The organism is Zhongshania aliphaticivorans (assembly GCF_001586255.1).
Lineage (GTDB): Bacteria > Pseudomonadota > Gammaproteobacteria > Pseudomonadales > Spongiibacteraceae > Spongiibacter > Spongiibacter aliphaticivorans.
In genome coordinates this window covers 171,859-287,201 of the sequence record NZ_CP014544.1, presented here as the reverse complement: position 1 = coordinate 287,201, position 115,343 = coordinate 171,859, and the positions used below count along the sequence as shown (strand labels likewise).

94 protein-coding genes (2 of these 94 only partly in view) are annotated in these 115,343 nt (G+C 50.6%); 42 read left to right on the top strand and 52 right to left on the bottom strand.

Going from position 1 to position 115,343, the window contains the following annotated elements:
* The 3 genes from AZF00_RS01345 to tkt form a co-directional block, all read right to left on the bottom strand.
* On the bottom strand, positions 1-124 hold the 5' portion of the coding sequence (locus tag AZF00_RS01345; protein ID WP_062382669.1) for a phosphoglycerate kinase. It extends 1,040 nt beyond the left edge of the window; only the first 124 of its 1,164 coding nucleotides appear in the window; it begins with the start codon at positions 122-124; the stop codon falls past the left edge of the window.
* A gap of 69 nt (positions 125-193) precedes the next feature.
* Entirely contained in the window at positions 194-1,195 is a 1,002-nt protein-coding gene (locus AZF00_RS01340) for a type I glyceraldehyde-3-phosphate dehydrogenase (RefSeq protein WP_062382665.1), read from the bottom strand.
* Positions 1,195-3,192 carry a transketolase gene (gene tkt / locus AZF00_RS01335; protein WP_062382662.1) on the bottom strand — a complete coding sequence of 666 codons (1,998 nt, stop codon included), beginning with the start codon at positions 3,190-3,192 and terminating at the stop codon, positions 1,195-1,197. The genes AZF00_RS01340 and tkt overlap by 1 nt, the downstream gene beginning before the upstream one ends.
* 199 nt (positions 3,193-3,391) lie before the next feature.
* On the opposite strand from tkt, the gene AZF00_RS01330 reads away from it, so the two are divergent.
* The 6 genes from AZF00_RS01330 to metF all read left to right on the top strand — a co-directional run bounded on the left by AZF00_RS01330 (position 3,392) and on the right by metF (position 8,996).
* Positions 3,392-3,829, top strand: a complete 438-nt coding sequence (locus AZF00_RS01330) for a low molecular weight protein-tyrosine-phosphatase (protein ID WP_062382659.1) — start codon at positions 3,392-3,394, stop codon at positions 3,827-3,829.
* Positions 3,830-3,901: 72 nt separating this feature from the next.
* Positions 3,902-4,924, top strand: coding sequence for an ArsR/SmtB family transcription factor (locus AZF00_RS01325; protein ID WP_062382656.1), 1,023 nt, complete (start codon positions 3,902-3,904; stop codon positions 4,922-4,924).
* Between the two features lie 36 nt (positions 4,925-4,960).
* Positions 4,961-6,169 (top strand): methionine adenosyltransferase, encoded by a 1,209-nt coding sequence (gene metK, locus AZF00_RS01320; RefSeq protein ID WP_008246761.1) that lies wholly within the window; start codon positions 4,961-4,963, stop codon positions 6,167-6,169.
* A 54-nt stretch (positions 6,170-6,223) separates the two neighbouring features.
* Positions 6,224-6,583, top strand: coding sequence for a four helix bundle protein (locus tag AZF00_RS01315; RefSeq protein WP_062382653.1), 360 nt, complete (start codon positions 6,224-6,226; stop codon positions 6,581-6,583).
* A gap of 63 nt (positions 6,584-6,646) precedes the next feature.
* Positions 6,647-8,032: an adenosylhomocysteinase gene (gene ahcY, locus AZF00_RS01310; RefSeq protein ID WP_062382650.1), complete on the top strand. Its 1,386-nt coding sequence runs from the start codon at positions 6,647-6,649 to the stop codon at positions 8,030-8,032.
* Positions 8,033-8,156: 124 nt separating this feature from the next.
* The gene (gene metF, locus AZF00_RS01305; RefSeq protein ID WP_008246748.1) at positions 8,157-8,996 is read left to right on the top strand and encodes a methylenetetrahydrofolate reductase [NAD(P)H]; all 840 of its coding nucleotides are present in this window, start codon (positions 8,157-8,159) and stop codon (positions 8,994-8,996) included.
* Between the two features lie 202 nt (positions 8,997-9,198).
* Here metF and AZF00_RS01300 read toward each other — a convergent pair whose 3' ends face one another.
* Together AZF00_RS01300 and AZF00_RS01295 are read right to left on the bottom strand one after the other, a co-directional pair.
* Entirely contained in the window at positions 9,199-9,702 is a 504-nt protein-coding gene (locus AZF00_RS01300; RefSeq protein WP_008246746.1) for an MgtC/SapB family protein, read from the bottom strand.
* Positions 9,693-10,661: a zinc transporter ZntB gene (locus AZF00_RS01295; RefSeq protein WP_008246744.1), complete on the bottom strand. Its 969-nt coding sequence runs from the start codon at positions 10,659-10,661 to the stop codon at positions 9,693-9,695. The genes AZF00_RS01300 and AZF00_RS01295 overlap by 10 nt, the downstream gene beginning before the upstream one ends.
* Positions 10,662-10,785: 124 nt before the next feature.
* Between AZF00_RS01295 and AZF00_RS01290 the strand changes: the two genes are divergently transcribed.
* Positions 10,786-11,664 (top strand): LLM class flavin-dependent oxidoreductase, encoded by an 879-nt coding sequence (locus AZF00_RS01290; RefSeq protein WP_062382647.1) that lies wholly within the window; start codon positions 10,786-10,788, stop codon positions 11,662-11,664.
* A 967-nt stretch (positions 11,665-12,631) separates the two neighbouring features.
* Here the strand turns inward: AZF00_RS01290 and AZF00_RS01285 are convergent.
* The gene (locus tag AZF00_RS01285; protein ID WP_062382643.1) at positions 12,632-12,889 is read right to left on the bottom strand and encodes a hypothetical protein; all 258 of its coding nucleotides are present in this window, start codon (positions 12,887-12,889) and stop codon (positions 12,632-12,634) included.
* A 149-nt stretch (positions 12,890-13,038) separates the two neighbouring features.
* Here AZF00_RS01285 and AZF00_RS01280 point away from each other — a divergent pair, with 149 nt between their 5' ends.
* From AZF00_RS01280 to AZF00_RS01270, 3 genes are all read left to right on the top strand, one after another.
* A complete protein-coding gene (locus tag AZF00_RS01280; protein WP_062382640.1) occupies positions 13,039-14,013 on the top strand; it encodes a class 1 fructose-bisphosphatase in 975 nt (324 codons plus the stop codon).
* A gap of 33 nt (positions 14,014-14,046) precedes the next feature.
* On the top strand, positions 14,047-14,886 hold the full coding sequence (locus AZF00_RS01275; protein WP_062382637.1) for a 23S rRNA (adenine(2030)-N(6))-methyltransferase RlmJ: 840 nt from the start codon (positions 14,047-14,049) through the stop codon (positions 14,884-14,886).
* Positions 14,887-15,045: 159 nt separating this feature from the next.
* A complete protein-coding gene (locus AZF00_RS01270; RefSeq protein ID WP_062382633.1) occupies positions 15,046-16,101 on the top strand; it encodes an esterase/lipase family protein in 1,056 nt (351 codons plus the stop codon).
* 231 nt (positions 16,102-16,332) lie between these two features.
* On the opposite strand, the gene AZF00_RS01265 is transcribed toward AZF00_RS01270, so the two are convergent.
* From AZF00_RS01265 to AZF00_RS01255, 3 genes are all read right to left on the bottom strand, one after another.
* Positions 16,333-18,909: a TonB-dependent receptor gene (locus AZF00_RS01265; protein WP_062382630.1), complete on the bottom strand. Its 2,577-nt coding sequence runs from the start codon at positions 18,907-18,909 to the stop codon at positions 16,333-16,335.
* Between the two features lie 355 nt (positions 18,910-19,264).
* Positions 19,265-20,287: an LLM class F420-dependent oxidoreductase gene (locus tag AZF00_RS01260; RefSeq protein ID WP_062382627.1), complete on the bottom strand. Its 1,023-nt coding sequence runs from the start codon at positions 20,285-20,287 to the stop codon at positions 19,265-19,267.
* A 1,199-nt stretch (positions 20,288-21,486) separates the two neighbouring features.
* On the bottom strand, positions 21,487-22,848 hold the full coding sequence (locus tag AZF00_RS01255; protein WP_062382623.1) for a cytochrome P450: 1,362 nt from the start codon (positions 22,846-22,848) through the stop codon (positions 21,487-21,489).
* An 83-nt stretch (positions 22,849-22,931) separates the two neighbouring features.
* Between AZF00_RS01255 and AZF00_RS01250 the strand changes: the two genes are divergently transcribed.
* Complete coding sequence (locus tag AZF00_RS01250; RefSeq protein WP_062382620.1) at positions 22,932-23,609, top strand: TetR/AcrR family transcriptional regulator; 678 nt, start codon at positions 22,932-22,934, stop codon at positions 23,607-23,609.
* 391 nt (positions 23,610-24,000) lie between these two features.
* Here the strand turns inward: AZF00_RS01250 and AZF00_RS01245 are convergent, their stop codons facing one another.
* Positions 24,001-24,876 (bottom strand): TIGR03619 family F420-dependent LLM class oxidoreductase, encoded by an 876-nt coding sequence (locus AZF00_RS01245; RefSeq protein ID WP_062382616.1) that lies wholly within the window; start codon positions 24,874-24,876, stop codon positions 24,001-24,003.
* 268 nt (positions 24,877-25,144) lie between these two features.
* On the opposite strand from AZF00_RS01245, the gene AZF00_RS01240 reads away from it, so the two are divergent.
* The 6 genes from AZF00_RS01240 to hepT (AZF00_RS01215) all read left to right on the top strand — a co-directional run bounded on the left by AZF00_RS01240 (position 25,145) and on the right by hepT (AZF00_RS01215) (position 31,038).
* Positions 25,145-25,837: a TetR/AcrR family transcriptional regulator gene (locus tag AZF00_RS01240; protein ID WP_062382613.1), complete on the top strand. Its 693-nt coding sequence runs from the start codon at positions 25,145-25,147 to the stop codon at positions 25,835-25,837.
* 40 nt (positions 25,838-25,877) lie between these two features.
* Positions 25,878-26,858 carry a ribonuclease Z gene (locus AZF00_RS01235; protein ID WP_062382610.1) on the top strand — a complete coding sequence of 327 codons (981 nt, stop codon included), beginning with the start codon at positions 25,878-25,880 and terminating at the stop codon, positions 26,856-26,858.
* Between the two features lie 740 nt (positions 26,859-27,598).
* The gene (mntA, locus tag AZF00_RS01230) at positions 27,599-27,991 is read left to right on the top strand and encodes a type VII toxin-antitoxin system MntA family adenylyltransferase antitoxin (protein WP_062382608.1); all 393 of its coding nucleotides are present in this window, start codon (positions 27,599-27,601) and stop codon (positions 27,989-27,991) included.
* 24 nt (positions 27,992-28,015) lie between these two features.
* On the top strand, positions 28,016-28,435 hold the full coding sequence (gene hepT / locus AZF00_RS01225; RefSeq protein ID WP_062382605.1) for a type VII toxin-antitoxin system HepT family RNase toxin: 420 nt from the start codon (positions 28,016-28,018) through the stop codon (positions 28,433-28,435).
* 1,766 nt (positions 28,436-30,201) lie between these two features.
* Positions 30,202-30,594, top strand: a complete 393-nt coding sequence (gene mntA / locus AZF00_RS01220) for a type VII toxin-antitoxin system MntA family adenylyltransferase antitoxin (protein WP_008246724.1) — start codon at positions 30,202-30,204, stop codon at positions 30,592-30,594.
* A 24-nt stretch (positions 30,595-30,618) separates the two neighbouring features.
* Positions 30,619-31,038 (top strand): type VII toxin-antitoxin system HepT family RNase toxin, encoded by a 420-nt coding sequence (gene hepT / locus AZF00_RS01215; protein ID WP_008246721.1) that lies wholly within the window; start codon positions 30,619-30,621, stop codon positions 31,036-31,038.
* 1,217 nt (positions 31,039-32,255) lie between these two features.
* Here hepT (AZF00_RS01215) and AZF00_RS01210 read toward each other — a convergent pair.
* Complete coding sequence (locus AZF00_RS01210; RefSeq protein ID WP_062382475.1) at positions 32,256-33,416, bottom strand: DDE-type integrase/transposase/recombinase; 1,161 nt, start codon at positions 33,414-33,416, stop codon at positions 32,256-32,258.
* Positions 33,417-33,608: 192 nt separating this feature from the next.
* Entirely contained in the window at positions 33,609-34,628 is a 1,020-nt protein-coding gene (gene galE / locus AZF00_RS01205) for a UDP-glucose 4-epimerase GalE (protein WP_062382603.1), read from the bottom strand.
* Between the two features lie 218 nt (positions 34,629-34,846).
* Between galE and relB the strand changes: the two genes are divergently transcribed.
* Both relB and AZF00_RS01195 read left to right on the top strand, forming a co-directional pair.
* The gene (gene relB, locus AZF00_RS01200; protein WP_062382600.1) at positions 34,847-35,059 is read left to right on the top strand and encodes a type II toxin-antitoxin system RelB family antitoxin; all 213 of its coding nucleotides are present in this window, start codon (positions 34,847-34,849) and stop codon (positions 35,057-35,059) included.
* Positions 35,043-35,309, top strand: a complete 267-nt coding sequence (locus AZF00_RS01195; RefSeq protein WP_062382596.1) for a type II toxin-antitoxin system RelE family toxin — start codon at positions 35,043-35,045, stop codon at positions 35,307-35,309. Before relB ends, AZF00_RS01195 begins: the two co-directional genes overlap by 17 nt.
* Positions 35,310-37,041: 1,732 nt before the next feature.
* Here the strand turns inward: AZF00_RS01195 and AZF00_RS01190 are convergent.
* The 3 genes from AZF00_RS01190 to AZF00_RS01180 form a co-directional block, all read right to left on the bottom strand.
* Entirely contained in the window at positions 37,042-38,466 is a 1,425-nt protein-coding gene (locus AZF00_RS01190; protein ID WP_062382592.1) for a mannose-1-phosphate guanylyltransferase/mannose-6-phosphate isomerase, read from the bottom strand.
* 131 nt (positions 38,467-38,597) lie between these two features.
* Positions 38,598-39,938: a UDP-glucose dehydrogenase family protein gene (locus AZF00_RS01185; RefSeq protein WP_062382589.1), complete on the bottom strand. Its 1,341-nt coding sequence runs from the start codon at positions 39,936-39,938 to the stop codon at positions 38,598-38,600.
* Positions 39,939-40,056: 118 nt separating this feature from the next.
* Complete coding sequence (locus AZF00_RS01180; protein ID WP_062382586.1) at positions 40,057-42,297, bottom strand: polysaccharide biosynthesis tyrosine autokinase; 2,241 nt, start codon at positions 42,295-42,297, stop codon at positions 40,057-40,059.
* 729 nt (positions 42,298-43,026) lie between these two features.
* Between AZF00_RS01180 and AZF00_RS01170 the strand changes: the two genes are divergently transcribed.
* The 4 genes from AZF00_RS01170 to AZF00_RS01155 are packed head-to-tail and all read left to right on the top strand — an operon-like array spanning position 43,027 to position 47,692.
* Entirely contained in the window at positions 43,027-44,010 is a 984-nt protein-coding gene (locus tag AZF00_RS01170; protein ID WP_062382583.1) for a glycosyltransferase family protein, read from the top strand.
* Positions 44,004-45,359: a hypothetical protein gene (locus AZF00_RS01165; RefSeq protein WP_062382582.1), complete on the top strand. Its 1,356-nt coding sequence runs from the start codon at positions 44,004-44,006 to the stop codon at positions 45,357-45,359. The genes AZF00_RS01170 and AZF00_RS01165 overlap by 7 nt, the downstream gene beginning before the upstream one ends.
* 45 nt (positions 45,360-45,404) lie before the next feature.
* Positions 45,405-46,547 (top strand): glycosyltransferase family 4 protein, encoded by a 1,143-nt coding sequence (locus tag AZF00_RS01160; RefSeq protein WP_062382581.1) that lies wholly within the window; start codon positions 45,405-45,407, stop codon positions 46,545-46,547.
* On the top strand, positions 46,544-47,692 hold the full coding sequence (locus AZF00_RS01155; protein ID WP_062382580.1) for a glycosyltransferase family 4 protein: 1,149 nt from the start codon (positions 46,544-46,546) through the stop codon (positions 47,690-47,692). Before AZF00_RS01160 ends, AZF00_RS01155 begins: the two co-directional genes overlap by 4 nt.
* Positions 47,693-47,711: 19 nt before the next feature.
* On the opposite strand, the gene AZF00_RS01150 is transcribed toward AZF00_RS01155, so the two are convergent.
* From AZF00_RS01150 to AZF00_RS01070, 16 genes are all read right to left on the bottom strand, one after another.
* On the bottom strand, positions 47,712-48,791 hold the full coding sequence (locus tag AZF00_RS01150) for an acyltransferase family protein (protein ID WP_062382577.1): 1,080 nt from the start codon (positions 48,789-48,791) through the stop codon (positions 47,712-47,714).
* Positions 48,781-49,584 carry a sulfotransferase family protein gene (locus tag AZF00_RS01145; RefSeq protein WP_231856228.1) on the bottom strand — a complete coding sequence of 268 codons (804 nt, stop codon included), beginning with the start codon at positions 49,582-49,584 and terminating at the stop codon, positions 48,781-48,783. Before AZF00_RS01145 ends, AZF00_RS01150 begins: the two co-directional genes overlap by 11 nt.
* Positions 49,585-49,657: 73 nt before the next feature.
* Entirely contained in the window at positions 49,658-50,095 is a 438-nt protein-coding gene (locus AZF00_RS19410; RefSeq protein WP_197465698.1) for a class I SAM-dependent methyltransferase, read from the bottom strand.
* 512 nt (positions 50,096-50,607) lie between these two features.
* Positions 50,608-51,885 carry a flippase gene (locus AZF00_RS01135; RefSeq protein ID WP_062382565.1) on the bottom strand — a complete coding sequence of 426 codons (1,278 nt, stop codon included), beginning with the start codon at positions 51,883-51,885 and terminating at the stop codon, positions 50,608-50,610.
* A 6-nt stretch (positions 51,886-51,891) separates the two neighbouring features.
* Positions 51,892-52,776, bottom strand: a complete 885-nt coding sequence (gene rfbD / locus AZF00_RS01130) for a dTDP-4-dehydrorhamnose reductase (RefSeq protein ID WP_062382563.1) — start codon at positions 52,774-52,776, stop codon at positions 51,892-51,894.
* Entirely contained in the window at positions 52,773-53,330 is a 558-nt protein-coding gene (gene rfbC / locus AZF00_RS01125) for a dTDP-4-dehydrorhamnose 3,5-epimerase (protein WP_062382560.1), read from the bottom strand. The genes rfbD and rfbC overlap by 4 nt, the downstream gene beginning before the upstream one ends.
* A gap of 92 nt (positions 53,331-53,422) precedes the next feature.
* Complete coding sequence (locus AZF00_RS01120) at positions 53,423-54,760, bottom strand: UDP-glucose dehydrogenase family protein (protein ID WP_062382557.1); 1,338 nt, start codon at positions 54,758-54,760, stop codon at positions 53,423-53,425.
* 58 nt (positions 54,761-54,818) lie between these two features.
* Positions 54,819-55,844 (bottom strand): acyltransferase family protein, encoded by a 1,026-nt coding sequence (locus tag AZF00_RS01115; RefSeq protein WP_082793636.1) that lies wholly within the window; start codon positions 55,842-55,844, stop codon positions 54,819-54,821.
* Between the two features lie 80 nt (positions 55,845-55,924).
* Entirely contained in the window at positions 55,925-56,809 is an 885-nt protein-coding gene (rfbA, locus tag AZF00_RS01110; RefSeq protein ID WP_062382550.1) for a glucose-1-phosphate thymidylyltransferase RfbA, read from the bottom strand.
* Between the two features lie 632 nt (positions 56,810-57,441).
* The gene (gene rfbB, locus AZF00_RS01100; protein ID WP_062382545.1) at positions 57,442-58,515 is read right to left on the bottom strand and encodes a dTDP-glucose 4,6-dehydratase; all 1,074 of its coding nucleotides are present in this window, start codon (positions 58,513-58,515) and stop codon (positions 57,442-57,444) included.
* Complete coding sequence (locus tag AZF00_RS01095; protein ID WP_062382541.1) at positions 58,512-59,618, bottom strand: DUF1972 domain-containing protein; 1,107 nt, start codon at positions 59,616-59,618, stop codon at positions 58,512-58,514. The genes rfbB and AZF00_RS01095 overlap by 4 nt, the downstream gene beginning before the upstream one ends.
* Positions 59,593-60,768 carry a glycosyltransferase family 4 protein gene (locus tag AZF00_RS01090; RefSeq protein WP_062382537.1) on the bottom strand — a complete coding sequence of 392 codons (1,176 nt, stop codon included), beginning with the start codon at positions 60,766-60,768 and terminating at the stop codon, positions 59,593-59,595. The genes AZF00_RS01095 and AZF00_RS01090 overlap by 26 nt, the downstream gene beginning before the upstream one ends.
* The gene (locus tag AZF00_RS01085; protein WP_156474831.1) at positions 60,765-61,607 is read right to left on the bottom strand and encodes a glycosyltransferase family protein; all 843 of its coding nucleotides are present in this window, start codon (positions 61,605-61,607) and stop codon (positions 60,765-60,767) included. The genes AZF00_RS01090 and AZF00_RS01085 overlap by 4 nt, the downstream gene beginning before the upstream one ends.
* The gene (locus AZF00_RS01080) at positions 61,570-62,859 is read right to left on the bottom strand and encodes a hypothetical protein (RefSeq protein WP_062382531.1); all 1,290 of its coding nucleotides are present in this window, start codon (positions 62,857-62,859) and stop codon (positions 61,570-61,572) included. Before AZF00_RS01080 ends, AZF00_RS01085 begins: the two co-directional genes overlap by 38 nt.
* Positions 62,856-63,518, bottom strand: coding sequence for a sulfotransferase family 2 domain-containing protein (locus tag AZF00_RS18815; protein ID WP_082793635.1), 663 nt, complete (start codon positions 63,516-63,518; stop codon positions 62,856-62,858). Before AZF00_RS18815 ends, AZF00_RS01080 begins: the two co-directional genes overlap by 4 nt.
* Positions 63,519-63,567: 49 nt before the next feature.
* The gene (locus AZF00_RS01070) at positions 63,568-65,007 is read right to left on the bottom strand and encodes an undecaprenyl-phosphate glucose phosphotransferase (protein WP_062382525.1); all 1,440 of its coding nucleotides are present in this window, start codon (positions 65,005-65,007) and stop codon (positions 63,568-63,570) included.
* Positions 65,008-66,247: 1,240 nt separating this feature from the next.
* Here AZF00_RS01070 and AZF00_RS01065 point away from each other — a divergent pair.
* The 9 genes from AZF00_RS01065 to ggt all read left to right on the top strand — a co-directional run bounded on the left by AZF00_RS01065 (position 66,248) and on the right by ggt (position 77,171).
* Complete coding sequence (locus tag AZF00_RS01065; protein WP_062382522.1) at positions 66,248-67,387, top strand: polysaccharide export protein; 1,140 nt, start codon at positions 66,248-66,250, stop codon at positions 67,385-67,387.
* A 97-nt stretch (positions 67,388-67,484) separates the two neighbouring features.
* Positions 67,485-69,737 carry a polysaccharide biosynthesis tyrosine autokinase gene (locus tag AZF00_RS01060; RefSeq protein WP_062384796.1) on the top strand — a complete coding sequence of 751 codons (2,253 nt, stop codon included), beginning with the start codon at positions 67,485-67,487 and terminating at the stop codon, positions 69,735-69,737.
* Between the two features lie 1,362 nt (positions 69,738-71,099).
* Positions 71,100-71,462 carry a transposase gene (locus tag AZF00_RS01055; protein ID WP_082793634.1) on the top strand — a complete coding sequence of 121 codons (363 nt, stop codon included), beginning with the start codon at positions 71,100-71,102 and terminating at the stop codon, positions 71,460-71,462.
* Complete coding sequence (gene tnpB / locus AZF00_RS01050; RefSeq protein ID WP_081482690.1) at positions 71,441-71,794, top strand: IS66 family insertion sequence element accessory protein TnpB; 354 nt, start codon at positions 71,441-71,443, stop codon at positions 71,792-71,794. The genes AZF00_RS01055 and tnpB overlap by 22 nt, the downstream gene beginning before the upstream one ends.
* Positions 71,795-71,904: 110 nt before the next feature.
* Positions 71,905-73,467 carry an IS66 family transposase gene (gene tnpC / locus AZF00_RS01045; RefSeq protein WP_062384793.1) on the top strand — a complete coding sequence of 521 codons (1,563 nt, stop codon included), beginning with the start codon at positions 71,905-71,907 and terminating at the stop codon, positions 73,465-73,467.
* Between the two features lie 228 nt (positions 73,468-73,695).
* Positions 73,696-74,181: a pantetheine-phosphate adenylyltransferase gene (gene coaD / locus AZF00_RS01040; RefSeq protein ID WP_062382515.1), complete on the top strand. Its 486-nt coding sequence runs from the start codon at positions 73,696-73,698 to the stop codon at positions 74,179-74,181.
* 7 nt (positions 74,182-74,188) lie between these two features.
* A complete protein-coding gene (locus tag AZF00_RS01035) occupies positions 74,189-74,440 on the top strand; it encodes a YfhL family 4Fe-4S dicluster ferredoxin (protein WP_008253427.1) in 252 nt (83 codons plus the stop codon).
* 35 nt (positions 74,441-74,475) lie between these two features.
* On the top strand, positions 74,476-74,763 hold the full coding sequence (locus tag AZF00_RS01030; protein ID WP_062382512.1) for a GIY-YIG nuclease family protein: 288 nt from the start codon (positions 74,476-74,478) through the stop codon (positions 74,761-74,763).
* A 668-nt stretch (positions 74,764-75,431) separates the two neighbouring features.
* Entirely contained in the window at positions 75,432-77,171 is a 1,740-nt protein-coding gene (ggt, locus tag AZF00_RS01025; protein ID WP_062384789.1) for a gamma-glutamyltransferase, read from the top strand.
* A gap of 841 nt (positions 77,172-78,012) precedes the next feature.
* Here the strand turns inward: ggt and mutM are convergent.
* On the bottom strand, positions 78,013-78,831 hold the full coding sequence (gene mutM / locus AZF00_RS01020) for a bifunctional DNA-formamidopyrimidine glycosylase/DNA-(apurinic or apyrimidinic site) lyase (RefSeq protein WP_062382508.1): 819 nt from the start codon (positions 78,829-78,831) through the stop codon (positions 78,013-78,015).
* A gap of 484 nt (positions 78,832-79,315) precedes the next feature.
* Here mutM and AZF00_RS01015 point away from each other — a divergent pair, with 484 nt between their 5' ends.
* Together AZF00_RS01015 and AZF00_RS01010 are read left to right on the top strand one after the other, a co-directional pair.
* Entirely contained in the window at positions 79,316-81,346 is a 2,031-nt protein-coding gene (locus AZF00_RS01015; protein ID WP_062382505.1) for a hydantoinase/oxoprolinase family protein, read from the top strand.
* Between the two features lie 64 nt (positions 81,347-81,410).
* Positions 81,411-84,182 (top strand): class I adenylate cyclase, encoded by a 2,772-nt coding sequence (locus AZF00_RS01010; protein WP_062382501.1) that lies wholly within the window; start codon positions 81,411-81,413, stop codon positions 84,180-84,182.
* A gap of 349 nt (positions 84,183-84,531) precedes the next feature.
* On the opposite strand, the gene AZF00_RS01005 is transcribed toward AZF00_RS01010, so the two are convergent.
* Together AZF00_RS01005 and cyaY are read right to left on the bottom strand one after the other, a co-directional pair.
* Positions 84,532-85,467, bottom strand: a complete 936-nt coding sequence (locus AZF00_RS01005; protein ID WP_062382498.1) for an IS110 family transposase — start codon at positions 85,465-85,467, stop codon at positions 84,532-84,534.
* A 555-nt stretch (positions 85,468-86,022) separates the two neighbouring features.
* A complete protein-coding gene (cyaY, locus tag AZF00_RS01000; protein WP_008253420.1) occupies positions 86,023-86,337 on the bottom strand; it encodes an iron donor protein CyaY in 315 nt (104 codons plus the stop codon).
* Between the two features lie 60 nt (positions 86,338-86,397).
* Between cyaY and lptM the strand changes: the two genes are divergently transcribed.
* From lptM to AZF00_RS00980, 4 genes are all read left to right on the top strand, one after another.
* Positions 86,398-86,610: an LPS translocon maturation chaperone LptM gene (gene lptM, locus AZF00_RS00995; protein ID WP_062382495.1), complete on the top strand. Its 213-nt coding sequence runs from the start codon at positions 86,398-86,400 to the stop codon at positions 86,608-86,610.
* A gap of 11 nt (positions 86,611-86,621) precedes the next feature.
* Positions 86,622-87,869, top strand: coding sequence for a diaminopimelate decarboxylase (gene lysA / locus AZF00_RS00990; RefSeq protein WP_062382492.1), 1,248 nt, complete (start codon positions 86,622-86,624; stop codon positions 87,867-87,869).
* Between the two features lie 112 nt (positions 87,870-87,981).
* Entirely contained in the window at positions 87,982-88,812 is an 831-nt protein-coding gene (dapF, locus tag AZF00_RS00985; RefSeq protein ID WP_062382488.1) for a diaminopimelate epimerase, read from the top strand.
* Positions 88,813-88,820: 8 nt separating this feature from the next.
* The gene (locus AZF00_RS00980; protein WP_062382485.1) at positions 88,821-89,525 is read left to right on the top strand and encodes a DUF484 family protein; all 705 of its coding nucleotides are present in this window, start codon (positions 88,821-88,823) and stop codon (positions 89,523-89,525) included.
* 1,383 nt (positions 89,526-90,908) lie between these two features.
* On the opposite strand, the gene AZF00_RS00975 is transcribed toward AZF00_RS00980, so the two are convergent.
* A complete protein-coding gene (locus tag AZF00_RS00975) occupies positions 90,909-92,111 on the bottom strand; it encodes an alpha/beta hydrolase family protein (RefSeq protein WP_062382481.1) in 1,203 nt (400 codons plus the stop codon).
* Positions 92,112-92,279: 168 nt separating this feature from the next.
* Between AZF00_RS00975 and xerC the strand changes: the two genes are divergently transcribed.
* Together xerC and AZF00_RS00965 are read left to right on the top strand one after the other, a co-directional pair.
* Positions 92,280-93,185 (top strand): tyrosine recombinase XerC, encoded by a 906-nt coding sequence (xerC, locus tag AZF00_RS00970; RefSeq protein ID WP_008253414.1) that lies wholly within the window; start codon positions 92,280-92,282, stop codon positions 93,183-93,185.
* Entirely contained in the window at positions 93,172-93,882 is a 711-nt protein-coding gene (locus AZF00_RS00965; RefSeq protein WP_008253413.1) for an HAD family hydrolase, read from the top strand. Before xerC ends, AZF00_RS00965 begins: the two co-directional genes overlap by 14 nt.
* A gap of 12 nt (positions 93,883-93,894) precedes the next feature.
* Here the strand turns inward: AZF00_RS00965 and AZF00_RS00960 are convergent, their stop codons facing one another.
* The 7 genes from AZF00_RS00960 to AZF00_RS00910 form a co-directional block, all read right to left on the bottom strand.
* A complete protein-coding gene (locus AZF00_RS00960; protein ID WP_008253412.1) occupies positions 93,895-94,095 on the bottom strand; it encodes a hypothetical protein in 201 nt (66 codons plus the stop codon).
* A 203-nt stretch (positions 94,096-94,298) separates the two neighbouring features.
* Positions 94,299-94,637: a P-II family nitrogen regulator gene (glnK, locus tag AZF00_RS00955; protein ID WP_008253411.1), complete on the bottom strand. Its 339-nt coding sequence runs from the start codon at positions 94,635-94,637 to the stop codon at positions 94,299-94,301.
* Positions 94,638-95,280: 643 nt separating this feature from the next.
* Positions 95,281-96,441, bottom strand: coding sequence for a DDE-type integrase/transposase/recombinase (locus AZF00_RS00945; protein WP_062382475.1), 1,161 nt, complete (start codon positions 96,439-96,441; stop codon positions 95,281-95,283).
* 1,286 nt (positions 96,442-97,727) lie between these two features.
* Complete coding sequence (locus tag AZF00_RS00925) at positions 97,728-98,972, bottom strand: ammonium transporter AmtB (RefSeq protein WP_062382461.1); 1,245 nt, start codon at positions 98,970-98,972, stop codon at positions 97,728-97,730.
* A 66-nt stretch (positions 98,973-99,038) separates the two neighbouring features.
* A complete protein-coding gene (gene glnK / locus AZF00_RS00920) occupies positions 99,039-99,377 on the bottom strand; it encodes a P-II family nitrogen regulator (RefSeq protein WP_008253407.1) in 339 nt (112 codons plus the stop codon).
* A gap of 86 nt (positions 99,378-99,463) precedes the next feature.
* Positions 99,464-100,129 carry a TorF family putative porin gene (locus tag AZF00_RS00915; protein ID WP_062382458.1) on the bottom strand — a complete coding sequence of 222 codons (666 nt, stop codon included), beginning with the start codon at positions 100,127-100,129 and terminating at the stop codon, positions 99,464-99,466.
* A 481-nt stretch (positions 100,130-100,610) separates the two neighbouring features.
* Positions 100,611-101,540, bottom strand: a complete 930-nt coding sequence (locus tag AZF00_RS00910; protein ID WP_008253403.1) for a hypothetical protein — start codon at positions 101,538-101,540, stop codon at positions 100,611-100,613.
* Positions 101,541-102,633: 1,093 nt separating this feature from the next.
* On the opposite strand from AZF00_RS00910, the gene AZF00_RS00905 reads away from it, so the two are divergent.
* Complete coding sequence (locus AZF00_RS00905) at positions 102,634-103,404, top strand: dienelactone hydrolase family protein (RefSeq protein WP_062382456.1); 771 nt, start codon at positions 102,634-102,636, stop codon at positions 103,402-103,404.
* Positions 103,405-103,441: 37 nt separating this feature from the next.
* On the opposite strand, the gene AZF00_RS00900 is transcribed toward AZF00_RS00905, so the two are convergent.
* On the bottom strand, positions 103,442-104,719 hold the full coding sequence (locus tag AZF00_RS00900) for an Nramp family divalent metal transporter (protein WP_156474830.1): 1,278 nt from the start codon (positions 104,717-104,719) through the stop codon (positions 103,442-103,444).
* A 54-nt stretch (positions 104,720-104,773) separates the two neighbouring features.
* On the opposite strand from AZF00_RS00900, the gene AZF00_RS00895 reads away from it, so the two are divergent.
* Positions 104,774-106,174, top strand: a complete 1,401-nt coding sequence (locus AZF00_RS00895; protein ID WP_062382449.1) for an ABC1 kinase family protein — start codon at positions 104,774-104,776, stop codon at positions 106,172-106,174.
* A 125-nt stretch (positions 106,175-106,299) separates the two neighbouring features.
* On the opposite strand, the gene AZF00_RS00890 is transcribed toward AZF00_RS00895, so the two are convergent.
* The 9 genes from AZF00_RS00890 to ureG form a co-directional block, all read right to left on the bottom strand.
* A complete protein-coding gene (locus AZF00_RS00890) occupies positions 106,300-106,881 on the bottom strand; it encodes a YceI family protein (RefSeq protein ID WP_008253399.1) in 582 nt (193 codons plus the stop codon).
* On the bottom strand, positions 106,878-107,474 hold the full coding sequence (locus AZF00_RS00885) for a cytochrome b (RefSeq protein WP_062382446.1): 597 nt from the start codon (positions 107,472-107,474) through the stop codon (positions 106,878-106,880). The genes AZF00_RS00890 and AZF00_RS00885 overlap by 4 nt, the downstream gene beginning before the upstream one ends.
* Before the next feature lie 746 nt (positions 107,475-108,220).
* The gene (urtE, locus tag AZF00_RS00880; protein WP_008253397.1) at positions 108,221-108,916 is read right to left on the bottom strand and encodes an urea ABC transporter ATP-binding subunit UrtE; all 696 of its coding nucleotides are present in this window, start codon (positions 108,914-108,916) and stop codon (positions 108,221-108,223) included.
* Positions 108,917-108,920: 4 nt separating this feature from the next.
* Positions 108,921-109,700 carry an urea ABC transporter ATP-binding protein UrtD gene (urtD, locus tag AZF00_RS00875; RefSeq protein WP_008253391.1) on the bottom strand — a complete coding sequence of 260 codons (780 nt, stop codon included), beginning with the start codon at positions 109,698-109,700 and terminating at the stop codon, positions 108,921-108,923.
* A complete protein-coding gene (urtC, locus tag AZF00_RS00870; RefSeq protein WP_008253390.1) occupies positions 109,697-110,851 on the bottom strand; it encodes an urea ABC transporter permease subunit UrtC in 1,155 nt (384 codons plus the stop codon). Before urtC ends, urtD begins: the two co-directional genes overlap by 4 nt.
* A gap of 6 nt (positions 110,852-110,857) precedes the next feature.
* Positions 110,858-112,537, bottom strand: a complete 1,680-nt coding sequence (gene urtB / locus AZF00_RS00865; RefSeq protein WP_008253389.1) for an urea ABC transporter permease subunit UrtB — start codon at positions 112,535-112,537, stop codon at positions 110,858-110,860.
* A gap of 111 nt (positions 112,538-112,648) precedes the next feature.
* Positions 112,649-113,965 (bottom strand): urea ABC transporter substrate-binding protein, encoded by a 1,317-nt coding sequence (gene urtA / locus AZF00_RS00860; RefSeq protein ID WP_008253388.1) that lies wholly within the window; start codon positions 113,963-113,965, stop codon positions 112,649-112,651.
* A 249-nt stretch (positions 113,966-114,214) separates the two neighbouring features.
* Positions 114,215-114,823 (bottom strand): hypothetical protein, encoded by a 609-nt coding sequence (locus tag AZF00_RS00855; RefSeq protein ID WP_062382441.1) that lies wholly within the window; start codon positions 114,821-114,823, stop codon positions 114,215-114,217.
* A gap of 17 nt (positions 114,824-114,840) precedes the next feature.
* A protein-coding gene (ureG, locus tag AZF00_RS00850; protein WP_008253386.1) for an urease accessory protein UreG crosses the window boundary here: on the bottom strand, positions 114,841-115,343 show its 3' portion. 109 nt of this gene lie beyond the right edge of the window; only the last 503 of its 612 coding nucleotides appear in the window; its start codon lies beyond the right edge, outside the window; it ends in the stop codon at positions 114,841-114,843.

The window sequence follows — 115,343 nt, the reverse complement described above, 5'->3', positions numbered from 1 at the left end:
GCAATGCGGCGCGCAAACGCGCATCAGAACTCACCACACCATCCTTGATTGGTACATTAAGATCTTCGCGAATCAGTACTCGCTTACCGCTGAGATCCACATCACTCATTTTGATGACTTTCATCTTTTGTTCCCTGCTCGTTTCGCCACGCCCGTGAAGGGCCTTACTAATAGTAAAATTTGCTGAGGCCGGTCACTTCAACCAGTGCGCCACCACATCTAACATCCGGTTTGCATAGCCCCATTCATTGTCAAACCAACTAAAAATACTCACCAAATCACCCACCACTCGGGTTTGCCCAGCATCAACAATGGCCGAACGCGAGTCGTGGTTAAAGTCACATGAAGCCAATGGTTCATCGCTATACCCGAGGATTCCCGACAATCTTCCCTCAGCCGCCATGCGCAATGCCGCGTTAACATCGTCGGCTGTTACGGTGGCCTCAAGGCTCACTGTCATTTCCATCGCAGAGACATTGTGGGTGGGAATACGCACTGCCCGCGCCGCAAAGCAGCCATCTAAGTCGGGAATAATACGACCAATACCCGCTGCTAAACCGGTGTCTACCGGAATCATCGACAAACCCGCCGCCCGCGTTTTACGCAAGTCGGTATGGTGATACGCGTCCAACACTGGCTGGTCGTTCATCGCAGAGTGAATGGTGGTAATACAGCCCGAACGCACCCCAAAAGCCTTATTGAGTACGTCGATAACCGGCACAATGCCATTGGTCGTACACGAGGCATTAGAGACAATACGCTGTTCAGGGTCCAACTCGCTGTGGTTCAAACCATAAACAATCGTCGGTGTGCCTGCTTCGCCGGGTTGCGACAACAGCACATGACGCGCGCCCTGCACAATATGCGCCTCAAGGTCGTCGTAGCGACTCACCACCCCCGAGCACTCCAGCACCACGTCAATATTGTGACGGGTCCAGTCGAGCTTACTGATCTCTTCATGGTGGCTTACCGCAATCACATCGTCGTTGACCAACAAACTGCCGTGACGGTATTCCACCTTACCCATAAAACGACCGTGGGTGCTGTCGTAGCGGGTGAGGTGGGCAATCGTTGCCAGGTCAGCCGGTTCATTAATGGCGACAATCTGCATGGTTTCACGCAGCGGTGATTCATATAGGGCGCGCAGTACGCAGCGCCCTATGCGGCCGTATCCGTTTATGGCCAGTCGCAACATTAGGCTAGGCAATCCTCAACAGCTTCAACAACCGCTTCGGTGGTAATGCCAAAATACTCAAACAGAGCTTCGGCTGGAGCGGACTCACCAAAGCTGTCCATGCCAACAATACGACCATCCAGACCAACGTATTTATACCAGTAGTCGCGGTGTGCCGCTTCCACTGCCACCCGAGCGGGAATATGGCTAGGCAATACTGACTCGCGGTAATCTCCGTCTTGGCTGTCGAACACATCGGTCGAGGGCATGGAGACAACGCGAATCTTTTTGCCCTTAGCAGCGAGAGCCTGCTGAGCCGCCATCGCCAATTTTACTTCTGAACCGGTGGCAATAATAATGGCTTCAGCCTCGCCTTCGCAGTCGCTCAACACATAAGCGCCACGAGCGACATTGGCCAGTTGCTCGGCGTCACGCTGCTGGTGTGGCAATGCTTGGCGAGTAAAAATTAAGGCGCTAGGGCCGTCAACACGCTCAAGAGCAGACTTCCATGCTACTGCAGATTCAACCATGTCGCAGGGCCGCCACAGTGACATATTCGGTGTACCGCGCAGGCTGGCGATTTGCTCAATGGGCTGGTGGGTTGGGCCGTCTTCGCCCAGACCGATGGAGTCGTGAGTGTAAACATGAATCACCCGCTGGCCCATAATGGCGGCCATGCGCACGGCGTTGCGGGCGTATTCCATAAACACGAGGAAAGTTGCGCCGTAATTGATGAAACCGCCGTGCAAGGCAATACCGTTCATCATTGCCGACATACCAAACTCGCGAACACCGTAGTGCAGGTAGTTGCCGCTGGCGTCTTTAGCGCTAATTGGCTTGGCGCCGCTCCACATGGTTAGGTTGGAGCCGGCCAAATCGGCTGAACCGCCCAGAATTTCAGGCAACATTGCGCCATAGGCTTCAATGCACAGCTGTGAGGCTTTGCGGGTAGCCACTTCTTTGGCGTCGGCCTGACACTGGGCAATAAAAGCAGTGGCTTTTTCGGCAAAGTCGGCGGGCAAATCACCCTTAACACGACGACTAAGATCCGCTGCCAATTCTGGGTATTCGGCTGCATACTTGGCAAAGGCTTCGTCCCAAGCCGCTTCTGCCGCTTTGCCCTTTTCCTGGGCATTCCATCCTTCATAAATTTCTTCAGGAATCTCGAAGGGACCGTGAGCCCAACCGAGGCTTTCGCGAGTCAGGGCAATTTCGGCATCGCCGAGCGGTGCGCCGTGGCACTCTTCTTTACCTTGCTTGTTTGGCGAGCCTTTACCGATCACCGTTTTGCAACAGATCAAGGTAGGCTTGTCGCTTTCGTCGCGGGCGGCATCAATTGCGCGGGCGATCTCTGCACTATTGTGGCCGTCAACATCGGCAATAACATGCCAGCCATAGGCTTCGAAACGCGCGGGGGTATCGTCGGTAAACCAACCCTCTACTTCGCCGTCGATAGAAATACCGTTGTCATCATAAAAGGCGATCAACTTGCCCAAACCGAGCGTCCCGGCCAGCGAGCACACTTCGTGACTGATGCCTTCCATCATGCAACCATCACCCATAAAGGTGTAGGTGTAGTGATCCACAATCTTGTGGCCGTCGCGGTTAAACTGCGCTGCCAGGATCTTCTCGGCTGCGGCCATGCCCACAGCATTGGCCAAACCTTGGCCTAATGGGCCAGTGGTGGTTTCTACGCCGGGGGTGTAGCCGTATTCTGGGTGGCCGGGGGTACGACTGTGCAACTGGCGGAATTGCTGCAGATCTTCAATACTCAGGTCATAGCCAGTAAGGTGCAATAGCGAATAGATCAACATCGAGCCGTGACCGTTAGACAGTACAAAGCGGTCCCGGTTAGCCCACTCAGGGTTGTTTGGGTTGTGCTGTAAATAGTCGCGCCACAGAACTTCGGCAATATCGGCCATACCCATTGGTGCACCGGGGTGGCCGGACTTGGCTTTTTGAACGGCATCCATACTTAAGGCGCGAATGGCATTGGCGAGATCACTACGTGAGGGCATCGGTGGCTCCTAGATCTGAGTGGTGACTTAAGCGCTAATTGAAGTGCTAACTTAAGCGGCAGTATAAAGAGGCGGTATTTTCCCCTACCGGCGCCCAGACAGCAAATGGCAGAACCGTAAAAATGGCCATTTTACTTGCACCGCGCGCAGCTGACGGCGAAAATCATCGGCTCAAGGAACGATTCAGGTCGCAAACTTCATGTTTAACAATATATTGATGGTGTGCATCGGCAATATTTGCCGCAGCCCCACCGCCGAATACCTGCTCAAACACAAGCTCGCCCACAAGCCAGGCCTGACCATACACTCGGCCGGACTCGGTGCCCTAGTCGACAAACCAATAGACCCAAGTGCGGGCCAATTGCTCAGCGCCAATGGTGTCGACGCCAGCGGCCATGCAGCACGGCAAGTGACCGCCGAGCTGTTATTAAAAGCAGATTTAATTCTGGTGATGGAACAGCGCCACGTCAAAGGCATTACCGAACTCGCCCCCCAAGTGAGCGGCAAGACCTTTCTACTGGGCAAATGGTCGCAAAATCAGGCCGTACCCGACCCCTACCGCAAGAGTATGGAAGCCTTTGAACACGTTTACGGTCAAATTGACCAATTTACCAACGATTGGCTGAAGTATCTTTAAGCAAGCCAGACGCCAGAGAAATCTATATCAATATATTTTGATATAGATTGAAAGCCTGCTACACTGCGCGGCATGAACACTGCCAGCCAGCCACTCACCGCGATTTCTGCGAGCAACGACCAACTATTGCAACTCTGCAAAGCGGGTAGCGATATGCTGCGCCTGCAGGTTCTGCGGGTACTGAGTCGCGACGCTTACTCGGTGCAGGAGCTTTGCCATATTCTCGATTGTCGACAGTCGGGTATGAGTCATCATCTTAAAACCCTAACGGCGGCAGGTTTAATTACCAAGCGCCGCGAGGGCAATAGCTTGTTTTATCGCCGCAGCTACGCTGCCGCGCTCGCCGATTTAGCACCGCTGCACGATGCCCTGCAAAGCAGCGCCGACCTTATTCAATTAGATCTCGATCAGCAGCAGCGTTTAGCCCAGGTGTACGCCGAGCGCGCCGAGCGCTGCCAAGCCTTTTTTGCCGAACACGCCAGCGAGTTTGGTCAGCAGCAAGAGCAGATGGTCGCCTTTAATGTTTACGGTCAGGGCTGCCTAGAATTATTGCGCAGCAGTCAGCCCCAAGGCGGTGAATTGGCCATAGAAATCGGCCCCGGCGAAGGCGCCTTTTTAGCCGAACTGTCACCGTATTATGCCAAGGTAGTCGCTGTAGACAGCGCCCAGGCCATGCTTAATCGTGCCGCGGATTTCGTAAACCAACACAGCCTAGAAAACGTAGAACTGGTCTTAGGCGACAGCCGCAGCCAAGAATTACAAGCCAATAGCGCAGACTGCGTGGTGTGCAATATGGTCTTACACCATGTACCGTCACCCGCTGATATATTTAAAGACGCCGCCCGCCTGTTAAAGCCCGGCGGCTTATTTTGTGTCAGCGATTTATGCCGCCACGACCAAAGCTGGGCCAGAGAGGCCTGCGGCGACATGTGGCTCGGCTTTGAACCCGATGACCTAACAGAGTGGGCGACGGCCAGCGGCTTACAAGACGGCGCCGCAGCCTATTTGGCGCAGCTCAATGGCTTTCGCGTGCAAGTTAGACAATTTATTAAAACTGAATCCCATCTTTTACACACCACGAACCCCAACGCCTAAAACCGCGTCGGTAATTAGCAGAGGACTTTTGCAAACATGTCTGAATACAGTATTTTTACCTCAGAGTCGGTGTCTGAAGGGCATCCAGATAAAATGGCCGATCAGATTTCTGACGCGGTCCTCGATGCGATTATCGCCCGCGATAAACACGCCCGTGTTGCCGTAGAAACCCTGGTTAAAACCGGCATGGCGATTGTTGCCGGTGAAGTAACCACATCATGCTACGTCGACCTAGAAGATATTATTCGCGACGTGATCACAGGCATTGGCTACAACAGCTCTGACGTCGGTTTCGACGGCGCCAGCTGCGCAGTTTTAAACGCCATCGGCAAACAGTCAGTCGACATTAACCAAGGTGTCGACCGCGCCCGCCCAGAAGATCAAGGCGCTGGCGACCAAGGTCTAATGTTCGGCTACGCCACCAATGAAACACCGTCGTTAATGCCTGCGCCGCTGTTTTACTCACACCGCTTAGTAGAGCGTCAGGCTTACTTGCGCAAGAACGGTGTATTACCGTGGCTGCGCCCCGACGCTAAAAGTCAGGTTACCCTGCGCTATGAAAATGGCCTGCCCGTTGCCGTAGACGCGGTTGTACTGTCTACCCAGCACAACCCCGAAATCTCGCAAAAAGACCTGCAAGAAGCCGTGCGCGAAGAAATTATTAAAAACGTGATTCCCGCTGAGCTACTTCACGCTGGCACCCAATACCATATCAACCCCACGGGCAAATTCGTGATTGGCGGCCCCGTTGGCGACTGCGGCCTGACTGGCCGTAAAATCATCGTAGACACCTACGGCGGCATGGCGCGTCACGGTGGCGGCGCCTTCTCGGGCAAAGACCCCTCAAAGGTTGACCGCAGCGCGGCGTATGCTGGCCGCTATGTTGCCAAAAACATCGTTGCCGCAGGTCTTGCCGACCGCTGCGAAATTCAAGTGAGCTACGCCATTGGCGTTGCCGAGCCCACCTCAATTTCCATCAACACCTTTGGCACCGGCAAAGTCAGCGACGCCAAATTGGTAGCCGCCGTACGCGAAGTATTCGACCTGCGCCCTTATGGCATCACCAAAATGCTGGACCTGGCTCACCCCATGTACCAACCCACCGCCGCCTACGGCCACTTCGGCCGCGACCCTTACGAGTTGACCTATAACTTTAAGGAAAATGGCGAACAGAAATCTGAGACTGCGACCGCGTTTAGCTGGGAGAAAACGGATCGCGCTGAAGCCTTGAAAGCAGCGCTTTGAAGCTACGTCGGGTGTCTGAGGTCGGATGTCTGACGTAAAACATGGAGTACTGCCATGGATCGGCGGAAATATCAGAAATTAATAGTTTGGCAAGAGGCTATGGATTTAGTAGTCGGGGTTTATCGCATTACCGAGCGATTACCGGCAACTGAGCGGTTTGGTCTTTGCCAACAATTGAGGCGTGCTGCCGTGAGTATTCCCTCCAATATTGCGGAAGGTGCTGGCCGCCACAGCGACAAAGAGTTTATACGCTTTTTGAATATTGCAAATGGCTCTTTACTAGAAGTAGAAACACAGCTGCTCATTGCACTGCAATTACAGTACATAGAAGAAATTAGTGAGCTACAGAATAGCATCGACAAAATTTTTGCCATGCTCAGTAGCTTAAAGCGCAAATTAAAAACTGAGTACTAGCGTCTTTTCGTCAGACTTCCGACACCAGACGCCCGACTACGAATACATATAGAGGTATAAACTATGAACGCATCATCAAACACCTTCACCGACTACAAAGTCGCCGACATCTCCCTTGCCGCTTGGGGCCGTAAAGAACTGAGCATCGCCGAGGGCGAGATGCCTGCACTGATGGCCATGCGCTCTAAATATGGCGCTGACAAGCCTCTGGCTGGCGCCAAGATTTTGGGCTGTATTCACATGACAATTCAAACTGGGGTTTTGATTGAAACCTTAATTGAACTCGGCGCCGAAGTGCGTTGGTCGTCGTGCAATATTTTCTCTACCCAAGACCACGCCGCTGCTGCCATTGCCGCTGCTGGTATTCCGGTGTTTGCTTGGAAGGGCGAAACTGAAGAAGAGTATGAGTGGTGCCTTGAGCAAACCATTTTAAAAGATGGCCAGCCTTGGGATGCCAATATGGTATTGGATGATGGCGGCGATTTGACTGGCCTGCTTCACCAGAAATACCCCCAGATGATGGACCGTATTCACGGCATCACGGAAGAGACCACTACGGGTGTTCACCGCCTGCAAGAGATGATGGCCAAAGGCGAATTAAAAGTGCCTGCGATCAACGTCAACGACTCGGTAACCAAGTCTAAAAACGACAACAAATACGGCTGCCGTCACAGCCTGAACGACGCGATCAAGCGCGGCACCGATCACCTGCTGTCTGGTAAGAAAGCACTGGTTATTGGCTACGGCGATGTGGGTAAGGGCTCTGCTGCATCACTGCGTCAGGAAGGCATGATTGTAAAAATCAGCGAAATCGATCCTATCTGCGCGATGCAAGCCTGCATGGACGGCTACGAAGTGGTTTCGCCTTACAACAATGGCATAAACGACGGCACTGAAGCCTGCGTAAACACCGCAGTGCTGGGCAATACCGACCTGCTGGTAACCACCACCGGCAACGTCAATGTCTGCGATTCCAATATGCTTAAAGCCCTGAAAAACGGCTGCGTAGTCTGCAACATCGGTCACTTCGACAATGAAATCGACACCGCCTTTATGCGCAAAAACTGGGAGTGGGAAGAAGTTAAACCACAGGTACACTTGGTTTACCGCAACAAGGCCGCTAACGACCACTTAATTCTGCTGTCAGAAGGTCGCTTGGTTAATCTTGGCAACGCAACGGGTCACCCCAGCCGCATCATGGATGGCTCATTTGCCAACCAAGTACTGGCGCAGATTCACCTGTACGCACTTCGCTTTGCCGACTTAGCACCAGAGCAAAAAGCCGCTGCGATTACCGTAGAAGTGCTACCCAAGAAACTAGACGAAGAAGTTGCCGCCCACATGGTTGCTGGCTTCGGCGGCGTTCTGACTCAGCTCAGCAAGACCCAAGCAGACTACATCGGCGTACCAGTTGAAGGACCGTTTAAGCCTGAGAGTTATAAATACTAAGGCGGGAGACGCTTAACGGGAGACGGAAAATGCAAAGTCTTAGCGTCTCCCGTCTAGCATCTAGCCGAGCGGCTTTAACAAATACGGAAGACGCGACGCTTCCAACACATTATCGGAATACACAATGGCTAACCGCTACAGCTTTGAATTCTTCCCCCCCAAAACCGAAGTCGGTCGGGCGAAGTTAAAAGACACCCGCAGCCAATTGGCGGCCTTAAATCCTGAATTTTTCTCAGTGACTTACGGCGCCGGTGGCTCTACCCGCGACAATACCCGCGATATCGTTTTAGAAACGAAAAAAGCCGGTTTGTCTGTTGCCCCGCACCTGTCCTTTGGTGGCGATGAGGAGTCTGAAATCCTCACGCTGCTCAATGACTACAAAGCGGCAGGCATAGATCGCATCGTTGCCCTGCGCGGTGACATTCCCTCGGGCATGGGCGCAACCCGCCAAGTCTACGCAAAAGAGCTGGTGGAGTTTATCCGCAAGCACACTGGCGACCATTTCCAATTGGAAGTGGCGGCGTATCCAGAGACCCACCCCGACGCCAAAAGCCATCAGGCAGATATTCAGTTTCTAAAAGCAAAATTGGATGCCGGTGCCAATAGCGCCATCACCCAATATTTCTTTAACGCCGATGCGTATTTTTACTTTTTAGAAGACTGTGAAAAAGCAGGCATCGACAAGCCGATTTACCCTGGCATTATGCCAATCACTAACTTTAGCAATCTAGCGCGTTTCTCCCGCAACTGCGGCGCTGAAATTCCGCGCTGGCTAGCACAAAAATTAGAAGGCTATGGCGACGACCAGCAAAGCATCATTGAATTTGGCGCTGAGTTTGTTAGCGAGCTTTGTCATATTTTGATGGAAGGCGGCGCGCCGGGAATTCATTTTTACAGCATGAATCAGGTTGAGCCGATAAAGAGTATTGCTGAAGCGGTGATGAGTTCGCATCCTGCGGGTTAACGCTTGATGCTGGACGGGAGATGGGAGACGCAAGGGCATTCGCTACGCTCATATGGATACCTGCCTACGCAGGTATGACGCTGTTGATTTCGTCACTCCTGCGAAGGCCGAGCACCGCCCCTGCGAAGGCAGGGGTCCATCCTCGCAACGGAGTGGCTAGCGAACTTTGCATCTCCCGTCTCCCGTCAAGCGTCTCGCGCCTCTAATCATCCCGCTTCTTCTGATACCGCCGATCACTCAAGCGCCGATGCACGCCCTTGCGCAGTGAGTGGAAGCTGTTTTCCAGTACATCCACGCCAACTAAAACCCCCACCACCACAAACGCTATTAGCAGTGCGGGACCGTATTTATCGAGGCCAATCATCACGCCGATGGCTGCCAACACCCAAATAGCGGCTGCCGACGTTACTCCCAAGACCATGCCGTCGCGGGACAAAATCACGCCTGCGCCGAGAAAGCCAATACCGGTAATGACCTGACCAATAACCCGCGACGGATCGGTAACCCCATTACCAACCGATACCGACATCGCAATAAAAACATAGGTGCCTAAGCAGATTAAGGCCGCCGTGCGAATACCGATTGGCTTACCACGGATTTGTCTTTCTAAACCAATAATCGCCCCAGCGACAATGGTGGTGAGTACGCCCGGCCATTTTAACGGTGCAATAGAGAACAAACTTAAATCTGCAAATTCTAAAGCCATTTTTTATACCTAAAGAAAACCAGCAAGCCGCCAGCCAAGGCCACTAAAATGCCAATAAAAATAGCAAAGGCATAATGGTTCTCGGCACCCGGAATTCCACCTACATTGATACCGAGCAAGCCGGTGGCAAATCCCAGCGGCAAAAATATTGCCGACACAATCGACAGCACATACATACGGCTGTTGGACTCTTCCGAAATCTGATTCACCAGCTCCTCTTGGCTGACTGCAGCGCGCTCGCGAATGCTGTCTAGGGTTTCAATATATTGCGCTAGGCGGTCGCCCACTTCTCTTACCCGCAAGCGCTGAGCGTCACCAAACCAGGGCAGACGTTCGGTTTGCACCCAATTCAAAGCCTCGCGCTGGGGTGCTAGATAGCGACGCAAAGCAATAGATTGCCTGCGCACCTGCCCTAGCTCACTGCGCAATTTTGCCCTACCACTGCTCAACAGTGACTCCTCTAACTCATCGACTTTGTCCTCTGCATTGTCGATTGGCCCCGCCATGCGCCGCACTAAACGATCACACAATACCGCAACAAACTCGGCGCTGGTTTCAGGACCTTCGCCCTCTTTAAAGCTGCGCACAATATCGTCCATCGACAACAGGCGGCGCTTGCGCGAGCTGATAATACGGTGTTCGTCAACACACAGGCGAACCGACACCATGTCTTCGGGGTCGGCTTCTGGGTTTAAATTCACGCCGCGCAGCGCCATAAGCAAGCCGCCATTGTGGGAGGTCGCCCGTGGTCGGGTGTCTTCAGCGACCAGTGCAGCGATCGCGATGTCATCTAAGCCACTGTGTTCTTCTAGCCACTTCAGCGTACCAGGCTTACTGTAATCAAAATGCAGCCACAGCAAACCTTGGCCCGGCTGCCATGCGTCAATTTCTGCATGGCTCATCGGCCTAGCGCCACCTTTGCCATCCAGCAACATCCCGTAAACTAAAAAGTCATCCATACTGGGTATCTCATTATTCGCTCTTGTCATCGATAATCGCACAACAGGTCACCGCCTAACAATGCGGCTGTCATAAATGTCGCACAGCAATAGTGCAATAAAAATAACACTACAAGGATAGCTCATGAAAATTGGTGTTTGCCTTCCCTATATGCAGCGCGGAATTCGTCGCCAAGATTTTAAAGACTGGTGTCGCATCATTGACCAAGGCCCATTCCACAGCCTGTCTTGCGGTGAACGTATTACCGGTCACAGCTATGAGATGCGCAATATCCTCGCTTTTGCCGCCGCATCTACCGAGCGCGTTAGAATTATTCCGGCGCTTTACGTACTGCCGATGCACAGCGCCGTGCAGGCTGCCAAAGAAATCGCCACCCTCGACATTCTCTCTGAAGGCCGCGTTACCCTGACGGTGGGCGTAGGCGGCCGCGAGAAAGACTACGAAGCCCTTGGCGCGAGTATGGCAAACCGCTTTCAACGCATGGACGATCAAATCGCCACCATGAAGAAAATCTGGCGCGGTGAGTTATTAGAGGGTTTTGAAGAAATCGGCCCCACCCCTATTCAGGCCGGTGGCCCACCGATATTAGTTGGCGCCATGGGCCCCAAAAGTATTCAGCGGGTATCTAAGTGGGCAGACGGTCTCTACGGCTTTGCAATGGACGGCAATGCGGATCTCATAAACCACTTTTTCACCTCTGCCGACACCGCTTGGGCAAACGCTGAGCGCGAACAAAAGCCTTATCGGCTTGGTGGCTTTTGGTACTCCCTAGCCGACGGCGCCCAAGGAAATCTTGAGCAATACGTTTTCGATTATTTAAAAACCTTTGGCGAACCGGAGGCCCGCAAGGTCGCCAAAACAATGACCATGCATGACCCTATGGCCATTAAAGATGGCATTGCGGCCATCGAGGCCCTTGGCTGCGATGAAATTCAGCTCGTGCCAGCAACGGCCGACGTTGCTGAGGTAGATCGCTTGGCGAATATGCTGGCCGGGCGATAAATAGCTGGACAGAAGGCGCGCGCCTCCACTCCGGCACGTTACTTCGCATTAAGCGGCTGGAAATAGCCGCTTCGTTGCTGAGATAGACTCCTGCCTTCGCAGGAGTGACGAAATTAATACGCTGCCGCGTTTAAACGGATAGCTTTCGCGCAGGTGTGGCCCAAGTATATTACACTGCAGTGCAGTGCCCGCCCCCACAATAACTCCCGCGTCGCCCCTGCGAAGGCAGGGGCCCATCCCAGCAACGAAGCCGGTATCACTCTGCGCTTAAGACAAACTAATACACCAAGACCGACCACTACACGGCCGACCCCATTAAACATTCCGCAAAAGCAATACTCTGCCACGCTTAAACGGATGGCTGTCTACGCAGGTATGACCCAAATAAATCACTTTGCAGTGCCGATCACCCTCCCACAAAAACCCAGGCGTCGCCCCTGCGAAGGCAGGGGCCCATCCCAGAAACGAAGCCGGTATCACTCTGCGCTTAAGACAAACTAATAAATCAAGGCCAACCACTACACGACCAACCCCATTAGACATTCCGCAAAAGCAATACTCTGCGACGCTTAAACGGATAGCTGTCTGCGCAGGTATGACGTGCCGATCACGCTCCCACAAAGACTCCAGCGTCGCCCCTGCGGAGGCAGGGGCCCATCCCAGCAACGAAGCCGGTATCATTCTGCACTTAAGGCAAACTAATACATGAAGGCCAACCACTACACGGCCAACCCCATTAGACATTCCGCAAAAGCAATACTCTACCGCGTTTAAACGGATAGCTTTCTGCGCAGGTATGACCCAAGTAAATTACACTGCAGTGCAGTGCCCGCTCCCACAAAAACTCCCAGTCGCCCCTGCGAAGGCAGGGGCCCATCCCAGCAACGAAGTCGGTATTGCTCTGCACTTAAGACAAACTAATACACCAAGACTGCTCTAGCGTGTCTCCCGCCAAGCCTTAAGCAGCTCACATCATATCTCGCTCAACATCCCGCAATCGCCGCGAGTAGCTGCGGCAGTGTTTCCACAGCCAATCTTCCTTTGCCCGGCGCGCCTTTTTCATTGCCGCACCACTGGCGTAGCCTTTAAGCTTTTTACCCGCACCCAGGGCCTGCTCTAAACGAACAACTTCGACTTTCTTGGCACGGCATGCTCGCCAGTCGGCGGCCTGAGCTGGCGCAGCAATTGTTAACACCGCGCTCAACAGCGCAATGGGGTATTTCATGGTGACCTCCTTGTCGACCTTGAACAGTTTCAAAACCAGAATCTATACGTTAAAACACTGCTACAGGTCATGCAAACACGGCTTAACTGTCTTAACGAGTGCGCCAATGGCATAATAGACCGCTGATGCCCGCTACCGGAATTTCTTGCATGAGCAGAACAGCCCTCCCCGAATTTCTTTCCAACGCCGCTGTACCCAATGAACTTCAATCAGTCATTCTTGGCCTTGCCGAGGTCAGCGTCACCATTAGCCAAGCTTTAGCAAAAGGCGCATTGGCCGGTGTGCTCGGCGCTGCCGGTGCAGAAAACGTACAGGGCGAGGACCAAAAGAAGCTCGACGTTATCGCCAATGATTTGATTAAAGAAGCCCTAGCCGCCTTACCGGCGGTTCGCGGCCTAGCCTCAGAAGAAGAGCCCGATGTGCTTGCCTGCCACACCGACGGCCAGTACCTGGTCACCTTTGACCCCTTAGATGGCTCGTCGAATATCGACATTAACAGCATGGTCGGCACCATATTCTCGGTGCTGCCCCACACTGGAAGCGCTGCGGTCACCGAGCAAGACTTTTTACAGCCGGGTCGCCAACAAGCCGCCGCAGGTTATATCTTGTACGGCCCCTCGGTCATGCTGGTATTAAGTACGGGCAATGGCGTGGCCATGTTTACCCTAGACCAAGATCAAAACCGCTACCTGCTCACCGAAGCTGACATCAGCATTCCGGTCGAGGCCAAAGAATTTTCTATCAATATGTCTAACCAGCGCCACTGGGTTGCTGGCATGCAGCACTACATTAGCGACCTGCTCCTCGGCAAAGAAGGCCCACGGGGCAAAGACTTTAATATGCGCTGGGTGGCCGCAATGGTGGCAGATGTTCACCGCATTCTGTGTCGGGGTGGCTTATTCACCTACCCCTGGGACAGCCGCAAACCAGAGCAAGCCGGTAAATTACGCCTAATGTACGAAGCCAATCCCATGGGCTTTTTGGTTGAACAGGCGGGCGGTGAAGTATGGACACCTGAAGGCAAAATTCTCGACATTCAACCCGAGCATATTCACCAGCGGGTTCCGGTTATTCTCGGCGCGGCAAGTGAAGTTAAAATTTGCGTTGACTACCACCAGCGCTGAGTTTTTTCAGCGCATCTAACGAGATTTACCACCATGCTCAGTTACCGTCACGGCTTTCACGCTGGCAACCATGCCGACGTGTTGAAACACCTAGTGCAGGTATTGTGCTTAGACTATTTACAGCAAAAGCCCACCGCGGTGTCTTATATCGATACCCATGCCGGTGCGGGCTTTTATCATTTTGCCAGCGCATTTAGCGCGCAAAATCGCGAGTTCGACAGCGGCATCGCCAAACTGCGCAGCGCCACCAGTGGCCAAGATTTTCCCGCGCCGCTACAGCGCTATCTCGAGGTCATCGACGCCTGCTGTAAAGGCGAGGCCGAAGGCTACCCCGGCTCCCCCGCTATCGCCCTGCAATTACTGCGCGAGCAAGACAAAGCCCATTTATTTGAGCTACACCCCAACGACCACGAAAATCTGCGTAAGCGCTTTCACCACAGCGCTCGCATCAACGACGCCGATGGCTTTGCCGGTCTAAAAGCCCTGCTACCGCCACCCAGCAAGCGCGCGCTGGTCTTAATTGACCCGCCGTATGAAGACAAAAACGACTATCGCAATGTCATTACTGCGCTTAAAGACAGCCAGCGCCGCTTCCCCAATGGGGTGTACGCGCTGTGGTACCCACTGATACCGCGCGATGAATCCACGGATTTAGGTCGGCGTTTAAAGGCACTGTCACCCAAGAATTACCTCCACGTAAAACTAACAGTACAAGCGCCAGCAGGCGAGCACGGCATGTTTGGCAGCGCGATGTTTGTCATTAACCCACCGTGGCAACTGGCCAATCAGCTCACAGAAGTGATGCCGATTCTCGAACAGCTACTTGGCGACGGTGAACACAGTCAATTTGAATTAAATTCAGCGACTCCATAATACTCGCCTGAAAGCCCCAGCTAAATTTTACGACCATGCCCGCCGAAACAGGCTAAAAGTTATCACCCTATAACTTTTAGCCTCAATTGCTATACAGTTCACAGACCGCAACTGCCCCACGCTCTATAACTTATAAAAAATGAAACAAGGTTATGCCCTATGACTAAAACGAATTTTCTGCAGGCAACAGCAGCGGTACTTAGCTGCGCCATACTTGCCGCATGTGGTGGCAGCAGCACAAGTAGCACCCGAAGCAGCCCGCCAGCAAATGGCGCGAGTAATAGCGACCCGGCGTTAACAACAGACATCGCCACCTTGAACGCGGGCCTCGTTTGCGGCGAACTGAGTCACCCCGCCACCGAGGTGGTATTGCTAGTGCACGGCACCTTCACCCACGGCGAAGAACAATACAACTGGAGCTACAAGCCATTATTGGAAGAACGCGGTTACGACGTTTGTATCGTCACCTACCCAGATCGCGGCCTTAATGATTTACAAACCTCCGTTGAATATATTGTGAACGCTGTGCGGCAAATTCACGCCGATACCGGCCGTAAAATTGACATGATTGGTCACAGCCAGGGCGGCTTACATCCACGCTGGGCGGTAACCTGGTGGCCCAGTTTACGCCCCATGGTAGATGACATTGTCAGCTTGGCGGCGCCCCATCACGGCACCCAAATGTCGCCCTCCGTCCTGACTGGCGCCCTGCCCCTACCCCTGCCCGCGGCGGCCTTCCAAATGGCCCAAGACTCAGCATTTATCACCGCCTTAAACAGCGGCGACGAAACACCGGGCAATATAGATTACAGCAATATTTATACAATGATGGATGAGCTAGTACAGCCCTATGAACCGGAGCCAACTGCCGCTCTGGACTTTGGCATGAGCAACCCCAGAGTCAGCAACACCCTGATTCAAGATGTGTGTACGGGGCGAATCGTCGACCACATAACCATTGGCCTCAGCGACCGCTTTACCTTTGAATTAACCTTAGATGCACTGAGCAATACTGGCCCGGCCAATGTTGAGCGCGCCGGTGGTGCCGAGCTATGCGGGCTCCTGCCACTACCAGATCAAGCGCTCTCCGCAACACTGTTAGAAGATTTTGCCAGCGTCTTTGGCAGCGAACCGGCGCAGGGCTTCCCCGACGCTCAACTAGTAAGCGAAGAACCGCCACTGCGGAGCTATGCAACAAAGCCCATACCGCGATAGTTATATGGAATTGGGCAGCGAACGAACAAAAGGCTATTCGCTGCGCTCACATGGATCCCTGCCTGCGCAGGGATGACACCAATCAATCATTCGTCACTCCTGCGCAGGCAGGAGTCTATTTCAACGACAGAGTGCGGATCAAGACTCAGCGACAAAGCTCTTGTGCTAGGCATTCAGCACCACGACCTCCGATATTTTACGTTTTGTAGCCCCTTCATATACTGCGCGACTTCAAAACGTCTTGCGCACTTCAACACCGTAGAAGCGCGGCTCGCCCAACACCCGCGCAAAGGTACCCAAGGATTCACCGGTAGCAACTGCGCCAATGTCATAGCGCTCATCCGTTAGGTTTTTAACATAGGCGGCAATGCTCAGGTCATCATTTATATTGGTCCAGCTCAGACGCGCATCAAGCAATATATAATCATCGGCATAGACTGCACCGGGATTTGTTTTAGTCACCTCCCAAGAACCGTCATCAAAGCCCATATAGGTCTCGCCTTTATAGCTAAGGTCGAAGCGCGGAACAATTAAGCCAATATCGCTAACGATGGTGTATTGCACACCCAAGGAGGCAGACTGACGGGGCGACACGGCAAACTCTTCATCACTGCGATCCAGCACCACTTTTTCGCCGCTGACGGCCAGTGGCGTTAACGCGACATCGTCAAACTCCAAAAACTTATAGTTATTATTACTGTAGGTTAGCGACACCAACATTTCCGGGCTCGGCAGCCATAAAATCTCAATCTCGCCACCTTCAATCATCGACTTGCCGGCATTCTGAGAGGTCACCACCAAGCTATTGGCCGAGTCCAAACCCACGGTGATTAGCTGCATATTTTCAAAGGTCATTGAATACAGTGCAACGTTTACGCGTAGTGAATGCTCTAGTGCATCGACCTTAAAACCAATCTCCCTGTTTTCCAGTGACTCAGGCTCCACCACTAACAAACCATCTACGCCGCTGGGCTCGTGAAAACCGGATTTAAAACCATTACTCAAGGTAGCGTAGGCCATACCCGAGCTGATAAAACTGCCATCTAACCAGGCATCAGGCACCAACCAAGAGCCCGAGGCCATTGGTGTAAACTCTTTAAAAGTACTATCCATATAATCGCGAACCGGCGCCCCCAGAGGTGAGCCAACTTCGCCACTGACCGATGCCTTCAAAATATTGTTAGCCAGACTGATCGGATCTTCCGCCCAAACGCCTAAATAGGTAAGTAAACCCATAGCGGGATCTAGGGTAAGGAAACGTGGATCGGCGCTCACGATATCGGTGACTGCCGCCAGGTCTGAGGTGCGGGTAATCAGTTCCGACTGCCGATCTTCCTCGGTATAGCGCCCACCGAGGGTCAGTTCAAAATGCTCATTTATGTGCCATGTCGCTTGGGTAAATATGGCGAGCGTCTCACCGTCAATATCGAAATCTTGCAATGTGTCTAAGGGCACTAATGCGCCGACAATTGGCGGCGCACTGCCGCCCGGCGGAATCAGTGACGCGTCGGGTACACGGCCCGCCGCAAGCTGAGCAAGATTGATCGCATCGATACCCACTAGCGGACTACTCAACAAATAACGTTCAGATTTAAACTCGTCTTGCCAGAACACGCCCGTGGCATATTCCACTGCGCCATCAAAAAATTGACCGTTTAATTGCAATTCTAGGGTTAAGGACTCTTGGTCGGCATCATCCAAGACAATGCCACGCAAAAAGGGCTCTGGGCCACCTTCGTCAGCCGTCTGCTGTGGTCCTTTTTTAATAGCATCGCGGTACCCAAGAATCGTTTTCAAACTGTGATTCTCATTCAGCTCCCAATTCAGGGTGGCGCCAAACATTAAGGTATCTTGATGCTTAATTTGATGCTGCGTTGGCCCTTGATTGGTCACTAAATCTGGCAGGCTGTCGCGATCATTGGCCTTGCAGTTATCTTGATAAGCGCTGGGATTACTGGGATCAGTATCGCCCGGCCACAATATTCCCAAGCCGTTTATGAACAAGGCGTCTTCATTAATAACCGAGCAATGATACGACGGAAACCGCTCACGCGTTTTACCCAAAAACGTCATGGTGTCTAAGGTAATTGCGTCGGAAGCCAACCAGCGAGTCTGGAATATTGCCGAGAGCCGATCTACCGATTGGTTGTTCGACGAGGACGGGTCACGCAAAAAACCATCGCGGCGATGACTGGCCAGCGCCAGCCGCGTTAAGAACTCATCACTGACCGGCATATCCAGCGCCGCGCGAACTCGCTGTTCACCGTAATTTCCCAAGGCGCCTTCAACATAACCACCGGGCTCCTCGCCCGGCTTAATTAAGGTGAATACCAGAGCGCCACCAGTATTGTTTTTACCAAACAAAGTCCCTTGGGGACCTCGCAACACCTGCACACTTTCAATATCAATGGTGTCTAAAAGCTGGCCGTCAGGGCGGGGAATAAAAATACCGTCGAGGTAAACACTGACCGAGGGATCAAAACGTGCCATTGGCGCTCGCTGGCCAATACCGCGAATAAAAATCTGCGGCGCGGTGCTGTCGTTTATCTGCAAACTCGGCACTGACTTGCTCAGCTCCGACGTGCTTAAAATACCCTGCGCACGCAAATCGTCGCCGCTGATAGCCGTCACCGCCACCGGTGTTTCTTGGATGTTTTCGGCGCGCTTTCGTGCCGTAACAAGCACTTCTTCGAGTGCAGAAGATAAGCTCCTTTTTTCGCCAACTACCTCCGCCGCATGCGGCGATGAGGAAAATACGGTGACCGCCAGGCCCAATAACACCCCACGCGAAACGTGATCCATGGCCATAAACTTACCCTCGGATTCTCTGACGAACCCATTTTATTATTTGAAATAACACGAATCTAAAGATATGTAGCGTAGCGACATAAATCTCAGAAAGAATCATCCGTTTGGATGAAGGGATGCTAAGAGCGTGGAAGTCAGACACCTAAGGGCATTCGCTACGCTCACATGGATACCTGCCTACGCAGGTATGACCTCGAATAAACATTCGTCACTCCTGCGCAAGCATAACAGCAAGCACTGTAAATTTATTTTTTCGTCACTCCTGCGAAGGCAGGAGTCTATTTATCGACGAAGTAAAAATTGCTCGGTGGTTTTGCATCTTCCGTCTCCCGCCAAGCGTTAAGCAGCCGAAAAACTAAACCACTTCCCCAGCAATAAATTCCATCGTCTTTACAGAGACATCAAAATTATCGGCATGGCCAATCATCAATGTTGTTACGTCAGACTTTTTCCAATCTTGCAGGCGTTCGCGGATTCGCTCTTTAGGACCTAGCAATGAAATCTCATCAACCAGGGCATCTGGCACGGCCTTGATGGCTTCGTCATGCTTACCGGCATACCAAAGGTCTTGCACTTTTTGTGCTTCGTCACCAAAACCCATACGACCCATTAGGTTTTTATGGAAATTGTCTTTCTTGGCTCCCATACCACCTAAATACAAGGCCATGGTCATTTTGCCTGGATACATAGCCTCTTCAAGATTATCGTTCACAATGCAATTCACCATCGCATTAATCTCGAAGCCTTCTGGCTTACTCGCCAAGCTATCGTCAAAAATATTCATACGATAGGGCGAGACAAAGATTGGCATCCAACCGTCAAATCGCTCTGCCGCCAAGGCGATGTTTTTAGGGCCTTCGGCGCCCAAAAATACCGGAATCTTTTTACGCAGTGGGTGAGTGATGCTCTTTAGCGGCTTACCTAAATGAAGATTATTGGGGCCATCATAGGGCAGCTTGTATTGCTCCCCATTTAGCGCAACTGGAGCCTCGCGGGCAATGACTTGCTGAAAAATATCCAGCCACTCGCGAGTACGCTCAAGTGGACGTTTGAAAGGTTGACCATACCAACCCTCAACAACCTGCGGACCAGAAACCCCAACCCCCAAACAAAGGCGGCCATTGGAAATATGATCCAAGGTTAGCGCCGACATTGCCGCGCACACGGGTGTTCTTGCCGAAATTTGCATGACCCCAGTACACAAGCGAATTTTACTGGTGGATACCGCAATTGCGGACAGCGGCGTAAAACAATCTGAGCCATAGGCCTCAGCGGTAAACACCGAATCAAACCCAAACGCTTCGGCTTTTTGGGCTAGTTCAATAAAACGATCGGTTGGATTTTTTTGCCAGTAGCCAAGATGTAATCCGAGTTTCATATACGCCCTCTTTTATTCTTTGATAACTACAGTTTAATTAAGAAACGACCAAAGCGTCAGACGACACACGTCTGGCGCAAGACGCAAATGCATTCGCTGCGCTCACATGGATACCTGCCTGCGCAGGTATGACGAAATGCCCGAAACACAAACGCTTCGTCGCCCCTGCGAAGGTTCGAGCGTCGCTCCTGCGGAGGCAGGGGCCCATCTCAGCAACGTAGTAAGGAATTCACCCTGCCACCACAAAGCATTCGCTGCGCTCACATGGATACCTGCCTGCGCAGGTATGACCTCATTCTGACTAATGTCTGCCACTACCGAAACCAGGACACCCTATTAACATCGGACGTCGCTCCTGCGGAGGCAGGAGCCCATCTCAGCAACGCAGTATAAAAATTAGCCCTGCTAACAAAAGCATTCGCTGCGCTCACGTGGATACCTGCCTGCGCAGGTATGACCTCGTTCTGGCTGATTTCTGCCACTACCGAAACAGGACACCCTGCTAACATCGGACGTCACCCCTGCGAAGGCAGGGGTCCATCTCAGCAACGAAGTATTAAAATTGGCGCTGCTAACAAAGGCATTCGCTGCGCTCACATGGATACCTACCTCCGCAGGTATGACCTCGTTCTGGCTAATGTCTGCCACTACCGAAACCAGGACACCCTATTAACATCGGACGTCACCCCTGCGAAGGCAGGGGTCCATCTCAGCAACGCAGTATTAAAATTAGCCCTGCTAACAAAAGCATTCGCTACGCTCACGTGGATACCTGCCTGCGCAGGTATGACCTCGTTCTGGCTAATGTCTGCCACTACCGAAACCAGGACACCCTATTAACATCGGACGTCACCCCTGCGAAGGCAGGGGCCATCTCAGCAACGCAGTATAAAAATTAGCGCTGCTTGCAAAAGCATTCGCTTCGCTCACGTGGATACCTGCCTGCGCAGGTATGACCTCTTTCGGGCTGATGTCTGCCACTACCGAAACCAGGACACCCTATTAACATCGGACGTCACCCCTGCGAAGGCAGGGGTCCATCTCAGCAACGAAGTATTAAAATTAGCGTTGCCTGCAAAGGCATTCGCTGCACTCACGTGGATACCTGCCTGCGCAGGTATGACCTTGCTCTGGTCGATACCTATCCCTGCCTACGCAGGTATGACCTTGCTCTGCATCTTGCATCTAACGCCAGTGGCTCAGCCTATTCGCTTCAATACCAGCGGCAAATCATCAACCGGCTTTGGCAGTGGCACGGTTTGCATTTTGTCGCTAAAACCATCGGCCAAGTGGAACTCATACTGACGCAGAAATTGGTGCATGAAGTTTTTCACTTGCATCAGTGCAAAGTGCATTCCGATACATTTATGGGCACCGCCGCCAAAGCCAACCCAGCTAAATGAGTGGCGTTTGTGCTCGTTACGCGGCTCCAACCAACGATCGATATCGAACTTAAGTGGCTCATCCCAGTACTCGGCCATTCGGTGGGTGTGCTGGGGAGCAAGAAAAAGAATTGTGTTAGCCGGAATTTTATAGCCACCCAACTCGCAGTCATTAATGGTGCGACGCTGCATCATCATAACGGAGGGATGAAGGCGCAAGGCTTCTTTAACGGCCACTTCCATCAGCGGCATATTTTCTAAATCTTCGTAATCGAGATAAGGTTTATCTATCGACATGGCCTCTTCGCGCAGACGCTGCTGTAACTCAGGGTTTTGGCCCAGGTGGAAAAGCATGTGGCTCAAGGCACTGGTGGTTGTATCGTGTGCGGCGAACAGCAAGAAGCTCATATGCGCGATAATATCGTCGTCCGAGAAATACTCGCCATCCTCGGTTTTTTCACGCGTAAAATAGCTAAAGGTGTCGGTGCCGTCGCCCGCACGACGCTCTTCGATGAGCCCGCCAAAAAACTCTTTAAGGTAGCGCTCGCCAATTTTGCCTTTGCGGTGTCTGGTACCCGGCAACTCTTTGGTAACAATGCCCATCAAACCATTGGCGATATCGAGGAACGCTTTATTGAGCTTAGCGGCACGCTCGTCGCTTTCATCTAAGCCAACAAAAATCTGCGCTGCAACATCGAGCAAAATTTGCTTAATAGCCGGGAAAAATAATAATTCGCCCTGCTCGCCCCATCCGCTAATGCCTTCGGCAATCATCGGCCCCATAGTGCCGATATAGCCTTTCATAGCGTCATTCTTAAATGCCGACTGCATCATACGACGCTGAAAGCGGTGCTCTTCATGATCGCGAAGCAGCAGTGCACCTTTATAGAAGCGCCCCAACGAACCCATATAGCCCATTTCAGCAGAGAAGTTTTTATCCCTGTCGAGCATTATTTCCTTATAAAGATCTGGCCCAATCAACAGTGCGCCGCGGAAACCCGCCAAGCCGAAGCGGCTAACATTGCCGTATTGTTGATACTGGCGATCGATGGTGCCGTACAAGTCCTTCACCAGCTGAAATGTCTGACCAATAATAGGTAAGCCGAAAGAACCTGGAATATGGTCCAGTTTCTCGTTATTTTTGCATTCTTTATAGCTTGGGTTTACTGCCGCAGTCATATTCAGCCCTCCGAAGGGGGATTATCGTGATGTTATTTGCGATCAATCATAGGCTCGAGCCACATACATATCAAGCGTCCGATATGAAATATTCGTCATATTCGGTATATTATCCCTGCCACAGTCATTTCCACCGGCCAACACCAGATAATAAGGGTTACCAATTGAGGAAAGTAGACCACGATATCCGCCGCGCAGAAGTCGCTGGCGCCGCTGCAAAACTCATTGCAAACAAGGGCTTAGAAGCGCTTACTACAAGGGCCTTAGCTAAGGAGCTAAGCTGCTCCATTGGTGTGCTGTCCCATTATTTCAGTAGCAAAGAAGAGATAGTCATCGCCGCCTTCCGCTGGGCAGATCAGCGGATCGACCTGCGAATGCAAGAAGCCATAGCCTACGAAAGCCCCAATATCGACTCGTTTGTGCCCGTTATTAAAGCTGGTCTACCGCTGGATGAGGAATCTGACCTAGAGTGGCGGGTGCGCCTGAACCTGCACACCTTCGCCCTCACCCACAAAGACAGCCTTGAAGCCGAACGCGACAAAAACAACCAGTTTCGGGAATTAATGGCGGTAATGATCGCCAATATGCAGACCAGCGGCCACGTGCGCAACGATATCAGCGCCAGCGACATCACCAGCATCGCCTTTGACCTCGTTAATGGCATGGCCAAAAACCTGTTGATGTGCCCCTTTGAAGAACGCGAGGCCAAAGCGGAATATTTGTTTAGGCTTATTGCCGTATTGAAAGGCCCATCGGCGTAAGGATTTGAACATGATTTCAAGGAGCATTCGCTAACGCTCACATGGATCCCTGCCTACGCAGGGATGACAGCAAGTGGTACAAACCGGTCACATGGCCCCCTGCCTGCGCAGGGATGACGCTCGAATCAAAATACGTCGCCCCTGCGAAGGCAGGGGGTCCATCTCGGGTACGAAGAAGGGGTTTCACGCAGCCATCGCGAAGTATTCGCTAACGCTCACATGGATCCCTGCCTCCGCAGGGATGACAGCAAATGGTACAAACCGGTCACATGGCCCCCTGCCTGCGCAGGAATGACGCTCGCATAAAAATCGTCGCCCCTGCGAAGGCAGGGGCCCATCTCAGCAACGAAGTGAATTCATACTTCACACCCCGCCGCCCTCACGCATTTCGCTACTTAGACTTAGCAATCACCTCATTCGCGTACCAAGCCATCATGCCTATTTTCTCTTCAACGGTTTTATCATCTGCTTCAGAGGCATAGACATCGCGGAACGCAACCAGCACTTCATTTACACCGATGTCTTCAAGACGTTTTATCCCATCAGCGCTATAGGCTTCCGCCGTCATCGCTTGAAACTCAAAAGGCAGGTGATCGCGACCGTACTCTTTGCGGAAGTCATTAATTTTATCGATCATTTCCTTAATAGACTCAAGCTCGCCACCAGCCGCAATCCAACCATCGCCTAATCGCGCTGCGCGGCGCAATGCTGGAATGGAATGGCCGCCGACCAGTATCGGCGGGCGCACAGTGGGTACCGGGCATAGCTTTATGGCGGGAAGATCGAACATATCCCCCTTATAGCCAAAGTACTCACCGCTCATCAGGCCATTGATGATCTCAATCATTTCGTCCATGCGCTTGCCACGTTTTTCCCACGCGACATTAGTCACTTCAAAATCTTCTGCCCACGGGCTAATACCCACGCCGTAGGTAAAGCGATTGCCGCTCAACACCGCCAAGGTCGACAAAGACTTAGCAATTAAGGCTGGCTCGTGCACCGCAAGCTTATGCACCGAGGTAGAGAAGCGAATAGTGCTGGTCATTGCCGCCAAATGCGCCGTAAGTAAAAACGGCTCCATAAATGGCACCCCGTCTAAAAACTCGCGGCTGCCATCAGCGTTGTAAGGGTATTTGGAACTCGCCTCTTTCGGGTAGCAAATACTGTCGGGCATGGTAATGGTATCAAAGCCCAGCCGCTCGGCTTCTAAGGTCAGGGGCGCATACTGCTCCTGCGGGCACATACTGTGGTGGTAGGCAAACTTCATCGCTAATCCCTTCCCCTGTCATTATTGTCATAGGCCAACCCAACTGAGTCAGCAGCAACCACATTAATACAAAGATTCGGTTGCCGCCTCACCCAAATGGCGCAGCAAATTGACGATTACGGTCTATGCTAATAGTAAGTTTAATGCAGGGAAGCGCAGGGCTTTAAACCGTAACATTGCCTCTAACACGGTTTATATGGTTCGATTTTTTGCTAAGATAACCAACAACTTAGAATAATTCAGACAAACAAAACACAATGGTAACACCATGAATGTGAGCACCATAAAAGACAGCCGCAGCGTGCGCACCCGCGAAGCACTTATTCGCACCGCCGAACTCTTATTTGCTGAGCAAGGCTACGAAGCGGTGTCAGTCAATACCATCACCCGCGAAGCCAACCAAAACAACCGCAACGCCGTGCAATACCATTTTGGCAACAAAACCGGCCTGCTACAGGCTATTTTTGATAAACACAGCCCCGGCGTAGCCGCTAAGCGCGCCGATTTAATCGACGCCTTACTCGCCACCACCCAGCCCGTGGCTCGCTTGCTGGCCACCGCCATCGTCGAACCACTCCTAGACAAACTCACCGACCCCGACGGGGGCGAGGCCTATATACACATTAGCGCTGAGCTTATTGCCAGCAATACCTTGGGCTACAGCCTGCCACACGCACACCCACTGCAAATACCCAGAGAAACCAAACTGGCCAAACTGGCCGCCAAGCAGCTAACTCATCTGCCACCGGAAGTAGGCCAGCAACGCATTCTCATGATGAATGTTCTCGCTTTTCACGGCATCTCTGACCATGCGCGGGTGCGTAAAAACCGGCAATTAGACCCAATGATACGCGACACCGACTTTATGGCCAGCAATCTCATCGACAGCATTACGGCAATGCTCGAGACCCCGCCATCGCCCAACACCCTGCAAATACTCGAGCAACGCCAAGGCAAATAGCTCACAATGAACGCCCACACGGAGTAACAAAACCGAATTTATGCGTTTTACTTTTTTAGGCACCAGCGCCGGCACGCCAACGGCGCAACGCAACGTCACCGCCCTAGCGCTGAACATAGACGACAACCGCGACTGGTATTTAATCGACTGTGGCGAAGGCACTCAGCATCGCTTACTGCATAGCCACCACTCCAGCGCCAAACTCAAAGCCATCTTTATCACCCATGTTCACGGTGACCACTGCTACGGACTGCCAGGCCTTATTGCCAGCGCCAATATGAGCGGCCGCACCGAGCCACTCACGGTCTGCGCGCCAGACGGCATAGAGCAATACGTTCGCAATACCTTTGCCCTTACCGATGTTCACAATATGCGCTTTCCCCTGAATTTTGTGCGCAGCGACCAGCCGGATTTTTATTACAACGACGGCGCCATTGAAGTGAGCGCCGTTGAAATGTCACATCGCGTTCCCTGTTTCGCTTACCAGATTACCGAAATACCGCCAACCCACATCAACGAAACCAAACTCGATGACCTTGGCGTACCTCGCGGCCCACTGTGGCACCAATTACAACAAGGTGACGATGTAACACTGGCTAACGGCAACACCCTTCGCGCCAGCGAAGTCTGCACCCCCGCCTGGCCAGCCCGCAAAATAGTCGTTGGCGGCGACAACGACCAACCCAGCCTACTGCATAAGGCACTGCTAGACTGCGACCTACTCATTCACGAAGCCACCTTCACCGAAGACGTCTTCGCCAAAGTCGGCCCGCAATACATGCACAGCACCGCCGCCATGGTTGCCAAAACCGCCACCAACACTGGGCTCCCCCACCTTATACTCACCCACTTCAGTCAACGCTATCGCAGTGGCCATTCATCTAAAAACAAACACAAAGCCCAGCACACCGTAAAAGACCTCTACAAAGAAGCCCGCGAACACTACCAGGGAAACTTGCTGCTTGCAGAAGACCTGCAAAGCTATCAACTCGAGAAAGATAAAAGCCTGAATAAGCTTTAACAGCGCAAAAGCATTCGCTACGCTCATATGGATCCCTGCCTGCGCAGGGATGACTTCGAGGGGGGGGTAGGCCTCACTATATATATTAGTCACTCCTGCGAAGCCGGACTCTGCCCCTGCGAAGGCAGGGGGTCCATCTCCGCAACGAAGTACGGAATTCACGCAGCCACCACAAAGCATTCGCTGCGCTCACATGGATCCCTGCCTTCGCAGGGAGGACTTCGAGGGGTTAGGCCTCACTATATATTCGTCACTCCTGCGGAGGCAGGAGTCTATTGCTGCAACGAAGTGCGAATTTCACGCGACCACCACGCAGCATTCGCTGCGTTCATATGGATACCTGCCTACGCAGGTATGACTTAATGCGGCACAGGGGCATGACTACAAATTATGCATTCCCCACTTCTGCGCAGGCAGGACAACAAATACTGCAAATTTAATTTATTCGTCACTCCTGCGGAGGCAGGAGTCCATCTCAGCCACGAAGTGCGGAATTCACGCAGCCACCACACAGCATTCGCTGCGTTCATATGGATCCCTGCCTACGCAGGGATGACAGCAAAATTAATCATTCGGTGACCCTAAGAGGGTATGACGACAAATACGGTAAATTTAATTACTCGTCGCCCCTGCGAAGGCAGGGGTCCATCGCAGCCACAAAGTACGGAGTTGAATGCTACCACCGAAGCATTTAATAGTGCCTACTTGCGCGACAAGCCACTCCCCCCGATACTACTGCAATGGACACACTCAGCAAAAAAATTATTCATGCCGCACAACACACCGACAATATCGCTGCGCTGTGGCTTTATGGTTCACGAGCCAGACAAGACCATCATGACCACAGCGATTATGACCTTGCTGTTGCATTCAGCAACTGGGAAAAAGACCCTCTAGAACGCCGACTCCGCCCAGAGCTTCTCGCACTAGACTGGCACACACAATTATCACTCCCAGAAGGTACGCTCAGCATTGTTGACCTAGCCACCGCACCTATTCCCTTAGCATGGAACATCCTTATTGAAGGCAAATTATTACTAGACCTATCACCCGCGCATCGCATGCGCCAAGAAGCGCGCATCATGTCACGCTGGGAACTTGACTTTGCCTACCATCAGCGGCAACGTGCATAAACACTAAACACACGCAAAAAATTTATGAGCGCCTCGAACTCTGCCTACCTATCAGCACTCGCTGAACACATAGACCAGTGCGAATACGACTTAAAATCACTGAAAGACATATTGGCTACCCGAAACTTTAGCCGACTGGAACAACACGCTGCCGAACGAACACTACAAATACTTATAGAAAGTGCGATTGGCCTAGCCAAGCATTGGACAAAGGCCACTAGTCACATAACACCCAGTGAAGCACTCACCTCCTTTAACAATCTTGCAGACCAAGGCCTAATTGAAAAATCCGACAACTGGCGCAAAATTGTTGGACTGCGGAACGTCCTTGTTCACGACTACCTCAATGTAGACAGCCAGATAGTCCAAGACATCATCGGCAAAGCCTACTTCAACGATATTTTGCGATTTGCGCGCAAAGCCATAACGGCGCTGAGCTCTTAACGGCTACTTGGATACCCGCCCCTGCCGCCGCAGGTATGACTTCGGGGGTTAGGCCTCCCTCTATACATTAGTCACTCCTGCGGAGGCAGGAGTCTATTACTGCAACGGAGTTCGGGCTTAAACGCTGCCCCACCAAGCATTCACTGCGTTCATATGGATCCCTGCCTGCGCAGGGATGACTTCGGGGGGTTAGGCCTCACTATATTAGTCACTCCTGCGGAGGCAGGAGTCTATTACTGCAACGGAGTTCGGGCTTAAACGCTGCCCCACCAAGCATTCGCTGCGCTCATATGGATCCCTGCCTGCGCAGGGATGACTTCGGGGGGGTTAGGCCTCACTATATTAGTCACTCCTGCGAAGCCGGACTCTGCCCCTGCGAAGGCAGGGGGTCCATCTCAGCCACGAAGTGCGGAATTCACGCAGCCACGACCAAGTATTCGCTACGCTCATATGGATCCCTGCCTCCGCAGGGATGACTTCTGGGGGTTAGGCCTCACTATATGTTAGTCACTCCTGCGGAGGCAGGAGTCTATTGCTGCAACGGAGTTCGGGCTTAAACGCTGCCCCACCAAGTATTCGCTGCGCTCATATGGATCCCTGCCTGCGCAGGTATGACTTCGGGGGTTAGGCCTCCCTCTATATATTAGTCACTCCTGCGGAGCCGGACTCTGCCCCTGCGAAGGCAGGGGGTCCATCTCAGCCACGAAGTGCGGAATTCACGCAGCCACCACAAAACATTCACTGCGTTCATATGGATCCCTGCCTGCGCAGGGATGACTTCGGGGGTTAGGCCTCCCTCTATATATTCGTCACTCCTGCGGAGGCAGGAGTCTATTGCTGCAACGGAGTTCGGGCTTAAACGCTGCCCCACCAAGCATTCACTGCGGTCATATGGATCCCTGCCTCCGCAGGGATGACTTAATGCGGCACAGGGGCATGACTACAAATTAAGCATTCCCCACTTCTGCGCAGGCAGGACAACAAATACGGCAAATTTAATTTATTCGTCACTCCTGCGAAGGTTCGGACTCCGCCCCTGCGAAGGCAGGGGGCCCATCTCCGCAACGAAGTGCGAATTTCACGCAGCCACCACAAAGCATTCACCGCGTTCATATGGATCCCTGCCTTCGCAGGGATGACTTAATGCGGCACAGGGGCATGACTACAAAGTAAGCATTCCCCACTTCTGCGCAGGCAGGACAACAAATACGGCAAATTTAATTTATTCGTCACTCCTGCGAAGGCAGGAGTCCATCTCCGCAACGAAGTGCGAATTTCACGCAGCCACCACAAAGCATTCGCTGCGCTCATATGGATCCCTGCCTGCGCAGGTATGACTTAATGCGGCACAGGGGCATGACTACAAATTAAGCATTCCCCACTTCTGCGCAGGCAGGACAACAAATACGGCAAATTTAATTTATTCGTCACTCCTGCGAAGGCAGGAGTCCATCTCCGCAACGAAGTGCGAATTTCACGCAGCCACCACAAAGCATTCACCGCGTTCATATGGATCCCTGCCTTCGCAGGGATGACTTAATGCGGCACAGGGGCATGACTACAAATTAAGCATTCCCCACTTCTGCGCAGGCAGGACAACAAATACGGCAAATTTAATTACTCGTCGCTCCTGCGGAGGTTCGGACTCCGCCCCTGCGAAGGCAGGGGGCCCATCTCAGCAACGAAGTGCGAATTTCACGCTGCAACCACAAAGCATTTAATAGTGCCTACTTGCACGACAAGCTACTCCCCCCGATACTACTGCAATGGACACACTCAGCAAAAAAATTATTCATGCCGCACAACACACCGACAATATCGCTGCGCTTTGGCTTTATGGCTCACGAGCCAGACAAGACCATCATGATCACAGCGATTATGACCTTGCTGTTGCATTCAGCAACTGGGAAAAAGACCCTCTAGAACGCCGACTCCGGCCGGAGCTGCTCGCGCTAGACTGGCACGTACAATTATCACTACCAGAAGATACGCTAAGCATTGTTGACCTAGCCACCGCGCCTATTCCCTTAGCATGGAGCATCCTCATTGAAGGCAAATTATTACTAGACCTATCACCCGCGCATCGCATGCGCCAAGAAGCGCGCATCATGTCACGCTGGGAACTTGACTTTGCATACCATCAGCGGCAACGTGCATAAACACTAAACACACGCAAAAAATTTATGAGCACCTCGAACTCTGCCTACCTATCAGCACTCGCTGAACACATAGACCAGTGCGAATACGATTTAAAATCACTGAAAGACATATTGGCCATCCGAAACTTTAGCCGGCTGGAACAACACGCTGCCGAACGAACACTACAAATACTTATAGAAAGTGCGATTGGCCTAGCCAAGCATTGGACAAAGGCCACTAGCCACATAACACCCAGTGAAGCACTCACCTCCTTTAACAATCTTGCAGACCAAGGCCTAATTGAAAAATCCGACAACTGGCGCAAAATTGTTGGACTGCGGAACGTCCTTGTTCACGACTACCTCAATGTAGACAGCCAGATAGTGCAGGACATCATCAGCAAAGCCTACTTCAACGATATTTTGCGATTTGCGCGCAAAGCCATAACGGCGCTGAGCTCTTAAGGGCTACTTGGATACCCGCCCTTGCCGCAGCGGGGATGAGACCAAAATAATCGTCCGTCAACCAGACGAGAGTATGACGAAAAACACAGCAAGCTAAATTGATCGTCACTCCTGCAAAGCCGGACTCTGTCACTGCGAAGGCAGGGGGTCCTTTGCAGCACCGAAGTGCGGAATTAACGTGACCACCACAAAACATTCACTGCGCTCATATGGATCCCTGCCTTCGCAGGGATGACTTAATGCGGCACAGGGGCATGACTACAAATTAAGCATTCCCCACTTCTGCGCAGGCAGGACAACAAATACTGCAAATTTAATTTATTCGTCACTCCTGCGAAGGCAGGAGTCCATCTCCGCAACGAAGTGCGAATTTCACGCAGCCACCACAAAGCATTCACCGCGTTCATATGGATCCCTGCCTGCGCAGGGATGACTTAATGCGGCACAGGGGCATGACTACAAATTAAGCATTCCCCACTTCTGCGCAGGCAGGACAACAAATACTGCAAATTTAATTTATTCGTCACTCCTGCGAAGGCAGGAGTCCATCTCCGCAACGAAGTGCGAATTTCACGCAGCCACCGCGAAGCATTCACTGCGCTCATATGGATCCCTGCCTTCGCAGGGATGACTTCGGGGGTTAGGCCTCACTATATACATTAATCACTCCTGCGAAGCCGGACTCTGCCCTTGCGAAAGCAGGGGGTCCATCTCCGCAACGAAGTGCGAATTTCACGCAGCCACCACAAAGCATTCACCGCGTTCATATGGATCCCTGCCTTCGCAGGGATGACTTAATGCGGCACAGGGGCATGACTACAAATTAAGCATTCCCCACTTCTGCGCAGGCAGGACAACAAATACTGCAAATTTAATTTATTCGTCACTCCTGCGAAGGCAGGAGTCCATCTCCGCAACGAAGTGCGAATTTCACGCAGCCACCACAAAGCATTCGCTGCGCTCATATGGATCCCTGCCTTCGCAGGGATGACTTAATTCGGCACAGGGGCATGACTACAAATTAAGCATTCCCCACTTCTGCGCAGGCAGGACAACAAATACTGCAAATTTAATTTATTCGTCACTCCTGCGAAGGCAGGAGTCCATCTCCGCAACGAAGTGCGAATTTCACGCAGCCACCACAAAGCATTCACCGCGTTGTACGACCGGTCAGAGGGGTTACACTTTAGCCCGGGCACATGGGTTACACTTCAAACTCATTGTCCGGGTCTAATAATCCGCTTTTGTCGCTCATCGAGTATGCCTAATTTCAATGTCGATACATAGGTCATCCAGCAGCCATCATCGATAGGCTCCAAGCCGATATATTCTCCCGCGAGCAAGTTGGCGACATAGATCGGTAGCTGCTTCCATTTCATATTCCCATCGGAACGCACTTTTCTGATCACGTAGTGATCGGGATAGTGAAACTCCTGTTCCTCGCCGGTATAAATTCGCGGTGACCGCGTGTAATGCTGCGCTGGTGGCGTATCGTTGAGCGCCTCATGGGGCCGGTAGTTGTTGTAACTAAACTGGTAGTGGTTAAAGGCGCGCTGCTGCGCGGATAAATCGCCTTTTGGCGGCTTGCAAACAGCGGCTTTTAAGCTTCGATGAAAGCGTTCATGGCGGCCATTTTCTTGCGGCCGACCAGGGCGTATTCGTTCAGGCATCACTCCTCGTTTTAATAACCATAGGCTGAATTGGCTAAGCCCACCGATACGCGTAGACGCAAACGGACTGCCGTTGTCTGAGCGAAGGTAGTCCGGCAAGCCATAGTCGTAAAACAGACGCTCAAATGCCGCTATGACGGGCGCTGTGTGTGTTGAGTAGAGACCCTTGCAGTCCAGCAGGTAGCGGCTGTAATTATCAAATACGGTTAAGGGATAGCAGCGCTTTTGATTGCCCAGCAGAAAGTCGCCTTTGAAATCCACACTCCAAACACGGTTTGGCTCACTTGCATGAGATAACGGCGCCGTCCTTGCCGGTGACTTATAGCGACGATTCCCGCGGTGCTTTACAAGCCCTTGGCGAGCGAAAATCTCACTCACCGTGCTGTGCGCAGGCCAGCATGAGTCTGGCTGGGTATTGCGTAAATACGCAACGACTTTACGGGGCCCCCAATCGGGAAACGCAAATTTAGTGTTTATGAGCGTCTGGGTAATCGATTCAGGCGTTTGATGCGTTTGCTGGTGTCGTGCTCGTGACCGATCGGACAAATCAGTCATGCCTTCCATTTTAAGGCGATAGACCCATTTGTGGCCCGTCTTGCGACTGATCCCGAAAGCTCTGCACAGTGCCGTCATCGAATGACGGCCTGTGAGCCAGGCTTTTAGGAAATGCTCCCGCTCGCTTACGTGGTCGGTCTTGTGCCAAGGCATGACAAACTCCTTATCGTTGTGGGATAAGAAGTGTTACCTATGTGGTCGGGCTAATCTGTAACCTATGTGACCGGTTTGTACCCGTTCATATGGATCCCTGCCTTCGCAGGGATGACAGCAAATAGGTACAAACCGGTCACATGGATACCTGCCCCTGCCTCCGCAGGTATGACACCGAATAGTCGTCCAGCGTCACTCTTGTGCAAAGCCATCTGGGTTGCCGCTCTGCCAACGCCAGGTGTCGGCCATCATTTGCTCTAGACTACGGCCAGCAACCCAATCCAGCTCCTGCTTGGCTTTATCGGCATTGGCCCAGAACGCGGGTAAATCACCACTGCGGCGGGGTGCGATTTTATACGGCACGGGTTGACCAGTGACAGCCTCAAACGCCTTTACCATATCCAACACCGACACACCTTGGCCGGTGCCTAAGTTAAAGGCGTGCAAACCCGGCTTTTCAAGCGCCAACAGTGACTGGCAGTGGCCCTCGGCCAAATCCACCACATGCAAATAATCACGTTGGCAGGTGCCGTCGGGGGTGTCGTAATCATCGCCAAATATCGCCAGCTCAGCCAATTTGCCAACGGCAACTCGGGCAATAAACGGCATTAAATTATTGGGGATGCCCTTGGGGTCCTCGCCAATCAAACCCGATTCATGGGCACCAATCGGATTAAAATACCGCAGCGCCGCAATTGCCCAGCGCGAATCCGACACACACAAATCAGCCAAAATCTGCTCAGCCATCGCCTTAGATGCGCCATAAGGGCTAGACGGCTGACCCAGCGCCATCGTTTCAACATAGGGCACAGGGGCATCTGGCCCGTACACCGTGGCAGAGGAGCTAAATACCAGTTTAAACACCCCAGCGTCAGCCATTGCCTGACACAACACCATAGTACCGTGCACATTATTCTCGTAATACCGAATGGGCTGCTCAACACTCTCGCCCACAGCCTTCAAACCGGCAAAATGAATCACCGCGTCAATCGCATGCGCAGCAAACACCGCAGCCATGGCACTGGCATCGCGAACATCGGCATTCACAAACACCGGCGCCTTGCCACAAATCGTCTCAATGCGTGGCAGCACCGCCAAATTGCTATTCACCAAATTATCAACAATCACCACCCCATAACCGGCCTTAAGCAGCTCCACAACCGTGTGACTGCCAATATACCCAGCACCGCCGGTAACAAGAATTGTTTTCATGCAACAACATCCACTGTAAAAAGCCTTATGGTAATGCAAGACAACGGGGAATAACTAACGCTTGAAGAGGAAAACCTTGGATGGGGCCAACACAACGACCTGCTATACCTACCCTAACTGCGAATACATCATTCTACACACCAACTATTTCCAGTGGAGTAGTAGATGCCAGCCTGCTATGCTATACACGTCATACGCGTATAGCATAGGAGGTTGCCATGCTTGCCATTAGATTGCCTGAAGACATCGAGGCGCGCTTAACTGCGTTAGCAGCCAAAACCGGCCGCACCAAAACGTTTTATGCCAAAGAAGCAATTCTAGAACATATAGATGATCTGGAAGATAAATACTTGGCCGCCAACCGACTAGAGAATCCTGGTAAACGCTGGACCTTGGACGATATGGAGCAGGATCTTGACGTGGAAAATTGAGTTTGACGACGCGGCAGCGAAAGAACTCCGAAAACTCGACCGAAAAGCACAACAAGAAATTCTGCGTTATTTCCGGGAACGCATTGCCACCAACGAAGACCCCCGCCGCTTTGGAAAACCACTTTCCCGCGATATGACCGGACTGTGGCGTTACCGTGTCCACAATTACCGCATAATCTGCCAAATTGAAGACGGCAGACTAGTCGTTTTAGTGCTGCGTGTTGGACATCGCAAAAATGTATACGAGTAAATAGTAACAATATCACTCATCGATCAGTACAGACCAAACTCAGACACGACCACCAAGAAGCATTCACTACGTAGCCGTTCACATGGATACCTGCCTGCGCAGGTATGACCTCATTCTGACTAATATCTGCCACTACCGAAACCAGGACACCCTATTAACATCGGACGTCGCCCCTGCGGAGGCAGGGGTCCATCTCAGCAACGAAGTATAAAAATTAGCGCTGCTAACAAAAGCATTCGCTACGCTCACGTGGATACCTGCCTACGCAGGTATGACCTCGTTCTGGTCCATACCTATCCCTGCCTACGTAGGTATGACGCCACGCTGGAGCATACCGTATCGCTCACGCGACGCTCGGGCGTCACCCCTGCGAAGGCAGGGGTCCATCTCAGCAACGAAGTATTAAAATTAGCGCTGCTAACAAAGCATTCGCTGCGCTCACATGGATACCTTCCTTCGAAGGTATGACCTCGTTCTGGTCCATACCTATCCCTGCCTACGTAGGTATGACGCCACGCTGGAGCATACCGTATCGCTCACGCGACGTTCGGGCGTCACCCCTGCGAAGGCAGGGGCCCATCTCAGCAACGCAGTATAAAAATTAGCGCTGCTAACAAAAGCATTCGCTACGCTCACGTGGATACCTGCCTACGCAGGTATGACCTCGTTCTGGTCCATACCTATCCCTGCCTACGTAGGTATGACGCCACGCTGGAGCATACCGTATCGCTCACGCGACGTTCGGGCGTCACCCCTGCGAAGGCAGGGGTCCATCTCAGCAACGGAGTATTAAAATTAGCGCTGCTAACAAAGCATTCGCTGCGCTCACATGGATACCTTCCTTCGAAGGTATGACCTCGTTCTGGTCCATACCTATCCCTGCCTACGTAGGTATGACGCCACGCTGGAGCATACCGTATCGCTCACGCGACGTTCGGGCGTCGCCCCTGCGAAGGCAGGGGTCCATCTCAGCAACGAAGTATTAAAATTAGCGCTGCTAACAAAGGCATTCGCTACGCTCACGTGGATACCTGCCTACGCAGGTATGACCTCGTTCTGGTCCATACCTATCCCTGCCTACGTAGGTATGACGCCACGCTGGAGCATACCGTATCGCTCACGCGACGTTCGGGCGTCACCCCTGCGAAGGCAGGGGTCCATCTCAGCAACGGAGTATTAAAATTAGCGCTGCTAACAAAGGCATTCGCTGCGCTCATATGGATACCTTCCTTCGAAGGTATGACACCAATTAATCATTCGTCGACCCTACGAGGGTATGACGACTAATACGGCAATTTTAATTACTCGTCACTCCTGCGAAGCCGGACTCCGCCCCTGCGAAGGCAGGGGGTCCATTGCTGCCACGGAGTTCGGGCTTAAATGCTGCCTCAATAAGCATTCGCTGCGCTACATGGATACCTTCCTACGAAGGTATGACAAAACGCCCTAAACACAAACACTTCGCCACTCCCGCGAAGGTATGACGAAATACCCTAAACACAAATATTCCGTCACTCCTGCGAAGGCCGAGCGTCGCTCCTGCGGAGGCAGGAGCCCATCTCAGCAACGGAGTCCGGATTTCACGCGACCATCACAGAGCATTCGCTGCGCTACATGGATACCTTCCTACGAAGGTATGACGAAATGCACTAAACATAAACGCCTCGTCGCCCCTGCGGAGGCAGGGGTCCATCTCAGCAACGAAGCTCAAAAATACGCTACCAGCCTATAACTAGGCCTTCGGCACCCTTCCATACCTATCTTCAAAGCGCACTATATCGTCTTCACCCAAATACGAGCCCGACTGCACTTCAATTAACTCCAGCGGAATCACCCCTGGGTTTTCCAAGGCATGCACAACCCCAACCGGAATATAGGTCGATTGGTTTTCAGTCAGCATTATCTCTTTATCACCATTGGTTACTTTGGCGGTACCCGACACCACAATCCAATGCTCGGCGCGGTGGTGATGCATTTGCACCGACAGCTTCGCCCCCGGCTTTACGGTAATCCGCTTAACCTGATAGCGCTCGCCATTGTCGATAGAGTCGTAAACACCCCACGGCCGATAAACATGACGGTGCTGCGAAACCTCACTGCGATTCTGCGCCTTTAAAGCCTCAACAATCTTTTTAACATCTTGCACCTGGTCTTTAGCGGCAACCAACACCGCATCGTTAGTTTCAACCACCACCACATTGTCTAAACCCACCGTGGCCACCAAACGGTGCTCTGCGCGAATATACGAGTTAACGGTATTGTGGCTCAGCACATCACCACTGCTCACATTGCCAGATGCGTCTTGGTCGCCAATTTCCCATAGCGACGACCACGCCCCAACATCGCTCCAACCCGCAGAGAGCGGCACCACCACCGCTTTGTCGGTTTTTTCCATCACCGCATAGTCAATAGATTCATCTGGGCAGGCCATAAAGGCATCGGCATCTATACGTAAAAAGTCTTTATCGCGCTGACGATTCGCAAAGGCCTTTTCGCAGGCAGTGTAAATATCGGGCCTAAAGGTCTTTAGCTCATTCAAATACACATCGGCGGCAAACAAGAACATACCGCTATTCCAGTAATAGCCACCCGCATCCATATAGCTCTGTGCTGTAGCAGCATCCGGCTTCTCAACAAAACGAGAAACCCCAAACGCCCCGCCCTGACCAACTACCTCAGCGCCGCGCTGAATATAACCATAGCCAGTATGCGCAGACTCGGGAACAATCCCAAAGGTCACTAAACTTCCCGCCTCAGCCTGCACCTGCGCAACGTTAACCGCCGCGTGAAACGCCGCCACATCATTAATCACGTGATCTGCCGCCATAATCAGCAACAACGGCGCTTTATCCCCTGCAGACTCAAGGGCATCAAATGCAGCTAACGCAATTGCCGGTGCCGTATTACGACCAACAGGCTCTAAAATAATAGAACTTAACTCGGCACCGAACTCCTGCGCCTGCTGTGCCACCACAAAGCGGTGCTCTTCATTGCAAATAACCGACGTACTGCCAGCACTCAAACCGTCAACCCGCGCAAGCGTGGCTTGCAGCATGGTGTCTTTTCCCACTACAGATAGAAACTGCTTGGGGAACAAACTACGACTAGAAGGCCATAAACGACTTCCGCTACCACCGGCCATAATAACTACGTGCATAGTACAACCTCTATAAAATTTAAAGCAGACATTCCTTAATATTACGCAGCATAGGTACTTGTGGAATCACGACGACTATAGATGCAGTAAATATAGAAACAAGCACAGTAAATTACCGTCCTTTAGTTTGATTATGAGGTCGCCACACTCCGCCCACGGCCAATCCCGTAATAAGCTATCCCATAAGCCTCAAGCATATCTGGGTCATACAAATTGCGACCATCAATAATAACGGGGTGTTTCAAATGCTCTTTAACAACCTCAAAATCCGGTGCTTTAAAGGCGTTCCATTCGGTACACACCACTAAGGCATCAGCGCCACGCAGGGCGGCTTCTTTGGTGCCCATTAAACTTAAATCAGCCCGAGTGCCATAAATGCGCTGTGCCTCATTCATTGCCTCGGGGTCAAAGGCCTGCACCACCGCACCAGCCGCCCACAACTTCTCCATTAGCACGCGGCTTGGCGCATCGCGCATATCGTCGGTGTTTGGCTTAAACGACAAACCCCACAAGGCAATGCGCTTACCCGCCAAATCACCGTCAAAATAGGCGTTCACATGCGCAAACAATTTATCTTTTTGGCGGTAGTTCACTTGCTCTACCGACTTCAACAAAGCGGGCACATAACCGACCTTCTCCGCCGTTTTAACCAAGGCTTGCACGTCTTTGGGGAAGCAAGACCCGCCGTAACCACAACCGGGATAAATAAAGTGGTAACCAATACGCGGGTCAGAACCAATGCCCTGGCGCACCTTTTCAATATCGGCACCTAACAATTCCGCTAGGTTTGCCATTTCATTCATAAAGCTGATTTTCGTCGCCAACATGCAATTGGCGGCGTATTTGGTTAGCTCCGCTGAGCGCACATCCATCACAATCATGCGCTCGTGATTGCGGTTAAACGGCGCATACAACTCGCGCATTTTTTCTTCTACAGCGGGGCTATCCGTACCAATCACAATCCGGTCTGGCCGCTGGCAATCGGCCACCGCCGCGCCTTCTTTCAAAAACTCGGGGTTAGACACCACGTCAAAAACCAGATCAACACCACGCTCGGCCAACACCGCCGCCACACAGGCGCTCACCTTATCGGCGGTACCCACCGGCACAGTGGATTTATCCACAATAATTTTGGGCGATTCCATATACGTCGCAATGGTCTTTGCCACTGCCAACACATACTGTAAATCGGCAGAGCCATCTTCATCGGGTGGGGTGCCCACTGCAATAAACTGTATACGGCCATGCTCAACGCCCATCGCAGCATCGGTAGTGAACTGCAAACGACCCGCCTCGTAATTACGCTGCACCAAGGGTGTTAAACCGGGTTCATAAATAGGGATAATGCCCTTTTTAAGGTTCTCGACCCGCTCGGCATTAATATCTACACACACCACATCGTGGCCAACCTCAGCCAAAACAGCGGCCTGCACAAGGCCCACATAACCAATACCGAAGACTGTAACCCTCATGGAAAATGCCTTATTAAAAAGAATTAGCTGGGCGATGCAACCACAGCTGCACCGCAAACCTTGCACCCAAAAACCGCTAACTTAGCAAAAATCCCGCTAAGGAGCGAAACCCATTGTCTCACGATTCACGCTTACCATAATAATTGTAGTTGTAGTGACTATAGCCGTAACCATAAGCATAGCTCGTCGCAGGCCGCTCAACAGCGTTCAGCACCACACCTTTAACCGCAATGCCGTTTTGCAGTAAACGCTTATGGGTCACCTCAACCTCCTTCTGCAAACTGACGCAGAATCTGGTTACCAACATTGTTGCCCCGCAATACTGCCCAACAATCGTTGCATCTGTTACCGCCATTACTGGCGGAGTATCGACAATCACCAGATCGAAATCGGCTCCGATCGTGCTAAACAAATCCTCCCCCCCTTTGCTCATCAGCAACTCAGAGGGATTTGGCGGCGCGGTGCCACGTGTGAGCACATACAAGCCATCCACTATCGTCGGTTTAATTGCAGCGTTTAATTCCATTTGGCCCGACAATACCTCAGATAAACCTGACTCCAACTGGACACCAAGCATTTTGTGCATGTGGCCGCGACGCATATCGGCATCGACAACCAGCACTTTTCTACCTGTCTGCGCAATAACCGCAGCCAAGTTACCAGAAACAAAAGACTTACCGACACCTGGACTCGGGCCAGAAATCATAATGATATTGTTATCCGCTTCCAACATGGCGAAATGCAAACTAGTGCGCAAACTTCTTAACGACTCAATTGCAATATCAGCGGGGTTAGCCGCCGCCAACAAAAGACCGTACTCTTTCTCCTTACGAGCTGCTCCCCTCCGAGACTTACCGACAATATTTAGTTTTTCTTGTTGATCAGACAACGGAATGGATGCGTAGACCGGCAAACCAACTTCCTCAAGATCAGCTACTGTCATCACCCCTCGGCGCAAGCTTTCCCGCACCACAATCAACGCAAGACCTAAGACCATACCCACACAGCCAGCCACCAATAGCACGAGGACTTTTTTAGGCTTAACTGGCGCTTTACTATTTACTATCGGCGGATCAATAACCCTAACGTTCCCCACGGTTCCCGCCCTAACAATATCCAGTTCTTGAATATTGTTAAGCATCTGGGTGTAAATTTCGGTGCTAACATCAAGATTTCGTCTCAGGCTGAACAACTCCTGCTGAGTCTCGGGAAGACTGGCCACCTTAGAGTTTAATTCCGCCTTATTGCTTTGAAGTGCATTGATTTTCTGCTGCAGCGTATCGAAACTGGGGTGACCGTGATTAAACTTACGCTCTAACTCGATTTTCTCAATCCGCAGTTTGGCTAACTCAGACTCAATCCCAACGATTTGATCAAGCAGGGCTCCGGTCTCCAGACTAATATCAACCGACCCGACCTCAACTTTGTAAAGATTAAAAGCCGCTTCATATTTTTCTAGCTCTGCCGTGATCTGAGGCAATTGGCTTTTTAGAAAGGCTAAACTTTTAGACGCCTCCTCAGAATGGCGATCGACATTTCTTCTTATAAAACTCTTAGCGACTATATCAAGAAACTGTAATGCAACATTGGGATCTTGGTGCTCAGTGGTTAACTCAATAATTCCAGTATCAAGCCCAACCTCTGTCGCATTAAGCAATGATTGATAGTAGAGAATTGCATCCAATCGATGTTGCCGACTAACCAAAAACTCAGTTCCTGCACGAGCACGAATACTGTTAACATGAACACTATACCCTGCTATATTTTTCTGCTCGTCAATGCTTCCGGTTAACACCAACTGATCATCAGAATCATAGAGTTCATACCTCCCCTCACCGAGATACCGAAGGATATGCTCACGCCCTTTTCGGAACTCCGGTACACGAAAAACATTAAAGTCAATTAGCTCGCCCCCCCAACCATAGCTCACCAACCCCAACGGGGCTTGGCTTACACTGGAGCTACTAGGATAGCCTCTCGCTAAGGCTTCACCAACGACTGGGAAATACTTCGGCACCGCCCTCAAGTCGAGAGACAGTCGCTCAATAGCCTCTTCAACTATCGTGCGACTACGCATAATTTCAATTTCTGTAGACGTTTCAGATGACGCGACCAAGGCCTTAGTCACTTCATCCATACCGGGAATAAGGCTTTTCTTGCTTTCAACCTGAATAATGACGTTTGCCTGATAAACTGGAGGAGTCACCCACAGATAAAACACACCAACACCAAGTGCAGCAATAATCGATAACACAAGCATTACGCGATAATGAGCGAGCTTTTCAATCAAGGAGCTCATATCAATCTCACTTTGCTCGACTCCCTGAGCAGTACCGTTATCTACACTATAAGAATTCATCAATTCACCAATTTAAACGCACCACAATCCACCCCAGAGTTTTCTAGGGAATCATATATAGGACAAACGCGAAAACGTCAGAAACACGCGGCGATATAAAAGACAGAATTTGATTATATATCCGGCAAGATTTGACACGCCATAAATCATCCTTGAAACCTACGCGACCCACTTCGATCAACCCAGTTGATCTAGCAACTTAAATACCAACTAAAAAGCCGCCAACGAACAACAGAAATCAAAAATATTTCTAGCCATACTATAAATACAATTCGCCAGCCTAAATGACTTTATGTAACGGCAAGTTGAAGCTCGGCAATAATAAAGGAATAAGTTGCGACATTCCACATAGCAATGCGCACAAGATTGGCCCCCTCGCACCACAAAGAGTCACAAGCTTGCAATAAAATAGATCTAAGATAGAATGCGTTCATTCTCAATATTGACGTCACCAATAAGGCCATCAGGAAAATCACAAGCTGGGAAGCAGCGCCGGGCATCAAACAAGGCGTCGAAATTCCTACTTTTACTTGGCGCAGGGATTGCAAGAGTAGATAACGTTACATCAATTATCAGCCACTAAACAAGGATGTATAATGCACCATGAATATTCCCTCAATATGTTTTAACGCCACTATCTTTAGCGCTCGGTGAATACAGCGCTGCGGAGAGAAACTGCTGTAATCCGTCCATCAGCCTCCTTCTTTTCAGTCATCTGTATATAAGTTAATGAGCAATTCATCCAAGCGCTGGTCGAAGCAGGTAATCTACTTCCCCTTTGACAACAGGGATAACGCCTACAACGAAATCAACCGAGAGCTAATAAGCTCCCTTGGCTTTCAAGTCGTGGATATCTACAAACTCCCGCGAAGCAAGCTACTGACCAAACACTATGTCATCGCTAACTGGCTAGAATCCCACTGCGTCAATAACAGCGGTGGTGTGATATGGAAAAACACCTTGAAAATCGCGGCTATGCTGCTTTTTATCATCGTATCTCGATCACGACTGATATACGTGCGACACAACCATACACCGCACGGTGCTCGCGGCCTCGCACTTCGGCTTGCAAAACTTATAGTGCGCTTGCAGGAAAAACTAGCATACGTAAAATTAAGCCACTTTCCTGAGAAAAGTGGGGAAGGCTACAAGTTCCTACCTCACCCCCTCTATCAAACCGCGCCATATAGCGAGGATGACCACCAAACCCGCTGCCGGTTTTCTATTGTCGGGTCTGTCGATCCTTACAAAAAAATAGACGAAATTCTCCAAAACTGGCCGCCGAATATCGAACTTGTCATCGCAGGAAAACCCAGCTCCAGCGAATACCACCAACAATTAGAGGCAATAGTAAGTGCCAAACAGCTCAACGTAAAATTTATTCTTAGACGGCTTTCAGACCCAGAAATGATCACACTGCTATCCGACTCCGAGGTAGTGGTTGTCGCCCACGATGGTCAGTCAGCAATCGTTTCAGGTACCTATTATCTTGCCAAAACTGCGGGCTGCCTGACTCTTTCTCGGAGAGCACACGGTCCCGCCAACTGCAAAGGAGACTATGTCTTTCAAGAACTCCGGGAACTCAGCTATATGGTGCATTCTATAGCCGATAACCGCACTACCCGTTGTAGTCGTAGGGAGGTTTTTAACGCCGCCGAACTCCATTATGGCCAAAAGCGGGTAGCTGAATTTTGGGACTCTTATCTATGTTAGCCGCAAAAGGCCGTCTAAACGAACGGCCAAGCGCCAGCAAAAGCCACGCAGCATTTATGTCGTTAGTATTACCATTTTTTGCGATGGAAGCAGTGATTGTACTTTACGTACTGATACAAGGCAGAAGCCTCTACTTTCTCACCTCAGAGCGCAGTCTTTATGCCAGTTTTGCGATAATACTCGCAGCCGCCTACATGCTAGTCAAAATTCCGCCCCGCATCCCAAAACTCATTAATATTCTGGATGTGTTATTTATTGCATACGCCTTTCTAAACCTATACTCAATGCTTCTTAGCTTTCTCGGCGGACAAATAGATATTATATTTCTAAAACAGGTGTTCTTCTTCATTTGCATGCTGTTTTTCTACCTTTATGGCCGCTTTATACCACCTCAAACCAGCACCGCAAAAAGCTCCAGCTTATTTTTTACACTAATTTTTCTACACTTAATCATAGCCATTGCAAACGGACTACAACCCGGAGCAGATCCCGGCTTCGTCGCCCTGAGTGCTCTGCTTTTATTTAGCTCAACATTTAACAAATCGCTATTACTACGTGTCATCGCCTGTGCTGCTATAGTTGTTTACCTAGCCCCCATCATATCCAACTTAAACAGAACGCTAATTGCCTGGCTACTAATTTTCCTCACTGCCACACTCTTTCAAACATCCTACCGCAACAAGCTTATACTTCTTGCTGCGATAGTTAGCGCCATATCACTAGTATTTATCTCTGCCGTAGCAATACAAGACTACAAAATTCAAAAAAGTGAAAGCCGATCTGTTGCGCGCTTAAATCAACTCGTATCCATCGCTCGTACCGGAACCACCTCCCAAAGTGTTTCTATATCAGACCGAATTCACGAAATTGAAGGCGTAAAACGCAAATTCGCGAAAGAGGGCAGTGGCGAAAACCTCCTAATGGGTTTTGGCGGCGCCGCAAGATACGACGCCCACCTAACTACCGGAGTTATATTCGGCAACCACAATGTGCACGTCGGCTTCTATTGGGAATATTTAAAACGAGGCTACCTCGGCGTTTTTCTTTTCATCATCTTCAATCTCGCAGTTCTCTATTCCGGAATTAGACAAAAAGACTGGAGCTATGCCTACCGAGGCGAAATACGATGGATTTTATTCTGGTACTACATTGCCAGTTTAATGTTCTGGTTTACTTGGGCAAATTTTTACTACACACAACCACCTGTTTGGCTCTATGTCGGAATGGTATTCGCTCGGAAAGCAAAGGTAAGTAGCGCTTACCAAAATATAGCCAAACTGCCATCGAAAAATATTTACGCACAGCACGTTAATTACTGGCAAACAAAGAAAGCCCGCTACAGATTGTAGCGAAAAGCAAGATCAATAGAATCATCGAAGTTAAGGAGTGACTGGATGTTCAGCAATGTGGCCATAATACACGACTGGTTAGTAGACAGCGGCGGCGCCGAAAAAGTAGTAGCTGCATTTTTGGATATTTTCCCAGATGCCGATCTGTATACAACAGTATGTTATATGAACGACACCCAGCTCGCCGAGCTAGGTTACGGTAAACCCGTTAATACATCTTTTATTCAAAAACTACCCTTAGCGAAGCGCTATTACAGAACGTATTTCCCGCTTATGCCTTTTGCCGTAGAGCAATTTGACCTATCCAAGTACGATCTTATTATCAGCAGCAGCTCAAGTGTGGCGAAAGGCGTAATAACTTCACCTGACAACCTACATATATGCTACTGCCACTCTCCAATGCGCTATGCGTGGGACATGCAAGGCCAGTATCTTAGAGATTCAGGTCTTGAAAAAGGCCTCACATCACTGCTCGCTCGATTCTTCTTGGCAATGGCACGTACATGGGATGTTCGCTCCTCGTTTGGTGTCGATAAATTTGTCGCTAATTCACATTTTATTGCACATCGAATCAACAAATGCTATCGCAGAGAGAGCGCGGTAATACACCCGCCGGTTGATACCCATTCGTTTAGCCTAGCGCCCGAGAAATCAGACTACTACGTCGTCTGCTGTAGGCTAGTTCCGTATAAGCGCGTAGATTTGATCGTGGAAGCCTTTAACAGAATGCCCGATAAAAAATTAATAGTGATTGGCGGGGGCCCTGAATTACAAAAGATAACAGCAATGGCTAAAAGCAACATCACTGTTGCAGGGCGCTTAGCGTTCTCGCAGCTAAAGGAACACCTAGCAAGGTCCAAAGCCTTTGTTTACGCAGCAGAAGAAGATTTCGGCATTGTTCTCGTGGAGGCATTGGCATCAGGAGCGCCCGTCATCGCTTATAGCAGAGGCGGTGCTTCCGAAATTGTCGAACACGGCAAAACTGGAATTCACTTCCATAGCCAGCGTGCTGAAGCAATCATTGAAGCTATATCCTTATTTGAACGCGAAGGCATAGAATACTCACCTAGCGAAATCAAGGAAAGTGCAGAAAGGTTTTCAAAGGAGAATTTCGTCACTAAATTCAATCAATTCTTAAGCGTTAGTAAGGAAAAAGAAATAGCTGTTACCGAAGGCGAACCTGCATGAGTGCGCTCAACCAGAAAGTGCTCTTCACTACCCATGTTGGCAGTCCCGGCGGCGCAGAAATTAAAATGCTAGAGCTTCTAAATGCTGTTGAGCAGCGAGAAGTCTTACTTTTTGAGAAGGGATCACTTTTCGACACTATAAAGGCTAAAGGCGTACCAGTTATAGTTGAAGATTTGAATAAAGGGTTCCGCCAGTATAAGCGCGAAGGCAGCACACTATCTGCGCTCAAAGTTATTCCATCGCTCTTTAAAGCCTCTGTGTCGGCCATTCGTCATGCACGCAATTACGAAATTATTGTCTGCATGTCCCAAAAGTCATTCGTAGTTTTTGCTTTATCCAAAGTTATACACAGAAAAAAAATTGTGTGGTTTATGAATGATATTGTTAGTAGCGAGCATTTCAGTGGTTTTTCAAGAACCGTTATAAAATCACTCGCCCGAGTATTCGCTGATACAGTAGTCTTAAATTCCAAATCCTCCCTGCACGAGTGGCAGGCAGCAGGAATGCACAGTAAAAGGGAAGTCGTGATTTATTCAGGAGTGAACACCACACGACCTAAACCCTCGGAGGATACTAGCGACATTGATAAAATCAAAGAATGGCAAGGCAACGCCCCTCTTATTGGTATGTTTGGGCGAATTACCCACTGGAAGGGCCAGCACGTATTTATAGAAGCACTCAGCAAACTACCAAATCATAAAGCAATCGTTGTTGGCGGCACGCATTTTGAAGATGACAGCTATGCAAGCAGTTTAGCTGAACGTGCTGCACAGCTTAAACTCTCTAATCAAATCAAGTTTGTTGGACATCGCGCTAACATCTTCGATTACATTGATATATGTGACACGATAGTACATTGCTCGGTACTACCCGAACCTTTCGGTCGCGTGATCGTAGAGGCAATGCTAATGGAAAAAATAGTCATCGCTACCGCAGCGGGTGGCGCAACCGAAATCGTTAAAGATGAAGAATCAGGATACCTATACCCACCGGGTGATGCAGAAGAACTCGCCAGAAAAATCAAAGTCGCTTTAGCAAATCCGTCGCGTCAGACCATGCAGCGCTCCGCCAAGCGTAGAGCAGAAGAGTTATTTTCTTCAGATAAAATGTGCCAAGACTTTCAGCAACTACTAAGCTCCGTCTAAATCTTTAATCAATTTTTCATTACGCTGGCTTAAGCACGCTTTTTCGCACCCAAGCACCAAAAGAGACCATCCACCGACTGAGCGGTGCGGAAAAAATATAGCGCATTCTGTATTTTTCTACTGATTTCATCAAAAGCACAGGAAGACATATCCCCACTAAGACACAGATGCTTGTCGTAATAAACCAATGCTCAACCCCCAGAGTTTCTGATAGCAGAATGCGTGTCCCAGCCCCCACAAGAATATGCATGAGGTAAATTGCCATAGACGACATCCCCAAAACACGAAAAAGAGTCCATTTTCTATCAGATAAAAATTTTGAGAAAATACACATTTGAATAATGGAAATTAATGCGAGGAGCAAAGACAACACCCCACGGTCTTCGTAAGTATTACCTGTTTTAACATGAAAAAACCACTGGGCTAAACCAAAAATAAATGTAACAGTTGGCAAGACCCATACCCCTACGCTATCGATTCTGTGGCGCTCACTCGCGAGGAAGACACCAAGGTAAAAGTAAACAAAATGATAGGAGAAATCTTCAAAAACGCGAATATTCCCCAGAGGAGCATCGACCAAGTAAAGTAGTACTGCAATCAACAGCACAACACTTCGATAACGTTTATATACAAACTTTTCGAGAACAGCACTCAAAGAAAACGCAAGAAACAGCGTATACAGAAACCAGAATTGAGATCGAGGCTGCCACAACAAGACTAATACATCGCTTATTTTAACTTTACCGTTGGTGAAGTCTGACAGGGTGGACTCCGCAAACCCTTGCAGCAGAGACCACAGTATATAAGGGTATACGATGGAATCTATCTTGCTAAACACAAGGCTTCTCGCTCCCCTTTTTTCAAAAGAAGACTGAAAAAGCAGCCCCGAAAGTAAAAAAAATAAAGGCATATGAAAGGTATATAACACACTATCGAGCAGCATTAACTCGGGCAGCGGCACCTGTACACCCGCGTTAATTACACCACGGGAAACGTGGCTGTACACAACAAGGATGATGCCTAGGCCTTTCGCGTAGTCTATCCAGTCGGCCCGGTCACCCAGATTCGAATTCGCGCCTTGGCCGACATTATTCGGCATACCCAAATTCCTCAGCAAACGCACTACAAATACGCATAATTTTCTTGGACTGATTATCGTTTAGCTGCTCACGCCAATTGTCGGCCAGTGAAATATCATAGGCCGCGTTCACCTGATTTTTCCACGGCTCATTCATTGACATAACCCTGCGATCACTATCCGAAGGGCTTAACATTTTTTGGTCAAATGTAATGCCAGAGAATTCGCATATGTTTTCAATATTAAACTGGGGTTCTTTCATCCAGTTCTCGTAACGAACTGTATAAAAGTCCCTGTGGGATTCGGAAAAGAATTTTCGACTTTGACGGTGCCATATACTGATCAATTTAGCATTTTCCACAGGGTCAGCTGAGGCCCAAGGCAGCTTTTTCATTGAAACCGCTGAACCTCTTGGGTCTCTTACGATGCGAAGAAACTTGCAACCACGTATTTCTTTTCTTATCTCATCAACATGTAATAAATGATTGGGGGTTTTTTCGACCACTATTTTTTCTTGTGTACTACCGTCTAACCCCATAAGTGCGTCGAACATTGATTTTGTAGATCGATCACTTTTGGAAAGCTGTCTGTAAAGGCTTTCTCTACTAACACCATAGAGTTCCAACACCTTCTGCTCCGACAAAGTAATCCCTTTCAACGTCGCGACTGCGAGCCGAGGCCAAAAGGGATCCAATAAGCAAAGAGTCCGCTTCATTCGATAGCATTTATTGAAGAATTGCGTCTCCGCGCCCCCTATAGCCTCGCCACTTCGTGTTAGTGTAGCACTTAGCAAAGTAGTACCAGAACGGGGCATCCCTACAATAAAAATATACTTTTTTTCCATAAAAGTGATTTACTCAGTAAATTAGACTTTAAACAACAAACAATTATAGAGCTGCCTTTTTTTCACAATAAAATATTTCCCCCGCGTTGCTGCTCATTCCAAAGCGAATAACCTCGGCGGGGCTGCTCATATCGTCCGGGCTAATCGCAATCACCGCAAGACCTTGCTGGTTTAACATTTGCATATAGTCCCTACGCCCATACTGCCGAACATGATCAGCTTGCCCATAGGCTTTTATTCTATCTTCTGGGGTAGAAATAGCCGGATCTTCAATTGTGCGTTCACCCTCTATTGGTACGAGAATTATCGCCCACCCACCGGGCTTCAGTACTCGATACAATTCCGACAATGCCTTTTTGTCCTCGGGAACATGCTCCAATACATGGCTGCAGAATATTATATCGAAACTATTGTCGCCGAACTGTATTTCGGTAATATCCATACACGCCATCGCCACACCAGGCTCGATGTCTGCCGACAAGTAATTCCTGCCATACATGTGCTTAAGTTTTGAGCCAAGACATTGCTCTGGCGCAATATGTAACAGCCGCCGAGAAGCAGGCCGCATAAGGTCAGTTTTGTGTGTGAGAAATATCCATAAAAGACGGTGCCGCTCCAAAGACCCACAATATATGCACTCCGCATCCTTGCGCTTAGTGGCGCCATATTCCAGAAATTTGCTTGCAGAATTTTCACAGAGAGGGCAGTAACGCTCGCTACCCCGGTATGCCCAAGCCAAAACAACATGCTTAGTACGCCTGAGCGCTCGCTTAACTAACTTTGGGTAGTTTTTGCCCGCAACAACATCCATGTCTCGCCACTTTCACCCTTAGTTGGAGGGAAGGAAGAACTTCTTGTGTGCAGCCGAAATCCAACACGGCCCTATACATTATCTACAAACAGATTTATAACGTGAAGAAAAACGCTATACCTAAAGTAATCTTTTGTAGCTAGCACTCGTATACAGCAGCGACAATTATGCCTCTTAGCTGATCAACGCCGCCATATGGCCAAAGTATTAAACCCAAGTCGACGCTTAACAAAGTAAACCGCCAGCAGGTTCTGGGTAGCTACAGCAATCGCTGTGCCAGTTGCATTGCCATATGCGCCATAAGCCGCCGTTAGCCACCAGGTGAGCGTTAAGGCCAACGAGCCGGAGAGCAATGTAATATTACGCATATCCTTTTCGTAACCACACATCATCAGCAAAAAACCCACTGAACCGGTAATCGCATTCACGAACTGCCCTAGAGCAAGTATTTGTAACAAGCTAGCGCCTTCGGTAAACCCGCTACCGAACAGGCCCATAAGAAACTCAGGAAAGACCAGCATTACCGCAATGACCGGCGTTGCCAAAAGGCCAATCAACTTAACAGAGGTTTTTGCCAGACTCTGCAAGCCCTCCATATCGCCATTGCGGTGCATCGCTGCAAAGCGGGGTGCGACAACCAGATTGACCGCAATCAAAACAAAACTGGCGAGCATTGCAGTTCGTTGCGCTACCGCCAATTGGGCGACAACCTCCGGCGCCATATAAACACCGGCAATAAACTGCCCTGACCATTGCACCATTTGCCCCATAATCACTACCGACCACAACGGCAAGCAACTTTTAAAGAGCATTTCCCAAGAGACGCTCGACCCTTGTTGCTCTGGTTTCATTCGAAGCAACAGAAAATAACCACTCACAGCGGCGATCAAGGCTGAGCCTGCGAAAAACCGCGCGAGAATTGCCGCATCGCTGATGTTGAACAGGAAAATACCAGCGATCAACAAGGTATTAGCGGCGATATTTAAAATAAAGATGGAGTATAGAACTTTGTGCAGACCTTGCAGGGCATTAGCTGCAAGCGTAAACAGCGCAACACCAATTACCGCAAGCGACACGCCCTCAAGCACCGGGGCCATTCGAGGCTTTTGAAAGAAGTACTCAGAGAGAGGCCCCGCCAGTGTATAGAGGCACACCGCAACAAAGATACTAGCGCCAACTACTAAACAAATCGATTTATAGAAAACAGACATCGCCTGTTCGGGCGCGCGCCCCACAAAGCGAATTATGGAATTATCCATACCAACCCGTGACACCGCAGCCAGAATAGTCACCGTAGTAAAAGCCAAGAAATAATAGCCGGACTCTTCAGCCCCCAACTCGCGAGCAATCAGAGCTGTGGTGATAAAACCCGCTACCGCACCCAAGGCCCTTATCGCAAAGGCAATTGCCGACGAGCGAATAACGTCCTTGTGTTGCGATGATCGCGGCGACAATTTCATTCATGGCTACTCTTGGTGAGGCAGACGACTCAGAACAGCTTCCAGAGATATGCGCCAATCATCGGCTCGCACACCAAAGCTAGTATTGAGTTTATCACTAGACAGCACCGAGTACGCGGGCCGCGTTGCGGGAGTGGGGTAGTCTTTCGTAGTAATTGGGTTTACCTGCGGCGGCTTGGGAAGCTCACCACGGCGTTCAGCGACTTCAAAAACACAACGGGCAAACTCATACCAACTTACGGACTCATCGCCACAATAATGGTACACGCCATACTGCGCGCGATCCTCGCTAAAGGCCTGAAGGACTGAGCACGCTGCGCCTGCTATCGCCCCCGCATAGGTCGGGCAGCCAATCTGATCCGCCACCACCCCCAACTCATCCCGCTCTTTGCCCAGGCGCAGCATGGTTTTAACAAAATTATTGCCGTATTCGCTGAATACCCAAGCCGTGCGTAGGATCACATGACGACTGCAGTGCTGCTGCACGGCTATTTCGCCATTGAGTTTAGTTTGGCCGTAGACGCCTTGGGGATTGGTAGCATCCTCTTCGGTGTAAGGGGTGGTTTTACTGCCATCAAAGACGTAGTCAGTGGAGATATGAATCAACAGGGCGCTGTGACGCTCCGCTGCCTTGGCGAGGTTTTCTGGGCCAGTGGTATTAATTCTGGCGGCCAGCTCCGGCTCGGATTCCGCCTTGTCCACGGCGGTATAGGCCGCCGCATTGATAATGGTCTGGGGCTGGTGCTGATCGACAATCCGGTTCACCGCCTCGGCATCGCCGATATCCAGCCCACTGCGGTCAAGGGCGATGACTTCGTGCTCGGTGTTGGCCAGTACATCTTGTAAGCAACGGCCCAACTGGCCATTGGCGCCGGTAATCAGCAGTTTCATCGACCCAGCTCCTTGCGCAACTGGGCAAAACTCGGCGCGGCGGCGTCTTTCTCGGAGAGTTTAAACTCCAGCCTTTCGGCCTCGGGCCAAGTAATAGCCAGATCGGGATCGTTATAAACCAGCGCCCCTTCATCTGAGGGGTCGTAATAGTCGGTGCACTTGTATTCAAAGTCGGCGGTATCACTGAGCACCACAAAGCCGTGGGCAAAGCCCGGCGGCACCCAGAACTGGCGCTTATTCTCTTCAGAGAGGATCACCCCTTCCCACAGACCAAAGCTCGGGGAGTCTTGGCGAATGTCCACCGCCACATCATAGACTTCACCGCTGACCACCCGCACCAATTTGCCCTGGGGCTTGGTCTTTTGAAAGTGCAGGCCCCGCAACACCCCTTTAGCCGAGCGGGAGTGGTTGTCTTGCACAAAGGGGAGTTGGATGCCCGCCATATCCCGGTAGCGATCCGCCTGAAAGGTTTCTAAGAAGAACCCCCGGTGGTCACCAAAGACCTTGGGTTCAATAATCACGCAGTCTTTGAGTTTGGTTTGGATAACGTTCATTTTTTGTAATTCCAATACAGAGAATGATGGCTACCCATACTATTGCGTCGCCACCATCGATAATTTTGTGAAAGCCAACGAAAACCTATTCTTCAAACCCTTATAGAACGCCCACGCCCAATTCCGTAGTACGCTATCCCGTAGCCCTCAACCAATTCGGGCTCGTATTGGTTGCGGCCATCTATAATAACAGGGTGGCGAAGGCTGTCTTTGATCAAATCAAAATCAGGCGCTTTAAACACGTTCCACTCAGTGCATACCACTAGGGCGTCGGCGCCATTCAGCGCGGCTTCCTTGGTACCCATCAATGTGAGGTCTGCACGGTTGCCGTAAATACGCTGGGTTTCATGCATGCCCTCTGGATCGTAGGCTTGTACACTGGCACCCGCCAGCCAAAGAGCCTCCATCAACACCCGACTGGAGGCATCCCGCATATCGTCGGTATTGGGTTTGAACGACAGCCCCCAAACCGCGATTCTCTTACCAGCCAATTCGCCACCAAAATAGCTATTCAAATGCCCAAACAGTTTGGTTTTCTGACGCAGGTTTACCGCCTCTACCGAACGCAATAATTCAGGCACATAGCCTTCTTTTTCTGCGGTACGTACCAAGGCTTGTACATCCTTAGGGAAACACGACCCACCATACCCGCAGCCAGGGTAGATAAAAGAATAGCCAATGCGTGGATCAGAACCAATGCCTTGGCGTACTTTCTCAATATCTGCGCCTAGGCGTTCAGCCAAGTTCGCCATTTCATTCATAAAGCTGATTTTGGTCGCCAGCATACAGTTGGCGGCGTATTTGGTCAGCTCGGCAGAACGGACATCCATCACGATGATCCGCTCGTGATTGCGGTTAAAAGGCGCATACAGCTCACGCATGCGATCTTCAACATTTGGGTTGTCAGTGCCGATAACAATCCGGTCTGGACGTTGGCAATCCGCCACCGCAGCACCTTCTTTCAAGAACTCAGGATTAGAGACCACGTCAAAGGGAATATCAGCCCCGCGCTCAGCAAGCACCTCGGTCACCGCCGCTTTAACCTTGTCGGCCGTACCGACCGGCACCGTAGATTTATCAATAATGATACGATGCTCTGACATATATTGAGCAATAGTCTTGGCAACCGTCAGCACATATTGCAAGTCTGCTGAGCCATCTTCGCCCGGCGGTGTACCCACCGCGATAAACTGCATCTTGCCATGCTTAACACCTGTCTCGGCATCTGTGGTGAACTGCAACCGTCCGGCTTCGACATTGGCCTGTAAAAGGGGCTTCAAACTCGGTTCGTAGATGGGAATAATGCCTTTTTTCAGGTTTTCTATCCGCTCGGCATTCACATCCACACACATCACATTGTGGCCAACACCTGCCAATACCGCAGCCTGAACCAAGCCAACATAACCAATACCGAATATCGTAACTTTCATATAACTCCCCAGCCTTACACCCATACCCACTAACAGAGTAATACAACAAAGTCATCTACTACTGACCTGATGAACTCAATGATTTAACATAGTTGCTAGCTGGCAATTCAAAAAAACGATAAGACAAGCTAGCTATAACCATCACAGCAAAAAAAGCAATTGGAAGTTTAAGTATTTGATATATTTCCAGCCCCCCTACAAACGTAATGATAGGGTAATGAAGAAGATAAAACCCATATGAAATTCTTCCCAAATACTCAAAAAACCTTCCATTTAAAAATTTCAAACTCGGCGAATCAATAAGTGACGAATAAAAAAGCAGACTGACTATCATCCAATTTACGGGATCACCCCAAGTTCTCAAATAGAAATCATCCGAAAAAACCAACCCAAATCTCAGACGAAGGCAAGGTAATGAGAAAACCAATAGACAAACACTCAACATGCCCAAAACGAACTTAGATGTATCCGAAAGATCCCTAAAACCTATTCTATTCTTATAAAAAAATGAAAAACCAATGCCAATAAAAAACATTAACGAATACGTCGAAAAAACCGGATACAATTTTTGCAATAATATATAGGTGACAAGGCTAGGAACGATAGAAAGTACAGCCATAATTAGCAAAATATTTCTTGATTTAAAAACCCAAAAAAACAGCCAAACAAAGCAAAAATATGTGTAGAACTGCACTTCGACAGGTATAGTCCACAATTCTTGTGGTGCCATCAAAAACAATGTCGCTAATGCGAACGAATATCCATCGTTTATTTCATAGTGAAAATTTGGGTCTATGTACGTAGAAATTAAAAATGACAATATAACTATTGCAATATAAAGAGGAAAAACGCGACCAATTCGCGAAAAAGCAAATGCAGCTACCCCCTGACTGGAAAACTCTTTGAAAAGATACAAATACCCCATCAAGAATCCACTCAGCACAAAGAATATCATTACACCCAACTGCCCAAAACCATTTCCGAGAAAGGCCGGAAGCATTCCTTGATTTGCCATATGTGAGACAAAAACAATTAACGCAGCAAGGCCTCTTAACCCCGTAAGAATACTAATATTTTTATTCACAAACCTTTAGCCCCATGCTTAAATTAGATATAGTCACCATTTACTCAAACGTAGCACTTAGCACCACTGCCTAGCTCTTGTTAGCTATAACCTTGGGCAACTTTCATTAAGTAATGACCATAACCAGTTTTTTTCAATGCATCTGCCTGCTGCATCAAGGCTTCCTGATTAATCCAATTCTGGTGGTATGCTATCTCTTCCAGGCAAGCCACTTTCAATCCTTGCCGATGCTCTACGGTTTGCACAAACTGACCCGCATCAATCAAGGAGTCGTGAGTGCCGGTATCCAGCCAGGCAAAGCCGCGCCCCAGCACTTCCACATTTAAATCCCCACGCTCAAGGTAGGCGAGATTAATATCGGTGATTTCCAGCTCGCCCCGCGCAGAGGGCTTGATATTACGGGCGATCTCAACCACGTCGTTGTCGTAGAAATACAGCCCCGTCACCGCATAGGGCGACTTGGCTTTGACAGGCTTCTCTTCAATGCTGATCGCCTTGCCTGCCTCGTCAAACTCCACCACGCCAAAGCGCTCCGGGTCGGAAACGTGGTAGCCAAATACCGTGGCGCCGGTGTCTTTGGCCATGGCGCTTTTCAGATTGTCGGAGAAATGCTGACCGTAAAAGATATTGTCTCCCAAGACCAAGCTGACATTGTCATTGCCGATGAAATCAGCGCCTATGGTGAAGGCCTGGGCCAAGCCGTCGGGGCTGGGCTGTTCAGCGTAGCTGATATTGGTGCCAAATTGACTGCCGTCACCCAATAAGCGCTGGAAACCGGGTAAATCTGTGGGGGTGGAGATGACCAGAATATCTTTAATCCCTGACAGCATCAGCACCGACAAGGGGTAGTAAATCATCGGTTTGTCGTAGATTGGCAGCAACTGCTTGGAGATACCTATGGTAATCGGGTGTAAGCGGGTACCGGAGCCTCCCGCGAGAATAATGCCTTTGTATTTCTTGCTCATACTGCGCCCTTTTACTGGCCTGATGGATCAAGCCGTCATTTAAATTTAGTGCGCGGAACATCGCCACGCCTTAATCTCGTCATCCGGGTATCAAACCCCAAAAAGCATTCACTCCGTTCACATGGATACCTGTCCCTGCCTTCGCAGGGATGACGCGCAGGTATGACGAAGCACCCCGTCACCCCTGCGGAGGTCGGGCCCCGCCCCTGCGAAGGCAGGGGGTCCATCCCAGCAACAACGTTCAAACTAAACGTAGCACCAAACCCCAAAAGCATTCACTCCGCTCACTTGGATACCTGCCTGCGCAGGTATGGCGAAGTATTTTTGTACATGGCTACCTGCCCCTACCTTCTCAGGGATGACGAAGCACCTCGTCGCTCCTGCGAAGGTCGGACTCCGCCCCTGCGAAGGCAGGGGGCCCATCTCAGCAGCAGCGTTCAAACTAAACGCTAACACCAAACCCAAAAAAGCATTCACTCCGCTCACTTGGATACCTGTCCCTGCCTTCGCAGGGATGACGCGCAGGTATGACTCGACAACATTCAAAGCGTAAAACCGTCACCCCTGCGGAGGCAGGGGTCTCACTTTTGCGTCTCCCGTCTCCCATCCAGCATTGAGCGCCAATCAAGCCCTCAGCCGCCATCGCCAATCCGATCCAATTTATAATCCCCCGACAAGACCCGCTGCCACCACTGGGGATGATCCAAATACCACTGCACGGTTTTGCGAATACCCGACTCAAAGGTCTCTTCAGGTACCCAGCCCAGTTCCCGCTGAATTTTGCTGGCGTCAATGGCGTAGCGAGCATCGTGGCCAGGGCGGTCTTTAACAAAGGTGATTAAGTCTTTAAAGCCTTTGCCGCTGGCGCGGGAGTTTTCATTTTCTGGTGCCAGCTCTTCCAGCAAGTCGCAGATAGTGTGAACCACCTCAATATTGCGCTTCTCGTTGTGCCCACCAATATTGTAGGTTTCGCCCAGCTTCCCTTCGCTTACCACTTTGAACAGCGCGCGAGCGTGGTCTTCTACATAGAGCCAGTCGCGGATTTGACTGCCGTCGCCATACACCGGCAGGGGCTTGCCGTGCAGTGCATTCAAAATAATATGGGGAACGAGCTTTTCCGGAAAATGGTAGGGACCGTAGTTGTTTGAGCAATTGGTAACCACAACGGGTAAACCAAAGGTGCGCCCCCAGGCTCGAACCAAATGATCAGATCCTGCCTTGCTCGCGGAATAGGGGGAACTCGGTTCATACGAGGTCGTTTCGGTGAATAGGTCATCGCTGCCGTGAAGGTCGCCATAGACTTCATCAGTGGAGATATGATGAAAACGGAAGGCGGCTTTTTTATCACCCGCTAAACCCTGCCAATAATGACGGGCGGCCTCCAGCATATTGTAGGTGCCCACCACATTGGTCTGGATAAAAGCGCCGGGGCCGTCGATGGAACGATCCACATGACTCTCGGCCGCAAGATGCATTACCAGATCAGGCCGATGCTCTGCAAACACCGCACTCAAGGCAGCAAAATCGCAAATATCTACCTGCGCAAAGGCGTAACGCGCTGACGCTTGCGCATTGGGAATGGATTCCAGATTGCCCGCATAGGTCAGGGCGTCGACATTGACTACCGAGGCATCAGTATCTGCCAGAATATGGCGAACAACGGCACTGCCGATAAAGCCTGCACCGCCAGTAACTAAAACCTTCATTTAACGTCCTTATCAATGTAGTTAGATAGTAGCTTTTCGTACTGAGCCAAAATATCATCCCACTGAAAATTTTCCCTAAAATTTTCACGCGTATTTATTTCAAGTTTCTCTACTAACTCTTTATTTTGAAAAATCTTCTCAAACGCATCAGACGCTTGTGAGTCACCAGAAAAGTAAATAGCACCTTCTTTAGCAACCCAGCGATTAAACGGATTGTCGTGCGCAATTATCGCATTACCGGCACCGATTGACTCAACTAAAGAAGGATTTGTTCCTCCGACTTGATGACCATGAATATAAGCGGTGCTATAGAACCGAAGGGCGCTTACCTTCTCGACATCGTAGATAGCACCCAAGAATACAACCTCATCAGAAACCGCATTTAATACTGCTCGATGATAAGCATTTTCTTTATCGTAATTACCAAGAACGACTAGCTTTTTACCTCTCTTCTTTTTTGAAAAACCACTAACAATCTCAAGAATTGAATTCTCAGGCTCAGGCCTAGCTATCACAATAGCGTATTCATTTTTTACAAGGTCAAACTCAGCAAGTATATTTTCGTCAGCACAAGAAACTTCAAGACCCCCATAGGGAATCATTGAGATTTTTTCGCAACTTACCCTTGTCGCTAAATGATCTTCGATACGAGGGTGATCAGCTACCAGATGATTACCAAACCAACAACCTAAGCGTTCATTCACCCAAAACCAGCACTTAGCAACAACACTCCATTTCTGGCGACGCCATTCAATGCCATCCATATTTATAACGTTCTTCTTGCCGAATACCCTATGCAAGAGATTAAAAATAGCCGTGTTATAACCGAGTGTTAAAAACACGCCGTTGTGGCGTAAAGAGTGAATAACTGACTTTAAATCAAAAATGACCGTACCTAATGCACCACTATTGTTTACTGGGATATGAATGCGCTTAACGCCATTCCAGTCGCTTTCATAAATAGGGCCGACACCATCTTCTTGACAATAAACAATTATATTCCATCCACGATCCTGCAGAAATCCGCATAGATATTCTGCAAAGGTTTCGAAACCTCCATGGCTAGCGGGAACACCTCTAATCCCTAATATAATTAAATTCATTTATTTCACCGAATATCTCTAAATAGCGTAGAAAGCATTGCTCATCAGTAAATCGATCGAGGTAACGCCTACTTCCCATTTCACCCATTGAACTCCGAAGGCTTCTATCCGCCATTAAAATCCCAATTGCGACAACAAATTTCTCAACATCTGCAGGCTCTACCAAATACCCTGACTCACCATGCTTAACAATATCCTGTAATCCACCGGCATCCGATGCCACTACCGGGACGCCAAGCGACATTGCCTCTACCGCGACTCGCCCAAACGGCTCTGGTTGTAGAGAAGGAACAAGTAAAATATCGATAGACTTATATACATCTCCAACGGAATCCACAAAGGGGATTAATTCAACAAACTCAACCAAAGACAAGCTTTGAATTTTATCTTTAAAGTTCCGTAAAAACTCTAAATTCCCAGAATGGGCATCTCCTACCACAACTACCTTGAAATCTTTATATCCTCTAGAAACCAATTCCGACACAATATCCAACAAAAACATGTGCCCCTTCCATTCACTTATTCTACCGACGAGACCTAACATGACTTTTGAATTATCGCGATATCTATTAAACGAACCGCTACTTACTTCCGGTGGTCTTACGCCATTATTCACGACGAAATATTTCCCCCCCCCTCCAAAAATTCTCACCCAGCTTCCTGTTGCCTCTGAATTAGAAATAACAAGCCTAGAAAAACACCTCACCATAAGCCGAAGAAAAACTGATGCCAGTTTTGGCCTTTCAATAATCTCCCTTACATTCCACACATGAGGGACATTCAAAACACTTGCAACCACCACTCCCCCAAATACCGCAACAGTATTAGTATGTACAAATTTTACCTCTGCAAATTCTTTGCGATTTCTTAGTACAAAGAAGAGCATGAAGAAGATCGATCGCAATAATTTAGCCACACCCAACAAACCAAATGCTGAACGATCCACTTTGCATACATCAAGCTGATAAATTCTCAACCTATGTCCATATCGACTTTGCATCTGCCTCAAATAATCCAATCCCAATCCATTTCCTTCAGGAAGAAAAAAGATCACTCCCGAATCTGTTTTTGACAGCAAAAAATTCGCCATATCAATAATGCTTTTGTCCGAGCCATACAGCTCTAGCGACTGATGGACTATCAAAATCACCCCGTTTGCCCCCGCTTAAATAGCTCACGAATCTCACTCAACAGGGATAATGGCGCACTACTTTTCAATAACACACACCATTTAAGTGAAAAATAAGTAATTCTGAACACAAGACGAATTTTAAGAAAACTAGCACCTTCGAATACAAATTTCCAAGCTCCCACTAACGATCTCAATCTATTCAAGTACTCTGAATTCGCCGCCATATTCCCCCTCAAAGCTGAATCATGCTTAATCGTCACATCCAAGATGGAAACTGGAATATTTCTTTTGGAAACATCAACAAAAAACTTTGTATCTACACCGTAAAATGTCAGCCTTTCATCAAATCGAACACCCGTATTAAATACGTCCTCCGATATCACCGTACCACTCATCATTCCAACCAAGGAACCATTTTTCGGCCCACTTAGCAATTCAGCCTTTTTAATCTTCCGACCCTTTACCCCAAGCACTACACCGGGAGAGATTACCTCGTTATTAAATTCTATTATTGGTAATCCCACGCGGGCATCGCCTCTACTGCAAAATTCTTTAAGCGCTAAAAAATACTCATTATTTAAAGTTGAATCATCATCGAGAATAACGTAAAAGTCGGACTCGACAGATGTAACAAGGGTATTATAAATGCTTGATAGCGGCCGATTTTCACCTGTATGAAAAACTCGACACTCTATACCAACGTCACATTTATCAAGATCGAACCCTCTCTTACTATTATCCCATACAAGCAGAACATCGTTCTCGCTTCCGTTCCAAGACTCAATCGATTTCAAAGTTTCACTGTCAATAGGGTCAATTTTATATAGCACTACGATGAACGCGATTCGGTAATTCATTTGACCCACTCACACAAAGAAGAAATACTATGCAGAAATAAAAAACAGACCCTGCCGTATGCTGCACCGCCATTACCGAAGAAAGAGACAAAATCAACGCCATCATCAACGAAAATGCCCGCTTATCGTTTTTTTTCATTTGGCGATGCACATCGTAATTTACCCTACTGATCGCCCTTACCAAATACCAAATTGGCAAGATCGAAAAAACACCCAGCTCCCGAAACGAGTAAACATAAAATGAATCAAATCGACCAACATATTTACCCAATCCCTCTCCCATTAGCGAAACTGAAGAAATTGCATCATAGTATTGCAGCACTCGACCTTGGGCAGATGAATCTAACAGTGCGGAAAAGAAATAGCCGACAAACAAGATAAAAATTGGCGCGAGAAGGAAAGCTGCAACTCCAAACACCGCCTTGCTTTTTATCCTATCGAAATACGAGGCGTATAAGGCTGAAAATACTATAACAAAAATTGCGGTACGAACTTGACTTACATGCACAGACAAGATCAACACGCCCCCGGCTAAAATAAAAGCAAATCTTGCTCCCTTACTCTTAAAAACAAGAAAACCCCTTACGCACAGAACAAATGCCAAACTAGCAACAAACCCAAAGAGCAAAGCGGAATTCATTAAACCAGAAGCTCTCAGCTTTTCATCACGTTCTAGCTGGTACGACATAAACCTCTCGTGCCATTCTATTTGACTATACTCCCAAGATGCTTGTATCAGTTCGTAGCGCCAAGTGCTTTCAATATTCCCATCATAGGAATAATATTGATAAATCGCTATTAGCCCATTTGCGACACAAACAAAGATTATTCCATTTACAAATGCATTCAAAGAAAGCTTATCCCCAGCATCATGGACAATCATCTCTGCCAAAAAAATATACAGGAATATGCTTCTCCACCCATTAACTGCTGAGACAAATCCATTTTGCCCCGCCCCCCACACCAACAGCAAAGCGGAAGCTACAAAGAGAAACAAAACAAAACCCTGCCCCGTCAACCTACCGCCACGACGAAACAAATAACACAAGAAAACCTGAACAAACACTAACTCAACAAAAATTTTGGCAACACTAACCTCCCCCAGTCCATACCCGGAAAAAAAAAGAAGGTAGTCTGAAAAAACTAAGTACAGTGGCACACAGAAGAGCGTAAAAGAATACTTTCGCCTAGATATAAAATACAAATTTATTGCCAGCAAAAACAAAAATACCAGCTCAATTAAAAATATCACTTGTAGTCAAACACCATAAAATCATTGCAATATATGCTTCGAACCATTTTCTCAGCCTCTTCACTTAAGCCGTCAGTTTTATTAGAGGCATTAACATTTTTAAATGATAGCTGCAGATCACCTCCAAATATCCTATCTGCCACATACTTAAAGTCCGCCTCTAAATTCTCATATCTCCCAACAAAATCGACCATTATCTCATTGTTTTTATTACACAAAAAATAACTCTGTGGATAAAAATGTTCTGCATAGTTTACTGCTCGCTCCAAGCCCCCCCCGAGAACAAAATGATTCAAATCATCAAATTCTGCTAAATAATTAGCCTTCCAATATTTATCAGAATAGGTACGACCTCCCGCCATCAAGTAATAATAGGCAGAAATCATTCGATCAACTGGATCACGAACGAATGAGAATTTAAAAGCTTTATTCCATAAATATTTACTACGCAGCCGATGCTCCCTCCATGAATCATGCGTCGATTCATCAACACCATATATCGAATTCACTACAGAAATTCCTGCTGCCTTAGGCACATGAACAAAGATTGATTTAGTAGCTACGTGACACCGACGAGGGCATTCCAATATTGCCCTCTTCTTTTTTAGGTTAATTATTTGCTCAGGACTTAATAAACCTTGAAAAAATCGACCCAGCACCCCCCCTCCTCAATACTATTCCACTGCCACTAGAAAAAATAGCCCATATTTAATAAGCGCTTTTGCTGACAAATCCTTTAAAAACTGTTTTTAGAACAATGGTAATATCCATCCAAACCGACCAATTCCGAATATAAAACAAATCAAACTCCACCCGTTTCTGCATCTTCTCCAGCGTATCCGTCTCACCTCGCCAGCCATTCACCTGCGCCCAACCGGTAATGCCAGGCTTGACTAAATGACGCTGCATATAACCACTGATTTTGTCTCGGTAAAGCTCATTGTGCGCCACAGCGTGGGGCCGTGGCCCAACTATGCTCATTTGCCCCTGGAGCACATTAATGAATTGCGGCAATTCATCCAAGGATGTTTTACGCAGGAAGGCGCCCAGTTTGGTAATTCGCGCATCATTTTTGGTGGCCTGCACAACCACATCGCCATTGTCACAGGTGGTCATTGAGCGGAACTTCCACACCATTATCTCTTCGCCATTAATACCGTAGCGCCGCTGCTTAAATATAACAGGGCCTTTAGAGGTGAACTTAACCGCAGCAGCTATAAAGAGCATTGGAATGGCAATAAGGCACAAGATTATTGAGGCGAGCGTGACGTCTTCTAAACGCTTTACGATTGCATCGAATGAATCAAAGGGGGTGTCGTAAACACTGACTACCGGCAGGCCACCAATTTCGCGGCTGCGGGCATTAAGCATTTTAAAGGTAAACACGTCTGGCACTATGTGAACACAGCAAGAGCTGTTAGCGAGGTATTCTACCAAGTCTTTTATGGTTTCTTCTTCGCGCATTGGCAGGGCGATGTAGATGTCGTCGAACTCGCCTGCGCGGGCCTGAGCTTTTAAAAACTCGATGTCGCCAAGTACCTGCAGGTTTTCGCCATCTAGCGGTTTAGCACCCACAATTACGCGGTTATCAAAAAATCCGGCAACATCTAAGCCCATCCATGCACTTTGCAAAATGCTTCTTGCCAGAGTTAGGCCGGGTTCTTTTGCACCAACTATGGCAACTCGGCGAGTGTTAACACCAGTGCGGCGTATTTCTCTAAGCACAATGCGGGCAGACACACGATAAAAGCTGATTGCTACCGGCACGGCCAGCGCCCAGGCAATCATTACACCGCCGCCATAGGATTCGCTTAATTCAAATACAAAAACAACCGTTAACAATGCACCCAGCACCACCAGCCACGTGGCAATCACGGTTTTTACTTCGGTAAACAGTGATTGCCCGCGCCATGAAAAATACAGGCCGTTTTTATGGGCAAATATGTGGTAACAAATTGAACTTAAAAAGGCAGCAATTTGATAACACACCGCCCAACCATAATCGGCAACGCTAACAAGCAACGCCAATATACCCCAAATTAACAGCACATCTGTTAGTTGATGCACCGCCATTAACATGGAGTGATGCTGACGAATAAAACCTGATTGCGGCAGGTTGGTGGTCAAATTCACTCTTTCAGTATTCACAGCAATTCCCTCGCTTAGGAATTCATCTTTTACACGTTTTATTTCATCTGGAGCGCGGGCATTCCTTTGGCAAGGCTCTACAGATGCTACTTCTTACTCAATGCATAGCGTCTATATGGCTATACACTGCAATACGGAGGTTAAAGTTTAGCTGCTCCTAGGCGCTTTGCACCAAAAAATACGCACGCCCTAAGCAAGCGCGTAATTCTGAGCCAATACAGTGCAAAAACCAAGCCCCAATATAGGTAATTACTCCGCTTTAGGCCCGTTTGCTGCATTCCCTCGCTTATAAGCCACAGCGCTGTACTGACTTAGCCTTACCATTTTACTCAAATGCAATTAGTGGGCCATTGTGGTGGTGCGTGGTTTACGGCTGCCAGTCTTGCATTTGCGAGCTTGGATCCTTGCCTTCGCAAGGATGACAGCTTAAGCACCTCAAGAATAACTACATTAAGTACCTCAAGGATGACAGCTTAAGTACCACAAGAATAACTACATTAAGTACCTTAAGGATGACGACATTCAGTACCTCTAGAACGACTGCTTAAGCACCTTAAAGATGCCTGCGTAAGTACCCGAGACCGGCAACTCAAGCACCCAAGCCTGACTACATGAGCACCTGTTAACTACTTAAGCACATCAAGGGCGACTACTTATTAAATACTCTAGAGCAACTACATAAGCAGCCACGGAGACTGCTTATGTCGCTCATGGCGATGTAAGCTTTCTCAATAACCCTTAAAACACCCCAGAATGGCCACGAATGCCCCCAAGGGGCCACTTATACACTTTCTATGCTAATTACTAGGCCCTTCAAGCGACGACCAAACTCCCACAGAAAACACTTAGCTGCTCCTGCTGGTGCTTTTCCCTTCTGAATCTTTGCTATTGCGACCAAGCTCGCTTAGCTGCGCGAATTCTGGCAGCTAATTACTACAGATTTGTTAATGTGCGGATTTCTTGCAGATTCTAATTACGCTGACTGTCAATTTGTTCACAACTTATTAGTTGCTAGGCAACTCTGGCACAGCGGGGCTGGTACCCTCCCTGCAAGCTAGGTATCATTGGCCGCTTTACGGTAGTTAAGACTAAGGATCGACATTCGCGACAGGAAGGGCGGATGTCGCAATTCTGTGTAAACGGCATACATTTTGTATATAGCCCAATCGTTTACTAAATTTACTTACAGTCCTTTAATTTTAACAAAGGCCAAAACTTACGCAGCCAAGGACTTTACTGCATGAATGGATTAAGAGCTTCTTTATTAACGGCGCTTGTTTGTAGCACCACAGCCTGTACTGTGGTTCCCGGTTCAAACATGGGCAGAATGAATTCTTTTTGGTACAACGACACCCCAGAGGAATACTCACCCGCCACCACCGATATTAATTATATTCCCATTGATGCCACTGTATTGAGCCATCTTGGCAGCGCAGCACCTGCGGCGCCAAGCACAAACGACGAATTGCGCAGCGCTGTAGTCAATTACAATTACCGAATTGCGCCAGGTGATGTACTCACTATTACGGTGTGGGAACACCCAGAGCTGACCATTCCCTCTGGTTCATTCCGTAGCGCCGAAGAAGGCGGCAATGTTGTAAAAGCCGATGGCACGGTATTTTACCCCTACGCCGGCGAGCTGCCAGTGTCTGGCCTGACCACTGGCGAGGTACAAACCTTATTACAAAACAAACTAGGCTCTGTTATTAAACGCCCTCAGATTGATGTGCGGGTTGCCGCTTTTCGCAGCCAAAAGGTCTATGTTAGCGGATCTGTAATGAAGCCTGGCGTGGTGCCAATTACGAATACGCCGCTCACCTTGGTGGATGCTATAGAGCAGCTTGGCGGCCTCACCGACACGGCCACCTGGGGTGATATCATCCTTAACCGCCAAGGCAGCACTCGCCACATCACCCTTCGCAGCCTTTACGAAGAAGGTCAGTGGAGTCAAAACCTGTTATTGCAAGATGGCGATTTAGTTCATATTCCCCGCAATGACGCAGAAAAAGTCTTTGTATTGGGTGAGGTAAACCGCCCGCAGAGCTTGAACATGTCGCGCAATGGCACCAGCCTTGCCGAAGCCTTAGCGGAAGCTAATGGTATAAATGAAAGCAGAGCAGACGGTCGCGGCATATATGTATTGCGCAATACTGGCGTTAAAAGAGATCCCGCCAACGGCCAACCCGTATATTCGGCTACGGTTTACCATTTAAACGCAGCCTCTGCAGTAGGCTTTATGTTTGCAGACTCATTTCCGCTTGAACCACGAGACGTTGTATATGTATCGCCAGCGCCCATTACACGCTGGAACCGTTTTTTGAGCCAACTGTTACCGTCTATTCTCGCTACCGACAGAATCGGCGACATAGAAGCTAGGTAAGCTTAATTTTGCACAGCTCAGCAACACAGAATAATTTTTGCCTGCACACTCGCGTGCAGGCAGCACACCCAAATTTTTATTTTTGGTATTCAATTCTATGACCGCTACTACAAGCAGCAGCCCCGCCCCGCGACAACAAGCCCAAGACGACGAAATCGATTTACTGGCCTTATTTGCGACTTTATGGGATCAAAAATGGCTTATTGCAGCCATTACCGCCGTGTTTATGGTAATTGGCATTGCCTACGCCTTACTGGCGTCACCCGTGTATAGGGCAAATGCCATTATACAGGTAGAGGAGAAGTCGCCCGGCTTGCCCGGCATGAGTGACGTTACCGAGATGTTTGGTGGCGAATCTGAGGCCATTACCGAAATTGAGCTTATTAAAAGCCGCAAGGTGATTGGCACGGCGGTAGATAATCTCGATTTAGATATTCAAGTAGAACCCCGCTATTTTCCCGTGCTTGGTCGCGCCATAGCCCGGCGTTTTGCCGGTGAAGCTAACGAGCTTAATTCGCCCATACTCGGCTTTGGCTCCTACGCCTGGGGCGGCGAGCGCATTAAAGTTAGCCGCTTTGAGGTGCCCGCCACACAATTTAATGAAGCGCATACTCTGGTCGCTGAAGAAAGTGGTTTTACGCTGTTATCGCCTGATGGCGAGGCGCTACTCAGTGGCGAAGCGGGTAAGTTAATACGCGCCGAGGGCTACGAGCTTTATATACCCACGCTGCACGCCCGTCCTGGCACCCAATTCACCCTCAGTCGCCTGCGCCGCTTAAGCGCAATTATCACTCTTCAAGGAAGCATGGGCGTATCTGAACGCGGTAAAGATTCGGGCATTTTGGCGCTGTCTATAGAAGACACCAAGCCCGACCGTGCCGAAGAGATTTTGAATGTTATTGCCAGTACCTATCTGCGGCAAAACGTGGAGCGCCAGTCGGCAGAAGCCGCTAAGAGCTTGGATTTTTTGCGGGAGCAGTTGCCTAACATTAAAAAAGACCTTGAAGAGGCCGAGCGCAAGTTTAATGCCTATCAGGTTAAAGTGGGCTCGGTGAACATTAGCGCCGAAGCCGAAGCGCTGTTAGACCAAGTGGTGGACATTGAATCTGGCATTGCTGAATTGCAATTGCAGCAAGCTGAGCTAGACCGTAAATACACCCGCGACCACCCCGCTTACCAAGCTTGGCGGGAACAAATGGCCGAGCAAATGGCTCGTAAAACGGAATTTAACAGCCGTATTAAAGGCCTGCCAGAAACCCAGCAAGAGCTATTGGGGCTAAAGCGCGACCTAGAAGTGGGTACCGAGATTTACACCCAAATGCTCAACAATATTCAAGAGTTGGATATTGTTCGCGCGGGCACCGTGGGCAATGTGCGCATTATTGACGACGCTGCGGTAAATATTGAAGAGCCGGTTAAACCCAAGAAGGCGCTTATTGTTGTTATTGCGACCTTGCTCGGCGGTTTCTTGGGCGTGGCATTAGTACTGGTGCGGGCGGCGCTGAATCGCGGTATTGAAAACCCCGACGACATAGAAGCCATTGGCCTGCCGGTGTATGCGTCTATTCCTTTGTCGGATGAACAACGTAAATTGGATTTTGGCAGCCGTCGCTCGGCTCGGCAGTTGCGCAAAATACGCAATCAGCATCCAACGGCGTTGCTCGCACAACGCAACCCCACCGACATCACCATAGAGGCCTTGCGCAGCCTGCGTACCAGCTTGCACTTTGCCATGCTGGAAGCCAGCAACAATATTATGATGATATCTGGCCCCAGCCCCAATGTTGGTAAGTCTTTTGTGTCGGGTAACTTGGCGGCAGTAATCGCCCAAGCGGGCCAGCGCGTACTGCTAATCGACATGGATTTGCGTAAAGGCTATATGCACAAAATGTTTGATGTAGGGCCTGAGAATGGCGTGTCGGATGTTTTAAGTAAGCGTGTGCAATTGCAGGACGCAATACAGCCAACCAAAATTGCTGAGCTTTTTATACTGCCTAGAGGCGCAATACCCCCCAACCCGTCTGAACTGCTTATGAGCAAAGGCCTAACGCAGCTGCTCGAAGCCGTCAGCGCCGACTACGACCTTATTATTGTTGATACGCCACCCATTATGGCCGTAACCGATGCGGCGATTATCGGCCGCCAGTGCGGCGTCACCATGCTAGTAACCCGCTTTGGCTTAAACCCTGTTAAAGAGCTGGAAGTCACCAAGCAGCGCTTTGAACAAAATGGTATTACGGTTAAAGGCGTTGTACTCAATGCGGTAGAACGCAAAGCTTCAGGCTATGGCTACGGTTATGGTTACGGCTACTACCAATACGAATATAAATCGGATAAGGCGGAGAGCTAGCGCTCGCGGTTTAGCCCAAGCTCCGCTGCGGGCTTGGGCGCCGGTACTTAACACCTAATTCGTTGCAGAGATGGACCCCCTGCCTTCGCAGGGGTGACTGAAAGCCCAACGTCATAATCTTATTTGGTCATCCCTGCGCAGGCAGGGATCCATGTCAGCGTAGCAAATGCCTTATTACCCCAACGTCTAAGCCCAAACTTCGTTGCTGGGATGGACTCCTGCCTTCGCAGGAGTGACGATTGATTTGGTTTGGTGTCGTTGCCGTTAAGCCTTCGCTGGAGCGACGATTGGTTTAGCGTGGGGTGTTTGCTGCAATACTTACGCAGGCCAAAACGGGCCATGCATTAGATTCGCAGCACCCATCAAGTCATCCCTGCGCAGGCAGGGATCCATGTGAGCGTAGCAAATGCCTTATTACCCCAACGTCTAAGCCCAAACTTCGTTGCTGGGATGGACCCCTGCCTTCGCAGGGGCAGAGTCCGGCTTCGCAGGAGTGACGGAACGTTTGTGTTTAGGGCGTTTCGTCATACCTTCGCAGGAAGGTATCCATTTGAGCGCAGCGAATGCCTTATTAGGCCAACGTCTAAGCCCGAACTTCGTTGCTGGGATGGACCCCTGCCTTCGCAGGGGCAGAGTCCGGCTTCGCAGGAGTGACGGAACGTTTGTGTTTAGGGCGTTTCGTCATACCTTCGCAGGAAGGTATCCATTTGAGCGCAGCGAATGCCTTATTAGGCCAACGTCTAAGCCCGAACTTCGTTGCTGGGATGGACTCCTGCCTTCGCAGGAGTGACGATTAATTTGGTTTGGTGTCGTTGCCGTTAAGCCTTCGCTGGAACGACGATTGGTTTAGCGTGGGGTGTTTGCTGCAATACTTACGCAGGCCAAGACGGGCCATGCATTAGATTCGCAGCACCCGTCAAGTCATCCCTGCGCAGGCACGGATCCATGTGAGCGTAGCGAATGCTTATTGCGCCAACGTTTAAGCCCAAACTTCGTTGCTGGGATGGACCCCCTGCCTTCGCAGGAGTGACGATTGATTTGGTTTGGTGTCGTTGCCGTTAAGCCTTCGCTGGAGCGACGATTGGTTTAGCGTGGGGTGTTTGCTGCAATACTTACGCAGGCCAAGACGGGCCATGCATTAGATTCGCAGCACCCATCAAGTCATCCCTGCGCAGGCAGGGATCCATATGAGCGCAGCGAATGCCTTATTAGCCCAACGTCTAAGCCCAAACTTCGTTGCTGGGATGGACTCCTGCCTTCGCAGGAGTGACGATTGATTGTAAGCGTCCGGGCAACTCACCTTCCCATCTTACTGTAAGATAGTAGTCTTGGTGTCCACCTCATACTAAGTGGACACCAACAATGGATACTCAAGGATTACTTCCCGCACCAGCCACACCACCTCGCCGCAAACATTCGCTTCAGTTTAAGGAGCAAGTTGTGGCGGCGAGCTATGCTTCGAATACATCGGTGGCAAGCGTAGCGCAGCAGTTTAAAATCAATGCCAATCTCGTGCATAAATGGCGGCGCCAGTTTGAAGCGAAGGCGGCTGGGCGTGATGACTTTATTAAAGTTGCACCGCGAATTCCCGTCAAGGCAATGGACGCCTCATGCCCTGATACCACGCTAAAAGTCGAACTAAGCAGCCCCCTTGGTCCCGTCACGATCCACTGGCCAATGTCCGGTCTTGCCGATTTAGCTTCATGGCTGAAGTCCCAATCATGATTCGTATCGACGAGATTTGGTTGGCGCGTGAACCGCTGGATATGCGCGCTGGCCCAGATACCACTTTGGCGCGCGTGGTGCAAAGCTTCGGCGAAGCACGCCCTCATTGCGCCTACCTTTTTGCCAACAAACGCGCCAATCGCATGAAGGTTTTAGTGCATGATGGTTTCGGCTTATGGCTAGCTGCTCGACGATTACATAAGGGTAAATTCAGTTGGTGCGCGCTGCGTGAAGGGCAAGCCATTGTCCTGGATGAAGAACAATTACAGGCACTGGTGCTTGGTTTGCCGTGGCGGCAAGCGGGTGGCGCAGCCACCATCTCGGTGTTGTAATCACGGCCAAATTTGCGTCTTAATTGCGCGCTGACGAGCACAGTTGCCGCGCCTCGTCCATTTACAAAATCGTCATCGAACGCGGCGCCAAGTTCTGGCAAAGTAAGGTGATGACTCAGCCAGCCGACCTCCAAAACTTATCTCCCGACCAGCTTCGCAAGCTGGTCATGCAGTTGCAGGAGACGGTGACTGCCCAAACGCACAAGATCGCCGAACGCGATCAGTGCATTGCTCAACGCGAAGCCTCGCTCGAACAACTACAAACCCATAAAGACAAGCTGACCCATGAGTTAGCGCTGTTGCGTCGCCACCGCTTTGGTAAGCGCAGTGAAGGGATCGATAAGCACCAGCTCGCTTTATTGGACGCGCTGGTCGACGAAGACATCGCCGCAATTGAGGTTGAACTGGAGAGAGTCTCGGTTACGCCAGAACAGCGCGAGCGCAAAAAGCCCAAACGCCAGCCACTTCCCCAAGACTTGCCCCGCACCGAGATTCACCATGAACCCGAGAACACAAACTGTGCTTGCGGCTGTGCACTCACTCGGATCGGTGAAGACGTTAGCGAGAAGCTCGACTACCAGCCCGGCACCTTTAGTGTTGAGCGTCATATCCGCGGCAAATGGTGCTGCCGTGATTGCGACAGTTTGGTACAAGCTCCTGTCGCAGCGCACATTATTGATAAAGGCATTCCCACCACCGGCTTGTTGGCCCAAGTACTCATTAGCAAATATGCCGATCATCTACCGCCGTACCGCCAAGAACAACAGTTTGCCCGTAGCGGCGTCATAATTCCCCGCTCAACATTAGCGGATTGGGTGGGTCGTTGTGGCGTAGAGCTACAGTCTTTAGTGGATGCTCTGCGCGAGCAACTATTAGAACAAGCAGTACTACATGCCGATGAAACACCTGTTGCGATGTTGGCGCCGGGTAAGCAGCGTACTCATAAAGCCTATGTCTGGGCCTATGCGGCAACGCGCTACTCCCCGGTACAAGGTGTGGTCTACGACTTCAGGCCCAGCCGCTCAGGCAAAGAATCGAGAGACTTCCTCGCAGATTGGCGAGGGAAGTTAGTTTGCGATGATTACAGCGGTTACAAAGCGGGCTTCGCCAATGGCATGATCGAAATTGGCTGCTGGGCCCACGCTCGGCGTAAATTCCACGACCTGCACGTGGCCAACAAAAGCCAGATTACTGAGCAGGCGCTGGACTATATTAAACAGCTCTATCTCATCGAGCGGGAACTTGTTGAACTAAGTCCTGAGCAGCGAAGGCAACAACGACAAGAACAAGCCAAACCGATTATCGATCAGTTACAGCATTGGCTGATCGGAAAGCGGCAGCAGGTACCCGATGGCAGCGCGACAGCCAAAGCAATCCAATACAGCTTGAAACGCTGGGATGCGCTCACGCGTTACTTGGATGACGGCGCTGTGCCCATCGACAATAACTGGGTTGAGAATCAAATTAGACCTTGGGCGCTTGGCCGTTCGAACTGGCTGTTTGCGGGGTCGCTGCGCAGCGGTCAGCGCGCGGCTAACGTAATGACCTTAATCCAGTCCGCGAAGATTAATGGTTTAAACCCACAGGCCTACCTAAAAGATGTAATGGAAAGATTGCCGACTCAGCGGGCGTCAAAGATCAGCGAATTACTGCCGCATAATTGGCAGCCGTAGGCAATGTGGGTTTGCCGGACGCTTACGATTGATTTGGTTTGGTGTGTTTTCCGCCATCCCTGCGCAGGCAGGGATCCATGTGAGCGTAGCGAATGCCTTATAGCCCCAACTACTCATGGGGTTATGAACCGCCGGTGTATTGCGTTAAAATTCCGCTACGCCTTCGGTGCAATGTGAGTTTAAAAGCCAATTGCCCGAACTATCTGCCGCACGCATATTCGGTGAGCTATGAAACGTATTATATATCCCGGCACGTTCGACCCCATTACTCGTGGCCATATCGATTTAGTTGAGCGGGCTTGTAAGTTGTTTGACACGGTTGTGCTTGCCGTCGCCAACAGCGAGAAGAAGGTGCCCATGTTTGCGCTTAAAGAGCGTATGGATTTGTGCGCCGAGGCCTTGGCTCATGTGCCCAATATTGAAGTATGCAGTTTTACTGGATTAACGGTGGAGCTGGCTAAGGCGCAAAACTGTAGTATTATTCTGCGCGGCGTTCGCACCGTGGCGGATTATGAGTATGAATTACAGCTTGCCAATATGAACCGTTCACTGGCGCCAGGTATAGAGACTGTGTTTTTAACGCCAGGCGAGTCGCTGTCGTATGTGTCGTCGTCATTGCTCAGAGAAATCGCCAGTATGGGCGGCGAAGTGTCGCGTTTTGTGCCCGACAATGTGAGTAAAGCACTCAACGCGCGCTTCCCTCCCCGCAAGTGAGCATGCAGTGGCGCTAATTATTACCGAGGAATGCATTAACTGTGACGTGTGTGAGCCTGAGTGCCCCAACGAAGCCATTTATCAAGGCGACAGCATTTACGAGATAGATCCCAATCGCTGCACCGAATGCGTTGGCCATTTTGACGAACCCCAGTGCCAGCAGGTTTGTCCTGTGGATTGCATTCCCCTTGACCCGGCATTTATCGAGACCGAGGAGCAATTAATGGTGAAGTATGAGAAGTTAATTGCCGCTGGGTAAAATAAAGCACAATCTGCAGCCAAGGACGGCCGCCAATGAAACAACCCTGTGTATACATACTCGCCAGTAAGCCGCACGGCACCCTCTATATCGGCGTAACAAGCAATATTGTCGCTCGAATTTGCCAGCACAAGGCAGACTTGGTCACGGGCTTTAGTCAACGCTACTCAGTTCACCGCTTGGTCTACATTGAATTGCACCAAGAAATGTATGCTGCCATTACTCGCGAAAAGCAGCTTAAACGGTGGAAACGTGAATGGAAAATTCGCCTCATTGAAGAAAAAAATCCCCAATGGCAAGACCTTTACCCTGAGCTGTTTTGAGGCGGTGTGATGAGCCGGACTACGCAGGGGTGACTGAAAGCTCAACTTCATAATTATTTTGTCATCCCTGCGCAGGCAGGGATCCATGTGAGCGTAGCGAATGCCTTATGGCGCCAACGTCTATACCCAAACTTCGCGGCAGAGATGGACTCCTGCATTCACAGGGGCAGAGTCCGGCTTCGCAGGAGTAACGGAAAGTTCGTGTTTAGGGCATTTCGTCATACCTTCGCAGGAAGGTATCCATTTGAGCGCAGCGAATGTCTGTGGCGGAAGTGTTAACTTTGCGCTCCGTTGCTGAGATGGACCCCTGCCTTCGCAGGGGTGACTGAAAGCTCAACTTCATAATTTTATTTTGTCATCCATCCATGTGAGCGTAGCGAATGCCTTATGGCGCCAACGTCTAAGCCCAAACTTCGTTGCAAAGATGGACTCCTGCCTTCGCAGGAGTGACAGCAGTTTAATTCTCCTTTGATGTTCAAGTCTTTGCCGGAGGACCGAAGCTTAACTCCCTGTTTACGTTCAGCCTTCACCGCAACAACGATTTATATTTAAGTCATCCCTGCGCAGGCAGGGATCCATATGAGCGTAGCGATTGCTTTAGCGAGGCTTTGCGATTCATCGCGCCACGTGGCAAGCTAATTTACCGCTTTTACTACGTGATTACGTTTATGTTTACTACCCAGCAGTTGCTCCGTTTTTCAATTTTGCTTTTGATCAGTTATGCGAGCTACGCAAGTGACCCAACAATTGTGCCTGAGGCGGCCAGTGGTTTTAATAAAAGCCCTGCTGTTACGGCCAAATCGGCGATGGCAGTAACAGCAAATCCTTACGCCACTAAGGCAGCGCAAAAGATACTTGCCCAAGGCGGCTCAGCTGTAGACGCGGGAATTGCCGCGCAGTTGGTATTGGGCTTGGTAGAGCCGCAATCGTCGGGCATTGGCGGTGGTGCGTTTATGCTGTTTTGGGATGCGCAACGCAAACAGCTCAGTAGTTGGGATGGCAGGGAAACCGCCCCCCAGGCAATAAACGAACGCCATTTTCTGCATACTGACGGCAGTGCGATGGGTTTCTTTGAGGCGGTTATTGGCGGTCATTCGGTTGGCGTTCCAGGGGTGGTGGCAATGTTGGATGCCGCACATCGCCAATTTGGTGAGCTGCCGTGGTCAACGTTATTTACACCCGCTATTGAATTGGCCGAAACCGGTTTTGTTATCTCTCCCCGCCTTCACACCTTATTGAAAGAGATGCCAAAGGTCGCGGTGAATCCAGCAATCAGTAGCTACTTTTTTAATGCCGCTGGAAAGCCAAAGGCCGTTGGCGACCTTTTACAAAACCCGGCTTACGCGGCGACGCTAAGAAAGCTCGCGCAGGATGGCGGCAAAGCTTTTTACCACGGTGATATTGCTAAGAATATGGTCGCCGCAGTGGCGAATGATCCCAACCGCGCAGGTAGCCTTAGTCTCAGCGATTTAGCTAATTACCATGCTATTCAACGACCTGCAGTGTGCGCGCCTTATCGAGAATACCAAGTTTGCGGTGCCCCCCCACCCTCATCGGGAGGAACGACAGTACTGGCCATTTTAGGCATGATCGAGGCCATTGAGCGCCAGCGCGGCGCCTTGCGGGGAGTCGATTTTATTCACACCTTTATTGAGGCCTCTCGACTCGCCTTTGCTGATCGCAATCGCTATATTGCCGATCCCGATTTTGTGACGGTGCCGACCGCGGGACTGGTCGAGCGCCACTATTTAAAATCTCGTGCAGCGCTTATTAAGCCAAATCGCCGCTTGGCTACCGTCGTAGCCGGTAAGCCCGTCGGCGCCCCAGCGGTTGTTGACAGTTCCTCACCAGAGTTACCCTCCACCAGCCATTTCAGTATTGTCGACGCCGACGGCAATGTTTTAAGCATGACCACGAGCATAGAAACCGCCTTTGGTTCGCGGGTGTTTGTGGGTGGCTTTTTGCTGAATAACCAACTCAGCGACTTCTCTTTTAGCCCGGCTGAGAAAGACGGCAGCAAAATTGCGAATCGTATTCAAGCCGGAAAGCGGCCGCGTTCGTCAATGTCACCCATTATTGTGTTTAAAGATGGCAGCCCCGTTCTGGCAATAGGCTCGCCAGGTGGCGCGCGCATTATTGACTATGTTGCGGGCAGCCTTTACCGCGTGCTTGGCCAAGGTGAAGCTATTGATACCGCCATTGCCAGCGGGCATATCATTGCGATGGGAGACCTTGTCGAGCTAGAGGCTGGCCGGTTTGATCGTGATGTTATTAAACAATTACAAAAGCGCGGGCATCCGGTTAAAGAGAGCGATCAAACCAGTGGGCTACACGGTATTCTGATTAAAGAATCAGGGCTGGAAGGTGCGGCGGACCCTCGGCGCGAGGGGCAAGCGCTGGGGTATTAGTATTCCCAGCTAATATAGTATCGACTCCGTTGCTGGGGTGGACTCCTGCCTTCGCAGGAGTGACAGTTGGCTGGTGTGGTTGGCGCTAGGTCTTCGTGCGGGTGACAGCAGTTTAATTCTCTCTTGACGTTCAGCCTTCACCGCAACGACGATGTAAATTTAAGTCATCCCTGCGCAGGCAGGGATCCATGTGAGCGCAGTGAATGCCTTGTCGCGCTAACGCCTAAGCCCGAACTCCGTTGCTGGGATGGCCCCCCTGCCTTCGCAGGGGCAGAGTCCGACTTCGCAGGAGTGACAGCAGTTTAATTCTCTATTAACGCCTGCCTTTCGCAGGAGTGACAGTTGATTTAGTGTGGCGTGTTATACCGTCATGCTTGCGTGGGGTGGCGAGCTGAATTTATTTTGTCATCCCTGCGCAGGCAGGGATCCATGTGAGCGCAGTGAATGCCTTGTCGCGCTAACGCCTAAGCCCGAACTCCGTTGCTGGGATGGACCCCCTGCCTTCGCAGGGGCAGAGTCCGACTTCGCAGGAGTGACAGTTGGTGTAGTTGGCGCTATGCTTTCTTGGAAGTGACGCCAGTTTAATTCTCTGTTGACGTTCATCCTTCACCGCAACGACGATTTAAATTTAAGTCATCCCTGCGCAGGCAGGGATCCATGTGAGCGTAGCGAATGCCTTATCGCGCTAACGTTTAAGCCCGAACTCCGTTGCTGGTATGGACTCCTGCCTCCGCAGGAGTGACGGCTGATTTAGCTTGGTCTAGTTGCCGTCATAATTACTCAGGTATGTACCGCAATTCCCTAATCGTCATCCCTGTGCAGGAGCGACGATTGCTTTAGCTTACTTCTGACAGCGTCGACAGAACACGGTTGTGCGTTGGGCTATGCGGATCTCGCTCAATTCCTTCATACAGCCCCAGCAGGGTTGGCCGCCGCGACCATAGACTTGCAGTTCTTGCTTGAAGTAGCCAGGTTTACCATCCCCGCCAACAAAGTCTTTAAGCGTTGTGCCGCCTTGGGTTATGGCTTTGTCGAGCACGCTTTTAACCTCGTCTACCAGGCGAGTATAGCGGGCTAGGCTGATACTGCCGGCCTCTCTTGTGGGACTAATGCCGGCCATGTAGAGCGCTTCATTTGCATAGATATTGCCAACCCCCACAACAACATGGGCATCCATTAGAAAACTTTTTATCGGCACCATGCGTTTGCGGGAGCGCTTAAATACATAAGCCGGATTAAAATCGTCGCTCAGTGGCTCAGGACCAAGTTTGGCCAATAATTTATGACTCGCTACATTCTCGCCCTCAACCCAAACAACGGCGCCAAATCGGCGGGGGTCGGTATAGCGCAGAATTTTGCCGTCGTCCAAGCGCCAATCCAAGTGATCGTGTTTTGCCACAGGGGTATTAGTATCAACAAAATACAAGCGACCCGACATACCCAAGTGGATAACCAGGTAACCGGTGGGTAGGCGGATTAATAGATATTTGGCTCGGCGCTCGACAGATAGAACCTCTTGACCGCACAAGTGGTTGGCAAGTTCGAGGTCGACCGGCCAGCGTAAACGATGGTCGCGAATAATAACGTCGCTGAACACGCGACCAATCAAATGGGGGGCTATGCCGCGCTTGACGGTTTCGACTTCGGGGAGTTCGGGCACGGGGGTTTTGAACCTCAATGTGAGTTGTAAAGCCTGAGTTGAATTGTAACTTACGCAACCTAGTAGGCACCACGACTGCGGCCGTTGGAGTGACGAGTGAATTAGCTTGGCATATTTGCAGCCATCTCTTCGCAGGAGTGACGCGTGGAAGAGTGTGGCGTATTGCCGTCATACCAGCGCAGGCTGGTATCCATATGAGCACAGCGAATGCCTTGTCGCGCTAACGCCTAAGCCCGAACTCCGTTGCTGGGATGGACCCCCTGCCTTCGCAGGGGCAGAGTCCGCCTTCGCAGGAGTGACGATCGGATTAGCTACGCATATTTTGCACCATCCCTTCGCAGGAGTGACGATTGGAAAAGTATGGCGTATTTGCCGTCATCCCTGCGAAGGCAGGGATCCATATGAGCGCAGCGAATGCTTTAAACAACATGACATCCCCGGTATTACTGGCGACAATACGCCAAATTCTTTATGGCGCGCACGTATGTCACTAGCCCCTCACATTGCTTATCTTGGTGTGGACACTGGCGGTACGTTTACCGATTTTGTGTTGTTTTATGAGCAGCAAGTTCGCAGTTATAAGTGTCTGTCTACCCCAGATCACCCCGAGCAGGCCATTTTAACGGGAATTCGCGCGTTGGGCCTGACGGAGCTCATTGCCGCTGGCCATTTAGTTGTGGTGCACGGTTCAACCGTTGCCACCAATGCCGCGTTGGAAGGCAAGGGGGTGCGCACGGCGTTTATTACAAATCGCGGTTTTGGCGATATGCTCACCATTGGTCGGCAAACCCGTTCGGCCCTATATGATTTACGTCCGGCACCAAAACCCGAACCGGTACCCGCGAACTTGTGTTTAGAAACCGGTGGGCGTATTGGTGCCGACGGTAAGCTTATCGACGACCTCACCGCAAATGACATCGCCGCGTTGCAAGAGCAGATTCGAACACTCAAGCCTGAAGCAGTAGCGATCAATTTATTATTCTCGTTTATAGATGATCGCTTTGAAAAGGCCATTGCCGAGGCCATGCCGGAGGCTGTGTTTGTGTCGCGCTCTTCGCAGGTTTTGCCTGAATACAAGGAGTATGAGCGAGGCATGGCGACGTGGTTAAATGCCTGGCTTGGCCCCAAAGTGGCCAGCTATCTTGGTCGTTTGCAGGCCGAGTTAAAGACCACGCCACTGTCAATTATGCAGTCTTCCGGCGGCACTACTGACGCCGCCAACGCCGGTCAACGGGCGGTAAATTTGCTTTTATCAGGCCCTGCTGGGGGCTTGGCGGCGGTAAAGCATCTTGCCGATAGTTTGCCGCGCCCTCACTTGATGAGCTTTGACATGGGTGGCACGTCCAGCGATGTAGCCTTGATCCATGGCGAGATAAAACTCACTAACGAAGGCAAAATTGGCCCTTACCCTGTCGCGGTTCCCATGGTGGATATGCATACCATAGGCGCTGGCGGTGGCTCCATTGCCTATGTTGATGAGGGCGGCATGCTGAGGGTGGGCCCGGAGTCGGCGGGCGCCGACCCCGGCCCCGCCTGTTATAACAAAGGCGGACGAAAGGCCACGGTCACCGATGCCAATATGGTGCTGGGCCGCCTGCCCGCGAGTGCCAAGCTCGGCGGCGCGATGCCGCTTGATATCAACGCCGCCCGCAGCGCCGTCGGTGCGCTCGCGCAGCAGTTACACTTGAGTATTGAAGAGGCTGCCGCAGGAATTATCGCCATTGCCAACGAGCATATGATCCGCGCACTGCGGGTGATCTCTGTGCAGCGCGGCTACGACCCTGCCGAGTTTAGTCTCTGCTGTTTTGGCGGCGCCGGAGGTTTACACGTGTGCGCACTCGCCGAAGCCTTGGGCTGCACCGAGATTATTGTGCCCAATTACGGCGGGGTATTTTCTGCCTTAGGCATGTTGCTGGCGCCTAAAGAGCGGCAATTATCTCGCACGCTCAATGCCAAGCTTGCGTCGGTTAGTAGTGAAGCAGTGTTGGGGCATTTACATAATTTGGCGCTCACTGGCCGCGCGCAATTGCAAAACGAAGGCGTTGACGACGCCGAGATCACCGAGCACCCCAGTGTCGATCTGTGTTACAGCGGGCAGTCCTATACCTTAAATATCCCTTGGCAGACTTCGCTGGCCGATCTAGAGAAGGCCTTTCACCAAGCCCACGAACAACGTTACGGGCATAGGCTGACGCTGCCGGTGCAGCTCGTTAATATTCGCCAAGCCCTGCGCGCCGCCACGTCGATCCCGCCCCTGCCGAATTTAGCGCCGCGCCCACCTTGTCAGCCAATAGACCAAGGCTCTGTTTTTTTCGCCAAGGCCTACCACGCCACCCCGCGCTTTGTGCGTGATGAGCTGGCCAGCGGGCAAAGGATTTTAGGCCCCGCGCTCATTAGCGAAACCGTGGCCACCACCTGGCTCGCCGAAGGTTGGCAGGCGACAGTGAATGCGCAAGGACATTTGCTGATTCGTGAGCTTAATCGCCAATCACCAGCTAGCCAGCCCAAGGCATGACAGAAAGCGGCGAATGCGGCTACAGTAGGCGGACTAAATTTAATCCTGCGCTAACAGGCCCTGTATGACGGAAAAATCGATCAGCCACCCTCTGTTTGACCGCGGCATTAGCCACGCCGGTTTAAAACAGGTGCGCGAACGATTTACCAAGCTCAATCATGAGCGTTTGCTGCGCACCCGCACGGCACTCTTGCCCCGTCAGCAAATATTCTTAGACTTATTGCCGCTGCTGATTCATATCAACCACCCCATACTGCCGGGCTATAAAAGCGCTAACACCCCCTGTGGTATCGACGGCTACACGCCCGACGAGTTAACCCTGGAGCGGGTGCGCAGTAATATTGCGCGCAGTGTGCAATACCGTCACGACGAACAAGCAACGCCGCTAATCCACAGTGTTTTTTTAATGGGCTCATGCGGCACGGTCGCTCAGGCTGAAGACTCCGACCTTGACGTATGGCTCTGTCATCACAACAGCATTGACGAACTCGGCTTACAGCGCTTGTACAATAAAGCCGCCGCCATTTCAGACTGGGCCCGCAGCCTCGGTTTAGATATTCACTTTTTCTTGATGGACAGTGAGCAGTTTCGTCGCGGCCAGCGTGACCGCATTAGCGCCGAATCCGCTGGCACCAGCCAACATTATTTATTGTTAGACGAGTTTTATCGCAGCGCCTTGCTGGTGGCTGGTCGCTACCCGCTATGGTGGTTGGTGCCCCCGAGCGAAGAAGTGAATTACCAAGAATACACCGCGTTACTGCACGCCCAGGGCTTTGTTGGACCTGACGAGTCTATTGATTTTGGCGGGGTTTCCGATATCCCTGCCGGCGAGTTTATTGGCGCCGGGGTTTGGCAGCTCTACAAGGCCATTAGCTCGCCCTATAAGGCGGTGCTAAAGCTATTGCTGACCGAGGCCTACGCCCGCAATTTCCCCAATGTGGTGCCGCTGTGTATTGATTTGAAAGAAGCTGTTTACCGCGGCGAGGTCAGCAGTGACGACTTTGACCCCTATATCATGGTGTACCGGCGCTTGGCCGAGTATTTAAGCTCGCGCAATGAATTTGATCGCCTTGAGCTAATTCGCCGTGCTTTTTATTTTAAAGTCGGTATTCGACTTTCACAGACCGCTGGCAGCGCAGCGCCTTGGCGGCGGAAATTACTCGAGACACTCATTGCGCAGTGGCAGTGGCCTCCAGAGCAACTTCTGAACCTAGATACTCGCAGTCGCTGGAAAATTCGCCGGGTACGTGATGAACATCGTTTCTTAGTTGCCGAGCTCACCAATAGCTACCGCTTTTTGCAGGATTTTGCCCAGCAGAGTAATAGTCCGGCCCTGATTAAATCGCAAGAAATGACCCTGCTCGGTCGCAAGCTCTACGCGGCCTTTGAACGCAAACGCAATAAAGTGGAGTGGCTAAACCCAGGTATTGCGCCCGACGTATCCGAAGAGCAATTATTCTTTCACACCTTAGGCTTCGGCGAGCAACGACGCTGGGCAGTGAGTAGCAGCGCCCGCCACGATTTTGAGCACGACGCTATTCTGCAAGAACACGAGCACCTTAGCGGGCTATTGTGTTGGTGTTTTTGTAATGGCCTCATTAACGACTACACACAGCTACGACTCAATGCCCGGCAGGACGGTGTGTCTGAAAATGACCTACGAGAAATGGCCCGTCACTTAAGCGGCCACCTTCCCCGCAAGGCCTATGCAGCAGATCCGCATAAACACGAAGCGTTTAATCGCCCCAAAGTACCAGAAGCAATGCTGCTGTATATTAATTTAGGTCAAGGCGCACTCAGCTCACTCGGCGCCGCCGGACTCGCCAAACACAATAGCAGCTACCCAATAACCCATATTGAAATTGTGGTCATTAATAGCTGGGGGGAGGTCTCGTCGCTTGCCTTTGCCGGACAAGAAGCCATTATCGACGCCTTTCGGGTTTACCAACAGTTAATGCTGGCGGCCTCTAAAGCCAGTGCAGCACCTATCATCGACGCCCTGTGCTTTAATGACCCAGAACAAAAACTACGCAAACGCGTCCGGCACCTGCCGCGTCTATTACATCGCGCGTTTTATACTCAACCCAAAAATAAGCGAGTCATTATTAAACTAAGTAATGGCTTCCATATATTACAAACTGAAAACGATGAATTACGCAGCATTCACGCCCATAGCTATTCCACGCTAATACAGTGCCTGGGACGGGGGCAAACCAGCTTCAGCCCTGTGTTAATGGACCAATACTGTGCACCAAACTCCGCGCTAGCAAGCATAGTAGATACCGCCACCACCCCAGATTGCTATGTGTTTTTCCATCGTCGGGACGACTTTGCCGACCTCTTTGTGCGCGATGAGCGTGGCTCTCTGCACTACACCACCGCCGCGTTTAGCAATGTTAACCAGCTTTTACTCCCATTGGTTTTATTTCTGCAGCGCTGCCGCACTGAGCAAGCAGGCAAACATCAGTTTCGCCTATTTGAACTCCACCAGCAGGACAACCGCTGGCGCAGCCAAGCATTAGACCTAAATGAATTAATAACCAAAAGCCCAGCCGAAGATACTCGCGTGCAACTTGAAGCCATCGCCAAAACCGACAGCAAGGGGCGCTTAGTGTTTGATATGCGCTACCGAGACCAGCACTTCAGCTATGACAAAGCGGGCCCCGCTTTATTTGACCAGCTAGCCAGCCAATTACTGCTGCAAGAAACTCGCCCTACCCACTATCAACTCGACGCAATAAACCTCAGCAGCCAGCCACCACAGCAAACCTGTGTTTATTTACGCTACAAGCAACATATTGAAGAGATACTGAACACCTCGGTATTGTCGCAATGAGCTTACGGTTCAAATTCTGGGGCTAGATGCTGGACCGGAGACGCCAAATTTATGTGCGGTTAGAGCAATACCGGCTTCGTAGCTAGATGCCCCTGCCTTCGCAGGGGCAGAGTCCGGCTTCGCAGGAGTGACGGAACGTTTGTGTTTAGGACATTTGGTCATACCTTCGCAGGAAGGTATCCATGTGAGCGCAGCGAATGTCTGTGGTGGAAGTGTTAACTTTGCGCTCCGTTGCTGAGATGGACCCCTGCCTCCGCAGGGGTGACTGAAAGCTCAACTTCATAATTCTATTTTGTCATCCCTGCGCAGGCAGGGATCCATGTGAGATTCTATGTTCAGAGGCAAGCTTTTACGCCATTCTTGGCTGATATTCTGTTTGATCTCTCATCAAAGCAAATGCCAACTTAGCAATCTTGCGAGAGACTGCGACAGCAGCGGCAGTTGTCGTAAGCCCTCGCTCACGTAAAGCATCATAGTAAGGCTTCCATTGCTCCGTTCTTGCACCGACTCTAGCCGCGTTAAACAACAATCGCCGAATCTCGGGATTCCCTTTCTTAGTGAGCTTGCGCTTTCCCCTATACCGTCCCGATTCTTTTACCCGCACATCAAGCCCCATAAATGACACAAACGAATCAGCTTTACTAAACTCGCCGCGATGATAAAAGGCGACCAGAGCAGCTGCATTGAGGGGGCCAACGCCATTAATGGTTAAGCAGCGGTTGTAGTCATCGATGTACCCTGACTGTTTGACACACTCAACAAGTTTTTTGTCTATCACCGCGATAGCATGATCAAAGCGGGCGAACAGTGCGTTGCGGGTTTGTGCTATTTCGCCAATTCCCGCTAATGATAGTTTTAGCGCCGCCTTTGAGTGGGTTAGCTTTGCTCGTGCTCGGAGTAAGGTCATCATTCGTTTAACTGCTTTAGGCGGCAGTTGATAAGGCCGTAGATGAGCTATTTCAGCGTTAAGATAACGAAGTAGAAGCTGTGCATCCGCACCATCCGTTTTTATTCTCACGCCAACGGCTTCTCGATAACGAGCGACCTTGCAGGCATCAACCAAGTAAATGGTATGGCCGGTAGCAAGCGCCAAGTGTACAAATTCTTCATGGTAGGAGTTGGTTGCCTCAACGGCGATGGGCATGTCACTCGGTAGTGATTTTAGGTAGGCCCGAATTGCCTTTGCCGTATTATCGATTCGAACAACAACACAACCGTTGAAAATATCGAGCCACTCTTTAGCGACATCAACTCCGAGACCTTCTAATGTAGCGTGCATTGTCATGGGCGATCCTCCGGTCTAATCTATACATAGTCGGGGTTCATCACTGGCGCTAGCTTGCGGAAATCGGCCGTACAGGGGCTGGATTCTTTATAGGCGCTTTTGGATGAGTGGGGAGGCAGGGCAAACTCTCACGTGGGCCGTACACGATTTTCGTGGCGGATGCGTAGCGACCAGCCTCCACCTCCCCGGCGCCTTGATATCATCCATAATCAAGGCTGGGAATACCATACAAGCGCAGCGAATGCTTTATCGCTCAACGCCTAAGTCCGAACGCTGCTACAGAAATAGACTCCTGCCTTCGCAGGAGTGACGATTAATTGAGTCAGGCGCAGGTTCCGTCATACTTCGACTCCCTATACGTCTTCCCTGCGTAGGCAGGGATCCATATGAGCGCAGCGAATGCTTATTGAGGCAGCGTCTAAGCCCCAACTCCATTGCAGCAATAGACTCCTGCCTACGCAGGAGTGACTGAAAGCTCAACTTCATAATTCTATTTTGTCATCCCTGCGCAGGCAGGGATCCATGTGAGCGCAGCGAATGATTTTGACGTCCGACTCACCCCAAAACCAATTCTTCGCCTATTTGCTCTAGGCCTATTTCCGCTAACATCTGGGCCAAGCTTTGCTCGGTGCGTTGGCAGTACCACTGCCCGTCAACCCAGCTGTAGTGAAATCCACCTGACCGTGCTGCTAGCCACAATTCGCGGCTGGCGCTTTGGCGGCTAAAGATCATCGCGCTGCCATCCGGTGCTTTTAGGGTGAGTACACCGCCGCTAATTTCGCAGTCTACGTCAGCCTCTAGTTCATCGACGGCGTCTTCGATAGCAACATACAGTTCGTCGATATTGTCGTTAAACTCTACTTCATTCATATTGGGCTTGGCTTCCTGATCGCGGCTGGTTGGCGGCAGTATACTAAGCCCGGCCAGCTTATGACCACAGTCGACCAGCTCGCTGGTGTGTTATTCATTCACACCCTAGGTATAATGCGCGCCTCAGTCAATTTTGAGGATGACACCGTGGCCGCTTTTCGTATTGCAGTGCTTTGCCTTGGCTTTTTAATTGCCGCCTGCGGGCAAACAGGGCCGCTGGTACTACCTGAAAAAAATGACGCCCCAGCCAATGCCAGCGCGCAGTCTAAGTAGAGAACGCTTTCATGACGCCTTTTCAGTATATTAACGGCGAGCTTCACGCCGAGTCCGTTGCCCTCAGCAGTATTGCTCAGCAGTTCGGCAGCCCTTGCTATGTGTATTCCCGCGCGTATTTAGAGCAACGCTTTACTGAATACACCGAGGCATTGGCAGGCCAAGATCACTTGGTTTGTTACGCGGTTAAAGCCAACTCCAATATTGCAGTGCTCAATGTCTTAGCGCGTCTGGGCGCAGGTTTTGATATTGTCTCCGTTGGTGAGTTAGAGCGAGTGCTGGCGGCGGGTGGTAAAGCCGAGCGTATTGTTTTTTCTGGTGTGGGCAAGACCGCCGCGGAAATGCGCCGAGCCTTAGAAGTGGGTATTCACTGCTTTAATGTGGAATCAGAAGCTGAGCTAGAGCGTCTTAATCAGGTCGCCACTGATATGGGCGTTAGCGCCCCCATTTCCATTCGGGTAAACCCCGATGTGGATGCCAAAACCCACCCCTATATTTCAACCGGCCTGAAGGACAATAAGTTTGGCATCGATATCGCGCGGGCCCCCGAGGTTTATCGCCGCGCCGCGAGTCTGAGCAATATCACCATCAAAGGGGTGGACTGCCATATTGGCTCACAGCTGATCGATACCAGCCCATTCCTTGACGCCCTCGACCGCGTGCTCAGCCTGGTCGACACCCTGGCGGCGATGGACATCACCATTTCTCACCTCGATTTAGGCGGTGGCCTGGGGGTTCGCTATCGCGATGAAGTCGCACCGCTTACTGGCGAATATATCGCTGCGATACGCGCTCGTTTGGGCGAGCGCAAAGTAACCTTGATGTTTGAACCAGGGCGTTCGATAACCGCCAATGCGGGCGTGTTGCTGACCACGGTTGAATATTTAAAGTTAAATGAGCATAAAAATTTCGCGATTATCGACGCCGCCATGAATGACATGATCCGGCCCTCTTTGTACGAAGCATGGATGGAGTTATTGGCGGTAAAACCCCGCAATGAGGGCGTTTTACGTACATACGACTTTGTTGGGCCAGTCTGCGAAACCGGTGACTTTCTTGCCAAAGACCGCGAATTGCGCATTGCCGAGGGCGACTTGCTCGCACTGGCGTCTAGCGGTGCCTATGGATTTACCATGAGTTCCAATTACAATAGCCGAGGACGCGCGGCGGAAGTGATGGTAGACGGCGATCAATGTCACCTTATTCGCGCCCGCGAAACTGTCACCGACCTGATGCGTGGTGAAGCTGTGTTGCCCTGAGGGCGCAAGATCCGATAGCCGCACTGCGGCTGCACTGGACCGCACCCTCTACTTAGCAACCCGCCCGCATCGTTAACCGCGCCACCGGTGAGGCGCACCACAGGGTTTTGCGATGCAGTTACGTTTTACCAAAATGCATGGCCTGGGTAATGATTTTGTCGTTATCGATCTCATCACCCAGCGCTTTAAGCTTAAGCCGCACCATATTCGTAAAATTGCCGACCGGCATTTTGGGATTGGTTGCGACCAAGTTCTGGCGGTGGAAATCCCCACCCAGCCCGACGTCGATTTTCGCTATCGTATCTACAATGCCGAAGGCAGTGAAGTTGAGCAGTGCGGCAATGGCGCGCGCTGTTTTGCCCGCTATATCCGCGACAAACGCCTTACCGGCAAAGAGCGAATTAAGGTAGAGACCCTCGCTGGAATCATCGAGCTTGAGATAACCGAAAACCGTCACGTGCGCGTTGATATGGGCGCCCCGGTGCTCGACCCCAAACGCATACCCTTTACAGCAGAAAACCAAGCGGCGGACTACCTCTTGGCAATAAATGGGGTGGAATGGCGGGTTGGTGCAGTTTCCATGGGCAATCCCCACGTCATTCTACCCGTTGATGATGTTGACACCGCGCCGGTGGCCGAAGTCGGTCCTATTGCCGAGCAACATTCGCGCTTCCCGCAGCGGGTCAACGTCGGCTTTATGCAAATTGTCAATCGCGACACCATTAAGCTGAGGGTATTTGAACGCGGCGTGGGTGAAACCCTCGCCTGCGGTACCGGCGCCTGCGCCGCCGTAGTTAGCGGTATTGTGCAAGGCAAGCTAAACCCGGAAGTTACCGTGCACCTGCCCGGTGGTAGTTTGAGTATAGAGTGGCAAGGCGCGGGCCAGCCCGTTATTATGACAGGCCCCGCCACGACCGTTTTCGAAGGCCAGATACAAATATAGGATCGCCTGTGGACAGTGCACCCCCCAAAAAAGATGGTCTACCCAGCGAGAGTGAAGTTGCCCGTTATTTACGCAACCACCCCGGCTTCTTTCTCAACAACGAAGACATATTGTCTGAATTAAAGCTGACCCACCAAACCGGTAAAGTCGTTAACTTGGCCGAGCGTCAGGTTGAAATTCTGCGCGAACGCAATATGGACATGCGCAGCCGTCTCAGTAAATTGCTCGACAATGCGACCCGCAACGACCAGTTATTTGAGCGCAGTAAAAATCTTATTTTGACCTTAATAGAGTCAAAGCGCGCCGAAGAGCTAAGCAACAACCTCTGCCGCAACTTAGTTAGCGACTTCGACGACATCGACTACGCCAGCTTGATCTTATTTGCCGACCCCAATCGAGTTGGCAGCAGTGTACTTCGCGTCGTTAGCCCCGAGCAGGCCCAGCAGCAAATTGGCAGCTTACTGCGGGGTAAAAAGGCAATTTGCGGTGTACTCCGCCCCGAAGAATTGAGCTTTTTGTTTGGCCAACATGCCGACCACATTGGCTCAGCCGCCTTAATGCCAGTGCAGGCCGGCAATATCGACGGCGTGATTGCGATTGCCAGTAAAAACCCCCAGCATTTTAAATCTAGCATGGGCACGCTGTTTCTAGAATACATTGCCGAGGTAGTGAATCGCTGCCTGCCCAAGCTGATGAAGGGACCGTTTCTTTAGCGGGGAGATGGGAGACGCTAAAACCAAACGGCATTCGCTGCGCTCATTTGGATACCTGCCTACGCAGGTATGACTCGGTGGCGAGACAGACGCTTACTCTTGACCATCACTCCTGCGAAGGCATAACGACAAACCCATCAAGCTAAACCAACTGGCACTCCTGCGAAGCCGGACTCTGCCCCTGCGAAGGTTCAGGCGTCGCCCCTGCGAAGGCAGGGGTCCATCTTTACAACAAAGTTTGGGCGTAGACGATGGCGCCAAAAGGCATTCGCTGCGCTCATTTGGATACCTGTCTACGCAGGTATGACTCGGTGGCGAGGCAGACGCTTACTCTTGGCCGTCGCTTCTGCGAAGGCATAACGACAAACCCATCAAGCTAAACCAACTGGCACTCCTGCGAAGCCGGACTCTGCCCCTGCGAAGCCGGACTCTGGCCCTGCGAAGGTTCGGGCGTCGCCCCTGCGAAGGCAGGGGTCCATCTTTACAACAAAGTTTGGGCGTAGACGATGGCGCCAAAAGGCATTCGCTGCGCTCATTTGGATACCTGCCTACGCAGGTATGACTCGGTGGCGAGGCAGACGCTTACTCTTGGCCGTCGCTTCTGCGAAGGCATAACGACAAACCCATCAAGCTAAACCAACTGGCACTCCTGCGAAGCCGGACTCTGCCCCTGCGAAGGTTCGGGCGTCGCCCCTGCGAAGGCAGGGGTCCATCTTTACAACAAAGTTTGGGCGTAGACGATGGCGCCAAAAGGCATTCGCTGCGCTCATTTGGATACCTGTCTACGCAGGTATGACTCGGTGGCGAGGCAGACGCTTACTCTTGGCCGTCGCTTCTGCGAAGGCATAACGACAAACCCATCAAGCTAAACCAACTGGCACTCCTGCGAAGCCGGACTCTGCCCCTGCGAAGCCGGACTCTGGCCCTGCGAAGGTTCGGGCGTCGCCCCTGCGAAGGCAGGGGTCCATCTTTACAACAAAGTTTGGGCGTAGACGATGGCGCCATAAGGCATTCGCTGCGCTCACATGGATCCCTGCCTGCGCAGGGATGACTCGACGGCGAGGCAGACGCTTACTCTTGGCCGTCGCTTCTGCGAAGGCACAACGACAAACCCATCAAGCTAAACCAACTGGCACTCCTGCGAAGCCGGACTCTGCCCCTGCGAAGGCAGGGGTCCATCTTTACAACAAAGTTTAGGCGTAGACGTTGGCGCCATAAGGCATTCGCTGCGCTCATTTGGATACCTGCCTACGCAGGTATGACTCGGTGGCGAGACAGACGCTTACTCTTGGCCATCACTCCTGCGAAGGCAGGAGGTCCACTTTGGCAACGAAGCGCTAGCTAGACTGCAGAGCATAGCGCCTTTGGGTTCACCGTCTCCGGTCAAGCACCTCCCGCATCCGTCGTCACTGCCTGACAATGTCTATCCATAAACAGCTGCATTAACTTCAAGTACTCACTCTGCCCTAAGTGCACAAGGTGATTACCCGGAAACCAGTGCAAATGGGATTCTGGCCAGTGAGCGTGGAGCAGGCGCACAAAGCGCGGCGGGGTAAAGCGGTCGCCAGCGCCGCCGATGATCATGACCCGTTCTGGGTCAAGCTTGGGCTGGTAACTTAGTGGGCTGTGTATTGCCAGGCCGCGACGAAGATCCATTGGCGTTAAACCGGTGCGCGTGCCAATCAAGTCCATTAGGGCACCCGTTGGCTGCCAGCTGCGCACGGTATCGACCGGAGAGACTAAAGGTGAGTTCGGTATACAAAATGCTAAGCGTGGCTCAACAACCGCCATTATTGAACTCAAATAACCACCCAAACTAAGACCGCTAATCCCGACGTGGGGCGCGCCGCGCTCAAATAAGTAGTCTATAAACACCCGCGCATCAGACACGGCTTGGAGCATACCTTCATTTAGCTGCGAAAAGCCCCCGGCAAAGAGGCCGTAACCACTAAAAGGATGACGTGGCTCGGCGCGAGAGCCGTGAAACGGCTGGGTCATTAGCAATATGTCGTAACCATTGTTGTAAAACGAGCTCAGCGAAAAGAACACGCTATTAAAGGCATACGAGCTCTCGACCACACCATGCACAAAGATTAAGGTCGGACGCGGACCGTCTGGATGGCTCCAATACTGCGCGCAGGCAGTTCGGTTACGCTTATAGCTCAAATAGCTGTCAGTGAGCTCGGGGTTCAGCGGCGTAAACGGGCTAGTAAAACGCAATTCAACTGCGGGAATGTCTTTGGGCTTATAGCTAAAACGGCCAATTTTATGGGCTTCAACATTTACCTTAGGCGGCGGTATAAACACATCGTCAATTTCACGAGATTCCGCCAAACCAGCATAAAAATTCATGCGTGCCCGCTCGCGAGCCATGCCGCCGCCTAGCAAAAATTGAGGTAGCAATGCACCGGAAATCATTACGCCTAATCCGGTTCGCATCATGCGATCCATTATCGCCGTGCCATAAACCTTTAGTGGGTACTCACCATCGAGCTCAGTGCCGTCAGACTGACAGTAGAAATCTTCTGGCAGAGTGAGCCACCACGGCGGTGATTGTTTAACCGGCGGCAAAAGGGTTTGCGACATGCGTATTGTTCTCTTTTTATATTTAGCGAGAACTTAGTTGTAACATATCCGCCCTAAATAGCAGTAGTGCCGACTAAAAATAAATCCGCCACGAGGAAGTGCACGACTACGCTTGCTCCCACTGGAGGCAGTGCTTAAGCTGGGCACTCTGACTTTGCGGCGCCCGACATGAATATTCAGCACGAACTCGAGGATTTCTTGGACTATCTGGCCACCGCCCGACGGCTGTCGCCGCATACCCTTAGCGCCTATCGCAATGACCTTGCGAACTTCGTCGTGTTCTGTGAGCAGCAGAATTTGACCTCAGTCGACACCGCAGACAGCGCCCATATTCGCCATTTTATTGGTCAGCGGCGCAGTGCCAGCGCTGCCGCAGTGAGCATTCAACGCCTGCTGTCCGCGCTGCGCAGCCTCTACCGCTATCGAATACGCCACCGCGGCGCGATTCACAATCCGGCACTCGGCATTAGCGCACCCAAACGACCGCAACGGCTGCCAAAGACCCTTGACGTCGATATGATTAAGCAGCTCTTAGAGTTTGATGGCGATGAGCCCATTGATATTCGCGACCGCGCCATGATGGAGTTGTTTTATTCTTCGGGCCTACGGCTTGCAGAACTTGCTGCGCTCAATGTAGGCGATTTAGATTTAAATGACGCCTTAGTCACGGTGACCGGCAAAGGCAATAAAACCCGAACGCTGCCAATTGGTCGTATTGCGATTGCGGCCCTGAAGCAATGGCTCAACGCCCGCGACAGTCTCACTCCCGACCAAGCGTTGTTTCTTGGCCAACGCGGTCAGCGCCTCGGTCACCGCGCAATACAACAGCGCCTGCGCTTTCGCGCCACGCAGCAGGGTTTACCTGCCCACGTTCACCCGCATATGCTGCGCCATTCCTTTGCCAGCCATTTATTGGAGTCCAGCAGCGATTTGCGCGGTGTCCAAGAGTTACTCGGCCACGCCAATCTGTCGACGACCCAAGTTTATACTCATTTGGATTTCCAACATTTAGCCCAGGTCTATGACAAAGCCCACCCTCGAGCAACACGCAAGGTGAATAATGAGCAGGATTAAACTACTGAGCTTTGATCTAGACGACACCCTTTGGCATACCGCCCCCACCATCGCTAAGGCCGAGCAGGCATTTTATTTACACCTGCAAACCGCAGCGCCCGCGCTCACCGCTATGTTCAGCGCCAAGGCATTGCGTGAACACCGCCTGCAATACTTAAGCGCCAACCCTGGCCTAGAGCACCATATTTCGCAATGGCGGCTCGACAGCTTAAACCAGGCATTAATTGAATCTGGCTATGGTGAGCAAAGCCAAGAATTAGCAGCGGCGGCCTTTGATGTTTTTTATCAAGCCCGCCAGAATGTGCAGCTATTTGAACACTGCGCTAAGATACTTGCCGAATTAAGCCAAGAATTCCTGCTCATTAGTTTGACCAATGGCAATGCCGATCTCAGCCGCCTGCCGATTAGCCAGTACTTTCACTCCCATTATAGAGCCGAGCAAGTTGGCGCCGCCAAACCCGCAGCGCCACTCTTTTTGGAAGCATTAAGACAGGCCGATTGCCTGCCTCACGAGAGTATTCATATAGGTGACAATATCAATGACGATATCGCTGGGGCAAAGGCGGTCGGTATGCATGCTATTCAAGCGCGGCTTATAGAACGCGCGCCGGAACCACATCCACTGGCCGACCTGCACTTTGATGACTGGCGCGACTTACCACACTTAATTCAAAAACTGAATTCAAGCACGCGCTAGCCAATGTCGATGTCAGAACGTATCGGAGTCTGAATCGATGTCGGCAAGATTGCTGCGCATATGGGGTTCGAGATGTTTTATCTCGCCGCCGCGCGCCAAAAAATCTTGGACATCTTTAGACAGCTGATCCCGCATACGATCATGCACGGTTTGGCTCGGCACAAAGCTTGGGTTTGAAACTTGACTATCTGTACTACGACTACGCGACCCCATACGAACTCCTCCCGGAAACAAGAAACCCGCGTTTATATTGCGCTTTATACTGTTTTCATCCCCTAGCTGACAAGCATCAGATTAGGCTGTTTTGTTCTTAGCGGCGCGTTCAACTAATATATTTTGAGCTAAAGAAAAGAATTGTATCGGCACAAAAAAGGCGGCTAAAAAGCCGCCTATAACTTGCTGATGTAAACCGTGATTTAGATCGCGTCTTCGCCAGTCTCGCCGGTGCGAATGCGAATAACTTGCTCAAGCGAGGTGACGAATATTTTACCGTCGCCAATTTTACCGGTACAAGCGGCCTTAGTGACGGTATCAATGACTTTCTCTACCTGATCGTCGGTCACAGCAATTTCTAACTTAACCTTGGGCAGGAAATCGACAACGTATTCTGCGCCACGATACAGCTCGGTATGGCCTTTTTGGCGACCGAAGCCTTTAACTTCAGTTACCGTAACACCCTGCACGCCAATTTCCGACAAAGCGGCACGGACATCATCTAATTTAAACGGCTTAATAACCGCACTGACTAATTTCATCGCCGTAGTATCCCCTTCATTATGATTACTGCAATTTACACCCTATTTAGCCTCGGCTGCGGGGGTTTGGCAAGGTGATCACGTATTTTGCTGTAAATAAGTGCTAAAAAGCTGTTGGGTTAAGACGCATGAAACGCCAAGCCTGCACTAGCGCTACGCTTGACGGGGGACGGGAAACGCTTTTTATTCGCTGTCGCTCACATGGATACCTGCCTGCGCAGGTATGACCTCGTTCTGGTCCATACCTATCCCTGCCTACGTAGGTATGACGCCACCCTGGAGCATACCGTATCGTTCATGCGACGTTCGAGCGTCGCCCCTGCGGAGGCAGGGGCCCATCTCAGCAACGTCGTATAAAAATTAGCGCTGCTTGCAAAAGCATTCGCTGCGCTCACGTGGATACCTGCCTGCGCAGGTATGACCTCGTTCTGGTTGATACCCATCACTGCCTTCGCAGGTATGACGCCACGCTGAAACATAACGTATCGCTCATGCGACTTTCGAGCGTCGCCCCTGCGAAGGCAGGGGCCCATCTCAGCAACGTCGTATAAAAATTAGCCCTGCTTGCAAAAGCATTCGCTGCGCTGTACGACCGGTCAGAGGGGTTACACTTTAGCCCGGGCACATGGGTTACACTTCAAACTCATTGTCCGGGTCTAATAATCCGCTTTTGTCGCTCATCGAGTATGCCTAATTTCAATGTCGATACATAGGTCATCCAGCAGCCATCATCGATAGGCTCCAAGCCGATATATTCTCCCGCGAGCAAGTTGGCGACATAGATCGGTAGCTGCTTCCATTTCATATTCCCATCGGAACGCACTTTTCTGATCACGTAGTGATCGGGATAGTGAAACTCCTGTTCCTCGCCGGTATAAATTCGCGGTGACCGCGTGTAATGCTGCGCTGGTGGCGTATCGTTGAGCGCCTCATGGGGCCGGTAGTTGTTGTAACTAAACTGGTAGTGGTTAAAGGCGCGCTGCTGCGCGGATAAATCGCCTTTTGGCGGCTTGCAAACAGCGGCTTTTAAGCTTCGATGAAAGCGTTCATGGCGGCCATTTTCTTGCGGCCGACCAGGGCGTATTCGTTCAGGCATCACTCCTCGTTTTAATAACCATAGGCTGAATTGGCTAAGCCCACCGATACGCGTAGACGCAAACGGACTGCCGTTGTCTGAGCGAAGGTAGTCCGGCAAGCCATAGTCGTAAAACAGACGCTCAAATGCCGCTATGACGGGCGCTGTGTGTGTTGAGTAGAGACCCTTGCAGTCCAGCAGGTAGCGGCTGTAATTATCAAATACGGTTAAGGGATAGCAGCGCTTTTGATTGCCCAGCAGAAAGTCGCCTTTGAAATCCACACTCCAAACACGGTTTGGCTCACTTGCATGAGATAACGGCGCCGTCCTTGCCGGTGACTTATAGCGACGATTCCCGCGGTGCTTTACAAGCCCTTGGCGAGCGAAAATCTCACTCACCGTGCTGTGCGCAGGCCAGCATGAGTCTGGCTGGGTATTGCGTAAATACGCAACGACTTTACGGGGCCCCCAATCGGGAAACGCAAATTTAGTGTTTATGAGCGTCTGGGTAATCGATTCAGGCGTTTGATGCGTTTGCTGGTGTCGTGCTCGTGACCGATCGGACAAATCAGTCATGCCTTCCATTTTAAGGCGATAGACCCATTTGTGGCCCGTCTTGCGACTGATCCCGAAAGCTCTGCACAGTGCCGTCATCGAATGACGGCCTGTGAGCCAGGCTTTTAGGAAATGCTCCCGCTCGCTTACGTGGTCGGTCTTGTGCCAAGGCATGACAAACTCCTTATCGTTGTGGGATAAGAAGTGTTACCTATGTGGTCGGGCTAATCTGTAACCTATGTGACCGGTTTGTACCCGCTCATGTGGATACCTGCCTGCGCAGGTATGACCTCGTTCTGTTGATATCTATCACTACCTTCGCAGGTATGACGCCACGCTGAAACATACCGTATCGTTCATGCGACGTTCGAGCGTCGCCCCTGCGAAGGCAGGGGCCCATCTCAGCAACGTCGTATAAAAATTAGCCCTGCTTGCAAAAGCATTCGCTGCGCTCACGTGGATACCTGCCTGCGCAGGTATGACCTCGTTCTGGTTGATACCCATCACTGCCTTCGCAGGTATGACGCCACGCTGAAACATAACGTATCGTTCATGCGACGTTCGAGCGTCGCCCCTGCGAAGGCAGGGGCCCATCTCAGCAACGTCGTATAAAAATCAGCCCTGCTTGCAAAAGCATTCGCTGCGCTCACGTGGATACCTGCCTGCGCAGGTATGACCTCGTTCTGGTTGATACCCATCACTGCCTTCGCAGGTATGACGCCACGCTGGAACATAACGTATCGTTCATGCGACGTTCGAGCGTCGCCCCTGCGAAGGCAGGGGCCCATCTCAGCAACGCCGTATAAAAATTAGCCCTGCTTGCAAAAGCATTCGCTGCGCTCACGTGGATACCTGCCTGCGCAGGTATGACCTCGTTCTGGTTGATACCCATCACTACCTTCGCAGGTATGACGCCACGCTGGAGCATATCGTATCGTTCATGCGACGTTCGAGCATCGCCCCTGCGGAGGCAGGGGGTCCATCTCAGCAACGTCGTATAAAAATTAGCCCTGCTTGCAAAAGCATTCGCTGCGCTCACGTGGATACCTGCCTGCGCAGGTATGACCTCGTTCTGGTTGATACCCATCACTGCCTTCGCAGGTATGACGCCACCCTGGAGCATACCGTATCGCTCATGCGACTTTCGAGCGTCGCCCCTGCGAAGGCAGGGGCTCATCTTAGCAACGTCGTATAAAAATCAGCCCTGCTTGCAAAAGCATTCGCTGCGCTCACGTGGATACCTGCCTGCGCAGGTATGACCTCGTTCTGGTTGATACCTATCACTGCCTGCGCAGGTATGACTCAAACTCGAAATCATCACTCCGCAGAAGAATTTTAGGCCGATGCTTGCGGGGGAGAAAGTGGCCGGATCGGCTTTTGCGTCTCCGGTCTCCCGTCAAACCTAAAGCAAAAAAAAGGGCGCTCAATGAGCGCCCTGAAATCACCAAACGGGGAGAGTCTTACTTGTTGGTGAATTCTGGATAAGCTTCCATACCGCATTCAGAGAGGTCGACACCTTCGTACTCTTCCTCTTCAGATACACGTATGCCCATAACCACTTTGAGTATGCTCCAAACCACCAGGCTTGCACCAAATACCCAAGCGAAGATGATCGCTGCGCCGTAAATCTGAGCACCAAAGCTGGCATCGGTGTTCGTTAATGGCACGGCCATCAGGCCCCACAAACCAACAACACCGTGTACAGAGATCGCACCAACTGGATCGTCGATTTTGATTTTGTCCAAGGCCAAGATCGAGAACACAACAATCACACCACCAACGGCACCGATTAAGGTTGCGGCCATTGGGCCAGGTGTCAGTGGTTCTGCAGTAATAGCAACCAGACCAGCCAAGGCGCCGTTCAATGCCATGGTCAAATCCGCTTTACCGAACAGAATGCGAGCAACCAACAGGGCAGCAATCAAACCACCTGAAGCAGCGGCGTTGGTGTTAACAAATACTTGTGCCGTGGCGTTGGCTTCTTCAATGTTAGAAACCATCAGCTCAGAGCCGCCGTTGAAGCCGAACCAGCCCATCCACAGAATGAAGGTACCGAGGGTTGCCAACGGCAGGTTAGCGCCAGGGATCGCATTAACTTGACCACTTGCACCGTACTTGCCCTTACGTGCACCCAGTAGCAATACACCAGCCAATGCTGCCGCAGCGCCACACATGTGAACCACACCAGAACCCGCGAAGTCAGAGAAGCCAGCTGCGTCTAAGAAACCGCCGCCCCATTTCCACATACCTTGTAGTGGGTAAATAACACCGGTCATTACCACTGCAAAAGCAAGGAAGGCCCATAGTTTCATGCGCTCAGCAACCGCACCGGAAACAATCGACATAGCAGTAGCAACAAACACTACTTGGAAGAAGAAGTCTGAAGAACCAGAGTAGTAGATGTCGCCGTTAGAGGCTAAGACCTCTTCTACTGACGCATCAGAAATGCCATTGCCAAACCATGAGTCAGGCAGAATGCCACCCTCCGAACCACCGTACATAATGGTGTAACCGCACAACAAATACATGGTGCAGGCAATTGCGTACAGTGCGATGTTTTTGGTTAAAATTTCAGTCGTATTTTTTGAACGAACCAGACCGGCTTCGAGCATGGCAAAACCTGCTGCCATCCACATAACCAGCGCGCCACAGACGAGGAAGTAGAACGTGTCCAGGGCGTACTTGACCTGTATGATGTCTTCCATCACATGCCCTCCAAAGGGAAAGAGAATAATCTTTTAATTAATGTTTATAACAACCGTAATGCGAAATTAAATAGCGTCTTCGCCAGTCTCGCCGGTACGGATACGAACAACCTGCTCAAGTGCGGTTACAAAAATTTTGCCGTCACCAATTTTGCCGGTATTCGCTGATTTAGTAATTGCTTCAATAGTCGGCTCAACGGAACCGTCAGCAACTGCAACTTCGATCTTCACCTTAGGAAGAAAATCTACAACGTACTCAGCGCCACGATACAACTCTGTGTGACCTTTTTGGCGACCAAAACCCTTCACCTCGGTAACAGTTATGCCCTGTACGCCGATGTCAGACAGCGCCTCACGCACATCATCAAGTTTGAATGGCTTAATAACAGCCGTAATCAATTTCATCGGAAATCTCCTGTTAATGTGCGTGAATCACACACTAGGACTAAGTTAAAAAAATGACCGGCAACAACAAGTCACCGGTCGGGGTATTACATAGAAATTGGCAAGCTATAAGAAACAATGAATTTTGGATCTGTATCTACAGCTAAAACATCATCACCATCCTGCTGGCTCACAATAAACGACAGATTGTCGTTATAAGCATAAGAGAGGTCGGCGTGCATAGTTTCGTCACCATCGATATCTTCCATACCAATAGTTAACGAGAATGCACCTACACTGCCGCTAACGGTGTAGTAGTTGTATAAGGTGTAGCCAGATGGGCCAGCAATCGGCTCATAGTAAGAGACGCTAATTGGGCCAAGACCAACGGTAAGGATTAGGTCAGAATGCTCGAATAAATCCGTTTCTTCAGTGCCAAGGTAGCCAGCGCCCGAAGGATAGTTGTAATTCCAAACGCTGATGTCGAAACTTACACCGCCACCAATTTCCATACCGTAGCCAGCGTATAGGTCGTACTCGGTGCCAGCAGATGTATCACCAGAAGATGCCCAAGCGCCAATATAGGCACCACTAGTGCTGTAGCTTAGATCACCGGACACGGCAGGCGTACCGGAGCCTAAGTCATAACCACGCCACAAGTAAGTGCTAGCAACACCAACACTAGCGGCGACTTCAGCAGAAGCTGGAGCAGCAATCATCGTCATTGAAGCAGCTGCAACACCGGCAGCCAGTAAAGTTTTCATTGATTTCATATTTTAGTCTCCGCATTTTGGTATATAGAAAGTGATCAAGCACAATCTTGTCTTAGCTATAGCATGTTCGATGCCAACTACATTTTTATTATTTAAATTCAACAAGTTACAGAGAAGTCACTCCATACAAACAAAGCAGGACAATAATCAGGCTTTGCAGGCCTATCCAAAACCACGAGCTTACGCACAAACATAGTGCATAGGGCAAAATATGCTTTACAAAACGCCTCAAAAATATGCACACAGCCATTACTAAGTGCTAAACAAGCTTAAAAATGCCGTCGGAAATTGAAATTTAATCTAACAAAAACAAATAGTTAACTAGAGACCGCAGGGTTTGACTTCACCATCCTCACCTACCGCTACTTGCTGCGCACTATTTGAGTGCCTGCGCACTATTTGCCAGCGATATCGCTTTTTATTGAATAAAAAAAGGGCGCCATAGGCACCCTTTTAGGACAAGATAAAGCGTAATCGAGAATTAGTCTGACTTAGCAGGCTGCTCCGCGCCCTGCTGAGCTTCTAATTTTTCAATACGTTGACGCAAGCGCGCAATTTCACGCTGCAAGGCTTTGAGACTCACCTCACTGCTTGAGGGCACCGCTTTCACCGTACTTGTGATCAATTGATCGACTAAAATGCGGCCTGGCTTACCCGCTGAACCCATTACGCCAGGGCTGCCTGCAAGCCCGCCTGTTGCCCCGGCAACCCACTTCCGACCACTGCCTGTTAGCGTTTTTTTAGTTGCATAATAACCGCCGCCACCAGCACCACCAGAACCCGCATCACCACCTTCACCACCTGCTCCGCCATCGGCATTAATACTGAGGCGACTCACCATGCTGTCGCCAGATTCAGTTTTGGCAACACTTTGATACAAAAAGGTAACATCACCGCCACGACCACCTTCACCGCCGTCGCCACCGTTACCGCCTTCACCCGCAACCTCGGCGTCACATTTAGTATTAAGGTCAGCGCCATCACCACCAGCACCACCGAGGCCACCGTCACCACCAGCACTGAAAATTTCCATGCTGCCCAGGCTTTCTAAGGCAAGTTGTAAGCGGATTTCAACACCATCGCTACCAGCTTGACCACTTTCTCCGGGCTGACCGTCGACAAACTCATCACAGGCTGGCGCGGTCACTCCTGGCGCACCGTTTTGACCAGCAGATCCGCGACCATCTATGACCACATTTTTACCAATATTAGCCAGTCGGGCATGTACCCGCCACGAGTTTACCCCGGGAGCAAAGCTAATTCGGGCATCGTCACCAATATTCAGCTTATCTAAAATCAATTCCTGTTGATCAACACCAACAAGATAGGCTTGGCCAGCCGGAATTGTTAAATCGGTTGCCATGCTCGTCAGCGGAACCAATGCTAACGCCATTGTGGCAAGGTATTTCATGAGAGTGTCCTAAAGGGGTAAAGGCCGCCATTATAATCCTTGGCAAGAATAAAAATGCGGCATTTTGTGTGAATAGTCATCAATTAGTATGACATATGTGACGGACGGTTATGCACCCAAAATCACTTCCGCATATTTATTACGGCGGAGATTTATTTCAATATCTCAGCGTCAGGCTCGACTTTTCGTCATAGCGATCCATTTCAATGCTTAACGTTTTTGTCATCCCTGGAGAGGTAAGGACAATTATCTACGAGGGCGTTGCGAAGATCTTGTTGAGTTAACACTTAAAACCAAGCTCCGTCGCTGGGATGGACTCCTGCCTTCGCAGGAGTGACGACAATTTAATTCTCTATTAACGTTCAGCCTTCGCAGGAGTGACCGCCTATCCCTTCCATTACTAAGTCATCCCTGCGCAGGCAGGGATCCATATGAGCGCAGCGAATGCTTATTACGCCAACGTATAAGCCCACATTCCGTTGCAAAGATGGACCCCTGCCTTCGCAGGGGCGGTGCTCGGCCTTCGCAGGAGTGACGAAATCAACAGCGTCATCCCTGCGCAGGCAGGGATCCATATGAGCGCAGCAAATACTTATTACACCAACGCCTAAGCCCACATTCCGCTGCAAAGATGGACCCCTGCCTTCGCAGGGGCGGTGGTCGGCCTTCGCAGGAGTGACGAAATCAACAGCGTCATACCTGCGCAGGAGTGACGAATGATTGATTTGTTGTCATACCTGCGCAGGCAGGTATCCAGGTACAGCGCAGCGAATGCTTAATTACGCCAACGTCTAAGCCCACATTCCGTTGCAAAGATGGACCCCTGCCTTCGCAGGGGCGGTGCTCGGCCTTCACAGGAAGGACGGCTTATAATTTAAGTCATACCGCGCAAGCAAGGATACCCGAACACAGTGAATACTTTTGATACAAGCGTGATAGCTTGAGGCAGCTGCGGGTCAGTCTCTGTAACTCTTCTGGCGGGGCAAATGCCTTGATCGCCGGCGGCCCAACATCCGGCCCTATCACCCGTCATCTTATTAGCGTTATATTGCGTAGCACTGGTTTGAATTTGACTAAAAAGAAGGAGCCTAGAATGAAGTTAGTCGCATGGTTTAGCGCATTAGTATTTTTTGCCTCGGCGGCGAATGCCGAGCTTGTTGAGAGTAAGTTAACACTGCCAGGTAAGTTGGGTTCGGCGGTGCTGTACAGCGATTCATCCAAAACCGAAGCCGGTCCGGCGGTGATTGTTGTGCATGAGTGGTGGGGATTAAATGATTATGCCCGAGGCCGGGCGCAGCAATTAGCCGAAGCGGGTTATACGGCTATCGCGGTAGATATGTATGGCAATGGCAAAAGCACCGAGCATCCCAAAGACGCCATGGCGTTTATGAATGCGGCGTTGGCCGAGCCCGCTAAAATGAATGCCCGCTTTGACGCGGCATTGGCTATTTTGCGTAAGCAGCCCGCTGTGGATGCCAGCAAATTGTACGCGATTGGTTACTGCTTTGGTGGCGCTGTGGTGTTGAATCAGGCGCGGCGCGGCTTAGATTTGGCTGGAGTCGCCAGTTTTCATGGCAGCTTGGGCACCGAAACTAAAGCTAAGCCAGACACGATTAAAGCGAAGGTTTTAGTGGCAACCGGCGGTGCCGATCCCATGGTACCGCCCGCGCAGGTCGGTGGTTTTGTTGAAGAAATGAGTGCCGCCGGGGTGGATTTGCAGTTATTGAGTTTCCCCGGCGTTGTGCATAGCTTCACTAACCCTGGCTCTACCGCGATTGGTGAAAAAACCAAAATGCCTTTGGCCTATGACGCCAATGCCGACCGCGTAAGCTGGGAAGCCTTAATGACGATGCTAGCAGAGTAAATAGCGAACTCGGTACGCCCTACTCACGCGTGCCGAGTTAGTTAAACAGTGACTGTAGGCTAAGAAAGCCAAATACGATCAAGGCTAGGATAATAAGAATATTACTGCCGATGCCAAATCGATGCGCTTTAGTAATGATGCGGTTATTTAAATACAGCAAAGTTAATGCAAGAAAGGGCATAAAAAACGCACCGGTCACCGCGTAAAGCATCACCAACCACACGGGTTTCCCCAGTAGTAAAAGGAGCATGGGAGGCAGTGCGAGATAGCCTAAAAAGCCCCGATAGGCCCAACTATTCTGGTCGGCTGCGGCTCGTTGTTTAGATTTGCTGCGGGTGGCCATTATATCGGCAAACAAATAGGGCACCCCCTGCCATACACCGAGCATAGAGCTAAACACCGCCGCCCAGACCCCGAGTAAAAACACCTCTCTAAATACCGGCGACAATGTGCGCCCTAACTCGTCGGCCATGGCCACTAACACTTGGTTACCTTGTATTGTGGCTGGCGCGGCTTTGGCAGCGAGTAACATAATGCCAATACCGAATAGCGCGGTAATGGTATAAGCCACGATCAAATCTACGCGGGCCAACGGCAGGGCGGCGCTGCTGTGCCACGCCTTTTCTCGCATCCAGTAGCCGTAGCACAGCAGGGTTACGCTGCCGCCAACCCCGCCGATGACGGCCAATACCATATTGTCATGAGATTGCACGCCAGTATCTGCAAGCAGAGTTTGTTGTAAATTAATGCCGGATAAATCAAGGCTGGCCAGTGCCGCCATTACCGTAGTAAACATCAATAGAATCAGCACTTTCATTGCCGACTCAAACACCGAGTAGCGACCAAACAACACCAATAATACGGCCAGCAGGGAGTGCAATACCGCCCAACTATTGATCGACAGCTGCGGGAATAAGGCATTGGCGGCGAGACCACAGGCCGCCATGAGGGCGGCGCCCACTAAGAAACCCCACAGCAAAAGATAAATCAGAAAATAGCTATTCACCCAGCGCGGCAAATGTTGTTGCCAGCCCTGCAAAATACTGGTGCCCGTGCTGAGTTGCCAGCGCGCCAAGCCTTCATTTAACGCCAGCTTGATGAGCGCGCCAAAAACCACCGCCCAAATAATTTGGCCGCCGAGACTGGCGCCGGATACAGCGGCGGCCACCAAATCTCCGGCGCCAAGACCGGTGGCGGCAACAACAAAACCGGGGCCGATCAAGGTCAGGTTTTTTAATAATTTCATGCTTGGCCTTAGGCGATATTGCTGGGTGACGTTTAGCATGAGTATGCCGATGAATTGATACTTCGTCACGCTAGGGCTCGGCGTTTACTGCGTTGTGCACCGACATTCTTTACAATAGCGCGTATGAGCGATTCGAATATTCCCCCAGATAAGCCCCTGCACCGCCTGAAAACTGGTGCGCTTTCCCGTCGTCTTGAGCTGTCAAAACTCGGCTTGCGCTATGGCAGTCGCGCCCTGCGTCAAAATTTATGGGAGCGGATTAGCGGCGACAGCGATGAGGCGCTGGCGAAGCGTCGCGAAAACATCGATTTTTTTGTCAGCGAGCTAGGCCGCTTAAAGGGCAGTGTGGTCAAAATTGGCCAGATGATGGCAACCTATGGCGACTATATGATGCCGCCGGAAGTGGCCGAGGCCCTGCACAATCTTGAAGACAACACCCCGCCCATGGCGTGGGCGGTCATTGAGCAAGCGCTGCACAAAGAGTTAGGGGCGGAGGCCTTGTCTGCTTTGAATATTGATCGTCAGCCATTGGCGGCGGCCTCGCTCGGCCAAGTGCACCGCGCGCGCCTGCGTGCAACGGGCGAACAGCTGTGTATTAAAGTGCAGTACCCCGGTGTGGAAGAAACTATCGATGCTGATTTTAACGCGGTGCTGCGCCTCTTGAAGGTGTCGCGGCTTTTATCCAGCACGCGCAATATTGACGACTGGTTTGGCGATATTCGTCTATTGCTCCACAAAGAAGTGGATTATGAGCAGGAACGTCGAGACCTTGATTTTGTCGGTAAATCTTTGGCCGCTGATGAGCGCTTTGTAGTACCAAAAAGCTACCCCGAATTTTCCACTCGCCGGGTGTTGACGATGAGCTACGAGGCGGCTGACTCGGTCAATTCTACCGCCGTGGCAAATTTACCCCAGGCGCGTCGCGATCGTTTGGGCAGTGCGGTATTAGATGTGTTCTTGACCGAGTTATTTACCTGGCGGCGGATGCAGACCGATCCCAATTTTGGCAATTTTCGGGTACGTATTGACCCTATTGGTAACCGCGATCAGTTGCTGCTCTTAGATTTTGGTGCCATGCGCATGTTGCCGGATGAGTTCGCCAATGAATTTTGTGCAATGATGGTCGCAGCCTATCAGCGAGATAGCGCAGTATTTTTACAAAAATCGATTAGCTTGGGTTTTATGAAAGCCCATTTCCCCCAAGCAGTGTTAGATAATTTTGTCGATATTGGCATTGATATCGCTGAACCGCTGCGCACCCCAGATGAGCATGTTCCCGCGTATGCGGTAAATGAGCATGGCCAGTATCACTGGCGCCAGAGCGGCCTGCCCAAGCGGATTGCCAAGCGGGCCGTGGCGGCGTCGATCAGCAAATATTTTGCACTGCCGCCCAAAGACTTTTTATATGTGATGCGCAAACTCATGGGCATCTACGCCTTAATATCGCTGTTTGATGCGCAATTTACGGCAGATACGGCGCTGCTGAAATACCTGCCCGCTGCGTCGCCCCCGCCCGAGCGCTAGCAATAGTATTCCCTGCAAAACGCAGACGAAAAAAAGCCGCTAAAGGTAGCGGCCTAAAATTTTGAGACTGAGTGAGCTTAATTCCTAATCTTCGAGTAGTTCTACGCTCGAAAAGTTCAATTGGATTACATCATGGATTGCGCAATACCTTCGACATCCAAGGTCAACTCGACAATTTGTGATGCGGGGCCAAGGTCAAAATCAATGCCAAAGTCTTTCAAGGCAATTTCGGTAGTGCCGTGAAAGCCCTGACGGTAGCCGCCCCAAGGGTCTTTGCCGCCACCAATCTCGCTAACCGCAATCGTTACCGGCTTGCTGACGCCATGCAGGGTTAAAGTGCCTTTTAGCTCCGCTTTACCGTCACCTAAGGCCTTGAAACTCGTGCTTTTAAAGGTCGCTGTCGGGTATTTGTCTACCGCAAGAAAATCTTTGCCGCGCAAATGCTTGTCGCGCTCAGCGTGATTACTGTCGACGCTGGCAGTTTTAATAGTGACATCGACTGACGATGCATCTGGCTTGGCGGGATCGTAATTAAATCTACCCTCAAACTCATTAAAGCGACCATACAGCCAGCTATAGCCCAAGTGCTTAATTTTAAAATTGATAAACGCATGTGCACCGGCGGTGTCAATTTTGTATTCGGTGGCATGAAGCGCGCCACTAAAACTCAATAAAGCGGTAAATCCAATCGCGAGTAGACGTTTCATTGTTTGGCTTCCTTTTTGTTAATAGTGTGGTTGCTTGCTGATATTGCGTCGCGGCCCAGCATTTTTAGCAGAGTCGTGTCACGGTTAATAAAATGGTGTTTTAAGGCGGCGAGCGCATGAACGCTCGCTAGTGCGATTAGTACCCAAGCCAATATCTCATGGATCTCGCCCGCGATATCTTCCTGCTCAGGCAGATCATAAATTGTGGCCGGCACGCTAAACCAGTTAAATACCTCAATCGCGCGACCATCGGCGGTCGATATAAAGTAGCCCGCAATCATCAGAGCAAACATCAAACCGTACAGCGCAATATGCGTGAGGTGAGCAGTTATTCGCTCCCAGACCTTAAGGGCAGGATCATCGTCAGGGCGAATATTGAGATTGCGCCAAACCACGCGAATGATGAGTAAGACGAACAGTAATATACCGACACTTTTATGGATGGCTGGGCCGTCTTTGTACCACGGGTCGTAATAGGACAAACTGCGCATCCACAGCCCAAGGGCAAACATGCCTATGACCGCGAGCGCCATACTCCAATGCAAAGCGATGCTAAGCCAACCGTAACGGCTTGCGGTATTCTTGGCTGGCATGGCGTCTCCTTTGCCTCAGTTAAATCAATGAAGCTAGTATATAAAGAAACCGCTGATATAAAAGTGCAAAATTTTGGGTAAATAGATCAGGAATTTAGATCTATTTGATAATAGCCTTCTGAATGCGTTCGCTGCACTCATATGGACCCCTGCCTTCGCAGGGGTGACGAGGGGATTAGCTTGACGCATTGTTTAATTATAACGGTGCGTTATCCCTTCGTAGACAGGAATCCATGTGAGCCTAGCAAATGCCGTATCGCGCTAAATTTTAAGCCCGAACCCCGTTGCTGGGAGGGATCCCTGCCTTCGCAGGGGCAGTGCTCGGCCTACGCAGGAGTGACGGTTGATTTAGTCTGACGCAGTTACCGTCATCATTGCTCAGGCTCCCTAAACGTCATCCCTGCGCAGGCAGGGATCCATGTGAGCGTAGTGAATGCCGTATCGCGCTAAGGTTTAAGCCCGAACCCCGTTGCTGGGATGGACTCCTGCCTGCGCCGGAGTGACGAGTAGGTTAGCTTGGGGTATTTCTTCATTATGCCGGTGCGTCATTCCTGCGAAGGCAGGGATCGGTATCCACGTAAACAGCTCAGTGACTGCCTTGTTGGCTTAACGTTTAAGCCTGCACTGCGTTGCGAAGATGGACTCCTGCCTACGCAGGAGTGACGAGGGAATTAGCTTGACGCAATATTTAATTATAACCGTGCGTTATCCCTGCATCAGAGTGACGGCTTGCGGCAGCTAGGTTACTACACCGTCATATGCCGCCGTACGTCTTCTTCTACCATTTCGTCACCACTGCCAGATAATATTACTTCGCCGCGATCCATTACCGCGTAGTAATCTGCTAGCTCCCGGGCAAAATCAAAGTATTGCTCTACAAGGACAATCGCCATCTCGCCCTGCTGACGCAGGATGGTAATGACATTATGAATGTCTTTAATAATAGAGGGCTGTATCCCCTCTGTCGGCTCATCTAATACTAATAAACGCGGCTTAGTAATTAAGGCACGAGCTATCGCCAACTGCTGTTGTTGGCCGCCAGATAAATCGCCGCCGCGACGTTTGAGCATGCTTTTTAGCACCGGAAACAAATCAAATATTTCTGGGCTAATTTTACGCTGGCTGCGTTTGAGCGGCGCGTAGCCGGTATAAAGGTTTTCTTGCACGGTGAGCTGAGAGAAAATTTCGCGGCCCTGTGGCACATAGGCAATGCCCGCGCGGGCGCGATCTGCCGGGGCCATCGCGCTAATGTCTTTGCCATCAAGTACGATACTGCCGCCACGCACCGGATGGCGACCGGTGATGGCTCTTGCCAAGCTGGACTTACCTACACCGTTACGGCCGAGTATGCAGGTCACCTTGCCCTTCTCTGCGCTAATATTTACTTTGCGCAGCGCTTGGCTAGCGCCGTAATAGAGGTCAATCTCATTGACTAACAACATAGTTTTAACGTCCTAAATAGACTTCAATCACCCGTGGATTAGCCGACACGACTTCTAGGCGGCCCTCAGCCAAAACACTGCCTTCATGTAGGACGGTAACTTTACTGTCTAGCGCCTTAATGAAATCCATATCGTGCTCGACCACCACCACGGTGTGCTCCCGGTTAATTTCTTTTAGTAGTGCAGCGGTTTCCATGGTTTCTTGATCGGTCATACCCGCGGCTGGCTCGTCGACCAGCAAGAGTTCCGGCCCCTGCACAATCAACATGCCTATTTCCAGCCACTGCTTTTGACCGTGCGAAAGACTGCCCGCTAACTCGCTGGTTTTTGCTTTTAGGCCGACCAGTTTAACCACTTCATTTATCCGGTCGCCCTGCTCGCTGCTCAGCTTATGCCAGAGCGCGCGAATCACACTGCGATTACCCGCCAGCGCCAGTTCCACGTTTTCCCAAACAGTGAGGGTTTCAATAACCGTGGGCTTTTGGAATTTACGGCCAATACCCAAGTTGGCTATATCCGCTTCGTCGTATTGCGTCAGGTCAATGCTGTCGCGAAAGCGTACTTCCCCCGAGTCCGGCCGAGTTTTTCCAGTGATGATATCCATCATGGTACTTTTACCTGCGCCGTTAGGGCCGATAATTGCGCGCAATTCGCCCGGGGCAATATCTAAAGACAAATTATTAATCGCTTTGAAACCATCAAAACTTTTGGTCACACCGTTGAGGTACAACATGCTCTGGAGTTCCGAGCTGTGAAAGCCCGGACTTTTTACAACGGCACTCATGATTCAGCTCCTTGTGACGTGGGTGCATTGCGCTCGGCGCGGCGATCTTGCAATTGTTTAACCACGCCCACTATGCCCTTAGGTAAATACAAAGTGCTGACCACAAACAGCGCCCCCAACATAAACAGCCATACTTCGGGGAAGGCGCCGGTAAAATAGGTTTTAGCGTAATTCACTGCCACCGCGCCGATGACCGCGCCAAACAAAGTACCGCGGCCACCGATCGCTACCCAAATAACAATTTCAATAGAGTTGATTGGCCCAAATTCGCCGGGGTTGATTATACCAACCTGAGGCACATACAAAGCACCCGCAATGCCAGCCAATATCGCCGACACCACAAACACAAAGAGCTTAAAATGCTCAACCCGATAACCCATAAAGCGTGTGCGACTTTCGGCATCGCGTATTGCCACCAACACCCGACCGTATTTACTGCTCACAATCGCGCGGCACAAAATATAGGCGAGCATCACGCTCAGCGCCGACAAAGCGAACAACACACAGCGGGTGATATCTGACTGCAAATTAAAGCCGAGAATGTCTTTAAAATCGGTAAGGCCATTATTGCCGCCAAAGCCCATATCATTGCGGAAGAAAGCCAACAGCAATGCATAGGTCATGGCCTGGGTAATAATCGACAAATACACGCCGGTTACTCGCGACCGAAATGCCAGCCAACCAAACACAAAGGCCAATGCGGCAGGTACCAAGGCCACCATAAACATAGCGAAGAAGAAATTATCAAAGCCGTACCAATACCAGGGCAGCTCAGTCCAGTTCAAAAACACCATAAAGTCGGGCAAGTCGGCATTGCCATACACGCCACGCTCTCCGATTTGCCGCATTAAATGCATGCCCATGGCGTAGCCGCCCAGTGCGAAAAACGCGCCGTGGCCCAAACTCAAAATTCCGCAATAGCCCCAGATTAAATCCAGCGCCAGTGCGAGCAAGGCATAGCACAGATACTTGCCCAGCAAGACCACGATATAGGTGGGAATATGCAATAAGCTGCCCTCGGGCATTAGCAAATTACACAGCGGCACCAGCACCATGGCGGCAAACAACACCATTAACAAATAGCTACCCGCTTTATCTGCTAGTAATAAACGGCCAATGGCACTGCGTTCAAATATTTTTGTATTCAGCATGGTCAATTAATCCTCTACCGAGCGGCCTTTAAGAGCGAACAAACCGCGAGGCCGCCACTGAATAAACAGAATGATGAACACCAGCACAAAGATCTTGGCCAGTACCGCACCCGCAAAAGGCTCTAAGAATTTATTGGCTACCCCGAGGCTCATCGCCGCGAAGAAAGTGCCAAATAAATTACCCACCCCGCCAAACACCACCACCATAAAGGAGTCGATAATATATGACTGACCGAGGTTGGGACCGACATTGGTGAGCTGGCTCAAGGCCACTCCGGCAATACCGGCAATGCCGGAACCTAAACCAAAGGTTAAGGCGTCTACCCAACCGGTACGTATGCCCATGGAATTGGCCATAGCGCGGTTCTGCGTAACGGCGCGCATCTGCAAACCGACAAAGGTTTTCTTTAACAAAAACACCAGCAGCAATAACACGATTAAACTGAAGGCAATGATGTATAGACGGTTATAGGTCAGTGACAGCGCGCCGTTAATTTCTAGCGAGCCACTGAGCCAACTTGGCGCGGTAACCGATTTGTTTAGCGGTGAGAAAATACTGCGCACGGCTTGCTGCAAAATCAGGCTCACACCGAAGGTAGCCAACAAAGTCTCTAGCGGACGCCCGTATAAATGACGAATAATACCCCGCTCAATCACAATTCCCACTAAACCCGACACCATAAACGCGGCGGGAATGGCGACAATAATCGAGTAATCAATATAGTTTGGCATGAGTAATTGGATGACATAGGTGGTGTACGCTCCCAGCATCATCATTTCGCCATGGGCCATATTAATAACGCCCATAACGCCGAAGGTAATCGCCAAACCCACGGCGGTAAGTAACAGCACCGACCCTAAGCTCAAGCCAAAAAACGTATTCTCAATTAATTTGTAAATTTTTGCTTCGCTGCGCATTTCCTTTAACACGGCAGCAGCCGACTCCCTTACCAAGTCGTCTTTTTCGGTATAGTTTCCGTCGCTATCGGTTAGCTGCATGGCGGCAAGAATCGACATGGCATCGCTGTCGAGGGTGCCGCGAAAAGATTCGATGGCCTCCAAACGCAATACCTGTTCATCGGAATTCAAATTCACCATCGCCGCGGCAAGTCTCAAAGATTCGATTACCTTGGTATCAGTTTCCATTACCAGTGCACGTTCAATAGCGTGCAAAAATTCCGGTGACGGGCTGCGCACCAAGTTTTTGGCGGCCTGCAATCGCACAGCACTGTCTTCGCTGCGCAGTGCAATTTCAGCCAGCACACCGCGCAATACCGTGCGCAGCTCATTATTAATGCTAATTTTACGCACTGCGCGACTGCCCACTACGCCGAGATCTTCACTGCCAATAACCGCGACCGCGCTGTAGCCATCGGCGTGACTATGAGCGTATACCAATTGTTTCGCTTTTTTGGTGTAGTACAAATCACCAGACTGCAGCGCCTCAAGCACAGCAACGCGCTGTGGCAAATTTGAGTTGGCAATCATATTTATTAAGTTAATTTTGTCTTCTGTACTTTTTGCCGTAATGAGTTCATTCAGCAAAAGCGCAGCATCTTCACTTTGTATTTTAGTTTGGCCTGCCATCGCAATCGGCGCGGCAGTGCTTTGCATAGGCAATATAATGACTAAGCAAAATAGAATAAATCGGAATACGGAATGCGTATCGATATGCGTCAGCTTCATTGAAACATCCATTTGCAATAGATACCCCGCCAGGAATTAGCGGGGTATCTTTTTTGAAAAAGAAGTCCGGGGGAACTTCCTTTATTTAGCAAGCGAACTCGCTAAGAAGGCTTAGTAGTTTTGACCAGAGCACTTCTTGGTTTCGGTATTGTAGTTACCGCACATGATTTTAGGATTCTGCCAATCTGCTTCAAGCTTAGCGCTCTCTGGCAGGAAGTCAGTCCACGCATCACCAGGAACGGCCGCTTCGGTTTGCCATACGATATCGAACTGGCCGTTTTCTTGAATCTCACCAATTAGTACAGGCTTGGTCAGGTGGTGGTTGGGTAGCATAGTAGCCACGCCGCCAGTCAAATTCGGAACACTAATTCCGATTAGGGCATCGTGTACTTTATCGACTTTAGTGGTCTTGGCTTTTTCGACTGCTTTCACCCACATATTAAAGCCGATATAAGTCGCTTCCATTGGGTCGTTGGTAACGCGCTTGGCGTCGCCGATATACGCCAGCCATTTATCAATGAAAGCATCGTTCACTTCGGCGTCGGCACTCATGAAGTAGTTCCACGCGGCGAGGTGACCAACCAATGGGCCAGTATCGAAGCCAGACAACTCTTCTTCACCAACCGAGAACGCTACTACCGGAATGTCTTCAGCAGATAAGCCCTGGTTAGCCAGTTCTTTGTAGAACGGTACGTTGGCGTCACCATTGATAGTTGAAACCACCGCGGTCTTTTTACCCTGTGAACCGAATTTTTTAATATCGGACACAATGGTCTGCCAGTCGGAGTGACCGAAAGGTGTGTAGTTGATCATGATGTCTTTTTCAGCCACACCTTTGCTTTTCAGGTAGGCTTCAAGAATTTTGTTGGTGGTGCGTGGGTAAACGTAGTCGGTACCCGCCAAAACCCAGCGTTTTACTGAACCACCCGCTGAACTCATTAAATAATCAACTGCAGGTATTGCCTGCTGATTGGGCGCGGCGCCGGTGTAGAAAACGTTTTTAGAAGACTCTTCGCCTTCGTACTGAACGGGGTAAAACAACAAACCATTTAACTCTTCAATAACCGGCAAAACTGATTTACGCGATACCGATGTCCAGCAACCGAAAATAACATCGACCTTATCTTTTTCTAAAAGCTCTTTGGTCTTTTCAGCAAACAGCGGCCAGTTAGATGCGGGGTCAACCACAACCGCTTCTAATTTTTTACCGAGTAAGCCGCCTTTTTTGTTTTGCTCTTCTATCAACATCAGCACCGTGTCTTTCAGTGTGGTTTCACTGATCGCCATGGTGCCAGATAGAGAGTGCAAAACACCGACTTTGATGGTGTCTGCCGCCTGGGCAATCGAGGCGCTTAGCGACAAGGTCGCTGCCGCCAACACTATACTGCTGTGTTTGGCGAAAGCCTTGATGGATGATTTTGTTTTCATACTTCGCTCCCAACTCTATTTTTATACCGCTAATTAATTCAATCGCATTGCGATTGCTCAACGGACCCTGGTAAATCTACCAAGAGGTGCTAGCAGAATTGGTGCCAATCAGGGGAAAGTCTTAGTTTGCGGGGCTTAGCGAGAAAAGCAGCGCAATGATTTAGCATAGCGCTACGCTGCCAGCCTTATCCGCGTGCAGTACGCCGCACAATAATTGTGCGTGCGCACCAAAGAAATACAATCTAAAAATCAATGACTGAGCAATAAAGAAAAGCCGAAGCCAATGGCAAACATTGCGGATAAAGTCTGCAGGCCGTGCTGCATGTGATGGTGACGCTGCCCCAAGAAAGCAAAGCCACCACGCAAGGCCAAGCCAACCGCCGTCATTGCAGCAATCAGCCCCAAATTAAAAAGTAAAACATGAGCCATTCCAAGCGAGGGACTAGCCAAACCCGCAGCAGGAATCACTGCCAATAAGGGTGCAGAGCCCGCACTACCGTGGATCAGCCCTACCCAAACAGCAGACCGACGAACGCCCTGTTTTGAATCATGATGCTGATGTTGGCGCCATAAATGGTAAAAACTTAAGAGACCAATCCCAATCAACATCCACGCAACCAAGGCCTCGGCAGTGGCACTGAAATCGTAGGGAATTGCCGAGCCCGCCAGCAGTACCGCACTGGCCACGCCAAGGACGGCCAGCCCATGCCCCAGCCCCCAATGCAACGCAAAGCGCAAGCTGTAACGGCCCTTATCACGCCCGCTCATACCGCCCACTGCGGCGAGATGGTCGGGGTCAAAAGCATGCACCACCCCCGCCGCAAAGCCGATGAATAAAACACTAAACAAAGGCGACATACTCATTCCCCTTTAATTCAAGCGCCGAGCATGCCCTGCTCAACAATAAAATCAACAATTGCGGCAACGCCGCTGCCGTCTTTTAAATTGCTAAAAATAAACGGTTTGTCGCCACGCATGCGCTTGGCATCGCGATCCATTACATTGAGGTCGGCACCCACCAAGGGAGCCAAATCAGTTTTATTAATAATCAATAAATCTGAGCGGGTAATACCCGGCCCGCCTTTGCGGGGGATTTTATCCCCCGCTGAAACGTCGATCACATAGATGGTTAAGTCCGACAACTCGGGGCTAAAGGTTGCCGCTAAATTATCGCCGCCGCTCTCGATCATGATTAAGTCTAAATCGGGAAAGCGGCCACTGAGCTCAGCCACTGCTGACAAATTCATCGAGGCGTCTTCGCGGATTGCAGTATGGGGGCAGCCGCCAGTTTCCACGCCGAGAATCCGCTCTTGATCCAGCACCTCGTGGCGCAGCAAAAACTCGGCGTCTTCACGGGTGTAGATATCGTTGGTGATGA

Bases quoted from the DNA above. Each gene is read 5' to 3' on its own strand.
- AZF00_RS01340 (WP_062382665.1), bottom strand. From the start codon at position 1,195: ATGTTGCGACTGGCCATAAACGGATACGGCCGCATAGGGCGCTGCGTA.
- tkt (WP_062382662.1), bottom strand. From the start codon at position 3,192: ATGCCCTCACGTAGTGATCTCGCCAATGCCATTCGCGCCTTAAGTATG.
- AZF00_RS01330 (WP_062382659.1), top strand. From the start codon at position 3,392: ATGTTTAACAATATATTGATGGTGTGCATCGGCAATATTTGCCGCAGC.
- AZF00_RS01325 (WP_062382656.1), top strand. From the start codon at position 3,902: ATGAACACTGCCAGCCAGCCACTCACCGCGATTTCTGCGAGCAACGAC.
- metK (WP_008246761.1), top strand. From the start codon at position 4,961: ATGTCTGAATACAGTATTTTTACCTCAGAGTCGGTGTCTGAAGGGCAT.
- AZF00_RS01315 (WP_062382653.1), top strand. From the start codon at position 6,224: ATGGATCGGCGGAAATATCAGAAATTAATAGTTTGGCAAGAGGCTATG.
- ahcY (WP_062382650.1), top strand. From the start codon at position 6,647: ATGAACGCATCATCAAACACCTTCACCGACTACAAAGTCGCCGACATC.
- metF (WP_008246748.1), top strand. From the start codon at position 8,157: ATGGCTAACCGCTACAGCTTTGAATTCTTCCCCCCCAAAACCGAAGTC.
- AZF00_RS01300 (WP_008246746.1), bottom strand. From the start codon at position 9,702: ATGGCTTTAGAATTTGCAGATTTAAGTTTGTTCTCTATTGCACCGTTA.
- AZF00_RS01295 (WP_008246744.1), bottom strand. From the start codon at position 10,661: ATGGATGACTTTTTAGTTTACGGGATGTTGCTGGATGGCAAAGGTGGC.
- AZF00_RS01290 (WP_062382647.1), top strand. From the start codon at position 10,786: ATGAAAATTGGTGTTTGCCTTCCCTATATGCAGCGCGGAATTCGTCGC.
- AZF00_RS01285 (WP_062382643.1), bottom strand. From the start codon at position 12,889: ATGAAATACCCCATTGCGCTGTTGAGCGCGGTGTTAACAATTGCTGCG.
- AZF00_RS01280 (WP_062382640.1), top strand. From the start codon at position 13,039: ATGAGCAGAACAGCCCTCCCCGAATTTCTTTCCAACGCCGCTGTACCC.
- AZF00_RS01275 (WP_062382637.1), top strand. From the start codon at position 14,047: ATGCTCAGTTACCGTCACGGCTTTCACGCTGGCAACCATGCCGACGTG.
- AZF00_RS01270 (WP_062382633.1), top strand. From the start codon at position 15,046: ATGACTAAAACGAATTTTCTGCAGGCAACAGCAGCGGTACTTAGCTGC.
- AZF00_RS01265 (WP_062382630.1), bottom strand. From the start codon at position 18,909: ATGGCCATGGATCACGTTTCGCGTGGGGTGTTATTGGGCCTGGCGGTC.
- AZF00_RS01260 (WP_062382627.1), bottom strand. From the start codon at position 20,287: ATGAAACTCGGATTACATCTTGGCTACTGGCAAAAAAATCCAACCGAT.
- AZF00_RS01255 (WP_062382623.1), bottom strand. From the start codon at position 22,848: ATGACTGCGGCAGTAAACCCAAGCTATAAAGAATGCAAAAATAACGAG.
- AZF00_RS01250 (WP_062382620.1), top strand. From the start codon at position 22,932: ATGAAATATTCGTCATATTCGGTATATTATCCCTGCCACAGTCATTTC.
- AZF00_RS01245 (WP_062382616.1), bottom strand. From the start codon at position 24,876: ATGAAGTTTGCCTACCACCACAGTATGTGCCCGCAGGAGCAGTATGCG.
- AZF00_RS01240 (WP_062382613.1), top strand. From the start codon at position 25,145: ATGAATGTGAGCACCATAAAAGACAGCCGCAGCGTGCGCACCCGCGAA.
- AZF00_RS01235 (WP_062382610.1), top strand. From the start codon at position 25,878: ATGCGTTTTACTTTTTTAGGCACCAGCGCCGGCACGCCAACGGCGCAA.
- mntA (WP_062382608.1), top strand. From the start codon at position 27,599: ATGGACACACTCAGCAAAAAAATTATTCATGCCGCACAACACACCGAC.
- hepT (WP_062382605.1), top strand. From the start codon at position 28,016: ATGAGCGCCTCGAACTCTGCCTACCTATCAGCACTCGCTGAACACATA.
- mntA (WP_008246724.1), top strand. From the start codon at position 30,202: ATGGACACACTCAGCAAAAAAATTATTCATGCCGCACAACACACCGAC.
- hepT (WP_008246721.1), top strand. From the start codon at position 30,619: ATGAGCACCTCGAACTCTGCCTACCTATCAGCACTCGCTGAACACATA.
- AZF00_RS01210 (WP_062382475.1), bottom strand. From the start codon at position 33,416: ATGCCTTGGCACAAGACCGACCACGTAAGCGAGCGGGAGCATTTCCTA.
- galE (WP_062382603.1), bottom strand. From the start codon at position 34,628: ATGAAAACAATTCTTGTTACCGGCGGTGCTGGGTATATTGGCAGTCAC.
- relB (WP_062382600.1), top strand. From the start codon at position 34,847: ATGCTTGCCATTAGATTGCCTGAAGACATCGAGGCGCGCTTAACTGCG.
- AZF00_RS01190 (WP_062382592.1), bottom strand. From the start codon at position 38,466: ATGCACGTAGTTATTATGGCCGGTGGTAGCGGAAGTCGTTTATGGCCT.
- AZF00_RS01185 (WP_062382589.1), bottom strand. From the start codon at position 39,938: ATGAGGGTTACAGTCTTCGGTATTGGTTATGTGGGCCTTGTGCAGGCC.
- AZF00_RS01180 (WP_062382586.1), bottom strand. From the start codon at position 42,297: ATGAATTCTTATAGTGTAGATAACGGTACTGCTCAGGGAGTCGAGCAA.
- AZF00_RS01170 (WP_062382583.1), top strand. From the start codon at position 43,027: ATGAGCAATTCATCCAAGCGCTGGTCGAAGCAGGTAATCTACTTCCCC.
- AZF00_RS01165 (WP_062382582.1), top strand. From the start codon at position 44,004: ATGTTAGCCGCAAAAGGCCGTCTAAACGAACGGCCAAGCGCCAGCAAA.
- AZF00_RS01160 (WP_062382581.1), top strand. From the start codon at position 45,405: ATGTTCAGCAATGTGGCCATAATACACGACTGGTTAGTAGACAGCGGC.
- AZF00_RS01155 (WP_062382580.1), top strand. From the start codon at position 46,544: ATGAGTGCGCTCAACCAGAAAGTGCTCTTCACTACCCATGTTGGCAGT.
- AZF00_RS01150 (WP_062382577.1), bottom strand. From the start codon at position 48,791: ATGCCGAATAATGTCGGCCAAGGCGCGAATTCGAATCTGGGTGACCGG.
- AZF00_RS01145 (WP_231856228.1), bottom strand. From the start codon at position 49,584: ATGCCCCGTTCTGGTACTACTTTGCTAAGTGCTACACTAACACGAAGT.
- AZF00_RS01135 (WP_062382565.1), bottom strand. From the start codon at position 51,885: ATGAAATTGTCGCCGCGATCATCGCAACACAAGGACGTTATTCGCTCG.
- rfbD (WP_062382563.1), bottom strand. From the start codon at position 52,776: ATGAAACTGCTGATTACCGGCGCCAATGGCCAGTTGGGCCGTTGCTTA.
- rfbC (WP_062382560.1), bottom strand. From the start codon at position 53,330: ATGAACGTTATCCAAACCAAACTCAAAGACTGCGTGATTATTGAACCC.
- AZF00_RS01120 (WP_062382557.1), bottom strand. From the start codon at position 54,760: ATGAAAGTTACGATATTCGGTATTGGTTATGTTGGCTTGGTTCAGGCT.
- rfbA (WP_062382550.1), bottom strand. From the start codon at position 56,809: ATGAGCAAGAAATACAAAGGCATTATTCTCGCGGGAGGCTCCGGTACC.
- rfbB (WP_062382545.1), bottom strand. From the start codon at position 58,515: ATGAAGGTTTTAGTTACTGGCGGTGCAGGCTTTATCGGCAGTGCCGTT.
- AZF00_RS01095 (WP_062382541.1), bottom strand. From the start codon at position 59,618: ATGAATTTAATTATATTAGGGATTAGAGGTGTTCCCGCTAGCCATGGA.
- AZF00_RS01085 (WP_156474831.1), bottom strand. From the start codon at position 61,607: ATGAATTACCGAATCGCGTTCATCGTAGTGCTATATAAAATTGACCCT.
- AZF00_RS01065 (WP_062382522.1), top strand. From the start codon at position 66,248: ATGAATGGATTAAGAGCTTCTTTATTAACGGCGCTTGTTTGTAGCACC.
- AZF00_RS01060 (WP_062384796.1), top strand. From the start codon at position 67,485: ATGACCGCTACTACAAGCAGCAGCCCCGCCCCGCGACAACAAGCCCAA.
- AZF00_RS01055 (WP_082793634.1), top strand. From the start codon at position 71,100: ATGGATACTCAAGGATTACTTCCCGCACCAGCCACACCACCTCGCCGC.
- tnpB (WP_081482690.1), top strand. From the start codon at position 71,441: ATGGCTGAAGTCCCAATCATGATTCGTATCGACGAGATTTGGTTGGCG.
- tnpC (WP_062384793.1), top strand. From the start codon at position 71,905: ATGACTCAGCCAGCCGACCTCCAAAACTTATCTCCCGACCAGCTTCGC.
- coaD (WP_062382515.1), top strand. From the start codon at position 73,696: ATGAAACGTATTATATATCCCGGCACGTTCGACCCCATTACTCGTGGC.
- AZF00_RS01030 (WP_062382512.1), top strand. From the start codon at position 74,476: ATGAAACAACCCTGTGTATACATACTCGCCAGTAAGCCGCACGGCACC.
- ggt (WP_062384789.1), top strand. From the start codon at position 75,432: ATGTTTACTACCCAGCAGTTGCTCCGTTTTTCAATTTTGCTTTTGATC.
- AZF00_RS01015 (WP_062382505.1), top strand. From the start codon at position 79,316: ATGTCACTAGCCCCTCACATTGCTTATCTTGGTGTGGACACTGGCGGT.
- AZF00_RS01010 (WP_062382501.1), top strand. From the start codon at position 81,411: ATGACGGAAAAATCGATCAGCCACCCTCTGTTTGACCGCGGCATTAGC.
- AZF00_RS01005 (WP_062382498.1), bottom strand. From the start codon at position 85,467: ATGACAATGCACGCTACATTAGAAGGTCTCGGAGTTGATGTCGCTAAA.
- cyaY (WP_008253420.1), bottom strand. From the start codon at position 86,337: ATGAATGAAGTAGAGTTTAACGACAATATCGACGAACTGTATGTTGCT.
- lptM (WP_062382495.1), top strand. From the start codon at position 86,398: ATGACCACAGTCGACCAGCTCGCTGGTGTGTTATTCATTCACACCCTA.
- lysA (WP_062382492.1), top strand. From the start codon at position 86,622: ATGACGCCTTTTCAGTATATTAACGGCGAGCTTCACGCCGAGTCCGTT.
- dapF (WP_062382488.1), top strand. From the start codon at position 87,982: ATGCAGTTACGTTTTACCAAAATGCATGGCCTGGGTAATGATTTTGTC.
- AZF00_RS00975 (WP_062382481.1), bottom strand. From the start codon at position 92,111: ATGTCGCAAACCCTTTTGCCGCCGGTTAAACAATCACCGCCGTGGTGG.
- xerC (WP_008253414.1), top strand. From the start codon at position 92,280: ATGAATATTCAGCACGAACTCGAGGATTTCTTGGACTATCTGGCCACC.
- AZF00_RS00965 (WP_008253413.1), top strand. From the start codon at position 93,172: ATGAGCAGGATTAAACTACTGAGCTTTGATCTAGACGACACCCTTTGG.
- AZF00_RS00960 (WP_008253412.1), bottom strand. From the start codon at position 94,095: ATGGGGTCGCGTAGTCGTAGTACAGATAGTCAAGTTTCAAACCCAAGC.
- glnK (WP_008253411.1), bottom strand. From the start codon at position 94,637: ATGAAATTAGTCAGTGCGGTTATTAAGCCGTTTAAATTAGATGATGTC.
- AZF00_RS00945 (WP_062382475.1), bottom strand. From the start codon at position 96,441: ATGCCTTGGCACAAGACCGACCACGTAAGCGAGCGGGAGCATTTCCTA.
- AZF00_RS00925 (WP_062382461.1), bottom strand. From the start codon at position 98,972: ATGGAAGACATCATACAGGTCAAGTACGCCCTGGACACGTTCTACTTC.
- glnK (WP_008253407.1), bottom strand. From the start codon at position 99,377: ATGAAATTGATTACGGCTGTTATTAAGCCATTCAAACTTGATGATGTG.
- AZF00_RS00915 (WP_062382458.1), bottom strand. From the start codon at position 100,129: ATGAAATCAATGAAAACTTTACTGGCTGCCGGTGTTGCAGCTGCTTCA.
- AZF00_RS00910 (WP_008253403.1), bottom strand. From the start codon at position 101,540: ATGAAATACCTTGCCACAATGGCGTTAGCATTGGTTCCGCTGACGAGC.
- AZF00_RS00905 (WP_062382456.1), top strand. From the start codon at position 102,634: ATGAAGTTAGTCGCATGGTTTAGCGCATTAGTATTTTTTGCCTCGGCG.
- AZF00_RS00895 (WP_062382449.1), top strand. From the start codon at position 104,774: ATGAGCGATTCGAATATTCCCCCAGATAAGCCCCTGCACCGCCTGAAA.
- AZF00_RS00890 (WP_008253399.1), bottom strand. From the start codon at position 106,881: ATGAAACGTCTACTCGCGATTGGATTTACCGCTTTATTGAGTTTTAGT.
- AZF00_RS00885 (WP_062382446.1), bottom strand. From the start codon at position 107,474: ATGCCAGCCAAGAATACCGCAAGCCGTTACGGTTGGCTTAGCATCGCT.
- urtE (WP_008253397.1), bottom strand. From the start codon at position 108,916: ATGTTGTTAGTCAATGAGATTGACCTCTATTACGGCGCTAGCCAAGCG.
- urtD (WP_008253391.1), bottom strand. From the start codon at position 109,700: ATGAGTGCCGTTGTAAAAAGTCCGGGCTTTCACAGCTCGGAACTCCAG.
- urtC (WP_008253390.1), bottom strand. From the start codon at position 110,851: ATGCTGAATACAAAAATATTTGAACGCAGTGCCATTGGCCGTTTATTA.
- urtB (WP_008253389.1), bottom strand. From the start codon at position 112,537: ATGAAGCTGACGCATATCGATACGCATTCCGTATTCCGATTTATTCTA.
- urtA (WP_008253388.1), bottom strand. From the start codon at position 113,965: ATGAAAACAAAATCATCCATCAAGGCTTTCGCCAAACACAGCAGTATA.
- AZF00_RS00855 (WP_062382441.1), bottom strand. From the start codon at position 114,823: ATGTCGCCTTTGTTTAGTGTTTTATTCATCGGCTTTGCGGCGGGGGTG.